The organism is Pseudomonas sp. MUP55 (assembly GCF_034043515.1).
Taxonomy (GTDB): Bacteria; Pseudomonadota; Gammaproteobacteria; order Pseudomonadales; family Pseudomonadaceae; genus Aquipseudomonas.
Genome location: NZ_CP138214.1, coordinates 2,400,003 through 2,515,345 on the forward strand (window position 1 = coordinate 2,400,003; position 115,343 = coordinate 2,515,345).

General features: G+C 62.5%; 88 protein-coding genes and 1 pseudogene (2 of these 89 cut by a window edge). 51 read left to right on the plus strand and 38 right to left on the minus strand.

The window, feature by feature from the left end:
* Together SC318_RS10910 and SC318_RS10915 are read left to right on the plus strand one after the other, a co-directional pair.
* Positions 1 to 1,162, plus strand: the 3' end of a protein-coding gene (locus tag SC318_RS10910; protein WP_320430789.1) for a non-ribosomal peptide synthase/polyketide synthase. The gene continues 12,875 nt to the left of window position 1, outside the view; the window shows 1,162 of its 14,037 coding nt (coding positions 12,876-14,037); its start codon lies off the left edge, out of view; the stop codon is at positions 1,160 to 1,162.
* 3 nt (positions 1,163 to 1,165) lie between these two features.
* Complete coding sequence (locus tag SC318_RS10915) at positions 1,166 to 13,021, plus strand: non-ribosomal peptide synthetase (protein WP_320430790.1); 11,856 nt, start codon at positions 1,166 to 1,168, stop codon at positions 13,019 to 13,021.
* 311 nt (positions 13,022 to 13,332) lie between these two features.
* On the opposite strand, the gene SC318_RS10920 is transcribed toward SC318_RS10915, so the two are convergent.
* Both SC318_RS10920 and SC318_RS10925 read right to left on the minus strand, forming a co-directional pair.
* Positions 13,333 to 15,774, minus strand: coding sequence for a TonB-dependent siderophore receptor (locus SC318_RS10920; RefSeq protein WP_320430791.1), 2,442 nt, complete (start codon positions 15,772 to 15,774; stop codon positions 13,333 to 13,335).
* A 108-nt stretch (positions 15,775 to 15,882) separates the two neighbouring features.
* On the minus strand, positions 15,883 to 17,535 hold the full coding sequence (locus SC318_RS10925) for a cyclic peptide export ABC transporter (RefSeq protein WP_320430792.1): 1,653 nt from the start codon (positions 17,533 to 17,535) through the stop codon (positions 15,883 to 15,885).
* 198 nt (positions 17,536 to 17,733) lie between these two features.
* On the opposite strand from SC318_RS10925, the gene SC318_RS10930 reads away from it, so the two are divergent.
* Positions 17,734 to 18,561 (plus strand): N(5)-hydroxyornithine transformylase PvdF, encoded by an 828-nt coding sequence (locus tag SC318_RS10930; RefSeq protein WP_320430793.1) that lies wholly within the window; start codon positions 17,734 to 17,736, stop codon positions 18,559 to 18,561.
* Positions 18,562 to 19,305: 744 nt separating this feature from the next.
* Here SC318_RS10930 and SC318_RS10935 read toward each other — a convergent pair.
* Genes SC318_RS10935 through pvdM form a run of 3 tightly spaced genes read right to left on the minus strand, consistent with a single transcriptional unit; the run spans position 19,306 to position 22,834 of the window.
* A complete protein-coding gene (locus tag SC318_RS10935) occupies positions 19,306 to 20,178 on the minus strand; it encodes a dihydropyoverdine dehydrogenase (protein WP_320430794.1) in 873 nt (290 codons plus the stop codon).
* A 29-nt stretch (positions 20,179 to 20,207) separates the two neighbouring features.
* Positions 20,208 to 21,476: a pyoverdine-tailoring periplasmic protein PvdN gene (locus SC318_RS10940; RefSeq protein ID WP_320430795.1), complete on the minus strand. Its 1,269-nt coding sequence runs from the start codon at positions 21,474 to 21,476 to the stop codon at positions 20,208 to 20,210.
* Positions 21,473 to 22,834 (minus strand): pyoverdine-tailoring dipeptidase-like protein PvdM, encoded by a 1,362-nt coding sequence (gene pvdM / locus SC318_RS10945; RefSeq protein ID WP_320430796.1) that lies wholly within the window; start codon positions 22,832 to 22,834, stop codon positions 21,473 to 21,475. The genes SC318_RS10940 and pvdM overlap by 4 nt, the downstream gene beginning before the upstream one ends.
* Positions 22,835 to 22,976: 142 nt before the next feature.
* Between pvdM and SC318_RS10950 the strand changes: the two genes are divergently transcribed.
* Positions 22,977 to 24,605 (plus strand): pyoverdine maturation tyrosinase PvdP, encoded by a 1,629-nt coding sequence (locus SC318_RS10950; RefSeq protein WP_320430797.1) that lies wholly within the window; start codon positions 22,977 to 22,979, stop codon positions 24,603 to 24,605.
* A gap of 218 nt (positions 24,606 to 24,823) precedes the next feature.
* Positions 24,824 to 26,176: a Fic family protein gene (locus SC318_RS10955; RefSeq protein WP_320430798.1), complete on the plus strand. Its 1,353-nt coding sequence runs from the start codon at positions 24,824 to 24,826 to the stop codon at positions 26,174 to 26,176.
* A gap of 6 nt (positions 26,177 to 26,182) precedes the next feature.
* On the opposite strand, the gene SC318_RS10960 is transcribed toward SC318_RS10955, so the two are convergent.
* Positions 26,183 to 26,725 carry a thioesterase family protein gene (locus SC318_RS10960; RefSeq protein ID WP_320430799.1) on the minus strand — a complete coding sequence of 181 codons (543 nt, stop codon included), beginning with the start codon at positions 26,723 to 26,725 and terminating at the stop codon, positions 26,183 to 26,185.
* A 107-nt stretch (positions 26,726 to 26,832) separates the two neighbouring features.
* Between SC318_RS10960 and SC318_RS10965 the strand changes: the two genes are divergently transcribed.
* A complete protein-coding gene (locus SC318_RS10965; protein ID WP_320430800.1) occupies positions 26,833 to 27,792 on the plus strand; it encodes a GlxA family transcriptional regulator in 960 nt (319 codons plus the stop codon).
* Positions 27,793 to 27,863: 71 nt separating this feature from the next.
* Here SC318_RS10965 and SC318_RS10970 read toward each other — a convergent pair whose 3' ends face one another.
* A complete protein-coding gene (locus tag SC318_RS10970) occupies positions 27,864 to 28,250 on the minus strand; it encodes a hypothetical protein (RefSeq protein WP_306492681.1) in 387 nt (128 codons plus the stop codon).
* A 142-nt stretch (positions 28,251 to 28,392) separates the two neighbouring features.
* Complete coding sequence (locus SC318_RS10975; RefSeq protein WP_320430801.1) at positions 28,393 to 29,115, minus strand: pirin family protein; 723 nt, start codon at positions 29,113 to 29,115, stop codon at positions 28,393 to 28,395.
* 181 nt (positions 29,116 to 29,296) lie between these two features.
* On the opposite strand from SC318_RS10975, the gene SC318_RS10980 reads away from it, so the two are divergent.
* Positions 29,297 to 30,247 carry a GlxA family transcriptional regulator gene (locus SC318_RS10980; RefSeq protein WP_320431217.1) on the plus strand — a complete coding sequence of 317 codons (951 nt, stop codon included), beginning with the start codon at positions 29,297 to 29,299 and terminating at the stop codon, positions 30,245 to 30,247.
* 148 nt (positions 30,248 to 30,395) lie between these two features.
* The gene (locus SC318_RS10985) at positions 30,396 to 31,847 is read left to right on the plus strand and encodes an ATP-binding protein (RefSeq protein ID WP_320430802.1); all 1,452 of its coding nucleotides are present in this window, start codon (positions 30,396 to 30,398) and stop codon (positions 31,845 to 31,847) included.
* On the opposite strand, the gene SC318_RS10990 is transcribed toward SC318_RS10985, so the two are convergent.
* Both SC318_RS10990 and SC318_RS10995 read right to left on the minus strand, forming a co-directional pair.
* Positions 31,794 to 34,565: an ATP-binding protein gene (locus SC318_RS10990; protein ID WP_320430803.1), complete on the minus strand. Its 2,772-nt coding sequence runs from the start codon at positions 34,563 to 34,565 to the stop codon at positions 31,794 to 31,796. The genes SC318_RS10985 and SC318_RS10990 overlap by 54 nt on opposite strands.
* A 57-nt stretch (positions 34,566 to 34,622) precedes the next feature.
* The gene (locus SC318_RS10995) at positions 34,623 to 35,021 is read right to left on the minus strand and encodes a helix-turn-helix domain-containing protein (protein ID WP_320430804.1); all 399 of its coding nucleotides are present in this window, start codon (positions 35,019 to 35,021) and stop codon (positions 34,623 to 34,625) included.
* 204 nt (positions 35,022 to 35,225) lie between these two features.
* On the opposite strand from SC318_RS10995, the gene SC318_RS11000 reads away from it, so the two are divergent.
* From SC318_RS11000 to SC318_RS11025, 6 genes are all read left to right on the plus strand, one after another.
* Entirely contained in the window at positions 35,226 to 36,134 is a 909-nt protein-coding gene (locus tag SC318_RS11000) for a LysR family transcriptional regulator (protein ID WP_124366794.1), read from the plus strand.
* 195 nt (positions 36,135 to 36,329) lie between these two features.
* On the plus strand, positions 36,330 to 36,920 hold the full coding sequence (locus tag SC318_RS11005) for an antibiotic biosynthesis monooxygenase (RefSeq protein WP_320430805.1): 591 nt from the start codon (positions 36,330 to 36,332) through the stop codon (positions 36,918 to 36,920).
* A complete protein-coding gene (locus tag SC318_RS11010) occupies positions 36,917 to 38,755 on the plus strand; it encodes an amidohydrolase (protein WP_320430806.1) in 1,839 nt (612 codons plus the stop codon). Before SC318_RS11005 ends, SC318_RS11010 begins: the two co-directional genes overlap by 4 nt.
* A gap of 26 nt (positions 38,756 to 38,781) precedes the next feature.
* Complete coding sequence (ycaC, locus tag SC318_RS11015; RefSeq protein WP_306492689.1) at positions 38,782 to 39,399, plus strand: isochorismate family cysteine hydrolase YcaC; 618 nt, start codon at positions 38,782 to 38,784, stop codon at positions 39,397 to 39,399.
* Positions 39,400 to 39,718: 319 nt separating this feature from the next.
* Positions 39,719 to 40,651 (plus strand): IS110 family transposase, encoded by a 933-nt coding sequence (locus SC318_RS11020; protein ID WP_320427579.1) that lies wholly within the window; start codon positions 39,719 to 39,721, stop codon positions 40,649 to 40,651.
* A 186-nt stretch (positions 40,652 to 40,837) separates the two neighbouring features.
* Entirely contained in the window at positions 40,838 to 41,719 is an 882-nt protein-coding gene (locus SC318_RS11025; protein ID WP_320430807.1) for a LysR family transcriptional regulator, read from the plus strand.
* Here the strand turns inward: SC318_RS11025 and SC318_RS11030 are convergent.
* Both SC318_RS11030 and SC318_RS11035 read right to left on the minus strand, forming a co-directional pair.
* Positions 41,706 to 42,743 (minus strand): AraC family transcriptional regulator, encoded by a 1,038-nt coding sequence (locus tag SC318_RS11030; protein ID WP_320430808.1) that lies wholly within the window; start codon positions 42,741 to 42,743, stop codon positions 41,706 to 41,708. The genes SC318_RS11025 and SC318_RS11030 overlap by 14 nt on opposite strands.
* A gap of 1 nt (position 42,744) precedes the next feature.
* Positions 42,745 to 43,659 (minus strand): GGDEF domain-containing protein, encoded by a 915-nt coding sequence (locus tag SC318_RS11035; protein WP_320430809.1) that lies wholly within the window; start codon positions 43,657 to 43,659, stop codon positions 42,745 to 42,747.
* A gap of 379 nt (positions 43,660 to 44,038) precedes the next feature.
* On the opposite strand from SC318_RS11035, the gene SC318_RS11040 reads away from it, so the two are divergent.
* The 7 genes from SC318_RS11040 (at position 44,039) to SC318_RS11070 (ending at position 52,002) form a co-directional block, all read left to right on the plus strand.
* Positions 44,039 to 46,552, plus strand: coding sequence for a TonB-dependent receptor (locus tag SC318_RS11040; RefSeq protein ID WP_320430810.1), 2,514 nt, complete (start codon positions 44,039 to 44,041; stop codon positions 46,550 to 46,552).
* A gap of 143 nt (positions 46,553 to 46,695) precedes the next feature.
* Positions 46,696 to 48,555, plus strand: a complete 1,860-nt coding sequence (locus SC318_RS11045) for a phytase (protein WP_320430811.1) — start codon at positions 46,696 to 46,698, stop codon at positions 48,553 to 48,555.
* A 47-nt stretch (positions 48,556 to 48,602) separates the two neighbouring features.
* Positions 48,603 to 49,295 carry a protein TolQ gene (tolQ, locus tag SC318_RS11050; protein WP_320430812.1) on the plus strand — a complete coding sequence of 231 codons (693 nt, stop codon included), beginning with the start codon at positions 48,603 to 48,605 and terminating at the stop codon, positions 49,293 to 49,295.
* A gap of 13 nt (positions 49,296 to 49,308) precedes the next feature.
* Positions 49,309 to 49,755: a protein TolR gene (gene tolR / locus SC318_RS11055; RefSeq protein ID WP_320430813.1), complete on the plus strand. Its 447-nt coding sequence runs from the start codon at positions 49,309 to 49,311 to the stop codon at positions 49,753 to 49,755.
* Positions 49,752 to 50,507 (plus strand): energy transducer TonB, encoded by a 756-nt coding sequence (locus SC318_RS11060; protein WP_320430814.1) that lies wholly within the window; start codon positions 49,752 to 49,754, stop codon positions 50,505 to 50,507. The genes tolR and SC318_RS11060 overlap by 4 nt, the downstream gene beginning before the upstream one ends.
* 347 nt (positions 50,508 to 50,854) lie before the next feature.
* Positions 50,855 to 51,163, plus strand: coding sequence for a transposase (locus tag SC318_RS11065; RefSeq protein ID WP_320427350.1), 309 nt, complete (start codon positions 50,855 to 50,857; stop codon positions 51,161 to 51,163).
* Between the two features lie 8 nt (positions 51,164 to 51,171).
* Positions 51,172 to 52,002: an IS3 family transposase gene (locus SC318_RS11070; RefSeq protein WP_320431180.1), complete on the plus strand. Its 831-nt coding sequence runs from the start codon at positions 51,172 to 51,174 to the stop codon at positions 52,000 to 52,002.
* A 63-nt stretch (positions 52,003 to 52,065) separates the two neighbouring features.
* On the opposite strand, the gene SC318_RS11075 is transcribed toward SC318_RS11070, so the two are convergent.
* The 6 genes from SC318_RS11075 to SC318_RS11100 all read right to left on the minus strand — a co-directional run bounded on the left by SC318_RS11075 (position 52,066) and on the right by SC318_RS11100 (position 58,912).
* A complete protein-coding gene (locus tag SC318_RS11075; protein ID WP_320430815.1) occupies positions 52,066 to 53,010 on the minus strand; it encodes a D-isomer specific 2-hydroxyacid dehydrogenase family protein in 945 nt (314 codons plus the stop codon).
* Positions 53,007 to 54,176 carry an acyl-CoA dehydrogenase family protein gene (locus SC318_RS11080; protein WP_320430816.1) on the minus strand — a complete coding sequence of 390 codons (1,170 nt, stop codon included), beginning with the start codon at positions 54,174 to 54,176 and terminating at the stop codon, positions 53,007 to 53,009. Before SC318_RS11080 ends, SC318_RS11075 begins: the two co-directional genes overlap by 4 nt.
* A 134-nt stretch (positions 54,177 to 54,310) precedes the next feature.
* On the minus strand, positions 54,311 to 55,651 hold the full coding sequence (locus tag SC318_RS11085) for an LLM class flavin-dependent oxidoreductase (RefSeq protein WP_320430817.1): 1,341 nt from the start codon (positions 55,649 to 55,651) through the stop codon (positions 54,311 to 54,313).
* A gap of 10 nt (positions 55,652 to 55,661) precedes the next feature.
* A complete protein-coding gene (locus tag SC318_RS11090; RefSeq protein WP_320430818.1) occupies positions 55,662 to 56,636 on the minus strand; it encodes an ABC transporter substrate-binding protein in 975 nt (324 codons plus the stop codon).
* Positions 56,637 to 56,720: 84 nt separating this feature from the next.
* Positions 56,721 to 58,304 carry a rhodanese homology domain-containing protein gene (locus SC318_RS11095; protein WP_320430819.1) on the minus strand — a complete coding sequence of 528 codons (1,584 nt, stop codon included), beginning with the start codon at positions 58,302 to 58,304 and terminating at the stop codon, positions 56,721 to 56,723.
* The gene (locus SC318_RS11100; protein WP_320430820.1) at positions 58,301 to 58,912 is read right to left on the minus strand and encodes a cysteine dioxygenase family protein; all 612 of its coding nucleotides are present in this window, start codon (positions 58,910 to 58,912) and stop codon (positions 58,301 to 58,303) included. The genes SC318_RS11095 and SC318_RS11100 overlap by 4 nt, the downstream gene beginning before the upstream one ends.
* A gap of 212 nt (positions 58,913 to 59,124) precedes the next feature.
* On the opposite strand from SC318_RS11100, the gene SC318_RS11105 reads away from it, so the two are divergent.
* Both SC318_RS11105 and SC318_RS11110 read left to right on the plus strand, forming a co-directional pair.
* The gene (locus tag SC318_RS11105) at positions 59,125 to 60,030 is read left to right on the plus strand and encodes a LysR family transcriptional regulator (RefSeq protein ID WP_124386278.1); all 906 of its coding nucleotides are present in this window, start codon (positions 59,125 to 59,127) and stop codon (positions 60,028 to 60,030) included.
* A gap of 313 nt (positions 60,031 to 60,343) precedes the next feature.
* Entirely contained in the window at positions 60,344 to 61,138 is a 795-nt protein-coding gene (locus tag SC318_RS11110; RefSeq protein ID WP_306492705.1) for a class II aldolase/adducin family protein, read from the plus strand.
* Between the two features lie 54 nt (positions 61,139 to 61,192).
* Here the strand turns inward: SC318_RS11110 and tkt are convergent, their stop codons facing one another.
* Positions 61,193 to 63,250: a transketolase gene (gene tkt, locus SC318_RS11115; RefSeq protein ID WP_320430821.1), complete on the minus strand. Its 2,058-nt coding sequence runs from the start codon at positions 63,248 to 63,250 to the stop codon at positions 61,193 to 61,195.
* 174 nt (positions 63,251 to 63,424) lie between these two features.
* Here tkt and SC318_RS11120 point away from each other — a divergent pair, with 174 nt between their 5' ends.
* Entirely contained in the window at positions 63,425 to 63,649 is a 225-nt protein-coding gene (locus SC318_RS11120) for a DUF465 domain-containing protein (RefSeq protein WP_320430822.1), read from the plus strand.
* A 260-nt stretch (positions 63,650 to 63,909) separates the two neighbouring features.
* On the opposite strand, the gene SC318_RS11125 is transcribed toward SC318_RS11120, so the two are convergent.
* A complete protein-coding gene (locus SC318_RS11125) occupies positions 63,910 to 65,286 on the minus strand; it encodes a 2-oxoadipate dioxygenase/decarboxylase HglS (RefSeq protein WP_320430823.1) in 1,377 nt (458 codons plus the stop codon).
* A 289-nt stretch (positions 65,287 to 65,575) separates the two neighbouring features.
* Here SC318_RS11125 and SC318_RS11130 point away from each other — a divergent pair, with 289 nt between their 5' ends.
* Positions 65,576 to 66,985: an OprD family outer membrane porin gene (locus tag SC318_RS11130; protein WP_320430824.1), complete on the plus strand. Its 1,410-nt coding sequence runs from the start codon at positions 65,576 to 65,578 to the stop codon at positions 66,983 to 66,985.
* Between the two features lie 69 nt (positions 66,986 to 67,054).
* Positions 67,055 to 69,691 carry an MGH1-like glycoside hydrolase domain-containing protein gene (locus SC318_RS11135; protein WP_320430825.1) on the plus strand — a complete coding sequence of 879 codons (2,637 nt, stop codon included), beginning with the start codon at positions 67,055 to 67,057 and terminating at the stop codon, positions 69,689 to 69,691.
* 124 nt (positions 69,692 to 69,815) lie between these two features.
* Here SC318_RS11135 and SC318_RS11140 read toward each other — a convergent pair whose 3' ends face one another.
* Positions 69,816 to 70,130, minus strand: coding sequence for an SCP2 sterol-binding domain-containing protein (locus SC318_RS11140; RefSeq protein ID WP_320430826.1), 315 nt, complete (start codon positions 70,128 to 70,130; stop codon positions 69,816 to 69,818).
* A gap of 56 nt (positions 70,131 to 70,186) precedes the next feature.
* On the minus strand, positions 70,187 to 70,897 hold the full coding sequence (locus SC318_RS11145; RefSeq protein ID WP_320430827.1) for a histidine phosphatase family protein: 711 nt from the start codon (positions 70,895 to 70,897) through the stop codon (positions 70,187 to 70,189).
* Between the two features lie 192 nt (positions 70,898 to 71,089).
* On the opposite strand from SC318_RS11145, the gene sohB reads away from it, so the two are divergent.
* Entirely contained in the window at positions 71,090 to 72,115 is a 1,026-nt protein-coding gene (gene sohB, locus SC318_RS11150; protein WP_320430828.1) for a protease SohB, read from the plus strand.
* Between the two features lie 403 nt (positions 72,116 to 72,518).
* The gene (locus SC318_RS11155; protein WP_320430829.1) at positions 72,519 to 74,081 is read left to right on the plus strand and encodes a TerC family protein; all 1,563 of its coding nucleotides are present in this window, start codon (positions 72,519 to 72,521) and stop codon (positions 74,079 to 74,081) included.
* On the opposite strand, the gene SC318_RS11160 is transcribed toward SC318_RS11155, so the two are convergent.
* Positions 74,072 to 74,404 carry a thioredoxin family protein gene (locus tag SC318_RS11160; protein ID WP_320430830.1) on the minus strand — a complete coding sequence of 111 codons (333 nt, stop codon included), beginning with the start codon at positions 74,402 to 74,404 and terminating at the stop codon, positions 74,072 to 74,074. The genes SC318_RS11155 and SC318_RS11160 overlap by 10 nt on opposite strands.
* Positions 74,405 to 74,471: 67 nt before the next feature.
* Entirely contained in the window at positions 74,472 to 74,720 is a 249-nt protein-coding gene (locus SC318_RS11165; protein ID WP_320430831.1) for a hypothetical protein, read from the minus strand.
* Positions 74,721 to 75,105: 385 nt separating this feature from the next.
* Here SC318_RS11165 and SC318_RS11170 point away from each other — a divergent pair, with 385 nt between their 5' ends.
* From SC318_RS11170 to SC318_RS11205, 8 genes are all read left to right on the plus strand, one after another.
* Positions 75,106 to 75,954 carry a transporter substrate-binding protein gene (locus SC318_RS11170; protein WP_320430832.1) on the plus strand — a complete coding sequence of 283 codons (849 nt, stop codon included), beginning with the start codon at positions 75,106 to 75,108 and terminating at the stop codon, positions 75,952 to 75,954.
* A gap of 52 nt (positions 75,955 to 76,006) precedes the next feature.
* Positions 76,007 to 76,669 (plus strand): amino acid ABC transporter permease, encoded by a 663-nt coding sequence (locus SC318_RS11175; protein WP_306492722.1) that lies wholly within the window; start codon positions 76,007 to 76,009, stop codon positions 76,667 to 76,669.
* 12 nt (positions 76,670 to 76,681) lie between these two features.
* A complete protein-coding gene (locus SC318_RS11180; RefSeq protein ID WP_320430833.1) occupies positions 76,682 to 77,344 on the plus strand; it encodes an amino acid ABC transporter permease in 663 nt (220 codons plus the stop codon).
* Positions 77,341 to 78,123 (plus strand): amino acid ABC transporter ATP-binding protein, encoded by a 783-nt coding sequence (locus tag SC318_RS11185; RefSeq protein WP_320430834.1) that lies wholly within the window; start codon positions 77,341 to 77,343, stop codon positions 78,121 to 78,123. The genes SC318_RS11180 and SC318_RS11185 overlap by 4 nt, the downstream gene beginning before the upstream one ends.
* 15 nt (positions 78,124 to 78,138) lie before the next feature.
* Positions 78,139 to 78,528 carry a RidA family protein gene (locus SC318_RS11190; RefSeq protein WP_320430835.1) on the plus strand — a complete coding sequence of 130 codons (390 nt, stop codon included), beginning with the start codon at positions 78,139 to 78,141 and terminating at the stop codon, positions 78,526 to 78,528.
* Positions 78,529 to 78,692: 164 nt separating this feature from the next.
* Positions 78,693 to 79,457 carry an IclR family transcriptional regulator gene (locus tag SC318_RS11195; RefSeq protein ID WP_320430836.1) on the plus strand — a complete coding sequence of 255 codons (765 nt, stop codon included), beginning with the start codon at positions 78,693 to 78,695 and terminating at the stop codon, positions 79,455 to 79,457.
* Between the two features lie 9 nt (positions 79,458 to 79,466).
* Positions 79,467 to 80,675 carry an amino acid deaminase gene (locus tag SC318_RS11200; RefSeq protein ID WP_320430837.1) on the plus strand — a complete coding sequence of 403 codons (1,209 nt, stop codon included), beginning with the start codon at positions 79,467 to 79,469 and terminating at the stop codon, positions 80,673 to 80,675.
* A gap of 109 nt (positions 80,676 to 80,784) precedes the next feature.
* Positions 80,785 to 81,693 (plus strand): sugar kinase, encoded by a 909-nt coding sequence (locus tag SC318_RS11205; RefSeq protein WP_320430838.1) that lies wholly within the window; start codon positions 80,785 to 80,787, stop codon positions 81,691 to 81,693.
* A gap of 119 nt (positions 81,694 to 81,812) precedes the next feature.
* On the opposite strand, the gene SC318_RS11210 is transcribed toward SC318_RS11205, so the two are convergent.
* The 12 genes from SC318_RS11210 to SC318_RS11265 all read right to left on the minus strand — a co-directional run bounded on the left by SC318_RS11210 (position 81,813) and on the right by SC318_RS11265 (position 97,399).
* Complete coding sequence (locus SC318_RS11210) at positions 81,813 to 82,088, minus strand: peptidylprolyl isomerase (RefSeq protein ID WP_003174397.1); 276 nt, start codon at positions 82,086 to 82,088, stop codon at positions 81,813 to 81,815.
* 43 nt (positions 82,089 to 82,131) lie between these two features.
* Entirely contained in the window at positions 82,132 to 84,669 is a 2,538-nt protein-coding gene (locus SC318_RS11215) for a PAS domain-containing hybrid sensor histidine kinase/response regulator family protein (protein ID WP_320430839.1), read from the minus strand.
* A 143-nt stretch (positions 84,670 to 84,812) separates the two neighbouring features.
* Positions 84,813 to 86,765 (minus strand): acetoacetate--CoA ligase, encoded by a 1,953-nt coding sequence (locus tag SC318_RS11220; protein WP_320430840.1) that lies wholly within the window; start codon positions 86,763 to 86,765, stop codon positions 84,813 to 84,815.
* A 154-nt stretch (positions 86,766 to 86,919) separates the two neighbouring features.
* Positions 86,920 to 87,693, minus strand: a complete 774-nt coding sequence (locus SC318_RS11225) for a 3-hydroxybutyrate dehydrogenase (protein WP_306492730.1) — start codon at positions 87,691 to 87,693, stop codon at positions 86,920 to 86,922.
* A gap of 7 nt (positions 87,694 to 87,700) precedes the next feature.
* Positions 87,701 to 89,092: a GntP family permease gene (locus tag SC318_RS11230; protein ID WP_320430841.1), complete on the minus strand. Its 1,392-nt coding sequence runs from the start codon at positions 89,090 to 89,092 to the stop codon at positions 87,701 to 87,703.
* Between the two features lie 295 nt (positions 89,093 to 89,387).
* On the minus strand, positions 89,388 to 90,779 hold the full coding sequence (locus SC318_RS11235; protein ID WP_320430842.1) for a sigma-54 interaction domain-containing protein: 1,392 nt from the start codon (positions 90,777 to 90,779) through the stop codon (positions 89,388 to 89,390).
* 76 nt (positions 90,780 to 90,855) lie between these two features.
* On the minus strand, positions 90,856 to 92,427 hold the full coding sequence (locus SC318_RS11240; protein ID WP_320430843.1) for an ABC transporter ATP-binding protein: 1,572 nt from the start codon (positions 92,425 to 92,427) through the stop codon (positions 90,856 to 90,858).
* Between the two features lie 10 nt (positions 92,428 to 92,437).
* Positions 92,438 to 93,460 carry an ABC transporter permease gene (locus SC318_RS11245; protein WP_320430844.1) on the minus strand — a complete coding sequence of 341 codons (1,023 nt, stop codon included), beginning with the start codon at positions 93,458 to 93,460 and terminating at the stop codon, positions 92,438 to 92,440.
* Positions 93,460 to 94,518 carry a microcin C ABC transporter permease YejB gene (locus SC318_RS11250; protein WP_320430845.1) on the minus strand — a complete coding sequence of 353 codons (1,059 nt, stop codon included), beginning with the start codon at positions 94,516 to 94,518 and terminating at the stop codon, positions 93,460 to 93,462. Before SC318_RS11250 ends, SC318_RS11245 begins: the two co-directional genes overlap by 1 nt.
* The gene (locus SC318_RS11255) at positions 94,518 to 96,377 is read right to left on the minus strand and encodes an extracellular solute-binding protein (protein ID WP_320430846.1); all 1,860 of its coding nucleotides are present in this window, start codon (positions 96,375 to 96,377) and stop codon (positions 94,518 to 94,520) included. Before SC318_RS11255 ends, SC318_RS11250 begins: the two co-directional genes overlap by 1 nt.
* A gap of 130 nt (positions 96,378 to 96,507) precedes the next feature.
* On the minus strand, positions 96,508 to 96,789 hold the full coding sequence (locus SC318_RS11260; RefSeq protein WP_005788801.1) for a peptidylprolyl isomerase: 282 nt from the start codon (positions 96,787 to 96,789) through the stop codon (positions 96,508 to 96,510).
* 115 nt (positions 96,790 to 96,904) lie between these two features.
* On the minus strand, positions 96,905 to 97,399 hold the full coding sequence (locus tag SC318_RS11265; protein ID WP_320430847.1) for a DUF1543 domain-containing protein: 495 nt from the start codon (positions 97,397 to 97,399) through the stop codon (positions 96,905 to 96,907).
* Positions 97,400 to 97,505: 106 nt separating this feature from the next.
* Here SC318_RS11265 and SC318_RS11270 point away from each other — a divergent pair, with 106 nt between their 5' ends.
* Positions 97,506 to 98,327, plus strand: a complete 822-nt coding sequence (locus SC318_RS11270) for an aldo/keto reductase (protein WP_320430848.1) — start codon at positions 97,506 to 97,508, stop codon at positions 98,325 to 98,327.
* A 49-nt stretch (positions 98,328 to 98,376) separates the two neighbouring features.
* Here SC318_RS11270 and SC318_RS11275 read toward each other — a convergent pair whose 3' ends face one another.
* Entirely contained in the window at positions 98,377 to 98,892 is a 516-nt protein-coding gene (locus tag SC318_RS11275) for an Hcp family type VI secretion system effector (protein WP_320430849.1), read from the minus strand.
* A gap of 478 nt (positions 98,893 to 99,370) precedes the next feature.
* Between SC318_RS11275 and tssA the strand changes: the two genes are divergently transcribed.
* From tssA to SC318_RS11345, 14 genes and pseudogenes are all read left to right on the plus strand, one after another.
* Positions 99,371 to 100,924 (plus strand): type VI secretion system protein TssA, encoded by a 1,554-nt coding sequence (tssA, locus tag SC318_RS11280; protein ID WP_320430850.1) that lies wholly within the window; start codon positions 99,371 to 99,373, stop codon positions 100,922 to 100,924.
* A 24-nt stretch (positions 100,925 to 100,948) separates the two neighbouring features.
* Complete coding sequence (gene tssB / locus SC318_RS11285; RefSeq protein ID WP_320430851.1) at positions 100,949 to 101,458, plus strand: type VI secretion system contractile sheath small subunit; 510 nt, start codon at positions 100,949 to 100,951, stop codon at positions 101,456 to 101,458.
* Positions 101,459 to 101,473: 15 nt separating this feature from the next.
* Positions 101,474 to 102,955, plus strand: a complete 1,482-nt coding sequence (tssC, locus tag SC318_RS11290; protein ID WP_320430852.1) for a type VI secretion system contractile sheath large subunit — start codon at positions 101,474 to 101,476, stop codon at positions 102,953 to 102,955.
* A gap of 14 nt (positions 102,956 to 102,969) precedes the next feature.
* Positions 102,970 to 103,098: pseudogene (locus SC318_RS11295) on the plus strand (type VI secretion system baseplate subunit TssE); the annotation flags it as partial.
* Between the two features lie 14 nt (positions 103,099 to 103,112).
* Positions 103,113 to 105,086, plus strand: coding sequence for an AAA family ATPase (locus SC318_RS11300; protein WP_320430853.1), 1,974 nt, complete (start codon positions 103,113 to 103,115; stop codon positions 105,084 to 105,086).
* The gene (locus SC318_RS11305; protein ID WP_320430854.1) at positions 105,083 to 106,615 is read left to right on the plus strand and encodes a sigma-54 interaction domain-containing protein; all 1,533 of its coding nucleotides are present in this window, start codon (positions 105,083 to 105,085) and stop codon (positions 106,613 to 106,615) included. Before SC318_RS11300 ends, SC318_RS11305 begins: the two co-directional genes overlap by 4 nt.
* Positions 106,616 to 106,693: 78 nt before the next feature.
* Positions 106,694 to 106,825, plus strand: coding sequence for a type VI secretion protein (locus SC318_RS11310; protein ID WP_320430855.1), 132 nt, complete (start codon positions 106,694 to 106,696; stop codon positions 106,823 to 106,825).
* A 17-nt stretch (positions 106,826 to 106,842) separates the two neighbouring features.
* The gene (gene tagH / locus SC318_RS11315) at positions 106,843 to 107,637 is read left to right on the plus strand and encodes a type VI secretion system-associated FHA domain protein TagH (RefSeq protein ID WP_320430856.1); all 795 of its coding nucleotides are present in this window, start codon (positions 106,843 to 106,845) and stop codon (positions 107,635 to 107,637) included.
* Between the two features lie 22 nt (positions 107,638 to 107,659).
* Positions 107,660 to 108,127, plus strand: coding sequence for a type VI secretion system lipoprotein TssJ (gene tssJ, locus SC318_RS11320; RefSeq protein ID WP_320430857.1), 468 nt, complete (start codon positions 107,660 to 107,662; stop codon positions 108,125 to 108,127).
* Position 108,128: 1 nt separating this feature from the next.
* Complete coding sequence (gene tssK / locus SC318_RS11325) at positions 108,129 to 109,457, plus strand: type VI secretion system baseplate subunit TssK (protein ID WP_320430858.1); 1,329 nt, start codon at positions 108,129 to 108,131, stop codon at positions 109,455 to 109,457.
* A 5-nt stretch (positions 109,458 to 109,462) separates the two neighbouring features.
* Positions 109,463 to 110,323 carry a type IVB secretion system protein IcmH/DotU gene (gene icmH / locus SC318_RS11330; RefSeq protein ID WP_320430859.1) on the plus strand — a complete coding sequence of 287 codons (861 nt, stop codon included), beginning with the start codon at positions 109,463 to 109,465 and terminating at the stop codon, positions 110,321 to 110,323.
* Positions 110,324 to 110,339: 16 nt separating this feature from the next.
* Positions 110,340 to 113,696, plus strand: coding sequence for a type VI secretion system membrane subunit TssM (gene tssM / locus SC318_RS11335; RefSeq protein WP_320430860.1), 3,357 nt, complete (start codon positions 110,340 to 110,342; stop codon positions 113,694 to 113,696).
* Positions 113,697 to 113,701: 5 nt separating this feature from the next.
* Positions 113,702 to 114,424 (plus strand): PP2C family protein-serine/threonine phosphatase, encoded by a 723-nt coding sequence (locus SC318_RS11340; protein WP_413817641.1) that lies wholly within the window; start codon positions 113,702 to 113,704, stop codon positions 114,422 to 114,424.
* Positions 114,421 to 115,263 carry a serine/threonine-protein kinase gene (locus tag SC318_RS11345; protein ID WP_320430862.1) on the plus strand — a complete coding sequence of 281 codons (843 nt, stop codon included), beginning with the start codon at positions 114,421 to 114,423 and terminating at the stop codon, positions 115,261 to 115,263. Before SC318_RS11340 ends, SC318_RS11345 begins: the two co-directional genes overlap by 4 nt.
* A gap of 8 nt (positions 115,264 to 115,271) precedes the next feature.
* Here SC318_RS11345 and SC318_RS11350 read toward each other — a convergent pair whose 3' ends face one another.
* Positions 115,272 to 115,343 carry the final stretch of a DUF6388 family protein gene (locus SC318_RS11350; RefSeq protein ID WP_320430863.1) on the minus strand. It continues 258 nt past the right edge of the window, so only the last 72 of its 330 coding nucleotides appear in the window; the start codon falls outside the window, past its right edge — the gene reads right to left on this strand; it ends in the stop codon at positions 115,272 to 115,274.

Consider the following 115,343-nt stretch of genomic DNA (forward strand, 5'->3'; position numbering starts at 1 on the left):
GGAATTCACCTACGCGCAGATGCATCGCCATAACGTGACCATGGCGGTGTTCCCGCCGGTGTACCTGCAGCAACTGGCCGAACACGCCGAGCGTGACGGCAACCCACCGGCGGTGCGCGTGTACTGCTTCGGCGGCGATGCCGTGGCCCAGGCCAGCTATGACCTGGCCTGGCGCGCACTCAAGCCGACCTACCTGTTCAACGGCTACGGCCCCACCGAAACCGTGGTCACGCCGCTGCTGTGGAAGGCACGCCAGGGCGACCCGTGCGGCGCGGTGTACGCACCCATCGGCACCTTGCTCGGCAACCGCAGCGGCTATGTGCTCGATGCCCAACTCAACCTGCAACCCCTCGGCGTGGCCGGCGAGTTGTACCTGGGCGGCGAGGGCGTGGCACGGGGTTACCTGGAGCGTCCGGCCCTGACCGCCGAACGTTTTGTGCCGGACCCGTTCGGCAAGCCCGGCAGCCGCGTGTATCGCAGCGGCGACCTGACCCGCGGGCGCCCGGATGGGGTGGTGGACTACCTCGGCCGCGTCGACCACCAGGTGAAAATCCGCGGTTTCCGTATCGAGCTGGGCGAAATCGAAGCGCGCCTGCGCGAGCAGGCCAGCGTCGGCGAAACCGTGGTGGTGGCCCAAGACGGCCCGACCGGCAAGCAGCTGGTGGCGTATGTGGTCCCGGCCGATGCCACCCTGGCCGACCAGGCCGAGTTCCGCGACACCCTGCGCCGCGCCCTGAAAACCGGCCTGCCGGATTACATGGTGCCGGCGCACTTCGTGTTCCTCGCGCAGATGCCGTTGACGCCCAACGGCAAGCTCGACCGCAAAGGCCTGCCATTACCCGATGCCAGCCAGATGCAGCAGCAATACGTGGCGCCGCAAACCGAGCTGGAGCAGCACATCGCCGCGATCTGGGCCGACATCCTGCACCTGCCGCAAGTGGGCCTGGACGACAACTTCTTCGAAGTCGGCGGGCATTCCCTGCTGGCCATCCAGATCACCTCGCGGATCCAGGCCGAGCTGGGCCTGGACGTCCCGCTGATGGAACTGTTCCAGACCGAATCGCTGCGTGCCTACGTACAGGCCGCAGCCACCTTCCGCGCCGGCAGCGAGGAAGATTTTGATGACCTTCGTGACTTTTTGAGCGAACTAGAGGCGATTTGAACCATGCTTTCCAACACTAACATCGACCTGGTGTCGCGCTTTCTTCGCCTGCCTCTGGAACAACGCCAGCAGTTCTATCAACGCCTGCAGGGTCGGGGCATGAGTTTCGCGCAACTGCCGATTGCCCCGACGCGTCACGATACCGCCACCTTGCCGCTGTCCTACGCCCAGGAGCGCCAGTGGTTTCTGTGGCAACTGGACCCAGGCAGCGCCACTTACCACATCCCCGGCGCCTTGCGCTTGCACGGACGCCTGGACCTGGCGGCACTGCAGCGCAGCTTCGACAGCCTGCTGGCCCGCCACGAAAGCCTGCGCACGCAGTTGGTCGAGGAGGGTGAGCAGGTGTATCAGGTCGTGCTGCCCCAGGCGCGCGTGCAGATTCAGCAAGCGCAGGTCGACGAGGCGCAGTTGCTGGCGCGCGTGGAAGCCGAAGTGGCGCGGCCTTTCGATCTGCACCAGGCGCCGCTGCTGCGTGTGACCCTGTTGCAACTGGCTGAGGATGAGCATGTGCTGGTGATGGTGCAGCACCACATCGTGTCCGATGGTTGGTCGATGCAGGTGATGGTCGAGGAGCTGGTGCAGTTGTACGCGGCCTACAGTCAGGGCCAGGACCTGCAACTGCCGCAGCTGCCGATCCAGTACGCCGACTACGCCCTGTGGCAACGCGGCTGGATGGAAGCGGGGGAGCGGGCGCGGCAACTGGCCTATTGGCAGGCGCTGCTGGGGGGTGAACAACCGGTGCTGGAGTTGCCGCTGGACCGTCCGCGTCCCGCGCAGCAAAGCCATCGCGGCGCAAGCTTGCAGGTGCAGCTGCCCCCCGAACGGGTGGCAGGCCTCAAACGCCTGGCGCAGCAGGAGGGCGTCACCTTGTTCATGTTGTTGCTCGCGTCGTTCCAGACCCTGTTGTATCGCTACAGCGGGCAGTCGGATATCCGCATCGGCGTGCCGATTGCCAACCGTAACCGCGTCGAGACCGAGCGCCTGATCGGATTTTTCGTCAACACTCAGGTGCTCAAGGCTGACCTGGACGGGCAGATGAGCTTTGTCGAGCTTGTGCAACAGACCCGGCAGCGCTCGCTCGAAGCCCAGGCCCACCAGGACCTGCCGTTCGAGCAATTGGTGGTGGCGCTGCAACCCGAGCGCAGCCTGAGCCACAACCCGCTGTTCCAGGTGATGTTCAACCATCAGACCGACGCCCAGGGCGGACGTGGCGCCCAGCAACTGCCGGGCCTGCGCGTGTTGGAGCTGGAGTGGGACAGCCACACCACGCATTTCGACCTGAGCCTGGACACCCACGAATCGGCCGAGGGGCTGTGGGCGGCGTTTAACTACGCCACCGACCTGTTCGACGCGCCAACCATCGAGCGTTTGGCGCAACACTGGCAGCAACTGCTGCAGGCGCTCGTCAGCGCACCGCGCAGCCGCCTGGGTGAGCTGCCGCTGCTCGGTGGCGCCGAGCAGCAGCGCATGCTCCAGGAGTGGAACGCCCCGACCTGCACCCGCCAACTGCACGGTGTGCACCGATTGTTCGAAGCCCAGGCCGCCAGGCAGCCCGAGCGCCAGGCATTGGCGCTGAACGAGCACAGCCTCAGCTACGGCGAGCTGAACCGCCAGGCCAACCGTCTGGCGCATTACCTGATCGCCCAAGGCGTGGGCCCGCAGGCCTTGGTCGGCATCGCCGTGGAGCGCTCCTTTGCCATGGTGGTCAGTTTGCTGGCGGTGCTCAAGAGCGGCGCCGCCTATGTGCCGCTGGACCCTGAGTACCCGCGCGAGCGTTTGCTGCACATGCTCGAGGACAGCGGCGTGCGCCTGGTGTTGACCCAGTCGCACCTGCGCGATCGCCTGCCATTGCCGGCGCAGGTGCAGGCGGTGGAGATCGACCTCGCTCAGGCACAGTTGGCCTTGTGTGGCGAACACAATCGCGTGGCTACTTTCGAACCGCAAAGCCTGGCCTATGTGATCTACACCTCCGGCTCCACCGGCAAGCCCAAGGGCGTTGCCATCAGCCACGCTGCGTTGAGTGAGTTCGCCGGGATCGCCGCCGAGTATTCGCAGCTGGTCGCTCAGGATCGCGTGTTGCAGTTCGCGACCCTGAACTTCGACGGCTTCGTCGAGCAGCTGTACCCGGCCCTGACCCTCGGCGCCACGGTGGTGCTGCGCGGCCCGCAGCTGTGGGACGGCGCCGAGTTGTACCGGCAGATCATCGAGCAGGGCATCACCCTGGCCGATTTGCCGACCGCCTACTGGAAGCTGTTTTTGCAGGACTGCCTGGCGGCGGGTTCGCGGCCTTACGGCGCCTTGCGCCAGGTCCATATCGGCGGCGAAGCCATGCCTCTGGACGGCCCGCTGTTGTGGCAGCGAGCGGGCCTGGGCCATGTGCGCCTGCTCAACACTTACGGGCCGACCGAGGCCACCGTGGTCTCCAGTGTGCTGGACTGCACCGACCCCAACGTCATCAGCGGCGTCACCGCCAGCCCGATTGGCCGTGCGGTAACTGGGCGTGGCTTGTTCGTGCTTGACCGCGACCTGAACCTGTTGCCCGTCGGGGCCGTCGGCGAGCTCTACATTGCCAGCGCCAGCGGCCTGGCCAGCGCGTATCTGCAGCGCCCGGGCCTGACCGCCGAGCGCTTTGTCGCCAACCCATTCAGCGCGCCCGGCGAGCGGCTTTACCGCAGCGGCGACCTGGCGCGTTATCGCGCCGATGGGGTGGTGGAGTACGTCGGGCGGGTCGACCATCAGGTGAAGATTCGCGGTTTCCGCATCGAACTGGGCGAGATCGAAACCTTGCTGCTGGCACAGGACAGCGTGCGTGAAGCGCTGTTGCTGGCCGCTGACCAGCAACTGCTGGCGTACCTGGTGCCCACGCACCCGTTGAGCGACGCCGAGCGCGAGCGCACCTGCGCGCAATTGCTGGCCACCCTGCGCGAGCACCTGCCGGATTACATGGTGCCGGCGCACCTGATCTTCCTCGACCGCATGCCACTCAACCCCAACGGCAAGCTGGACCGCCAGGCCCTGCCCAAGCCCGACGCCAGCGCGACTCAGCCGGACTGGCTGGCGCCGGTCACGCCGTTGCAGCAGCAGGTCGCGGCAATCTGGGCGGATATTCTCGACGTCGACCAGGTCGGTTTGAACCAGCACTTCTTTGAACTGGGCGGGCATTCGCTGCTGGCGATGCAAGTGGTGTCGCGCATTCGCCATACGCTGCAGCGTGAGGTGGCGCTCAAAGCATTGTTCGAACACCCGCGCCTGGATGCATTCGTCGCCGCATTGCAGTCCCAGGACAGCCAGGCCCCGGCCGCCCCGGCGTTGTTGCCCACAGGGCGCGAGCAACCGTTGCCGCTGTCCTACGCCCAGGAGCGCCAGTGGTTTCTCTGGCAATTGGAACCCCACAGCGCCGCGTACCACATCCCCAGTGCGCTGCGCCTGAAAGGGCAGTTGGACGCGGTTGCGCTGCAACGCAGTTTCGACGCCTTGCTGGTCCGGCATGAAAGCCTGCGCACCTATTTGCGTCAGGACCACGCGCGCACGGTGCAAGTGATCGAGCCGCAGGCGTCGTTGCAGATCGCTCACGCCGAGGTCGACGAAGCTGAATTGAAGTCACAGGTCGAGGCGCTGATCGCGCAGCCGTTTGACCTGGAACGTGGCCCGTTGCTGCGCGTGTCGCTGCTGCGCCTGGCTGCGGATGAGCATGTGCTGGTGCTGGTGCAGCATCACATCGTCTCCGATGGCTGGTCGATGCAGTTGATGGTCGAGGAGCTGGTGCAGCTGTATGCGGCTTACAGCCAGGGCCTTGATGTGCAGCTGCCGGCACTGCCGATTCAGTATGCCGACTACGCCGTGTGGCAGCGCAACTGGATGGAGGCGGGCGAGAAGGACCGCCAGTTGGCGTACTGGCGCGAGCGGCTGGGCGGCGAGCAAAGCGTACTGGAGCTGCCGTTTGACCATCCGCGCCCGGCCGTGCAAAGCCATCGTGGCGCACGTCTGGCCTTCGAGCTGGCCCCCGAGCTGACTCAAGACCTCAAAGCCCTGGCTCGGCAACAGGGCGTGACCCTATTCATGTTGCTGCTCGCGTCGTTCCAGACCTTGCTGCATCGCTACAGCGGCCAGGAGGAAGTGCGCGTCGGCGTGCCCATCGCCAACCGCAACCGCAGCGAAACCGAGCGTCTCATCGGTTTCTTCGTCAACACCCAGGTGCTCAAGGCCGATCTGCATGGGCAGATGAGCGTCGAGCAGTTGCTGCAACACACCCGAGCGCGCGCTCTGGAAGCCCAGGCCCACCAGGACCTGCCGTTCGAGCAGTTGGTGGAAGCCTTGCAACCGGAGCGCAGCCTGAGCCACAACCCCTTGTTCCAGGTGATGTTCAACCACCAGACCGACGTCGGCCAGGCCCAGGTCCAGCAGCAGCTGCCGCACCTGTTGGTCGAAGGGCTGGAGTGGCAAAGCAAGACCGCGCATTTCGACCTGGACCTGGATATCCAGGAATCCACCGAAGGCATCTGGGCCACCCTCGGTTATGCCCAGGACCTGTTCGAAGCCAGCACCGTGCAACGCATGGCGCGCCACTGGCAGAACCTGCTGCAGGGCATGGTCGCCGACCCTCGGCAGCAGCTCGGCCAGTTGAGCCTGCTGGACGCCGCCGAGCGGCAACAGATCCTGACGCTGTGGGATCGCAGCGCATCCGGTTTCTCGGCCCAGCGCCTGGTGCATGAGTTGGTGGCCGACCGTGCGCGGGAAACCCCCGATGCGGTGGCGGTGAAGTTCGCCGACCAACAGCTCACCTACGGCGAGCTGGACCGTCAGGCCAACCGCCTGGCCCACGCACTGATCGCCCGTGGCATCGGCCCGGAAGTGCGGGTGGCCATCGCCATGCCGCGCAGCGCCGAGATCATGGTGGCCTTCCTTGCCGTGCTCAAGTCGGGCGGCGTGTACGTGCCACTGGACATCGAATACCCGCGTGAGCGCCTGCTGTACATGATGCAGGACAGCCGCTCGCGGTTGCTGCTGACCCATTCGTCCGTTCAACAACGCTTGCCGATCCCGGACGGCCTGCAAGCACTGGCGGTGGACCAGCTACAAGCCTGGTCCGACGAGCACGACGCCGCGCCGGATGTGGCGCTGGACGGCGACAACCTCGCCTACGTGATCTACACCTCCGGCTCCACCGGCATGCCCAAGGGCGTGGCGGTGGCTCACGGGCCATTGGTGGCGCACATCATCGCCACCGGCGAGCGCTATGAAACCAGCCCGGCCGATTGCGAACTGCACTTCATGTCGTTCGCCTTCGACGGCGCCCACGAAGGCTGGATGCACCCGCTGATCAATGGCGCCAGCGTGCTGATCCGTGACGACAGCCTGTGGCTGCCGGAATACACCTACGCGCAGATGCATCGCCATAACGTGACCATGGCAGTGTTCCCGCCGGTGTACCTGCAGCAACTGGCCGAACATGCCGAGCGTGACGGCAACCCGCCGGCGGTGCGCGTTTACTGCTTCGGCGGGGATGCCGTGGCCCAGGCCAGCTATGACCTGGCCTGGCGCGCACTCAAGCCGACCTACCTGTTCAACGGCTACGGCCCCACCGAAACCGTGGTCACGCCGCTGCTGTGGAAGGCGCGCCAGGGCGACCCGTGCGGCGCCGTCTACGCGCCTATCGGCACCTTGCTCGGCAACCGCAGCGGCTACGTGCTCGATGCCCAACTGAACCTGCAACCCATCGGCGTGGCCGGCGAGCTGTACCTGGGCGGCGAGGGAGTGGCGCGGGGTTACCTGGAACGTCCGGCCCTGACCGCCGAACGCTTTGTGCCGGACCCGTTCGGCAAGCCCGGCAGCCGCGTGTATCGCAGCGGCGACCTGACCCGTGGGCGTCCGGATGGGGTGGTGGACTACCTCGGCCGCGTCGACCACCAGGTGAAAATCCGCGGTTTCCGTATCGAACTGGGCGAAATCGAAGCGCGCCTGCGCGAGCAGGCCAGCGTTGGTGAAACTGTGGTGGTGGCCCAGGACGGCCCGACCGGCAAGCAACTGGTGGCCTACGTGGTACCGCTGGACCCGGCCCTGCTCAACGATGCCGCCGCCCAAACCGACGGCCGCGAAGCCCTGCGCCGCGCCCTGAAAACCCGCTTGCCGGACTACATGGTGCCCACGCACCTGATGTTTCTGGAACGCATGCCACTGACCCCCAACGGCAAGCTGGACCGCAAGGGCTTGCCGACGCCGGATGTGAGCCTGATGCAGCAGGTGTATGTGGCGCCGCAGAGCGAGCTGGAGCACAAAATCGCCGCGATCTGGTCCGACGTATTGCGCCTGCCGCGAGTGGGCTTGCATGACAACTTTTTCGAGCTGGGCGGCGACTCGATCATTTCGATTCAGGTGGTCAGCCGTGCGCGTCAGGCCGGGGTGTGGTTTTCGCCCAAGGATTTGTTCCAGCACCAGACCGTGCAGAGCCTGGCGGCGGTCGCCCGCGAAGGCGAGGGCACGGTGCTGCTGGATCAGTCGGCGCTGACCGGTGAGTTACTGCTGCTGCCGGTGCAACAGGCGTTTTTCGCCGATGACATACCTGAACGTCACCACTGGAACCAATCGGTGGTGCTGCAACCGCACCAACCGCTGCAGGTACCGCTGCTTTTGGCCGCGCTCCAAGCGTTGATCGTTCACCACGACGCGCTACGCAGCACGTTTGTGCAGGGGCCGCTGGGCTGGAGCGCGGCGTACCGTGGGCCCGAACAGCACCAGGCTGACCAGGTGCTGTGGCAGACCCGCGTGAATACCGCCGACGAACTTGAAGCCCTGGGCGAAGAAGCCCAGCGCAGCCTCGATCTGAATGCGGGGCCACTGTTGCGCGCGGTGCTGGTGCAGTTGGCCGACGGTTCCCAGCGCTTGTTGCTGGTGATCCATCACCTGGTGATCGACGGTGTGTCCTGGCGCATTCTGCTCGAAGATCTGCAAAGCTCTTACCAGCAACTGGCCCAGGGCGCTGCTGTGCAACTGCCGGCCAAGACCAGCGCCACCCGCGCCTGGGCCGAGCGCCTGCAGACCTATGCGCGCAGCACAGCCCTGCAACACGAACTGGCCTGGTGGCAGACACAATTGCAGGACAGCCCGTGCGGCTTGCCGGGTGCAGACCCGCAGGCCAGCCTGAGCAATCGTCTTGCCCTGAGTGTGACGACGCGTTTGGACCCCACCTATACCGGTCGCCTGCTGCAGGACGCGCCGAGCGCCTACCGCACCCAGATCAACGACCTGTTGCTGACCGCCCTGGCCCGTGTGATCACGCGCTGGACGGGCGATGAGTCGATGTTGATCAGGCTTGAAGGCCATGGCCGCGAAGACCTGTTCGACGAGATCGACCTGACCCGCACCGTGGGTTGGTTCACCAGCCTCTACCCCTTGAAGCTGCAGCCGGCCGCCACCTTGGCCAGCTCTCTCAAACAGATCAAGGAACAACTGCGCGCTGTCCCCGACAAAGGCCTGGGTTTTGGCGCATTGCGTTACCTGGGCGATGCGAAGGCCCAGCAGGCATTGGCCGAGCTGCCACGTCCGCGCATCACGTTCAACTACCTGGGGCAGTTCGACGCCAGCTTCGACAGCGCTGAGCAACACGGGCTGTTTGCGCCGTCCGGTGACGCCAGCGGTGCCGAGCAAAGCCCGGATGCGCCATTGGGCAACTGGCTGGAAATCAACGGCCAGGTGTATGGCGGTGAGCTGAAGTTGAATTGGAGCTTCAGCCAGGCCATGTTCGCGCAAGCGACCGTCGAGCAACTGGCCGATGCCTACGCCGAGGAGCTACAGGCCCTGATCGACCACTGCTGTGAATCTGCCAACCAGGGCGTGACGCCCTCCGATTTCCCGCTGGCGCGTCTGTCCCAACGTCAGCTGGACGACTTGGCGCTGAACGCGGCCGAGGTCGAAGACCTGTACCCGCTGTCACCCATGCAGCAAGGCATGTTGTTCCAGTCGCTGTATGGCGAAGGCTCGGGTGACTACATCAATCAGATGCGCATCGACGTGCAGGGCCTGGATGTATCGCGCTTCCATCAGGCGTGGCAGGCAGCGGTGGAGCGTCATGAGATCCTGCGCAGTGGTTTTGTCTGGCAGGCCGAGCTGGAGCAGCCGCTGCAGGTGGTTTACAAGCACGCTCGCCTGCCGTTTGTCGAACTTGATTGGCAGGCCCGCGAAGACGTTGCCCAGGCCCTCGACGGCCTGGCCGAGTCGTCACGGGCCCAGGGCTTTGTGCTGGAGCAGGCACCGCTGTTGAGCTTGACCGTGGTGCGCACCGGTGCGTCGAGCTATCACTTGATCTATACCAATCACCACATCCTGATGGACGGCTGGAGCGGTTCGCAGCTGTTCGGCGAGGTTCTGCAGCACTACGCGGGTGAGCCGTTGCCAGCGCCGACCGGGCGATATCGCGATTACATCGCCTGGCTGCAATCTCAGGACAAGGCGGTCAGCCAGGCGTTCTGGAAAGACCAGTTGATCGGCTTGCAGGAGCCCACGCGCCTGGCCCGTAGCACGCAAGCCCAGCAAGACATGAGCCTGGCGGTCAATGGTGAACATCGCCTGAGCCTTGACGCAGCGCAAACCGGACGTCTCAAAACGTTCGCCCAGCGCAACAAGGTGACCCTCAATACCTTGGTGCAGGGCGCCTGGCTGTTGCTGCTGGCGCACCATACCGGGCAAGCGACCGTAGCCTTCGGCGCCACGGTGGCAGGGCGGCCGGCGCAACTGCGCGGGATTGAGCAGCAGGTCGGCTTGTTCATCAACACCTTGCCGGTGGTGGCGACCCCGGATGCGCAGATGCCGGTCAGCCAGTGGTTACAGCAGATCCAGCAGCAGAACGTGAGCTTGCGCGAGCAGGAACACACACCGTTGTTCGAGATCCAGCGTTGGGCCAGCTTGGGCGGCGAGGCGCTGTTCGACAGCATCCTGGTGTTTGAAAACTACCCGGTGTCCGAGGCGCTGGAGCAGGGCGCGCCGTCCGGGCTGCGCTTTGGCACGGTGCATAGTCTGGAGCAGACGCACTACCCGTTGACGGTGTTGTTGGCGATTGGCGATAGCCTGGGCCTGGAGTTCAACTACGACCGTCAGGCCTTCAGTGCGGCGCACATCCAGCGGCTGGCCGAGCACTTCCAGCAACTGCTGATGGCTTTGGCAGACGATGCCTCCCGGCGTCTCGGCGCTTTGCCGTCCATTGCCGCCGCCGAGCGCGAAACGGTGGTGCGGGCATGGAACGCTACGGCTGCGGCGTATCCGCTGGATCAAGCGGTGCATCAGCTGATCGAGGCGCAGGTGGAACGCACGCCGCAGGCTGCGGCGCTCGTGTTTGCCGGGCAGACTTTGAGTTATGCGCAATTGAACGCCCGGGCCAACCGTCTCGCCCATCGCCTGATGGCCGCCGGTGTTGGCCCGGATGTACTGGTTGGGCTGGCGTTGGAGCGCTCGACCGAAATGGTCATCGGCCTGTTGGCGGTGCTCAAGGCGGGCGGTGCCTATGTGCCGCTGGACCCGGAATACCCGCGTGAGCGGCTGGCCTACATGCTGCAGGACAGCGGTGTGCAATTGCTGTTGACCCAGGCCCACTTGCAGGCACAGCTGCCGCTGCCGGCAGGGGTGCAAAGCCTGGTGCTGGAGAGCGGCGATGCCTGGCTGGACGCTTTCAGCGACCGCAACCCGAACATCGCAATACACGGCGAAAACCTCGCCTATGTGATCTATACCTCCGGTTCTACTGGGCAACCTAAGGGCGCCGGCAACCGCCATCTCGCGCTGACCAATCGGCTGTGCTGGATGCAGCAGGCGTACGGCCTCGATGCTCATGACAGTGTGCTGCAGAAAACCCCGTTCAGCTTCGACGTGTCGGTGTGGGAGTTCTTCTGGCCGCTGATGACCGGCGCACGGCTGGTGGTGGCCGCACCGGGTGACCATCGTGACCCGGCCAGGCTGGTGAGCCTGATCAATACGCAGCACATCACCACGTTGCACTTCGTGCCGTCGATGCTGCAAGCCTTCCTGCAGGACGCAGACGTCGCCTCGTGCCACAGCCTGCGACGCATTGTGTGCAGTGGTGAAGCGCTGCCCGCAGACGCCCAGCAGCAGGTCTTCGCCAAGCTGCCCCGCGCCGGTGTGTACAATTTGTACGGCCCGACCGAAGCGGCGATTGACGTGACCCACTGGAGCTGTGTCGAGGAAGGCCGCGACGCTGTGCCGATTGGCCGGCCGATCGCCAACCTGGCGTGCTACGTGCTGGACGACAACCTGGAACCGGCGCCAGTGGGTGTGTTGGGCGAGCTGTACCTGGGCGGAGTCGGCCTGGCGCGGGGTTATCATCGTCGTCCGGCGCTGACAGCCGAGCGCTTTGTGACCGATCCGTTTGGCAGCGGCGCGCGCTTGTATCGCACCGGCGACCTGGCGCGCTACCGCGACGATGGCGTGATTGAATACGCCGGGCGTATCGACCATCAGGTAAAACTGCGGGGGCTGCGCATCGAGCTGGGTGAAATCGAAGCGCGCCTGCTGGCACTCGACAACGTCCGCGAAGCCGCGGTGCTGGCCGTCGACGGCACCCACTTGGTTGGTTACCTGGTGCTGCAAGCCGCCCACGGGGATTGGAAGGAACAGGTGGTTGCGCATCTGGCCGAGCAACTGCCGGACTACATGGTCCCGGCGCAGTGGGTCGTGCTGGCGCAGATGCCGCTGAGCCCGAACGGCAAGCTGGATCACAAGGCATTGCCCAAGCCTGAGGCCCACAGCACCGAGCAGTACCAGGCGCCGCGTAGCGAGATCGAGCAGCAGGTCGCGGCGGTCTGGCGCGAGGTGCTGGATGTGGAGCGTGTGGGATTGCACGACAACTTCTTCGAACTGGGTGGCCATTCGTTGCGGGTACTGATGCTCAAGGAGCGCATCCGCAAGGTCAGCGGTGTGAATGTGTCGGTCAGCCAGTTGATGCTTAACCCGACCGTGGCGGGTCAGGTCAAGTGCTTGCAGGGGGATAGCCAAGCTTCGTTGATCGTCAAGCTTAACCAGCAGACGCAAGGCACGCCGTTGTTCATGTTCCACCCAAGCTTTGGCTCGGTGCATTGTTACACCGCGATTGCCTTGGCACTGCGCGAACAGCGCCCGGTATTCGGGGTGATGTGCCGTGCGTTGGCCGAAGAAGGCGCTGCGGTACCGCAATGGCAAGTGATGGTCGAGGATTACACCGCACAACTGTTGATGGCCCAGCCCGAGGGCGCGTTCCGCCTGGCGGGTTGGTCATTGGGTGGCAACCTGGCCATGGAAGTGGCGCACGGCCTGGAACAAGCGGGGCGTGCAGTGGAGTTTGTGGGGTGGATTGATGCCGCACCGCCGCAATGGGTCAAACCCTATTGGGATGCGGTGGATTCGGGGGACGCTCGGGAGGCTTCGGCCAACGAGCGCCGCGCTGCGCTGTTGGGCGTGATGTTCCCGCCGTTCGCCGAGGCGATACAGCTTGCCTGGGCCCAATGCCAACGCGACACCGAGGATGAAGCGCAACAATGGCAAGGCTTCGTGACCTGGGCTGAGCAGGCCTTGGGTGACACCTTTACCGCGATCAAGGAGCAATTGCTGCACGGTAACGAAGCGCAGATCTCCTGGGACGTCGATCGCGCGCTGAGCGAACGAATGGTGGCGGCCGACTTCAAACCGATCAAGGCGCCAGTCAGTTGCTGGTGGGCGTCCATGAGTCGGGCAGGGCGCTTAAAGGACCTGATCGAGCAGCAGATGGCGAGCGTGATCAGCCAGGGCCGCATCGAGCGCTCGGTGATGATCGAGACTGACCATGACGGCATTGTGGACAGCGCTGTGTTCATCAGCAGCTTGGTGGAGGCGATGGGATAACCCGTATCAAATGTGGGAGGGGCTTGCTCCCGATTGCGGAGCAACAGCCAACAGATGTATTGACTGAAACACTGCCATCGGGGGCAAGCCCCTCCCACATTTGGTTCCCTATAGAGACACAGGTGTGAATGCCTGCCCTGGTTGATCGTTCCCACGCTCTGCGTGGTAATGCACCCTGGGACGCTCCGCGTCCCGCCAACCGCTGCGAGTCTGGAAGACTGATCTTCAGTTGAATGGGGGGGCCTTGAGCCCACAAAAACGCCCGGTGAGGGTTCAAGTCTCACCGGGCGTTCGGTCGATCAAGGTAGGGATCAGAAGTCCCAGCGGGTGCTGACCATCACGTTGCGTGGCTCGCCGTAAGCGGCCGAGTTATAGAAGCCGACGTTGGTGTAGTAGGACTTGTCGAAGATATTGTTGAAGTTGACCGTCGCCGACAGGTTCTTGGTGACCTGGTAACGGGTCATCAAATCCACCAGCCAGTAGGATTCCTGGGTGATGTCCTGGTTGGTTTGGAGTGGCTGGTTCCAGATCTCGTTCCAGCCCTTGGTCTGCCAGCGTACGCCGCCGCCGACGGTGAACTTGTCCAGGTCACCCTTGAGCTTGTAGGTGGTGTTCAGGTTGACCTGATGTTCGGGCTCGAAGGTGGAAATTTTCTTGTCGTTATCATCACGCACGATTTTATGAGTGTAACCACCTTGCACTTGCCAGCCTGGGCTCAACTCACCGGAGATTTCCGCTTCGTAGCCCTTGGTCACGGCCTTGGAACCCTTGAACGCATAGTTTTGCGGGGTAGGTGTCTGGTTGTTGTACGCATCGTCCGATATCGCACGGTTGGTCTCGTGTACCTCGAAGTAAGCGATGCTGGTGTTCAGGCGGCCGCCGAAGAACTCGCCCTTAAGGCCCAACTCGTAGTTTTGCCCTTCGTCCGGCTCCAGCAGTTTTTCGTTGCGGTCCTTATAGGTACTTTCCTGTGGTTGGAAGATATCGGTGTAGCTGGCATAGGCCGAGAAGTTCTCGTTGAGGTCGTAGATCACCCCGGCGTAGGGGATGAACCGGCCGGTTTCCTTATAGGAAGGGTTGTTGCCTGTAACGTGATAGTTGGCCACGCGCCCGCCGAGGATCACGTTGAGGTCATCCATCACGTTCAAGCGCGTGGTCACGTAGTAGCCTGTCTGGCGGATGGTGTCATCGATGTACTGCTGGGCCGGGCCGTAGATAGGCTTGGCGAGGTGGCCATTCCAGTTATAGAAATCGACTTTGTTGCCCCCTGGCCATTCCGGTGACCAGTAACCCTTGCCCTGCCAGCGCGAGGTACCGATCGAACCGCCCACCACCAGCTCGTGTTCGCGGCCGAACAGGCTGAAAGGCCCGGTGGCGTAGAGGTCGGCGGAGGTGCTTTTGGTTTCGCCGGTGTACTTCTGCCCATTGATTTCGGCGGTGCCGTCGGCGGCGGGCTGGACGAACTGAATCGAACCAAGGTCGGCGTGGTAGCCGTTGATCTTGTGGTCAAGCTGGAACTTGGTCACCCAGCCATCACCCAGGTCATGTTCGAGCATGGCGAACGCGGTACGGGTGTTCTGCTCCCAGGAACTCCAGGTGGTGCCGTTGTTGTAGGAGCGCGGCATCTTGTTGATGCTGCCGTTGGAGTTGACCAGCGGGAAGGAACCGGACCAACTCGTGCCCTGCGGGATGTTGTCCTGATAATCGAAGCCCACGGTCAGCATAGTGTCCGGGGACAGGTCGAATTCGGTGATGCCGTAATAGGTTTCGGTCTTGCGCGAGTAGTGGTCCATGAAGGACTTCTTGTCCTGGTACGCAGCGACCGCACGCCCACGGACATTGCCGCTGTCGGTCAAGGGCCCGCTGACATCCACTTCGCTGCGGTAGTTGTCCCAGGAACCGGCACCCAGTTGCACATGGCCTTTGAAGTCCGAGGTCGGCTTCTTGCGGATCAGGTTGATGGTCGCGCCCAGGGAGCCCGCCCCATTGAGCAGGCCGGTAGCGCCCTTGAGGACTTCGACACGGTCGTAGATTGCCATGTCGCTTAAGGTGTTGCCCGCCGAATAGCCGACGTTACGCACGGTGGACGGAATACCGTCGTACTGGAAGCTGTTGACCGAAAAACCACGGGAATAGTAGTTGGTACGGTCGCTGTCATAAGCCGACACCGTGATACCCGGCGTGTGGCGCATCACGTCATCCATGTTGTTGAGGCCGAAGTCCTCGATGTGCTGGCGGGTGATCACCGTGATCGACTGCGGAGTTTCCCGCGGCGTCAGGGTCAGGCGCGTGGCCGTGGCGATGGTGCCTGGGGTGTAGGAGCCCGAACCTTCAGTCACGTTGCCCAGATAGTTGGCGGTGACCTCGGTCGGACTCAGCTCCAGCCCGCCACCGGTACTGGCAGCGGCCACGGTCAGGGTATTGCCGTTGAGGCTGTAGGTGGTCTGGCTGCCGTTGAGCAATGCATCGATGGCCTGCTGCGGCTGCATCTTGCCTTTGACGGCGCGACTGTTCTTGCCCTGCACATCGCCCGGGCTGTACAGCACTTGCACATTGGCCTGGCGACCAAATTCCTGCAGCGCGCTCCCCAGCGGCTGTGCAGGAATGTTCAACTCGATCTCCTGGGCCTGCACGTAGCCTGCAATCGGCAGCGACACCGCCAGTGCCAGGGCACTCGGAAGAAGGTTCATGTTCAGGGCCCTGCGCATGGATAACGCTTTGCTCAGGGGGCTGAGACCGAGTCGTGCTGGCATGGATGATTTCTCTTCTAGGTTTTAAGTGGGCAGTTTCAGTATCTATTGAGTGTAATTCTCATTACCACTAGTGAGACGTTCTTACCTTCAAAAACCGGAAAACAGAATTCACGCGTACTCCATTTCGTGCACCACCTGACCGGCGCGCAGCCGCACCAGCTGGTCGGCGATGTCGAAATAGCGGTCGTCGTGGCTGATCACGATGATGGTTTTGCCCAGGCGCTTGAGGTCCGGCAGCAGCTCGGTGTAGAAAATCCGGCGGAAGGCCGGGTCCTGGTCGGCGGCCCATTCGTCGAACACCAGCACCGGGCGTTCTTCGAGCCAGGCGTTGACCAGTGCCAGACGCTTGCGCTGGCCGGTGGAGAGGTCGGTGGTGCTGAACACACCGTCCTTGACGCTGACCTTGTGCGCGATTTCCAGGCGTTCCAGGTACTGGGTGGCGCTGTCCAGCGACTGGGTGGCGCTGCCTTGCACCAGGTCGTCGAACAGGTAGTAGTCGGAAAACACCGTGGTGAACAGCTGGCGATAGTCGTCGCGCTCAGGGTCGGTGACCGCTTCGCCGTTCAGGCGAATCTCGCCGGCCTGGGGCGAGTACAGGCCCAGCAGCAGTTTGATCAGGGTGGTCTTGCCGCTGCCGTTCTCCCCGACGATGAACACGATGTCGCCTTGCTTGATGCAAAGGTCGATCGGTCCCAGGTGGAACGGCTCGCTGCCCTCGACCGCGGGCGGGCTGTAGCTCACACCGCGCAGTTCGAGGCTTGTGACCACAGGTTTTGGCGCTTCGCTGTCGTCCATCAACAGGTGCGGTTCGGGCGAGGAGAAGCGTTCCGACAGCTCGCTGATGCGGCCAAAGGCAATCTTGGCCTTGCCCACCACCGGCAGGTAACCCAACAGGTGCTCCAGCGGGCCTTTCATGTACAGCAGCACCAGCACGAAGCCAGTGATCACGGTGGGGTCCGGGTTGGGGTTGTACGCCTGCATCGCCAGGGCCAGGCCGATGACCACAAAAAACAGCATCGAGCCAAACGTCTTGGCGAGGATGTAGATGTTGACCGAGCGCACCTGAATATCGCTGATGCGGTCGGCGGTTTCCTGGATGCGATGGGTGTTCATGCGAAACCGTCGTGGCCGGTGCATGCGCAGTTCCTTGGCGCCCGACGCGATCGCGTTGTAGTAACGCTGCAACTCATCTTCATGGCTGCGCGCCAGGTCGAAGCCCTGAATGCCTTTGCCGCCGGCGATGAATTGCACGGTGCTGCCGATGATGATCGCCACCACCATCATCAGGAACATCGGCACCGACAAGTAGGCCAGGTAGCCCAGGCAACCGAGGGTGACCGTGGCCGCGATGGCCAGGGGGGTGAACGCGAAGGAAAAGTCGCTGATGGTGTCGACGTCGTGGGTCAGCACCGGGATCAGGCGGTGGGAGCGATACCGTTCGATCTGCCCGATGGGCGCCGACAGCACCTTCTCGCCCAGGTCCTTGCGCAGCGCGGCGATGATCCGTTGCCCGACGTAGTTGGTGCCGATATCGGAAATGATCGAACTGAGCAGCGCCACCACGCACAAGGCGGCAAAGGTCAGGACCACGCCCTGGGTCATGCCGCTGGCCGAATGCAGCGCGTTGTTGATCGTGGCCAGCAGCAGGGTAATGGCCAGGCCGCCCACCATGCCGAGGGCGACGGAGACCGTCACAATGGTGCGAAAGGGCCGGAGCAGGGCGAGCAAGCCTTTGAAGGCGCCGCGTTTGGGGTCGGTCATAAATACATCCCGGAGAGTGAAAAGAGGGGCTGGGCACGCAGACCCTTACCCATGACAAACGAAGCATCGGCGCGACTATTTAGCTCGGCGCGCCCGGCGGTGTCGGCGCGGGATAAATCCCGCGTGGGCTGGTTCGTTCTTGTTGTGTAGGCGCACGGGTATTCACGCCGTGCGTATTCCTTCTGCGAGAGCGAACCAATGACGAAAAAGAACCTGGTGTATGTGTGGTCCTTGAGAAATGCCGCCGCCGACAAGGCCGGGCAGCCGGTGGCCTACAAGGACCATGAGCGCTACATGAAGTCGGTACTGGAATTTCTGGTGGGCTCGCTCAACGACACTTCGCTGGGCGATGCCTACACCCTGGTCGGGGTGGTGTATGACGACGATGAGCACAACCCGCGGGATCAGGCGCTGGTCGCCGATTACGGTTTTGCTTACGCGCCTGGCCGCCAATGGCTGTACCCGGCGGACCTGCGCGTACAGGGCACGCTGGTCAATGGCCTGTTGCTGAGCGTGCCATCGACCTATCGTCGCCTGCCTCGGGGCAGCGCCGAACATGTCGCCGGCAAACAGGATTTCGAACGGCGCCTGCACGACACCCTGGTCGAGCTCAAAGCCGACATCGTGGTGCTCGATGGCTTGTTGGTGATCCTCGATGAACTGGTGCGCCCAGGCGCGCCGTTTGCGCGGCGCATCATGAACATCCATCCGGGTATCACGCGTATCGAATCGCCTTACGAACGCCGCGGCGCCTATGCCACCTGGAATGCGCTCTACGGTGCGCGTGGGCAGACGGTGGTGGACTGGGCGACCAAGGCCACCACGCCGTCGGAGCCGCTGTACCTCACCGGCGCCTCGTTCCACTACGTGGACAACGGTATTGATTCCGGCGAAGTGTTCCACGACGTGTTGAAGACCGAAATTTCACCGCAGGACACGATCCTCGAACTGCGCTGGAACAACTTCAACAACAGCCTGTTCCCGGCGTTGCATGAAGGCCTGGAACTGTTGGCCAAAAAAGGCTGAATACCATCTGAATGTGGGAGAGGGCTTGCTCCCGATAGCGGTGTGTCAGTCGACTTCTGCATTGACTGAGGCACTGCTATCGGGGGCAAGCCCCCTCCCACATTTTTGGACTGGGTTGGGTCAGGCAGTGCAGGTTGTGCATGATCGAAAGTGGCTGCATAAATAAAATTCCCGAAACACTGATGATCCCCTGTGGGAGGGGGCTTGCCCCCGATGGGGGTCTATCAGCCACTGCACCTGTGACTGACCCACTGCTATCGGGGCAAGCCCCCTCCCACATTTTTTGACTGGGTTGGGTCAGGCAGTCTGCAGGTTGTGCATGATCGAAGGTGGCTGCATAGATAAAATTCCCGAAACAATGACGATCCCCTGTGGGAGGGTTGGGTCAGGCAGTCTGCAGGTTGTGCATGATCGAAGGTGGCTGCATAAATAAATTCCTCGAAACAATGATGATCCCCTGTGGGAGGGGGCTTGCCCCCGATGAGGGTCTATCAGCCACTGCACCTGTGACTGACCCACTGCTATCGGGGCAAGCCCCCTCCCACATTTTTGGACTGGGTTGGGTCAGGCAGTCTGCAGGTTGTGCATGATCGAAGGTGGCTGCATAGATAAAATTCCCGAAACACTGATGATCCCCTGTGGGAGGGGGCTTGCCCCCGATGAGGGTCTATCAGCCACTGCACCTGTGCCTGACCCACCGCCATCGCCGGCAAGCCCCCTCCCACAGTTGGATCGATTGCGCTATCAGAGGTCGCGCACTACCCGAAAGCCGATCCAGTCACCCCGTGTCTGCGGGTAGATGTTGTTGCGGTTGCCTGAGCGGGAAAACACCGGCGCCTCGCCCCAGTCATTGCCGCGGATCTGGTAGGCCTCACAGTTGGGCTCCACCCAGGCGCTGCCGTCAGTCGGCGCGCCGATGTAGTTCGCGTGCTCGCAATCGGCAACTCGCTCATACACGTTGCCATGCATGTCATACAGGCCAAAGGCGTTCGGCGGGTAGCTGCCCACCGGCGACGAATAGCTGTAGCCGTCCGCCGGGCCGTAGGTGTTGGCGTGTTCGGCAATGCTGTAGCCCTTGCCTTCGTCGAATGGGAAGGGGAACGGCCCGCGGGTGCCGGCGCGGGCCGCGTATTCACGTTGGGCCTCGCTGACCATGTGGTAGTTCTGCCCGGTCTTCTTCGACAGCCAGCTCACGTAGCGCTTGATGTCGTCCATGTCCATGCACACGGCTGGCTGGCGTGGCCCCTGGGGGTAGCGTGGCTTGCTGGCGATGCATTCGCGGCCGGGGCGGTCATCGCCGTTGGCGATGGTGACGCCGGTCTGGCGCACGTAGCTGTCCCACTCGCCGGCGGTGATCTGGAAGCGGCTCATGGCGAAGGGCTTGGCGAAGGTTACTTCATGCATTGGGCCTTCGTCGGGCTCGCGGCCGACTTCGTCTTCCGGGGTGCCCATGGTGAAGGTGCCGGCGGGCAGCACCACCATTTCCGGGCAGTCCTTGCAGTCCTTGAAGACTTTTCCCGGTTGCGCTGCCGCCGCCTGGGCCAGGCCGGGGAGCAGGGCGCTGCACAGCGCGGTCAGCGCCAGGGCGGGCAGGGGTTTGAGTCGAAATGGCGTCATGTGAGCGTCTCGTTCAAAGAAAAAAGGGTTCACAACCGCGGGCTCAGCAGTGCCATGAAGCGCTGGATTTCATCCGAGCTGTTGAGCAGGCCGGGGGAGGTGCGGATCACCGGGCCGACATCGCGATCCACCGCGTCGATGACCACGCGGTTTTGCAGCATGTGCGCCGCAATCGCGCCGCTGTCCTGGCCCTTGACCCGGAAGAAGGTGAAGCCCGCCGACAGTTCAGGGCTGCGCGGGGTGACCAGTTCTACCTGCGGATGCGCTAGCAGATGTTCCTTGAGTTCGCTATTGAGCGCATGGATACGCGCCTGCACCGGGGCCTTGCCCAATTGCAGGTGCAACTTGAACGCTTCGTCGGCGGCCCAGCGATGCTCGAAAGCGTGGTAGCCGCCGGGCGTCATGGTGGTGGCGAAATTCGTGTCTTCGGAGAAGGTCGGCACCATCGGCGTGACGTACTTGTTTTCGGCATCGCGCGCGCACACCAGGCCGGTACCGCGCGGCCCGAACATCCACTTGTGGGTGCCGGCAATGAAAAAGTCGCAGTGCATGTCCGTAAAGTCGAGGTTTTCCACGCCGAAGCCATGCACACCATCGACCACGTAGAGGATGCGGTCGTTGTCGTCGCGATGGCGGTTGTGTTCATCGACCAGTCGGCCTATTTCGCCGATGGGCAATTTGACGCCACTGCCCGACTGCACCCAGGTCATGCCCAGCACCCGTGTGTTGGGGCGGATAGCGCGCTGGATGTTGCCGATAATTTCATCGGCCGACACGCGGCTGGCGCTCTCGAACAGGCGTATGCGGCGCACCTGGGTGCCTTCCCTGCGCACGCGAAAATCCAGCACGTTCTGCGTCGCGTAATGCTCGTGCTCGGTGGTGAGGATCTCCTGGTCGGCGCGCACCTTGATCCCGCCGTAGATCATTGCCAGCCCCTCTGAGGTGCTGCCGGTGAGGGCGATCTGTGGCGGCGTGGCGTTCAGGTAGCGCCCGGCCCACTCGCGCACCTGGCCCTCGCGTTTCCAGGTTTCCTGCAGGTCCCAGTCCATCGCCAGGCCGGGGTTGCGGTCGATCTGCGCGCGGTAGCGCTCGATGGCCTCGCGCACCGGCCTTGGGTGCGAGGCCACCAGGAAGTTGGAAAAATGCAGGTAATCCGGGTCCTGGTTGAACAGCTGTTTCAATCCTGCCCATGGGTCGTTCGGCATGGCGGCCGACACTTGCGGTATCAGCGCGGCGCCCAGCGGCAGGCTGGCGGCGAAGACCCCGGCCTGCTTGAGGAATGTGCGGCGGTCGCTCATGGATTTACTTCATGGTTGGCCAAGGGTTTGGCGGCTTTCTGCACCTGGTCCCACACCCGCAGGAAGTTACCGCCCCACAGCTTGGCGATATCGGCTTCGGAGTAGCCGCGCTGGATCAGTTCGGCGGTGACATTGCGCACGTCACCGACGTTCTCCCAACCCTGGAGACCGCCACCGTCATTGAAGTCCGAGGCGATGCCGACGTGGTCGATGCCGATCTTGCGCACGGTGTAGTCGATGGCATCGCCCCAGTCCTTGAGGGTCGCCTTGGGTTCTTCTTCGAGAATCGCGTACAACTCGCTGGCGTACTGGCCAAAGCGCTGTTCTGACCACGCGGCGATGATCGCGTCGCCCGGCATCAAGGCCATCGCCAGGTTCGGCAGCGGCGGCAAATCGAAGCGCGCGCGCAGGGCGTTGAGCTTGTCCTGGGTCGGCTGACTCAGCGGACGCAGGTAGGCAGGAAAGCCCACCACTTGCACCACGCCGCCACTGCGCTTGATCAGTTGCAGTTCCTTGTCACTGAGGTTGCGCGGGATGTCCACCGACGCCCGTGGTGCCGAGTGGGAGGCCACCATGGGCGTGCGGCTCAATTGCGCGACCTGTTCCAGCGCCTTGGTCGACATCTGCGACACGTCGATGATCACCCCGAGGTCGTTGAGGCGCGCCACCGCTTGCTGGCCAACGGGGGACAGGCCCTCGAGGGCATCGGTGGTGTCATTGAAAAACGGCAGCGGGCGCGATGAATCCGCCCAGGCGTTGTTGCCGATGTAGCTGAAGCCGAACATGCGCATGCCGCGTGCCGCCCACAGGTCCAGCTGATTCAGGTCGTTGCCCAGCGGGTAGGCGTTGAGCATGCTGATGAAAATCGCGAACTTGCCTTCGCCGTGGAGCCGGCGCATGTCGTCCGGGGTGTAGGCGATGCCCACCTGGTTGGGAAAGTCGCGGACCATGCCGGAGATGATTTTGTAGCGCACCTCTTGCTCGTGGCGGGCCTCTTCGACGAAACCGTCGGTGGGTTTGTGCGGGGCGTTGGGGCCGTTCCAGATTTCCGGCCAGCCGAAGATAGTCAAGGCCGCGGCGGACAGGCGGCCACGCGACGCTTTGGCCAGGTCGAACTGGCCGCTGCCATCCTTGTCGGCTTCATTGCCGGCGGTGCCGAAATCCATGGGCACGGTGATATGGCTGTCGAACGACAACAGGCGGTCCTGCAGGTCATTGGCTTGCTTGATCACCTCCAGCGGGTAGCCGGCGTTACCCTTGAACCAGTGATCCCAAACCAGAAAACCGGCCCCGGCAGCGACGGCCAGAGCCAGCGGCAGGCCAAGATACAGCGCCTTTTTCGAACGTGGTTTTGTCATTGCCATCTCAGTCAGTTGAGGCCCTTGCTATCAGGGAAGAACGAGCGATGGCCGGGGAAATTTAGCGGGCGGCGCAGGGCCGTTAAATTTCACCAGGCCGCAAACGTTCTAGCTCTGATTAAGCCGTTTCCTAAGGTAGACAATGACGATCTCTCGACGTGGCTTCATCGCAGGCCTGGCGCTGACCGGCGCGGCGGTGCCCGCGGCCTTTTATGCCCATCGCGAGCTGACACGGGAAGAGGAATTCCCGATCACCCCCGGCGAAGCCACGGTCGACCTGGCCGACACCCAGGGCCAGCACCTGGCCAATACCTTGCGCGGCGTGTGGAGCCTGCGCCTGGAAGGCCACGATGCCGGCCTCAAGGGCCTGCCGTTGCAGGGCCTTGAGCTGCTGCTGGATATCGCTCCCCGGGGCCGTGGCCTGCGCGGTTACCTGGACACCGCCGAGAACCTGCGTGCCGACGGCGAGCCGCGCTACCGCGTATTGGGCGACCTGCGGACGGGCGAGGGCGCCTTGCTCTACTGGCGGCTGATCGATCGCGATTCGGCGGCGGGCATCGCGGCCTATGAATTCACGATGAGCCTGGATGAGGTCTGGGCCGACTTCGGTAATGCCGGCAGCGCCACCCTCAGCGGGCAGATCCTCGACCTTGCGCGGCCCCTGGCATTGACCGAGCGCGACAACCGTTTTATCGCGCACAAACAGCTGTTCCCCGAAGCCCGCCAGCGTATCGGCCTCAACCCGACCCTGCTGGCGTGGCTGATTGCCCCCGAACACCGCCTGTTTCACCAACTGTGGCACGCCACCCGTGACCAATGGCACAAACTCTCCGAGGAAAAACGCGAGGCCCTGCGCGGGATCGGCTGGCAACCCGGGCCGCGTGGTCAGGAGCGTGATGCGCGGGGCAAGCGCAAGGACCGCAACGGCTCGGGCATCGACTTCTTCTTCATGCACCGCCATATGCTCGGCACTGCCCGCTCCATGCAGGACTTGCCGTCATGGACGCATTTCCCCGAGCCGCAACCGGCGCTGGAGCGCGATCGCCTGGGCTTTGTGCGTTACTTCGATAACCATGACGGCTTTGCGCTGCCGCCGTGCTGGTCGGCCCCGGATGACGCCGACTACACCCAGTGGGTGAGCGACATCAAGGCCGCCGAGACCTACCACAGCAATTTCCAGGTGTGGGAATCCCAGTACCGCGACCCGCGCTACCTGGCGCGATTGACGCTGGGCCAGTTGGGCTCGGAGATGGAGCTGGGCCTGCACGACTGGCTGCACATGCGCTGGGCCTCGGTGCCGCGCGACCCGTCCAACGGCGCCCCGGTGCCGTTTGCCCGCGACCCGGCGGATTTTGCGGCACGCTGGTACGCACCGGAGAACGACTTCCTCGGCGATCCATTTTCATCCCATGTCAATCCGGTGTTCTGGCACTTTCATGGCTGGATCGACGACCGTATCGAAGACTGGTTTCGCGCCCACGAACGGTTCAATCCCGGCGAGGTGACCCGGCTTGAGGTCAACGGCGTGGCCTGGTTCGCGCCGGGGCGCTGGGTTGAAGTCGGCGACCCCTGGCTGGGCCCGGACACCCACGGCTGCAGCACCACGCCGGGGTTGCAGCAGGGGCGCTCGATGGAAATGGACCCGGAAATCATGAAACTCGCCCTGCGCATCACCTTCAGTGACGATGAAGAACGGCTCAAAGGCCTGTTCAAGCGCGTGCCGCAGCGGCCCTGGTATGCGCGGCACCTCAAGCTCAACCGCAAAGCGTAAGGATCGACGCATTACCTGTGGCGAGGGAGCTTGCTCCCGCGACGGCCTCCCAATCGACACAGAAGATGGGGGCAGCTTCAGGACTGCTGCGCAGCCCAGCGGGAGCAAGCTCCCTCGCCACACAGTGCAGCGCAGTGCAGTTTCCTGTGCTGCACACGTTGACAGGTTGGCCGTTAGGCGTAAGGATCAACTCAATTTCCTGAAATTGAGTTTCAGTTGTGGAAAAAATTCACAAGCCCGCGGATTTCGCTACTTTGCTTGCTCGTCATGGACTGCAGGTATTCGAGCTAGCGCGCCGTTTCAGGGCGGTCGATGACAAGGGCCGGTATCTGCATTGGGACGAATTTCGCCGTTATCCGACACCCGGCGTCGATAAGGAGGCGGCATGGGCCGCTATCAAGATGTCCCGGGCCTGTGGCAGCAAGACCCTCGAGCTTGAGAGTGAGTGCGGCCATCCTTTCTTCTTGTGCTCGACCGATTTCAGTGACGCGGTGATTCACGCCGTCGAGTCGGTGACCTCCAGGCTCGGCGGCGCAGCAGCGTCGTCTCCTCAGTACCGCGATAACGCTCAGTACCTGGTCGACTCATTAATGATGGAGGAGGCCATCTCCAGCGCTCAGTTGGAAGGCGCCGCGACCACGCGCAAAATCGCCAAGGACATGCTGGCCAAGGAGCGCCCGCCGCAGAATGAGGATGAACGGATGATCCTCAATAACTACCACCTGATGAAACATGCCAAGTACAACCAGGGCCAAGACCTGTCTGTCGCGCTGATCTGCGAGTTCCATGGCATCGCCACCTCAGGTATAGAAGAGGACGATGTTCGCCCAGGGCATATCCGCGAAACCGACAATATTTTTGTGGGTGGCGCCGGCAATGAAGTCGTGCATCAACCACCGCGGGCCGCATCGCTGGCGCACAGACTTGAGGCGCTTTGCAGGTTCGCCAACGATCGGCATGACGGGCAAGGTGGCAGGCACTTTATCCATCCGGTCGTCAAAGCCGTCATCCTGCATTTCATGCTGGGTTATGAGCATCCCTTCAGGGACGGCAATGGCCGGACCGCCCGCGCCTTGTTTTATTGGTTCATGCTCAAAAGTGGTTACTGGCCTTTTGAGTATATTTCCATCAGCGCGTTGCTCAAGGAAGCGCCCATGCAATATGGGCGTTCGTATATCCATACGCAGACCGACGCGTTCGACTTGACCTATTTCGTTATTCATCAGCTGCGCGTCATCGAGCGCGCGATGAACGAGTTCATGCTCTATTTCGAAGGTAAAAGGCAGGAAGCCGTAGAGCTGATGAGCTGGCTGGATAGCCTTGGTTTAAAGGATGGCTTGAATTACCGACAGGGCCATTTTCTGAAGAACGTGCTGCAACACCCAGGGCGCATCTACACGCCCAGGGAGCTCACCCATGACTATGACATTTCAGAAAACACCGCACGCAAGGACCTTGAACGGCTGGTCAGTATGAAACTGCTATTCAAGGTCCAGGAAGGGAAAAGCTTTCTGTACATCGCACGGGAGGATGCGCAGTCCAACTTGAAGAGGCTGACACCCAAGGGGTGAGCGTTTTCAAACCTGTTCCTCATCGCGCAACTGCCCACTCATCGCATCGCAACTGCGCGCCCAGTCGCTCATCCATTGCGGCATCGGTGGCGAGGTCTCATCCAGGCCCAGTGCTCGCACAAACTCCGCCGGGGGCAGGGTGCCCTTGGCGCAGCGAAACAGCCCGCGTATCACCACCACGCCGATAACCCGGCCATTGCTGACAAACCGGTGCTCCATCAGGCTCCACTTGTGGTCCCAGCCGAGCATGCGGGTGTGCACTTCGAATACCTCGAACAGCTTGAGCTCGCGACGAAACTTGCCCCAGGTGTCGCCCACGATCGGCACGGCTTTGTGGCGCAAGGCCACCCGAAACGCGCCTGTGCGCAGGACGAAATCCATGCGGGCCACGTCCGCTAAGGAAAAATACCGGCCATTGGTGACATGCCGGTTGAAATCCAGATCCAGCGGCCATACGCGCATGCGCACCACCGTGGTGGCCAAACCATGGGCCGGCGTGTGCCAGGGGCGCCGCAACAGCATACGTAACAGTCGAAACCATAAATTCATAAAGATGCCAGGCAGTTGATCGATGGCGGCACTGTACGGAGGTGGAATCGGCTAAGGTAGGTGCGCAAATGACTTATTTCATGCGAAAAGCGCACGCGGGTTTTTAAATGCACATTACCTTGCTTCTGGCTGACCAATGTTCCGCAGCCAACGCCACCCTGGCTATGGAGATGCTCAGCGCAGCCAACCTGTTCGCCGACAAGCCGCCTTTCGATGTGGTGCTGGCTTCCCTGGACGGCCAGGCGGTGGCGACCTGGGGCGGGCAGCGCCTGCAGGTACAATGTTCCCTGGCTGAAGTCGTGCGCACCGACCTGGTGCTGATCCCCGGTTTCCTGTTTACCTTGAAACAAGCCCTGCCGACGTTTGCCGCTTACGGGCCGTGGCTGCGCGAGCGACACGGGCAGGGCGCGGTGCTGGCCTCGATGTGCACGGCGGCCTTCTTGCTGGCCGATTCGGGTCTGTTGCACGGTGCGCGCGCCACCACCCATTGGGCATTTGCCGCGTTGTTCCGACGCCGCTATGCCCAGGTCAGCCTGGATGACGCACAGATTCTCTGCGAAGAAAACCGCTTGATCACCTGCGGCGGCGCGACGGCGGCGATGGACCTGATGCTGCACCTGATCCGCCGTTTCGGCTCACCGGAGCTGGCGCATACCTGCAGCAAATACTTGCTGATTGATAACGTGCGCACCGAGCAATCGGTGTATGCCCTGTGGTCGCTGCCCAAGAGTCACGGCGACGGCGAAATACTGCGGGTGCAGCATTGGCTGGAGCAGCACTTCGCCCAGCCCTTGGTAATCGATGACGTGGCGCAACGCTTCGGCTTTGGCGTGCGCAATTTCAAGCGCAGGTTCAAGCAAGCCACCGGCTATACGCCCATCAGCTACCTGCAAACCCTGCGCCTGGAACGGGCCAAACAGATGCTTGAATCGACCCGCATGACCCTCGACAGCATCACCTACGCCGTCGGCTATGAAGACAGCAACTCGTTTCGGCGTCTGTTCCAGCAACGCGTGGGCATATTGCCCGCGGCGTATCGAAAGCGATTTCTCGGGGCGCAGCCCTGAACGAGGTAAAGCGAAGACGAAAAAAAACCGGCTGATCAGGCCGGTTTGGGGTGCCCCTTCAACAGCAGGGGTTAGACGTGGTTGCTCAGCAGACGATCCGAACCGCCTTCAGCCAGGCCACGTTCCTGCAAGCGATCTGCACCGCCTTCAGCCAGGCCGCGCTCCTGCAGACGATCTGCACCGCCTTCAGCCAGGCCACGTTCCTGCAAGCGATCTGCACCGCCTTCGGCCAGGCCACGTTCCTGCAGGCGATCTGCACCGCCTTCAGCCAGGCCGCGTTCCTGCAAGCGATCTGCACCGCCTTCAGCCAGGCCACGTTCCTGCAGACGATCTGCACCGCCTTCGGCAATGCGGGTTTCAATCAAGCGATCCGCGCCGCCTTCAGCGACGACAGGGTGAGCGAAAGCGTTTGCAGCAAGTACCGAGAAAGCGAGGCTAAGCAAGAGTTGGCGTTTCATGAGAGTGTGCTCCGAGTATCTGGGTTGGGTGCCGTTTGGCATGGGTTTGATGTTACGCGCCGCATTTTTTAAGAGAACTTCATTGCGCTGATGGTGACTATCGATGCCAGCGATGATCCTGTGCGGACCATCACTGCGAGCGTCATGGCATCTGCGGCAGCTCATTGGGGCGCAGGTCAAACACCAGCACCTCGGCGTCCTCGCCCTGGCTCAGGCGAAGCTGGCGCTCGTCCCGTACCCGCACGCCGTCGCCTTCCTGCAAGCGCTGGCCATTGAGTTCAACGCTGCCACGCGCCACATGGACGTAGGCGTAGCGATCCGCCGGCAGGTCCAATTGCGCGCTTTCGTCGGCGTTGAACAGCCCGGCATACACCCGCGCATCCTGGCGCACGTTCAACGAACCGTCGGCGCCGTCCGGCGAGATGATCAATTGCAGGCGCCCGCGTTTTTGCGCCTCGCTGAAGTGCTCCTGCTGATAGCGCGGCTTGGCCCCGGCTTCGTTGGGCACGATCCAGATCTGCAGGAAGTGCACGCCCAGACGCTGGCTGTGGTTGAACTCGCTATGGGCCACGCCGCTGCCGGCGCTCATCAGTTGCACATCGCCGGGGCGGATCACCGAGCCGGTGCCCAGGGTGTCCTTGTGTTCCAGAGCGCCTTCGAGCACATAGGAGAAAATCTCCATGTCGCGGTGCGGGTGCTGGCCGAAGCCTTTGCCGGCGGCGACGCGGTCATCGTTGATCACCAGCAGGTCGGAAAAACCCTGCTCCTTTGGGTTCCAGTAGTTGGCGAAGGAGAAGGTATGGAATGACTTCAACCAACCGTGATTGGCGGCGCCGCGTTCGGAAGCTTTGCGAAGGGTCAGCATGGTCCAGTCCTCAAGTGAGCGCCGGCTGCGACATGCAGGGCGCTTGCGTTGAGAAGAAGGTTAATGGTTAGCCGTGAATTCATTAAGAAGATCAAATCTGAATAACTGTCGCCCGTAGGTTGACAGTAAAAGGCATGCCATAATGCCCGACGCATTCCTTCCCGATGGACGTTTCCCGCCTATGAAAACCGTGGCCATGGCGCTGTTTCCGGACTTCCTGCTGCTCGACATGGCCGGGCCGCTCGAAGTGTTTTCCATTGCCAACCGCTACCTGCCGGCGGCCGACCACTATCGCATCCTGACCATCGGCACTGAGCCCGGGCCGTTGCGTGCGTCCAATGGCGTGATGGTCCAGACCGATCTGCTGCTGGACCAGGCGCACACGGCGTACGACCTGCTGCTGGTACCCGGCGGGCCGGGTGCCTATAACGAATGCCATCCCGCGCTGCTGCCCTGGCTCAAGGCGACGGCGCCACTGGCCCGGCGTTTCGGCTCGATCTGCACCGGCGCCTTTGTGCTCGGGCATGCCGGCTTGCTGGACGGGCACCGCGTGACCACCCATTGGCACTACACCGAGCGTCTGATCAAGGCGTTCCCCAACGCCATCGTCGAGACCGATCGCATCTACTTGCAGGACCGGCGCCTGATCACTTCGGGCGGCGTCACGGCCGGTATCGACCTGGCCCTGTCGGTGGTTGCCCAGGACCATGGCAAGCAAGTGGCGGTGGACGTGGCCAAGGTACTGCTGGTGGTGATGAAGCGTCAGGGTGGCCAAGCCCAGTTCAGCCCGATGACCGCCGCCGTGGCGCCCCAGGAAACGGCGATCACTCGGGTGCAGCACCATGTGCTGGCCCATCTGGATCAGCCCTTCACCATCGAGTCCATGGCCGAGCTGGCCGGCATGAGTGCGCGCCACTTTGCGCGACTGTTCGCCAAGGAGGTGCAGATGACGCCCATGGCGTTCCTGCAAGGTGCGCGCATCGACCGTGCCCGGCAATTGCTGGAAACCACCGACCTGCCGCTCAAGACCGTGGCCTTCCACGCAGGCTTTGGCAGCGTGCGGCATATGCGCTTTCTGTTCAGTGAAAAGCTCGGCCTGAACCCTACCCAATACCGACAACAGTTCAGTTAACGACAGAATGTCCGTCTGAGGCACCCGATTGTCCGTATCGCTCCCTGTGCCGGTATTGTCCTGTCATTGCGAGCTGGCAAGATAACGTCGAGCCCACGGAAAAGGAGCGCAGGCACTCAAGCACGGGTGTTTCAGCGCGGTTACGGACATGAATGATTCTGCGGCGGTGAGCTTCGGCCCCTACACCTTTCATCGGCACCAGCGCCTGGTCAGCAAGTCAGGCTGGCCGGTGCCGCTGGGAGGGCGCGCGCTGGATATTCTCGCGGTGCTGCTGGAAGCGCCGGGGCAATTCATCAGCAAGTCGACCTTGATCGAGCGGGTCTGGCCCAACAGCGTCGTCGAAGACAATAACCTGCGCGTGCACATTGCCGCGTTGCGGCGCGCCCTGGACGGGCAACGCCTGATCCTCAATCACCCGCAGCGTGGGTACTGCTTCGCCGTGCCCGAGCAAGGCACGCTGGCGACGCGGCTGCCCGCGCACAACCTGGCTGCGCGGCTCAGCCCGGTGCTCGGTCGTGAAGAACTGATTGGCATGCTGATGCGGCGCATGGCTGGGCAGCGGCTGCTGACCCTCACGGGCGTGGCCGGCATCGGCAAAAGTACCCTGGCCCTTGCGCTCGCCGAGCGCCTGTTGCCGCGCTATCGCGACGGCGTGTGGTGGGTCGACATGACCAGCCTGCGAAGTTTGAGCGACCTGCTCGGTCATCTGGCCACGCTGTTGCAACTGGACCCCGTCGACAGCCTGGATGCGCTATGCCGCACGTTGGCCTCGCGCCAGTTGCTGCTGGTACTCGACGGGGCCGATCTGCTGCTCGGCGCCTGTCGCAAACTGTTGCGCGCCCTGCGTGAACGAGCGCCCGAGATCAGCGTGCTGATCAGCAGCCGCGAAGCCTTGCTGGCCCCTGGCGAATGGCTGGTACGCGTGCCCCGTCTGGAGGGGCCGTCCCCGTCGGTGTTGGCCGATGTCGAGCAGGCCATGGCCTGTCCCGCAGTCCAGCTGTTCGTCACACGGGTGCACGCCAGCCAGCAAGGGTTTGCGTTGCGGCCCCAGGACCTGACGGCGGTGCGTGAAATCTGTCGGCGCCTGGACGGTATCCCCCTGGCCCTCGAACTGGCCGCCGCCCAGGTCGATGCGCTGGGCATCGGCGGTGTGCACCGCCAGTTGCGCACCGGTTTGCAAGGGCTGACCCGCGGGCGCCGCACGGCAGTGGAACGCCACCGTTCATTGATCGCCGCTCTGGATTGGAGCTACACACGCCTGAGCCTGCCGGAGTGCTGGCTGTTTTTGCAGTTGAGTTTGTTCAAAACGGCAGTGACCTTGCCCACCTTGAGCGAAATGGTCACCGGTACCGAGCTGGAACACGCCGATCTGTCTTACCTGCTGGCGCGGCTGGTCAACACCTCGCTGCTGGCCGTCGAGCCCGGCCTGGGCCCGGTGCGCTACCGCCTGCTCAATTGCGTGCGCAGCTACGCCCTGGCGCAATTGCGCGACCCGCTTCAGGTAGAGCGTCTGCAGCAAGGCTACGAGCATTGCGTGGGGGGCTTCTCAGGCCGGCCGTTTGTCCTGCAACTCGTCGAGCAGGCGGCGTGCGCGCAATAGATCCTGGGTGGCGAAGCCTTCGGTGAACTGACCGTAGACGGTATTGAGCAACGCCCTGGCCGCCTGCGTGCGCCCGCGCTGCTGCCACAATTGCGCGAGGTCCACCGCACAGCGCAACGCCCAGGCCAGCGCACCTTGCTGGTGCGCCAGGTCCAGGGCTTCGAGCAGCAGCGTTTCGGCAGCGGTTGCATCACCCGAGCGCAGCGCCTGTCCTGCGTACACCCGCAGTATTTCGGGTGCGCACCACCCAGCCGCGCCACTGCGTGCCCGTTCCAGACTCGCCTCACCGACCGGGCTCATGCCGAAGGTGAACAACGTGTCTTCGATCAGCCCAAGGCCTTGTAAATCCGCGCTACTCAGAGTCCCGGCGTAATGCCCGGCCCAGGTCTGGAACAGTTGCACCGAATGCTTGTGCGACTGCTCCAGCAGCAGGCACTGCATGGCCTGTGCGTCGTCTTCGGCGCCGTTGTAGCGGGCGATCACCACACCGGCCAGGGCCAGGGTGTAGCAGATTGAGGTGCCGTGGTTGATCTGCAGCGCCAGTTCCAGCGCCTGGCTGGCGGTGCGCCAGGCGCGCTCGGCAAAGCCCTGCAACCAGAGGATGCGCGCCAGTACGGTCAGCGAGGCGACGCTCTGGTCGTATTGCACGCCGACGCCGTGGGCGAAGCGGTTGACGTGGCCGCTGTGGCTCATGCGCTGCAGCACTTGCTCGGCCTGCTGTCGGGCCAGCGCCTGATTGCCGGTGTAATGCTGGGCCAGGGCACGCAAGCGTTGGGTACTCAGGTCCAGCAATGGCTCGGTGCGCGGGTCGAGGCGATCGAACTGCAGGCTCTGTTCCAGCGCTTGGCCATAGCGCCCGGCACACAGGTTCACCGCCATATGCCCGGAGATCGCACGCAACTGGCCGGCCAGGTCCTGGCGCTCCTCGGCCAGGCGTGCGGCACCGACAAACGCGGCGATGGTCTGGGGCGCAGGGCCCACGGCGTGGTAGGAGAGGCTGCCCAACGCCAGTTGCAGTTGCAGGGTCAATTGGGTGCATGGCGCTTCGACCTGATCGATCAGCGCCAACGCCTGGTCCACATAACCGCCGTGCTCACGCAGCAACGACAGTTCTTGCCACAGTGGCATCGCGCTGACCGTCAGGCGGATCGCCAGCAAATGCCCTGCGTCGTCGGCAAAGCCCCAGTCGAGGGCGGCGCGCACGTCTTCGCGCAGCGGTGCGTAGCGCTCGATCCAGGGCTGCGTGGCGATCAGTTCCCAGTCGTCCTGGGCCTGTTCCATCAGCGCCAGGCAGCGTGCCGCGTGGCGTTCGCGCGTGGCTTGCAGCTCGCCCGCAAGGCTGAGCTTTTCCAGGGCATAGGTGCGGGTGATGTCGTGCAGGCGATAGACCATCTCGTCATCGCTGGCGTCCACATTCAGCAGCGACTTGGCCACCAGTTGCGTGATCGAGCCGAGCACTTCGGCCGGGGCGATGTGCTCACCGGCGATCACCGCCGCCGCGCTGACCAGGCTGAAGCCGCCACGAAACACCGCCAGCCGGCGCAGGCAGATCTTTTCGCATTCGGTGAGCAGGTCAAAGCTCCAGTCCAGCGTGGCCCGCAGGGTTTGCTGGCGGGGCAGGGCGCTGCGCCGCCCGCGGGTCAGCAGGCGGAAGTTATCTTCCATTTGCACCAGCAGTCCCGGCAGGCCAAAGCGCTCGATCTGCGCGGCCACCAGCTCGATTGCCAGCGGAATGCCGTCCAGGCGCTGGCAGATATCGATCGCCAGCGGCAGTTCGGCGTCGCTGAGGGCAAAGCTGTCCTGGTGGGACATGGCCCGCTCGATCAGCAATTGCATGGCCGGGTAGCCCAGGGCCTGGGCGCGGTTGCCGGTGGCGGGCGGGCAGGTCAAGGGCTCCAGGCGTTGCACCGACTCACCTTCGGCGCGCAAGGCTTCGCGGCTGGTGGTGAGGATGTGCAACTGCGGTGCGTGGCGCAGCAGGGTTTCGCTGATCAGGGCGATGTCGTCGAGCAGGTGCTCGCAGTTGTCGATCACCAGTAGCATCTGGCGTGCCTGCAGGCTGCGGGCAAAGCCGGCCAGCGGCGCGTTTTCGCCGGGGGGCATGCCAAGCAGGGCGGCGAGGTTGGGCAGGATCATCGAGGCGGTACTGAGTGGCGCCAGGTCCAGCAGGTGAATGCCGTCGCGGTAGTGCCCGATCAGCAATTCCGCTACGCGCAGGGCCACGGTGGTCTTGCCGATGCCACCGGCACCGGTCAGGGTGATGAAGCGTTGCTGCGGCAGCTGCTGCACCAGCGCGTCAATCAGCGCCTGGCGGCCGATCATCCGCGTGCGCCGCAGCGGCAGGTTATGGCTCGGCCGTGGTGGAGCGCCGTCGGTGGGTAGCGTCATCGGTTCGATGCTCAGTGGCGCGACAAAACTGTAGCCGCGCTGGGCGACCGTGACGATATAGCGCTGCCCGGCCTGGCCGTCGCCCAGGGCCTTGCGCAACGCGGCCATGTGCACCCGCAGGTTGCCGTCCTCCACCACGCTTTTGGGCCACACCCGCGCGATCAGTTCCTGCTTGCTCACCACATTGCCGGCGTGCTCGAGCAGGATCAGCAGGATATCCACCGCGCGCCGACCCAGGCGCAGCGGGCGACCGGCCTCCAGCACCAGACGCTCGCGCGGATGGATGCGGTAGGGGCCGAAGTGCACGGCCTGGTCGCTCAAATCATTCATGGCTGCGCAGGTTCAGGAGGAAGGGTGTGCCAGCATATTCCAGGTGCGTCCACACCACTAGGCTGCGATCACCTCAGGTTTGGGGCGCGAGTGGTGGTTTCGCCAGGTCATCGGGTTTACACCTTCGCTGCGGGTGAACATGTGACAGAAGTGCGCCTGGTCGCAAAAGCCGCACTCCAGGCTGATCTGCGTAAGGCTCAGGGACGAGCTGGTGATCAGCTCCTTGGCGCGCAGGATGCGCTGCTGGCGAATCCATTCCTGGGGCGAAGCTCCGGTGGAACATTTGAACGCCCGGGAAAAATGGCTGCGCGACAGGGCGCAGGCCTGGGCCAGCTCGGCGATGCTCAGGCTTTCGCCGAGGTTGGCCAGGATCAGTTGCTTGGCGATACGCTCGCGCCGAGGGCATAGGCCTCCGGTGGCGGATAAACGAGGGGCATATTGAACGAGTCGGGCCATGACAAATATCCGCAGTCGATGGGAGCGTTCCCGGTGAATGGATGCAGTGTAGACGCCGCTTATCTTGTTGCCGAGCCGCCACGCTGACGAGTTAATCGTTGTTAATTTCGCCAGGTGCGGGCGCGGAAAAGACAGCACAGGTATGCAATCGGCTGCGTTGCGGGCATGCTTTCCTGACCCTCTGCATACCGTTTGGATACCGCCATGAACCGCAACGACCTGCGCCGCGTCGACATGAACCTGCTGGTGATTTTCGAAGCCCTGATGTTCGAGAAAAACCTGACCCGGGTCGCCGAGAAGCTTTTCATGGGCCAGCCGGCGGTGAGTGCGGCACTGGGCCGCCTGCGCGACCTGTTCGACGATCCGTTGCTGCTGCGCAACGGACGCGGCATGGAACCCACGCCACGGGCGCTGGCGATACTCAAGGAGCTGCAACCGGCCATGGACACCATTTCAGGCGCGGTCAGCCGCGCCAAGGATTTCGACCCGTCCACCAGTTGCGCGGTGTTTCGCATCGGCCTGTCCGACGATGCGGAGTTCGGCCTGTTCCCGCCGTTGCTCAGCCGCCTGCGCGAAGAAGCGCCCGGCATCATCGTGGTGGTGCGCCGGGCCAACTTCCTGTTGATGTCGTCGCTGCTGGCCAGCGGCGAAATCTCGGTGGGGGTGAGCTACACCACCGAACTGCCGGCCAATGCCAAGCGCAAGAAGCTGCGCGATATTCCGTGCAAGGTACTGCGTGGCGATGATGGTGAGGAGCCACTAACGCTGGACGATTATTGCGCCAGGCCCCACGCGATGGTGTCGTTCTCCGGTGACTTGAGCGGCAATATCGATCTGGACCTGGCACGCATCGGCCGCTCGCGGCGGGTGGTGCTGGCGGTGCCGCAGTTCAGCGGCTTGCGAGCCCTGTTGGCGGGCACGCAGATCATCGCAACCGTGCCCGATTACGCCGCGTGCGCATTGACCGAGGGCACCCGCCTGCGCGCCGAAGACCCGCCGTTTGCAATCGATGCAGCCGAGCTGTCGATGGTGTGGAGCGGGGTGCATGACAACGACCCGGCCGAGCGCTGGCTGCGGGGGCGGATTGCGGAGCATATGGCGGCGGCGAACTGACTGCAGATCAAAAAATGTGGGAGGGGGCTTGCCCCCGATTGCGGTGTGTCAGTGTCCATGTCCTTGACTGATCCACCGCTATCGGGGGCAAGCCCCCTCCCACATAAAAGCCAAACAGCACATACATCCAATTCCGCCCAGCCCCAACCCGCCAAACTCCTCCTATCGCTCAATGCCCCGTGGGAGACACCCAACATGGACCCAACAGCCACCACCAGCCCGGACGAAGTCGTCACCCTGGTCGTCAAACACCGGGTCAAGCCCGGCTTTGAAACCGAGTACGAAGCCTGGCTGCGGCGCATCGTGCGCATCGCCGGTGAACGCCCCGGCCACCTTGGCGTCGACGTGGTGCGCAGCCAGCAGGGCGGCATGGCGCTGTTCACCTGCGTCCTGCGCTACCGCTCCACCGAAGCCCTGGAGTTGTGGCTCGAATCGCCGCAACGCCAAACGCTGATCGACGAGGCCGCGCCGATGCTGGCCGACGGCGACCAGACGGAAATCGGCGCCGCCAATGAATTCTGGTTCGCGCCCCAGGCCGACGGCGCCGCCAAGCCACCGCGCTGGAAGCAGGCGGTGGTCAGCCTGTTCGTGATCCTGCCGCAAACCCTGCTCCTGCCGTTTATCTGGGGGCCCATCCTGCGGTTGCACCCGTTTCTGTCCAACTACGTGGTCTCCACTTTCCTGGTCACCCTGACCATCGTGCTGCTGGTGGTGTACGTGCTGATGCCGGCCGCCACCCGCCTGTTCGCTCCCTGGCTTGAAGCCTCTGTAAAGGAAACCCTATGAACGCCGACCTGATTCTGTTCAATGGCCAGTTCCACACCGTGGACCGGGAAAACCCACGCGCCAGCGCCGTCGCCATCCGTGACGGGCGCTTCGTCGCCGTTGGCACTGACGGCGAAGCCATGGCCCTGCGCGGCAGCGGCACCCAGGTCATCGACCTCAAGGGCCGGACCGTGATCCCCGGCCTCAACGACTCGCACCTGCACCTGATCCGCGGCGGGCTGAACTACAACCTCGAATTGCGCTGGGAAGGCGTGCCGTCCCTGGCCGATGCCTTGCGCATGCTCAAGGACCAGGCCGACCGCACCCCCACGCCACAATGGGTGCGGGTCGTAGGCGGCTGGAACGAATTCCAGTTTGCCGAAAAACGCATGCCCACCCTGGAAGAACTCAACCAGGCCGCCCCTGATACGCCGGTGTTCGTGCTGCACCTGTACGACCGCGCCTTGCTCAACCGTGCGGCATTGCGCGTGGCCGGCTACACCAAGGACACGCCCAACCCTCCGGGCGGCGAGATCGTGCGCGACAGCAATGGCAACCCTACCGGCATGCTGGTGGCGCGGCCGAACGCGATGATCTTGTATTCGACCCTGGCCAAAGGCCCGAAACTGCCGCTGGAATACCAGGTCAACTCCACCCGCCAGTTCATGCGTGAACTCAATCGCCTGGGCCTGACCAGCGCCATCGATGCCGGCGGCGGTTTCCAGAACTATCCCGACGACTACGCGGTGATCGAGCAACTGGCCAAGGACCAGCAGTTGACGGTGCGCATCGCCTACAACCTGTTCACCCAGAAGCCCAAGGAAGAGCTCAGCGACTTCAAGAACTGGACCGGCAGCGTCACCCTGCATCAGGGCGATGACTACCTGCGTCACAACGGCGCCGGCGAGATGCTGGTGTTTTCGGCCGCCGACTTCGAAGACTTCCTCGAGCCGCGTCCGGACCTGCCGCTGACCATGGAACAGGAGCTGGAGCCGGTGGTACGCCACCTGGTGGAGCAGCGCTGGCCGTTCCGCCTGCACGCCACCTATGACGAGTCGATCTCGCGCATGCTGGATGTGTTCGAGAAGGTCAACCGCGACATCCCGTTCAACGGCCTGCCGTGGTTCTTCGACCACGCCGAAACCATCACCCCGAAAAACATCGAACGCGTGCGCGCCCTCGGCGGCGGCATTGCGATCCAGGACCGCATGGCGTTCCAGGGCGAATATTTTGTCGAGCGCTATGGCGCCAAGGCCGCCGAAGCCACGCCGCCGATCAAGCGCATGCTCGCCGAAGGCGTACCGGTCGGCGCGGGCACCGACGCCACGCGGGTGTCGAGCTACAACCCGTGGACCTCGCTGTACTGGATGGTCAGCGGCCGCACCGTGGGTGGCCTGGAACTGCACGCCGAGGGCCTGCCGCGCCTGACCGCGCTGGAACTGTTCACCCATGGCAGCGCCTGGTTCTCGTCCGAACAGGGCAAGAAGGGCCAGATCAAGGTGGGCCAATTGGCGGACGTCGCGGCACTCTCGGCGGACTTTTTCAGCGTCGATGAAGAAGCCATCAAGTGGATCGAGTCGGTGCTCACCGTGGTCGGCGGCAAGGTGGTCTACGGCGCCGGCGATTTCGAAGATTTCGCACCGCCGCGTGTGCCGGTACTGCCGGACTGGTCGCCGGTGGTCAAGGTGCCGGGGCACTGGCGTCCGAACTCGCCCCTGCAAGCCCAGGTTCACCAGTGCAGCGGCCCGTGCGGCGTGCACTCTCACAGCCATGAGAAAGCGCGTCTTTCCAGCGTTCCGGTCAGCGACTTCCAGGGCTTCTGGGGTGCGTTTGGCTGCTCGTGCTTTGCCTTCTGATTCAACACCCACCAAGGAGTTAACCCATGACTTACAAGCGCTTGAACAAAGACGACGCCGTTGTACTGATGGTCGATCACCAGACCGGCCTGATCTCGCTGGTGCAGGATTTCTCCCCCAACGAATTCAAGAACAACGTGCTGGCCCTGGCCGACGTGGCCAAGTTCTTCAACCTGCCGACCATCCTGACCACCAGTTTTGAAGCCGGCCCCAACGGCCCGCTGGTTCCGGAACTCAAGGCCCTGTTCCCGGACGCGCCGTACATTGCCCGCCCTGGCCAGATAAACGCCTGGGACAACGAAGACTTCGTCAAGGCCGTCAAGGCGACCGGCCGCAAGCAGATCATCATTGCCGGTGTGGTGACGGATGTGTGCGTTGCCTTCCCAACCCTGTGCGCCCTGGCCGAAGGCTTCGAGGTGTTCGTGGTCACCGACGCCTCTGGTACCTTCAACGAAACCGTACAGCAAGCCGCGTGGGCACGTATGACCGCCGCGGGCGCGCAATTGGTGAACTGGTTCTCGGTGGCCTGCGAGCTGCAGGTGGACTGGCGCAACGACATGGAAGGCCTGGCCAACCTGCTGTCGCCGCGCATCCCCAACTACCGCAACCTGATGAACAGCTACTCGGCGTTCACCGCCAAGTAACTCGTCCGCAAACCTGTCGGTAATCCCTGTGGGAGGGGGCTTGCCCCCGATAGCGGTGTATCAGTCAGCTTATTTGCAGCTGACCCACCGCCATCGGGGGCAAGCCCCCTTGTGTCTTGAGCCAGGATTAGACTGAGGGTGAGAGCGGTGAGTAGCAAGCTGAATGCCCCGAGTGCTTAAAGCACGTGTGGGAGCCCACGCTGCTACTCACCTCTCCGCTCTGGACATGAGCCCGAACAGTTGAACGAGCCCACCTCGAACAGTTACAAGCGTGGGCCAAGCCAGAGCGCTCTCACATTAAGTGTAAGAGGATTTGGCTATGTTTTCCTATCCAGCAGGTATTGATGTTTCCAAGGACAGCCTTGAGGCTCGAGTTAATCAGGTTGACGTTGGGGTAAATTGCGCTAACGCCGAAGAAGATTTCCCTGGGTTGATTGGGTGGCTATTGCTTCACCAGGTTGGTCGCGTGGTATTGGAGGCTACTGGCGGTTATGAGCGCAAAGTCATGAAGGCGCTTCAGGCTGCGGGCCTTGATGTCATCTGCATCAATCCGCACCGAGCCAAGAGTTTTTCCAGGGCGATGGGCAAACAAGCCAAAACCGACCCGATAGACGCAAAGTCTCTTGCGCACTATGCAGCTGTTCTAGACTCGCCAAGCGCCCGAGTTACAAGCCCGGAGCACGATAAGCTGCGCGCGTTGGTCCAGCAGCGGGAGCATTTTGTTCAGCAAAGAGATGACGACAGACGACGCCTGAAAACAGCTTCCTGCGATGCGGTAAAGCCTGCATTACAGAACCATATCGACTATTTGACCGTGGCAGTGGAGGCGATAGATCAACTGATTCGTCAAAGTGCGAACGAGTTAGATAGCGAAAAGGTGGCTCGACTGTGTTCAGTCAAAGGAATCGGGCTGGTTACTGCCACCAGTCTTATGGCTTACCTGCCTGAGCTGGGAGAGATTGGAGGGCGCCCTATCGCGGCACTAGCGGGCCTCGCTCCGTACAACAACGACAGCGGAAGGCATAAAGGTGCACGCCATATTAGTGGCGGAAGGTTTTCAGCCCGTCGCTCACTTTACATGGCCTGTTGGGTGGTTATCCGTGACCAGCCAGAATTCGGGACTCGATATAAGGCGCTACGTGATAAAGGGAAATGCGCCAAAGTCGCGTTGATCGCCTGTATGCGCGTTTTGTTGGTACGTCTGAACGCGATGCTGCGTGACCGCACTGAATGGAAAGAGCGCACCGATTAGCTCGGTAGCAGCAATTTCCTTCAGCATTGCACGGCCTAAGCTGTGGGAGCTTTGCTGCCTATGAAAATGACTTCTGAATTGAATCCAATAAGACAGTTGCTCCCACATTTGCCTGTGTTCACATTGGGTTTGTGGTGTTGCGACTATCCAGTTATAAAACAACCTAATGTCCACCGAGAAGCGACAATGAACCCCTTCGAAGACATGCGCCTGTTCTGCCAGGTCATGGAGTCCGGCAGTTTCACTGCCGCCGCCGAGCAACTGGGCCTGTCCAAGCAGTTCGTCAGCCGTCGCCTGATCCAGCTGGAAGAGCGCCTGGGTGTACGCCTGCTCAACCGCTCCACGCGGCGCCTGGATGTCACGCCGCTGGGCCAGAGCTACTACGAATCGGCCTTGCGCCTGCTCGGCGATGTGGAGCAAGTGGAGCAGGGCATCGCCGGGCAGAACAGCGAACCGCGGGGCACCATTCGCCTCAGCGCGCCGTTGTCGTTTGCCATGGCGCATCTGGGCTGCCTGTTGCCGCTGTTCCTGCAGCGCTACCCCGAGGTGGCGGTGGAAGTCGACCTCAGCGACCGCCCGGTAGACCTGATCGGTGAAGGCTATGACCTGGTGCTGCGGATCGGCACCCTGGAAGATTCCACCCTGATCGCCCGGCGCATTGCCAGCATCCCGAGGGTGTACTGCGCCAGCCCCGACTACCTGGCCCTGCGCGGCACCCCGCAAAAACCCGATGACCTCGCCGGGCACGATTGCCTGCCCTACGGCCATGGCCGTCACGTGCAATGGCGCTTCAAAGGCAAGCTGCAAGCGCTGAACGTGAGCGGGCGCATGCGCGTCAATAACGGCGACCTGCTGCGTGACACCGCGATTGCCGGCCTGGGCGTGACCTACTTGCCGACTTTTATCGTCGGCGAGGCCTTGAAGGACGGCCGTCTGGTCAGCGTGCTGGACGAATTCGCCCCCGAAGCCCTGACGCTGTCGGCGGTGTACCCCCAGCACCGGCAGAGTTCGCGGCCGGTGCAGGCGCTGGTCGAGTTCCTGCGCGAACGCCTGGCTAGCGGCTGCTGAACAACTGCCGGATCAGGCTGGGGGTGCTGCCGGTCCAACGCTTGAACGCGCGCCGAAAGTTCGCGGCGTCGTTGAAATTCAGGTAAGCGGCCACTTCGTCGTTACTGAACCCCTTGACCTGATACAGGTGCAGCGCCATGTGCTTGCGCACCCGGTCCACCTGTTGCTGAAAGCCGGTGTCGTGCTTGTGCAGCTTGCGCTTGAGGGTCGCCGGGCTCATGGCGAAGGCCTGCGCGGCCTGTTCCAGGCTCGGTGGCTGGCGTACGTGTTCGCGCAGGTAGTCGTAGAGGCCATCGAGAAAGCTGGCGGCGAAGCCCAACTGGTCGATCTGTTCCCGGGCTTGCTGGCGCGCCACTTGCGCTGCCGTGGCCGAGGCGCCAGGCCAGGCCCGTGTCAGGTACTCACGAGGGATGCACATCGTGTCCAGCGGGCGTTCGAAGCGTGTTTGCTCGCCCAGGTGCACCCAGTACTGCTCGACATAACGCGGCTCGGCATGACTGAAACTGCACGCCCAGGGCAGGCGCTCGCCGCTGAGCCATTGGCTCATGGCAACCAGCGAGGTCATGCTCGCTTCCAGCAGAAAGCGCCAATGCTCGCCCGCACCGCAACTGTCGCGCCAGTACAGGTAGGCGTGACGCTCATCCAACTCCAGGCGCAGCGTGACCAGCGGGCTGAGCAGTACCTGTTGCTGGATAAGCACCTCCAACGCCTGATGCAGATTCTGCGCATGCCCCAGGGCATGGCTGGCCGCGCCGTAGTAGCCGGGCAGCAGGCGTTGACCAAACAGGAAGCTGCTGTCGTCGGCGTCCAGCAGCTTGCGGCTGTTGCCGATCAAACCGAGGAACTGCTGCGGGCTCAAGCGTGCGTTGCCGGCCAGGATGTCGTCGTGAAACAGCCCGGTGCCGCGCAGCAGGCGATGGCTGTCGATGTCCCGGGACAAGGCCAGGTCGATCAGCGTGGCGGGTTGGTAATGGCCAGGAATGAAGCGGCTGTCGTTTTCATACCCGTTGGCTTTCACGGCCATCTCAGGCGCTTTTCGCAAGGGGTTGCTTGGCCCGCGCCAGTGCCAGGTTCAGGCGCTTGAGCAGGTCCTGAGGCGCCTCGTCCAGGGCCATCACCACCGCCGTGGTCGCCGCCAGTTGCAGGCGCTCGCCCTGCAGCCGGGTTTTGTGCGCCAGGCTCTGCACCGCCTGCTGCAACTCCAGCGCCAGCCCCTGAGCCTGGCGCTCACCCGTGTTGGGCAGCAGCACCACAAAACGGTCACCGGCCAGGCGGCACAACAGGTCCTGGCGGCGCAGGTTGAGCAGCAGCACATGGCTGACCGCCTGCAGCACCGCATCGCCCTCGGCATGCCCGTAGGCCTGGTTGATGGCGGCGAAGTTATCCAGGTCCAGGGCCAGCAGCGACAGCGCTTGTTGCTGATCGCGGCTGTCGCAAAGGCTGTCGGCCAGTTGGCGTTTGAGGTAGTCGGCACCGGCCAGGGGCGTGAGTTTGTCGAACAGCCGATGTTCGCGGAACAGGCGCTCGCGCTTTTCCATCTGCGCGCTGATCGCCAGTTGCTCGCGGTGCCAGTGGTAGATGCCGATCGTCAGCAGGATCATGCCCACCGGCATCGGCCCCGACTCCAGCCAATGGTCCCAGGTGATGCTGTCGGGCAGGCGGATGAACTCGTCGAGGCTGTCGACCCACCAGGAAAAGAAAATGCACGACAGGCCCAGTGCCAGGTAATGAGTGACCCGTCCGGCGGGTCGACTTTTCAGCACCAGGCCCAGCCAGATCAACGCAAGCAACGCTGAACCGCCTTCGCCGACGATGTCCAGCCACTCCCATTCATTGACGCTTTTTAGCTCGCCGCAGGCCAGGTGCAGGATCAGCCCGAGGTTGGCGGCCACCAGCAGTCCTGCAAGTTTCCAGCGATGGGGTTTGAGCACGGAAAACATGGCTGCGCGTCCTTGGATGATTCAATCGTGGGCGCCAGCACAGCAGATGAATATGACGGCTGCGTGACAGCGGGAGAGGGTCGGATCAGCTCATGCCAAACACACTGGAGGTCAAAAAATGTGGGAGGGGGCTTGCCCCCGATAGCGGTATATCAGTCAGCTTATTTGAAGCTGACCCACCGCTATCGGGGGCAAGCCCCCTCCCACATGAGACCTGCTGAGGTCATATCAGCTCATTCCACGCCCAGAAGTCTGCGAAAAGCCCAGGTTAGGGGCTTCTCGACTCAACCCTGTCACAGAACCGTCATCCCCCATCCCTAGCTTGCCCTCCCAGTTGCCGGGCCTCTTGCCTGGCGCCAACGGATTTGGGGAGGGTTTCATGTACAAGCGCACCGGGCTCGTCAGCTTCACGCTTAGCGCCTTGGCCCTGGCGGTCGTCTGCGAACGGCTCAACGCCGCCGAAGCGGCGGCCACCGAGCATGTCGAAGTGGTCGGGCAGGCCGCCGCCATCGGCAGTGCCCTCAAGGAGCAGCGCAGCTCCGACAGCATCAAGAGCGTGGTGCATGCCGACGGCGTGGCGCAGTTGCCCGATGAAAACGTCGCCGAGGCGGTGCAGCGCCTGCCGGGGATCAGCGTCGAGCGTGACCAGGGCGAAGGCCGTTTTGTCAGCGTGCGCGGCCTGGGCCCGGACCTCAACAGCGTGACCATCAACGGCACCCTGGTACCGTCGCCCGAGAGCGAACGCCGCGCGGTGGCCCTCGACGTACTGCCTTCGGAACTGGTGCAGTCGCTGTCGGTGATCAAGACGCTCACCCCGGACATGGACGCCAACTCCCTCGGCGGTACCGTCGACGTTAAAAGCCTGTCGGCGTTCGACCACAAGGGCCTGTTCTATACCGGCAGCACCGAGGCCAGCTACGACAAAAACACCCGCCAGACCAGCCCGAAATTTTCCGGCGCCGCCAGCAACCGTTTCAGCCTGGGCGACGGTATCGACAACTTCGGCGTGGCCGCGGCCCTCAGTTGGCAGAAACGTGATTTTGGCTCGGACAACGTCGAAACCGGCGGCGCCTGGGATTTCAACAACGGCGCCCGGCTCAACGAGTTCGAACAGCGCGACTACGACATCAGCCGCGAACGCGCCGGTGGCGGCCTGAACTTCGACTACAAGCCCGATGACCTGAGCAGCTACTACCTGCGCACCCTCTACAGCCGTTACAAGGACACCGAAACCCGCAACGCCGCCAGCCTTGAATTCGCCGCCCCCCAGGCGCCCGGCGAGTTGGGCGAGGCCGAGGGCAAGCGCAAGCTCAAGAACCGCGAGGAGACCCAGCAGATCCAGTCCTACGTGTTCGGCGGCGAACGCATGCTTGGCCTCTGGACCTTGAGCGGCCAGGCCGGCTACAGCCGCTCCAGCGAAGACAGCCCGGCGCATATCGCCGGCGCCACCTTCGACGGCGGGGATTTCGCCGACAGCGGCTTCTACGACACGGCCAAACTACGGCCGATCATCGGCAACGGTTTCTACGACGCCAGCAACTTCACCCTCGACAAAGTCGATTGGGAGAAACAGCACACCCAGGACACCGAGAAAAACCTGCGCCTGGACCTGGCCCGCGACTACGACCTGGGTGGCTACGCGTCCCAGTTCAAGTTCGGCGGCAAGGTCAGCCGACGTCACAAGGACAACGACCTGCAAGCCTGGGCCTACAAGGACCTGGATGAGCAGGGCTTCACTGACGAACAGCTCAACCTTACCCGGTTTCAGAAAGGCAACCTCGACTACCGCCTTGGCCGCTTCGGGCCGGGCATCAGCGCGGGCAATATTCGCCAACTGATCGGTGGCCTGAACCGCGACGACTTCTATGACCCGACCGAATCCCGGGTCAACGACTTCACCATCCGCGAAGACATCAACGCCGGCTACCTGATGAACACCGTCGATATTGACGACTGGCGCTTCATCGCCGGGATGCGCTACGAGGGCACCGAGTTCGAAGCCAAGGGCACCGGCGCCACGGACGGCCAGTTCAGCACCACCGAGACCAAGCGCCGTTATCACCACTGGCTGCCGGGCCTGCATGCGCGCTACCAGATCGACAAGAACACCCAGGTGCGCGCGGCCTGGACCAAATCCGTGGTGCGCCCGACCTTCGGCCAGCTGGCGCCCGGTTTTGTGATCGACGATGACGAAGCCACCTTCGGCAACCCGGACCTCAAGCCGCTGGAGTCGAGCAACCTGGACCTGGGCATCGAACACTTCATGGGCCGTGCCGGCACCGTGTCGGCGTTCGTGTTCTACAAGGACATCCAGAACTTCGTCTACAACACCGACGTCGCCGGCACCGGCGCGTGGGCCAACTTCGCCGAGGCGCACACCTTCGCCAACGGCGACAGCGCCAAGCTGTATGGCCTGGAACTGGCCTATTCGCAAAAATTCGACTGGCTGCCGGCGCCGTGGAACGGCCTGCTGATCGGCGCCAACAGCACCTTCAGCCGCTCAAGCGCGGATATCGAAGGCTTTGACAGCGCCAGCGGTCGCAACCGCAAGCGCAACATCAGCCTGCCCAACCAGTCGGACACCGTCGGCAACCTGATGCTTGGCTGGGAAGACGACAAGCTGAGCCTGCGCCTTTCGGCCAACTATAAGTCGGCCTACCTGTACGAGTTGGCCTCGATCAACGACAAGGCCCATGACCTGCACGTGGACGCGCAAACCTTCGTCGATTTCAGCGCGCGCTACTCACTGACCAAGCAACTGCAAGTCAGCTTCGAAGCGCAGAACCTGACGGACGAGTCGTACTTCGTCTACACCGGCCACCGCAGCTACAACGGCCAGTACGAAGAGTACGGGCCCACTTACAAGCTGGGCCTGACCTTCACCCATTTCTAACCCACACCTGGCTCCAACTGTGGGAGGGGGCTTGCCCCCGATGAGGGAGTGTCAGTTGATGGATCTGTGACTGACCCACTGCTATCGGTGGCAAGCCCCCTCCCACATGGGATCTTCATCGTATCTAAAGGATTTGTTTGTCCATGAGAATTTGCAAGCTGTTGCTGTTGATGGCGCTTTCAGGCCAGGTGTTCGCAGCTGATCTGCCCCTGGCCCCCTGGGCCCCCGGCCTGAAGGCCGAAGCGGTCGCCTTCCTGCCCAACGCCACCCAGCGCCTGGCCGCCAGTGTCCGCGATGGCCTGTTGCTGCTTGACGATAAAGGCACCGAACTGGCCCGCTTCAAAGGCAGCTTCAGCAGCCTTGATATCCGCGCTACAGATGCCGGTGTGCTGGTCGCCAGCCTCGACAACGACCGCCAGCAGGTGGCGCTGATCAACCTCGAGGCTGCCAGCAAAACCTGGGGCACGCCGCTGTACCTGCCTGCTCGCGATTACCCGGTAAACGGTGTGTGCCTGTACCGCGATTCGGCGGCCAACCTGTTTGTGTTCCTGGTGGGCGAGGAGGGCAAGGGCGAGCAGTGGCTGGTGGGCAACGGCGCGACGCTGCTGGCCCAGGCGCAGCGGGTACGCGGCCTGCCGCTGCCGCCTTCGGCGCAGTTCTGTCAGGTGGACGATGCGGCCGAGCGCCTGGTGGTCAACGAAGAGAACGTTGGCTGGTGGGCCTACCCGGCGCACCCGGAAGCCGAGGTGAAACGCACACCCGTGGCGCTGTTCGACAGCTCCAAGCGCGAAGCCGGCGCCATGGCGCTGGTGCCGGGCGGGATGCTGGCGCTGGACCCGAAAACCGCAAAGGTGCATGTGTTCCAACAAACCGGCGAGCGCTGGGCCGAGCAACCGAGCCTGAGCTTGCCGGGCCTCAAGGAACCGGAGCAACTGGCGATCAATGGGCGGCAGCTGTTGGTACGCGATGACGACAGCGGCCAGCTCTATCAGGGCCAACTCGACTGGCAGGCCACGCCGGTGCCGACGGCCCCGGTGCTGCCCCAGGTCGCCGCGCTGCGCCAGACCGACCCGGTAAGCCGCCAGGGCGATGCGGCGGATGACCCCGCGATCTGGATTCATCCGCACACTCCGGCGAAAAGCCGGGTGCTGGGCACCAACAAGAAACAGGGCCTGCTGGCCTACGACCTCGACGGCAAGCTGCTGCAGGAGTTGGCCGTAGGGCGGCTGAACAACGTCGACATACGCCCCAACTTCAAGCTAGGAACGCAAACCGTCGACCTCGCCGTCGCCAGCAATCGCGATCGCAACAGCCTGAGCCTGTTCAGCATCGACCGCCAGAGCGGCGAGCTGCAGGAAGCCGGTGAAGTGCCGACGCCGCTCAAGGAAATCTACGGTATCTGCCTGTTCCAGCCCGCCAGCGGCGAGATCTATGCAATCGCCAATGGCAAGGACGGCACCTTCCTGCAATACCGCTTGAGTGCGCCAGCTGGGCGTGTGCAGGGCGAGCTGGTGCGCCAGTTCAAGGTCGACAGCCAGCCGGAAGGCTGCGTGGCCGACGACCAGCGCCAGCGCCTGTTTCTGGGAGAGGAAGATGTCGGCGTGTGGGCGGTGGATGCCCGCGCCGACCAACCGGCCACGCTCACCAGTGTGATCAAGGTCGGTGCCCAGTTGCATGCCGACGTTGAGGGCCTGGCGCTGTACCAGAGCCCTGCGCGGGATTACCTGGTGGTCTCAAGCCAGGGCAATGACAGCTACCTGGTGCTGGATGCCGAACCGCCGTTCGCCATGCGCGGCGCGTTTCGCGTCGGCTTGAACGCCGCTGCCGGCATCGATGGCGCCTCGGAAACCGATGGCCTCGAAGTCACCGCCGTCAACCTGGGAGGGCCGTGGAGCCAGGGCATGCTGGTGGTGCAGGACGGGCGCAAGCGCATGCCCGAGCAAACCCAGAACTTCAAGTTCGTGCCCTGGGCCGAGGTGACCCGCGCCTTGGAATTGCCCTGAACGGTCATCACCCGGTCATCCGTTTTTAATCGAATAGGAGCTTCACCATGCACGCGACGATGGAACATATGACGATCTGGAGCTTGATCAGCGACGCCAGCCTGTTGGTCAAGGCGGTGATGATTACGTTGTTGCTGGCCTCGTTGGCCAGTTGGTACCTGATTATCCGGCGCGGCAGCGTGCTGCGGCGTCTGGAGCGGCAGTTGCACGACTTCCTGGCGCGCTTTCGCGTTGCCACGGACTTGCAACCCTTGTACCGCCAGGCCGTGCAGGCGGGCGAGGGCGGTGTGACGCCGATCTTTATCGCCGGCCTGCAGGAATACCAGCACCTGCACAACCATGACCCCGCCGTGCTCGAAAGCGTGGAGCGCGCGTTGCAGGTGGCGATCACCGAGCAGGAGATGGAGCTGGAAAAGGGCCTGCAATTTCTCGCGACCGTGGGCTCAGTCAGCCCCTATATCGGCCTGTTCGGCACGGTGTGGGGCATCATGAATTCCTTCCTTGGCTTGTCCCAGGTGCAGCAGGCCACGCTGTCGACGGTCGCGCCGGGCATCGCCGAAGCCTTGATCGCCACGGCCATCGGCCTGTTTGCGGCGATCCCGGCGGTGATTGCCTACAACCGCTTCGCCGCGCGCAGCCAGACCCTGCTCACCCGCTACTACGCCTTTGGCAACGAACTGCAAGTGCGCCTGCACCGCGCCCTGCGGGGTACCCCGATCAACCTAGCCGTGGCCGCCTGAAAGGAGCAAACCCATGCTGATCAGGCCGCAACGCAAGCACGGGCCCAAGGCCGAGATGAACGTGGTGCCTTACATCGACGTGATGCTGGTGCTGCTGGTGATCTTCATGGTCACCGCACCCATGCTCACCCAGGGCGTGAAGATCGAACTGCCCAAGGTCGCCGCCGAGGCGTTGGCCAGCGACACCCGCCAGCAGATCCTCACCTTGTCGGTGAAGGCGGACGGCGGCTACTACTGGAACCTGGGCGGCGAGCTCGACACCCGCAACCAGACCGACAGCGCGGTGAGCCTGGAGGAAATGGGTGCCAAGGTCACGCAAGTGGTGGCGGCGCGCAGCGACACCCAGGTGTATATCCGCGCTGACGACAACGCCGGGTACGGCCGCGTCGTGGCGGCCATGGCGGTGCTGCAAAAGGGCGGGGTCAGCAAACTGGGGCTGGTGACCGAGGCCCCGCAATGACCGCGATGATCATGCACGGCCCGACGCGGGCGCCAGAAAGCGACGCGATGTGGCGCCACGGCCTGGCCGCCAGCCTGGCCGTGGCGCTGCATGTGGCGGTGGTGGCGGCCTTGATGCTGGGCTGGTCCACCGAAAAACCGCAGGTGGACGCGCCGCGGGTGATGCACACGCAACTGGTGGTGATGCCCACGCCCACGCCTGCGCCCGAGCCTGTAGCGCCCGCATTGCCGGAGCCTGTTGCGACGCCGGTTCCAGTACCGGTACCGGCCAAACCGACGGTTGACCCACAGATCCAGGCACAAAAACTGGAGAAAGCCGCCCTGGCGCGCAAACGGGTCGAAGAGAAAAAAGCCGAGCAGCAACAGCAGCGCCTGGCCACCGAGCAGCGCAATCGAGAGCTGGAGCAGCAACGTCTGAACCAGCAGCGTGTGGCTTCCGAGAAAGCCCAGGCCGCCGTACCGGCACCCGCTCCGGCGTTCGACAGCCGCCAATACCAGCCGTTGAGCAAGGAAGCACCGGACTACCCGGAACGCGCGCTGGACAAAAACATCGAAGGCGACTGCTCGGTGGAGTACACCGTCAATACCCAGGGCCGCGTGGAAAATCCCAAGGTACTGGACGGCTGCCACCCGTTGTTCATTCGGCCTTCACTGGCGGCGGCGAATACCTTTCGCTATCAACCGAGGATGGTCGACGGCCAGGCCGTGGCGGTACCTGCGGTGCGCAACACCTTCCACTACCGCATCAAATAATGGTTAACACCGAACCCATGTGGGATGGGGGCTTGCTCCCTTCCACATTGATCGTTCCCACGCTCTGCGTGGGAATGCCCCTTGGGACGCTCCGCGTCCCGCCACCGCTGCACGTTTCGGCAATTGCGCATGGGTGACGCAGAGCGTCACGGGCTACATTCCCACGCGGGAGCGTGGGAACGATCTTAAAACACCGAACCCATGTGGGAGGGGGCTTGCTCCCGATAGCAGTGTGTCAGTCTCTACATCCATGGCTGATCCACCGCTATCGGGGGCAAGCTGAACTGGCCTAATGATCCCGGACACCTCTTAAGGGCGATATGATTCGCCCAATCAGGAGGTTCCGAATGCAACAGCGAAAGACCTATACCCACGAGTTCAAGCAACGTGCTGCAAGCATGGTTCTTGATGATAACTGCTCAGTTCCCGACGTCTGCGCATCGATGGACGTTGGCCCTACGGCTCTGCGCCGCTGGGTTGATCAGGTTCGTAAAGAACGTCACAAAGGGCAGCCAGTGGCAGGTACCAAGGCTATCAGCGACGAACAGCGAGAGCTTCAACAGCTACGAGCCAAGATCAAGCGCCTGGAGACTGAGGCTGAAATCTTAAAAAAGGCTACGGCTCTCTTGATGTCGGATCCCGATCGTTTTTCCTGATCGAGGAACTGAGGGAGTCGAGTTCATATCCGACCAGCCTGCTTTGCAGTGCGCTAGGCGTTTCTCGCAGCGCGTTTTATGACTGGATTAAGCGTCGCTCAGCACCGAATGCCGAGCGTGACGCGCTTAGAGCAAAAGTCGTGCAATTGCATGTCGAAAGCCGGGAAAGTGCAGGCGCACGGATGATCTCTCAGCGCCTGAAGGCCCAACAGATCAAGGCGGGAAGGTATTTAGTTGCAAAGCTCATGGCGGAGGCAAATCTGGCCAGCAAACAGCGTCGCCGCCATCAGTATCGCTCTAGAGGCGTCGAAGCATTTGTGGCCAAGAACCTGCTCGAGCGTAACTTCGAGCCAACCGCAATTAATCAGGTCTGGTGCGGCGACGTTACCAGCCTGATGGTTGGGAAACGCTGGTATCACTTGGCAGCGGTGATTGATCTGTTCGCCCGCCGAATCGTTGGCTGGGCGTTTTCTCTGATCAATGACGCCAACCTGGTTAGCAGGGCGCTGAGAATGGCGGTGGAGGTTCGAGGCAAACATGCAGGCTTGATGTTTCATTCAGATCAAGGCTGCCAATACACCAGCCAGCTCTTTCAGTCCGAGCTGCTGGAGCATGGAATAACGCAAAGCATGAGCCGCAGGGGGCAGTGCTGGGACAACGCGCCAACAGAGCGTTTCTTCGGGACGCTCAAATCAGAGTGGGTGCCCACCAAAGGCTATACGACAGTTGAAGAAGCCAAGCAGGATATGACCCGCTTTTTCATGCGATACAACCGAATCAGGCTCCACAGCTACAACAATTACCTGTCGCCAATAGCCATGGAGCAGGAGGCGGCTTGATCACCGTAACCGGTGTCCGGAAAAACTTGACCAGAACAAGCCCCCTCCCACATTTGAACCGCATCAGGCGTTAGCGGGATTCGCCAGTTCGATACCCGAAACATAGCGCTCCAGATTGGCCAGGAACGTATCGGCAATCTCGTCCTTGCTGTTGGTCGAAATCGCCGAGGTATGCGGTGACAACCGCACCCGCGGATGACTGTACAACGGATGCCCGTCCGGCAGCGGCTCCGGCTCGGTCACGTCCAGTGACGCCAGGCCGATCTGGCCATTGTCCAGTGCCTCCAGCAATGCCTCCTGATCCAGCAACCCACCGCGCGCGATGTTGATCAGGTGCAGCCCCGGCTTGGCGCTGCCCAGCACGTCACGGTTGATGATGTGCCGCGTGGCTTCGGTCAGCGGTGCCGCCACCACCAGGTGGTCGGCACGGGCGAACAGGTCGTGGATGTCCTTGGCGGCTTCTACACCCACCCCAAACGGTGCCTGGCTCTGACGCAGTGCGACGACATTGATGCCCAGAGCCAGGGCTTTTTGCGCCAGGCTTTGACCAATCGCACCAAAGCCCAGAATGCCCAGGGTCGTTCCCTTGAGCGGGCGCAACGCGGTGAACTGCCACTGCGAATCCTGCACCCAGATGTCCGGCAAATGCTTGGCCGCAGCAAAGATCGCCGCCAGGGCGAACTCGGCGAGGTTGTCAGCCGCGCTGCCCCGAGACGTGGTGACGGGCGGGCCGTTGAACAGCCAGCGCGGGTAGAAGTCGATGCCCGATGACACCAGGTGCACCCATTGCGCACCGTAGGGCCAGCCGGGTGGCGGCGTGTCCGGTGCGGTGTAGCCGCGCACGTTGATGGGGCGCAGCAGCAGGATGTTCGCCTGGGGCGGCAGGTCGCTCGGTACACCGGTCGGAACCCCGATCACCTGGGCGTGAGGGTGCCGCGTGGCGAGGCGTGCGCGGATCACGTCGTTGTAGTCTTCGTCCAACTGGCTGGCAATGATCAGCTGACTCATGTGCGTTCCTTCTGGCGTTGGGCGAACACTGCTTTACCGACGCCCTGCAGCACGGCGTCATTCTGTGGGGTGTGCACGCGACTGCACAGCACATCGCGGTAGTGCCGTTGCAATGGGCTGTGCCGTGACAGGCCAGGGTTGCCCGAGGCTTCGATGGCCAGCTCCACCGCGCGAATGGCGTTGCCGGTCACCAGGTACTTCAATTGCGCCGCGTTGGCCGCCGGCGTGTGACCTGCGGCGGCGGCATCGAGCAGGCTGCGGTTGGCAAACAACAGGGTGTCGATATGGCCGACGGTCTCCTGAAAACGCGGCAAGGTCGACAGCGCCGCGCCGAGATTCGATGGCTGGCGCTCCTCCAGCCAGTTCACCAGCCAGTCCCGCGCAGCCTGGGCCACGGCGTCGTACACCGAGGACAGCAGCACCGACATCCACAAAAAGCCCTCGCCATCCAACTCCGGCTGCGGTGCGCTCCAGGGGCTGACGCTGACGGCGTGGTCCAGCGGCACCAGCACGTTGTCGAGCACCACTTCATGGCTGCAGGTGGCGCGCATGCCCAGGTGATCCCAGGTGTCGATGATGCTCACGCCGGGGCTGTGCCTGGGCACCAGCCAGGCGCCCACCAGCGGGTCAGCGTCGTCACTGCGCGCCCATACGCTGAACCAGCTCAGGCCGTGGCTGCCGGTGGAGTAGATCTTGCGCCCGCTGATGCGCCAGCCTTCGGCGGTGCGTACGGCGGTTGTCGCCGGCAAGCCACCCCGGGCCGGGGTGCCCAGGTCCGGCTCGACGCGCAGGGCATTGATCAGCGCGCCATGGCGCACCGCGTCTTCGGCCACTTGCACGCGCAGATGCTGAGGCCATGTTTTGCTGTCTTGCAAGCGGGTGTGTTGCAGGTACTGCATCACCAGGATCAGCGCGGTGGACGGCTCGCCCTTGGCAATTGCGCTGATGGCTTTGCGCGCCTGGGCCAGGCTGGCACCGCCGCCGCCTAAGGCCCTGGGCACGGTGAGGGCGATCAGACCGTGGGCTTGCAATAGCTTGAAATTATCGTGGGGAAAGGCGCCGCTTTCATCGTACAGGTGAGCGGTACTGGCCAGCTCGGCGCTGAGGCGTTCGAGCACGGCGTCGAAATCAACGACTTCCACAGCGCGTAGGGACGATTGAGTCATGAAGATGTACTCGGTCAAATGTGGGAGGGGCGGTGCGACGATTCGACTTGCCCCCGATGGCGGTATGTCAGGCGGTACATGCATTGGGTGAACCACCGCTATCGGGAGCAAGCCCCCTCCCACAGGGATGGTGATCAGGCCAGGGCTTTCTCGGGGACTTCAGCCACGCTGTAGCGGTTGGCCGGCACCTCCAGGCCGAGGTTGTCGCGCAACGTCTGCCCGCTGTATTCGGTACGGAACAAACCACGCTGCTGCAGCACCGGCACCACCAGCTCGGTGAAGTACTGCAAGCCATCGGGCAGCATCGAGTTGATGATGAAACCATCGCTGGCGCCTGCTTCGAACCAGCGCTGGATGGCATCGGCGACTTGCTCCGGCGTGCCGACGAAGTCGCGCTTGGGCCGCGAGAACCGTAGCGCCACTTCGCGCAGGGTCAGGCCTTCGTCCCGGGCCAATTGCTTGATGCGCTCGGAGCCGCCTTTCTGGCTGTTGGCGCCCAGGTCGCCCAGTTCGGGGAAGGGCGCATCAAGCGGGTACTGGCTGAAATCATGGTCATTGAACGGACGGCCGAGGGCGACAATCGCATCTTCCACGGTGACCAGCTCCACCGCCTGCTGGTAACGGCTTTCCACCTCGGCGGCGTCGCGCCCGACAATCGGCCGGATACCCGGCAGGATCGACAGGTTGCCGGGGTCACGCCCAAAGCCCTTGGCACGGCGTTTCAAGTCGGCCGTATAGGCTATGCCTTCCTCGATTGTTTCCACGTGCACAAAGATGGCGTCGGCATGTTGCGCGGCAAAGTTGCGCCCGTCTTCCGAGGTGCCGGCCTGGAAGATCACCGGCTGGCCCTGGCGCGAACGCGCGATATTCAGCGGGCCCTTGACCGAGAAGAACTCGCCCTTGTGGTTGAGCGCATGCAGCTTGTGCGGGGTGAAGAACTCGCCGCTGTGCTTGTTGTAGGCGAAGGCGTCGTCTTCCCAGGAGTCCCACAGGCCCTTGACCACATTCAGGTGTTCCTTGGCGATGCGGTAACGCACGGCGTGAGGCGGGTGTTCGGCTTTGCCGAAGTTATCGGCGGTGCCGCTCAGCCACGAGGTAACCACGTTCCAGCCGGCGCGACCACCGCTGATATGGTCCAGCGAGGCGAACTGGCGCGCCACTTGGTAAGGCTCGGTGTAGCTGACGGTTACCGTGGCGACCAGGCCGATGTGCGTGGTCAGCGCGGCCAGCGCCGAAAGGATCGTCAGCGGTTCGAAACGGTTGAGGTAATGCGGGCTGGACTTGGCGTGGATATGCAGGCTGTCGGCAATGAACACGAAGTCGAACCGCGCGGCTTCGGCCAGTTCGGTCTGCTGCTTGTAGAAGCTGAAGTTGGTGCTGGCGTCGGGTTGCGCCTGCGGATGGCGCCATTCGCCCCAGCCGTGGCCGACACCGTGAACCATGGCACCGAGTTTCAATTGACGTGGCTTGCTCATGTTCTGCTCCTTAGCGCGATGCTTGGGAATTGGGGGCACGCTGGGCGTTGAAGCGCGCGTCGAAGCCTTGCGACACGTCGATGTGCCGGCTCAACAGGCCTCCCTTTTGGTAAGTGTCGGCGGTGGCCTGCAGGCCGCTGATCACCGTGTCGTCAATCAGCACCGGGGACAGGCGAGTGTCCTTGGCCACTTCGATGTGCACGGCCAACGGCAGGCCGGTGATTTTGGCCTGGGCGGCGGCGTATGCCTCGGGATGCGCGTTGGCCCAGGCGTAGGCGCGGTCCACGCGGGCGACAAAGTCGTCCAGTTGCACGCGCTTGTCGGCGATGGCCTGGCTGGTGGCGGCGAAGTACAGGTGATTGCTCAGCAGGTCTTTGCCGCTGACCAGTACACGGGCGTTGCTTTGGGAGGTGACCACGGTGGTGTACGGGTCCCAGGTCGCCCAGGCATCGGCGGTGCCATTGTCCAGTACCAGCCGGGATTCGGCGGGCAGCAGGAAGATGAAATGCACGTCCTGCGAGGTCAGGCCTGCGCTGGCCAGGGCTTTGATCGCCAGGTAATGCCCGATGGAGCCACGCCCGGTGACGATTTTCTTGCCCTTGAGGTCGGCTGCGGTCTTGATCGGCGAATTCTGAGGCACCAGCAGCGCGGTGGTGTTACGCCCTTCGGCGTGGATGATGCTGATCACTTTGAGCGACGCACCGGCGCCGAGCGCGAACACATAGGGCGCATCGCCCAGCGCGCCGACATCCACCGCGCCGGCATTCAGGGCTTCGCCCAGGGGCGAGGCCGAGGGGAATTCCGACCATTTGATCTCGTATGGCACGTTTTGGGTTTCGCCGGAGGCTTCCAGCAGCGCTTTGATCGTCGACTTCTGGTTGGCCACCCGCAGCGGTTGCAGGTCAGCGGCGTGGGCGTTGCCGAGCAGGCCGAGGGCGAGGGCGCCGCCCAGCAAAAGGCGCTTGAATGGGATAGTAAACAGCATGGGGACAGACTCCAGGCGTTGGGTAAAGGAAGGTACCTCCGCCTGGAGAAGGGGTCGGATTTCCGGGAACGGTGCAGCGGTGGATCAGATCACGTAGAAACCGTGGGTGGCGTCGCGCGCCAGTTGCGCGACCAGGCCGTATTCCCAGTCCAAGTAGGCCTGCATGGCTTCCCGTGGGTTATCGGTGCCTTCATAGGGGCGGCGGTAGCGGTCGATGCGCGGTGAGGCCAGGTGCGTTTCGCCTTCTTCCAGCGGCAGTTGCGCGGCGATCCAAGCGGCGGTGCCACCTTGCAGCAGGAACACTTGGCTGCCGGTCAGGGCTTCGACTTCGGCCACCGCCAGGCGCGCCAGTTGGCTGCTGCCGCAGGTCAATACGTAGCGCTGCGCGCGGGGCACCTTGGCCAGCGCCTCGGGCAGTTGCGCGCGCAACACCCACCAGGCACCGGGGATATGGCGTTTCACGTAATTGGCGCTGGCGGTGAAGTCCAGCACCACCGTGTCGCCATGCTCGAGCCAGTCGGCCAGGGTGTGCGGGCTGATCAGTTCGGCCTGGGGCGGCGGGGGCACCGGCGCGACCCAGGCACCCTGTTCACTGAAGTGCGCGGCTTGCAACTCGTCGAGCACATAGACTTCCCAACCCAGTTGGGCAAGCCAGGACGCCGACATGTTTGCGCGCACGCCGTCATCGTCCACCAGCACCAGGCGCGCACCGCGCACGCTGGCGACGTGGTCGGTTTCCTGCACCAGCTGCCCGCCCGGTGTGGAGCGGGCGCCAGGCAGGTGGCCGGCCTCGAATTCTTCCGGGGTGCGCACGTCGAACAGGTAGGTGGTGCGGGCCGCGTCCCGCTGCCAGCGTTGCAGATCGGCCAGGCTGGCACGGCCGACGCGGGCCTTGTCGGCCACGCCGCGTGCGGCCTGGGCGGCGGTTAGGCGATGTTCCTCGCTGGTCGGCGCAAAGCGGCGCGTCTGGCCATGGGCGAGCGTTTGCCCGGCCAGGGTCCAGCCGATGGTGCCGTTGCGCAGTGCCGACACCGGGTTGGCCACGCCGGCATTGATCAGCGACTGGGTGCCGATAATGCTGCGGGTGCGCCCGGCGCAGTTGACGATAATGCGCGTGGCCGGGTCCGGGGCCAGTTCACGGGCGCGCAGCACCAGTTCGGCGCCCGGCACGCTGATGCCGGTGGGGATGCTCATGGTCTGGTACTCATCGAAACGCCGGGCGTCGAGCACCACCACGTCGGCCTTGTTGTCGAGCAGCGCCTGGACCTCTTCGGCGGCCAGGGACGGCGTGTGGCGCTGGCTTTCCACCAGTTCGCCAAAGGCCTTGCTCGGCACGTTGACGTCGATAAACAGCTCGCCACCGGCCTGGCGCCAGCCCTCAAGCCCGCCTTCCAGTAGGCTGACTTGGGTATAGCCCAGCGCAAGCAGGCGCTCGGCGGCGCGCTCGGCCAGCCCTTCACCGTTGTCGTACAGCGTGACCTGGGTGTCGCGGCGCGGAATGCGTGAATACACCTCCAGTTCCAGCTTGGACAGGGCAATGTTCGCGGCAAACAGCGGGTGGGCTTCGGCAAACGGCGCTTCCTCGCGCACGTCTACCAGGGCGACCTCTTCGTGGTCCAACAGGGCCTGACGAATCTGGGCGAAGCTGCGGGTCGATACGGTGCTCATAGGGCAGGGCTCTTTTCTTTGGACAGGTCCCAGATATTGGGGAGGTAGGCGTTGGAATAACCGGAGATAAACAGTTTCTCGCTGCCGTCGGGCTGATACACCGCTCGGCGCACCGCACCGATGTTGGCGCCGTACACATGAATGCTGATGGACACCTGATCGGCGTGGGCATTGCTCACCTGATGGATATCACCGATCTTCGGCGACACGGCTTCGACCTGGCCCGGCAGCAGTTGCACCGGCTTGCCCTCGGCAACCAGCGCGCCATCGGGCGTGCGGGCAAACCCCTGGGAAAATTCTGCACCGCGCAACATGCCGATCAGGCCCCACACCCGGTGGTCATGAATCGGCGTGCGTTGCCCCGGCCCCCACACAAAGCTGACGATGCTGAAGCGCTGGCGCGAATCGGCATGCAGCAGAAATTGCTGGTAACGCTCGGGGTCAGGTTGGGCGAAGTCGTCGGGGAGCCAGTCATCATGGCTGACCAGTTGCGCCAGCAGCTTGCCGCCACGGTGCAGCAGGTCGCCCTCGCGCGGGTTGCCGTCGATCAGCTCAGCCAAGGCGCCGATGAAGGCGCGCAGTCTCTCGGGGTGTGTGGCCTGGCTCATGAACATTCCCTTGGCGGTTTTGATGGCCTTATAAAAGCATAATGTTCATGTTTAATATGCTATTTTTTAATGATTAGCTTATAGCTCAAGGTAATTTAGAACCGCTCTGTATAGCGTTAGACGTTATCGATCAGAGCGCGGGCTATCCAGACCGGATTGCGCGAACTATGCTTCGCGCACATCTTAATGACTGATCTCTATGTGCGGCCCAAATGAAAATTGACGATATCGATGCCTTTGTCGAAGTGATTCGTTGCCAGTCCATCAGCCATGCCGCCGAGTCGTTGCAACTGACCCAGCCGGCCATCACCCGCCGCGTGCAGAACTTCGAGCAGGCGCTGGGGGTGGAGCTGTTCGACCGCAACACCAAACCCCTCAAGCCGACCCTGATCGGCACCCGGGTGTATGAGCAATGCCGGCTGATCCTGCGCGAGATGGACGCGCTGCGCGAACTGGTCGCCACCGATGCACCGCCCACGGGCGTGCTGCGCCTGGGCGTGCCGCAGACCATCGGCGATGTGGTGCTGCTGGATGCGCTCAAGCAGCTGCGCACCGACTACGCCGACCTGCGCGCCCAGGTCGCCACCGGCTGGGGCAGCCAACTGGTGGGCAAGATCGAGCGCGGCGAGCTGGATGCGGCGGTGGCGTTGTTCCCGGCGGGCAAGATTTTTCCGGACAACATCGTCGGTGAGTCCATCGGCAAGATGGAGCTGGTGGTGGTGTGCGCCAAGGCGCAACTGCCGAAAAAGCCGTGCAAGCTGGCCGACGTTTACCAGGGCGGCTGGATCCTCAACCCGGACGGGTGCGGCTTCCGGGCCGGTTTGCAGCGCACTTTGTCCGACCAGGGCCTGGCTTTGCGGGTCAACCTGGAAACCTTCGGCACCGAGTTGCAATTGGGGCTGGTGGCCGATGGGCTGGGCCTTGGCCTGGTGCCGCGCCCACTGCTCGAGCGCAGTGCCCATCGAGAGCAACTGGCGGTAATGCCGCTGAAGGACTTCAAGCCGGTGATGGATCTGTGGCTGATCTATCCGCATTTTCTTGGCAACCTGCAAGGGCCGGTGGATGCGTTTGGCCGGTGGGTGGCGAACTCCCTGCACAAGATCCGCAACGCTGCCTGAATCCTTGTGGGAGGGGGCTTGCTCCAATGCCAGCCAGTTAAGCGAAAGTGGTTCACTGTAGGAGCGAGCTTGCTCGCGAAAAACGCCCAGGCAACGCGTTCACTCTGGATAAACGAGGGGGGCACTGAGTTCTTCGCGAGCAAGCTCGCTCCTACAAAAAAGCCTTACTGACTGGCATTAGGGCTTGCCCCCCCCTCCCAGGGCTTTATAAAAATTAATAATAATTAGCTTAGATTAAAATGTGATTTTTATTATTTATGAGCATCCCCTAGGCTGGCCTGCAAGTCCTTTAGGCCATCCAGGAAGTTTTGCCATGAGCAGCGTCACCTCGCTACCGAGCGTTTCCAGTACCGTCCGCCAACGCGTCACGCCAGAGGAGTGGGAGGTACGCGTCAAACTGGCCGCCGCCTACCGGCTGGCGGCGTTGTACAAGTGGACCGACCATATCTACACGCATTTCTCGGCTCGCGTGCCGGGCCCGGAGGAACACTTCCTGATCAACGCGTTCGGCCTGTTGTTCGATGAAATCAGCGCCTCCAACCTGGTCAAGGTCGACCTCGATGGCACCCTTGTCGACGACCCCACTGGCCTTGGCATCAACTACGCCGGCTACGTGATTCACAGCGCCATCCACGGCGCACGCCACGACCTGCAAGCGGTGCTGCACACCCACACTCGCGACGGTATTGCGGTGTCGGCGCAGAAGGATGGGTTACTGCCCATTTCCCAACATTCCATCGCGTTCTCCGGTCGCGTGGCGTACCACGGCTACGAGGGCGTGGCCCTGGACCTGGACGAACGCGAACGGCTGGTGGCGGACCTGGGCGACAAGAGCGTGATGATCTTGCGCAACCACGGGCTGCTGACCGCGGGCATCAGCGTGGAGCACGCATTTCAGCAGCTGCAGGGTTTGGAGCGGGCGTGCAATATCCAGATTGCGGCGCAGGCGGCGGGGAATGCGGAGTTGGTGTTTCCACCGGCTGAAGTGGTGGCCAGGGTTGAGGAGCAGGCCAAGGTATTCAGCAGCGGCGACGGGCCTGGGGTGGCGCGGCATTGGAATGCGTTGATTCGGCAGCTGGAGCGTACCGATACCGACTACAAGAACTGAGTCGTCGCGGGGCCAGATGCAGCAGGGAGCAAGCCCCCTGCGCATCAAGGGCGGTTATTGAGCCAAGTTGTGCTGGATTTGCTGCTTGGCCAAGGTCACCACGTTGTCCACGGTGAACCCGAACTTTTCCTGCAGCTTCGCCAGCGGCGCCGACGCGCCAAAGCTGTTCATCACCACTTTGGCGCCGCTCTGCCCGACGTAGCGGTCCCAGCCCAGCGGGCCAGCCTGTTCCACCACCACCCGAGCTTTCACCGCTGGCGGCAACACGCTGTCGCGGTAGGCCTGGTCCTGGTCTTCAAACAGCTCCCAGCTGGGCATCGACACCACTTGCGCGGCAACCCCTTCGCTGGTGAGTTGTTCATAGGCCTCCACCGCCAGGCTGACTTCGCTGCCCGTGGCGATCAGGATGACCTCAGGTTTATCCGCGCTGGCCAGCACGTACGCGCCTTTGGCCGCACCGGAGGCGGGTGCATACCGGCTACGGTCCAGCGTCGGCAGTGGCTGGCGCGACAGCACCACACAGCTTGGCCGATGGGTTTGCGCCAGCGCCACCTTCCACAACTGCGCCGTTTCATTTGCATCGCCCGGGCGCAGGGTCAAGAGGCCCGGGGTGGCGCGCAGCTGGGTCAGGTGCTCGATGGGTTGATGGGTGGGGCCGTCTTCGCCCACACCGATGGAGTCATGGGTAAACACGAAGATCACCGGCAACTCCATGATTGCCGCCAGACGAATCGGCGGTTTCATGTAGTCGCTGAACACCAGGAACGTCGAGGTGTAGGGCCGCAGGTAGGACAGCGCCATGCCGTTGGCAATCGCGCCCATGGCGTGCTCACGAATGCCGAAGTGCAGGTTGCGCCCGCTGTAGTCGTCGGCACTGAAACGGCCGGCGCCGTCGAAGGTGAGGTTGGTCTTGGTCGAGGGCGACAAATCCGCCGAGCCGCCCAGCAGCCAGGGGATCTGTTGGGCGAAGGCATTCAGCACCTGGCCGCCCGATGCACGGCTGGCGACACCTTTGGCATCGGCCGCAAAATCGGGCAGGTCAGCCTGCCAGTGTTCGGGCATTTCCCCGGCGCGCATGCGTTGCAGTTCATCGGCGCGTTGCGGGTCGAGGGACGACAAGGTCTGGTTCCACTGCGCAAACAGCGGCTCGGCACGCTCGTGCAGGGCGTCGCGCAATGCCGTGCGCGCCTCGTCGGGCACCAGGAAGCTTGAGTCCTGCGGCCAGCCGTATGCGGCTTTGGTCAGGCGGATCTCCTCGTCGCCCAACGGCTCGCCGTGAGCGGCGGCGGTATTGTGTTTGTGCGGCGAGCCGTAGCCGATCACGCTGTCGACCACAATCAGGGTGGGGGCGCCGGTATTGGCCTTGAAGGTGTCGAGTGCTACGCACAGTGCCTGCAGGTCATTGGCATCGGTGACATGCACGGTGTGCCAGCCGTAGGCCTGGAAGCGCTTGATCACATCTTCGCTGAAGGCCAGCTCGGTGTGGCCCTCGATGCTGATGGTGTTGTTATCGTAGATCCAGCACAGGTTATCCAGGCGCAAATGCCCGGCCATCGACGCCGCTTCACCGCTGATGCCTTCCATCATGTCGCCGTCACCGCACAGGGTGTAGACGTCATAGTCGAACAGCACCTGGCCGTCACGATTGAAACGCTCGCCCAGCCACCGGCTGGCCATGGCCATGCCCACGCTGTTGGCGCAGCCCTGGCCCAGAGGGCCGGTGGTGGTTTCCACGCCGGTGGTCATGCGGTACTCGGGGTGCCCCGGGGTTTTGGAACTCATCTGGCGGAACTGCTTGATGTCGTCCAGGCTGACCGCCGGCTGCCCGGAACGCTTGCCGTGGGCGTCGATCTCCACCACACCGGCCAGGTGCAACAGCGAATACAGCAGCATCGACGCATGCCCCACCGACAACACGAAGCGGTCGCGGTTGGGCCAATCGGGATGCTCCGGGTGGTAGCGCAGAAAGCGACTCCACAGCGTATAGCCCACCGGCGCCAAGCCCATGGGCGTGCCGGGGTGGCCCGAATTGGCCTTCTGCACGGCATCCATGGCCAGGGTGCGGATAGTGTTGATGCATTGGGTGTCGGCGGCTGTGGCGGTGTAATTCATGAAACCGGTCTCCCTGAAGTGGCGATCTACAGTGGAGGGCAGGGCGCCGCAAAGGTTTGATCCCATCGACCGGGTTGCGACGAACGGGGCGTATTGACCCCGGACATGACAAGACCCTCACGAATGGGCTAGCTTCAAGGGGTAAGCCCATTGATCAACTAGTGGAGGTACGCCATGCCAGTGAAACACGACCTGTATCAGGACTTGGGGATGAGCAAGGAAGTTGTTCACGAACGCAGGGCGAGTGACAAGCGTCTGGACTCGTTGCTCACTCAGTACGACGCCGCCGATGGAGAGGTGCTGAAAGCGGAATCGGCCAGTGCCAGCGATGACGAAGTGGAAAAGCTGAAGAAGAAACGGCTGTTGATCAAAGACGAGATTGTCGCGAAGTTGAAATAAGCAGAACCCCAACCCTGTGGCGAGGGAGCTTGCTCCCGCTGGGGTGCGAAGCGCCCCCCTGGACAGTGCGACTGCTACGCAGCCGAGCGGGAGCAAGCTTGCTCGCCACACTCCGTTTGTTTCAGTCGTATGTGCACATTTGTTCAGAATTGTTTGAGGGACAAGCTCAGCCCCACTCCTTATGATGCGCCCCGTCCACCCGGCTCTGGGGCTTTTTGCGGCGCAAGGATTGCGTTGTTGAGCCGGGCGGACATCCGTTTTTATACCAGCAGCGTCCTCATGCACTCATCCATCGAACGCTGCTGCGTCTCGCCATACAGCTGCAACTCATCGATTGTCTCGCGGCCCAGCGCCTGCTCGAATTCGGCACGGTTCGAATTGGCTGCGTAGTGACTCTGCGCGGCATCCCCCAGGTTCGACTGAAAGATCCCCGCCGCGCTCACCGGCAGGAAGTCCTCGTACACCAGTGGTTCCACTTGCACGTGCCCTGCGCTGATCAGCTCTTGCAGTGTGCGCGGTTGGTCGGCCTTGCCGCGGGCCGCCAGGCCTTTTTCGCTGGGGAAGTAACGGAAGTACGCCAAGCCTTGCTCCCGCATCTGCGCGTGGGTGTCCGGGAATGCCTGGAAGTGCTGCGCCATCAATTGCTCATAACGCGCGGCGTTGGATTCGTTGGGGAAGGCGCCGAGTTCATCGCGGGCGGCATTCAGCAATTGGTCGTACAGGGCGCGTCCCTTGGGCGTGAGCGCGACGCCGCGCTGCTCGATTTCGCCGAAGCGTGCGCTGTGGCTGCCTTGCGCATCGGTGAATGCGATGGGTTCGTCAAGGGCCTTGAAGCTGGTCTGGCGCAGCAGGATCGGGCAATTGCGCCGAGGCGGGCCTTCGATCACGGCCTTGGGGGTGATGCCATTGCCGGGCATGGCGGCCTGCACCTGGTCGATGTCCAGGGTGCGCGGGGTGAGGTGGTTGATGTGCGGGCCCCTGAACGCCACCACGTCGGCGATCAGACGATGCTGATCGCTGAGTTGCCGATACTGCGCCGCCGTGACGGTGGCGGTGTGGTGCCAGCGAAAGGTCTCCAGCGCCTGCCGGATAAATGCCTCGGCGTCGTCGGCATCGAGGCCGCCGTCTCGCTCGGCCTGTTCGATCAGCGCCAGGGCGCCGGGGGTGAAGATCGAGCGCTTGGCCAGAGCGGTTTCGGCGAAGCTGCGCAGCGCGGGGCTTTCGATCAGCTCCAGGCGCAGCAATGAGGTAAACACGCGAAACGGGCTGGTTTGCAGCGACTGTTCGTGGACGGCGCGAAAGGCGGTGGAATGCACCGGCACGCCGGCCGGTGTCAGGTCGTAATAGCCCACCGGTTGCATGCCCATCACCGCGAACAGGCGGCAGATGGTCGCCAGCTCCGCGGCGGTGCCCAGGCGGATCGCACCGTGGCGTTCCATGTCCAGGCGCTGGATTTCGCCGGTGCGTTGCAGGTGCTCGGCCAGGGTTTGGTTGCTCTCCAGCACCCGTGCATTGGTCTGGGCCACCAGCGCCATCAGCGCGCCGTACAACGGCACTTCATCCCTATACATATCGGACATCGCCCGGGAAAAGCCCTTACGGATCTCGTCGGGGCTGACATGTGCGGTACCTGGCATAGAAAAATTCCTGAAGGCGTGGGCGAGGGGGTGTGGCTTTCTGCGGATTTTGTTGGGCGACAGCGGTGGGTGCAAACGAAGTTTCCTCTGGACTTCATTCTGCAAAAGAATGAGGTGACGAAAATATGACAACGCTCAGCCTCGGCGAAATTTCATTTTTCAGCGGTTTTCCTAACTAATTCTTCACGGAGTTCGTCGGGGGCGGCGTGAAACAATCGTCACGTTTGTAGGGATGAAAACGCCGTTTTGCACACAACACTCATAAAAAAATGTTAAGGGGCCGTCGTTAATGAAAATTTCTACACTGGCGTTATCCATCACCGCCGCCGTGCTTGCACAACAAGCGTGCGCTGATGACTTCGGGCTCGGCGCCTTGGGCACGGGTAACGGGCACAGCGGCTTTGTTGAAGACAGCCATGCGTCCGTCAGCTCGCGCAGCATGTATTACAGCGCAGACAACCGTTCGGGCAGCAATAACGATCTGCGCGAAGCCGCGACAGCGCTGCGCCTGGATTACAAATCCGGCTATACCCAGGGCACCCTTGGCGTCGGGTTTGACGTGATGGCCTTCGGTGCCTTGCGCCTGGATGGCGGCGACGGTCACACCGCGGGCCCCGGCTTGTCCGGCAATGGCAACAGCTTCTTCCCGACCAAAAACAACGGCACCGAGCCCGCCGACTCCTTCGGCCGCGCCGCGGGCAACGTTAAATTCCGTATTTCCCAGACCGAGTTGCACGTTGGCGGCGGCCTGGCTCCGGTCCTGCCGATCCTGGTCTCGAACGACAGCCGCGTGGCGCCGCAGACCTTCGATGGCGGCATCCTCACGTCCAGCGACATTCCCAACGTTACCTTCACGGGCGGTGAACTGAACCGCGCCGAAGGTCGCGCCTCCAGCAACTCGACAGGTTTGAGCGTGGCCGGCGGCACGCGGGACAGCGACAGCTTCAAGTTCGGCGGGGTGGATTACAAACCCTTCGGCTCTTCAGACAACGCCGTCGCGAAAAACCTGACGCTGCAGTACTACTACGCGCAATTGCAGGACTTCTACAAACAGAACTACTTCGGCCTGGTGCATGTGCTGCCGCTGGGCAACGACCAGTCGTTCAAGACCGACCTGCGCTATTTCGACAGCAGCAGCGATGGCAAGAATGGTGAGAGCGGTTACCAGTTCAATAACAACGGTGGCTACGCCAGGCACGCCAATGAAGTGGACAACAAAACCTACAGCGCTGCCTTCACCTACCAACTGGGCGGCAGCAGCCTGATGCTCGGCCATATCGGCGTGGGTGACGACGGCGGCTTTGTGTGGGTCAACCAGGGCAGCCTGGCCGACCCCCACGCCCAGGGCGCCGGGGGCAGCGACTTCTACCTGTTTACCGATGCGGTGGTGGGCCAGTTTTCCCGTGCGGGCGAGCAGGTCAACTTCGGCCAGTATGCATATGACTTCAAGGCTTACGTGCCGGGCCTGAAAGCCTCCGTGGCCTACTTGAACGGCAGCGATATCAAGGCCAAGGTGGCCGGTGGCCCTGACCAGAAAGAAAACGAAACCGATTTTCGCCTGGACTACGTGGTGCAGGCCGGCCCTCTGAAAGGCTTGGGTACCACCTTTCGCACCGGCACCTACCACGGTAAAAACACCGGCATCGCCGACCAGGACCAAACCCGCCTGATCTTCAACTACACCTACGCGCTGTTCTAAGTCTTCATGTGCACCCGGGCGTCATTGGGTTCTACACTGCTGCTCACCCGGCAGACGATGGAGGACTCAATGACGGCCACACCCACACACCCAATGCTCGACACCCTCGAAGGTCAGCGCCTGACGGCGCAGGATGCAGAGTGCTGGCGCGAGTGGGGGCCGTACCTGAGTGAACGCCAATGGGGCACCGTGCGCGAGGACTACAGCGCCGACGGTGATGCCTGGGCCTATTTCCCACATGAACATGCACGCAGCCGCGCCTACCGCTGGGGCGAAGATGGCCTGGCCGGTTTCAGCGACAAGGCGCAACGCTGGTGCGTGGGCCTGGCGCTGTGGAACGAACGCGATGCGATCCTCAAGGAACGTCTTTTCGGCCTCGACAACGCCGAGGGCAACCATGGCGAGGACGTCAAGGAACTGTACTTTTTCGTCGATGGCGTGCCGAGCCATGCCTACATGCGCATGCTCTACAAGTATCCCCACGCGGCGTTTCCCTACGCCGACCTGATCGCTGAAAACGCTCGTCGCGGGCTGGCTGACAGCGAATATGAAATCCTCGATACCGGTGTGTTCGACGACAACCGCTACTGCGACGTCAGCGTCGAGTACGCCAAGCACCAACCCGACGATATCTTCATGCGCATCACCGTGCACAACCGCTCGGAGCAGCCCACGCGCCTGCAGGTGTTGCCCCAGCTGTGGGCGCGCAATGACTGGAGCTGGACGTTCGACGCACCCAAGCCTGATTTGACCCTGGACGGTGACCGCGTGCGCGCCCGTCATCATGAGTTGGGCGATCGCCACCTCAGCGCCTGGGGCCAGGACGGCGTGGAATGGTTGTTTTGTGAAAACCAGACCAACTTCCCCAGGCTGGGTGGGCCATCGGCGCCGGGGCCGTTCAAGGACGGTATCAACGATTATGTAGTGGACGGCATTCAAGGCGCTATTCGCCGGGACGCGGGTACCAAGGTTGCTGCCCGGTTCTGCCTGGAGCTGGCGGGTGATGAACGCAAAATCCTGTACCTGCGTTTCGCCCCCGTGGACGCGCCCGAGGTCAACGCGCGCAAGCTGTTTGAGCAGCGCCGCCAGGAGGCCGACGAGTTCTATGCGGCCTTGCAGGCGGGGATGGCCGACGCCGATGCACGCAACGTACAACGCCAAGCCCTGGCCGGGTTGTTGTGGTCCAAGCAGTTGTATTATTTCGATGTCAACCAGTGGCTGGACGGCGACCCGGCCCAGCCCGCGCCGCCGCCCGAGCGCCTGCATATCCGCAATAGCCATTGGCGGCACCTGTCCAATTTCGACATCCTGTCCATGCCCGACACTTGGGAATACCCCTGGTACGCCTCGTGGGATCAGGGTTTCCAGGCGGTGGCCCTGGCGCTGATCGATCCGGGCTACGCCAAGCAACAGCTGTTGTTGCTGGTGAAGGACCGTTTCATGCACCCCAACGGCCAACTGCCGGCCTATGAATGGCGCTTCGACGATGCCAACCCGCCCGTGCACGCCTGGGCCAGCTGGCGCGTTTACCAGCAGGACAAGGCGCTGACGGGGGTGGGCGACATGGATTTCCTGGAGCGGATTTTCCACAAGCTGCTGCTGAATTTTTCCTGGTGGGTCAACCGTAAGGACGCCGAGGGCCGCAACCTGTTCCAGGGCGGTTTTCTGGGGCTGGACAATATCGCTCTGTTCGACCGCTCGGCGCCGCTGCCGCCGGGCTATCAACTGGACCAGGCCGACGGTACGGCGTGGGTGGCCGCCTATGCGCTGGACCTGATGCGCATTGCCCTGGAGCTGGCCAGGCGCAACGGCGTCTACGTGGATATCGCGGTGAAGTTCTTCGAGCACTTCCTGTACATCGCCGGCGCCATCAACCGCGTCGACGACAGCGCCGAAGGGCTGTGGGATGAGCAGGATCTGTTCTTCTACGACGTGCTGCATCGCCCCGATGGCCAGAGCGAGCCGGTGCGCCTGCGTTCCATCGTCGGGCTGATGCCGCTGTTTGCGGTGCTGGTGCTGGAGCAGCGCGAGCATGAAGGCCTGGAAGGCTTGCGCGAGCGGCTGTTGGGCTTTATGCATCATCGGCCGGACCTGGCCAGGCTGGTTTCGCGCTGGAATGAACCGGGGCAGGGCAATCGGCTGTTGCTGGCGTTGCTGCGGGGCGAGCGTACCAAGGACTTGCTGCGGCGCATGCTGGACGAGGATGAGTTTCTGTCGGCGTTTGGCGTGCGCTCCTTGTCCAAGGCGTTCGCCGAGCGGCCCCTGGCACTGAAGATGAACGGCAACACTTTGTGCGCCAGTTACCAGCCCGGCGAATCCGATTCGCGTTTGTACGGCGGCAACTCCAACTGGCGCGGGCCGTTGTGGATGCCGGTCAACTACATGCTGATCGAGTCGCTGCGCGAATTTCATCGCTATTACGCAGATAACTTCTCGGTGGAGTACCCCAAGGGCAGTGGTTACCTGTCATCCCTGGAGGAAGTGGCCGACAGCCTCAGCGAGCGCCTGACGCGGCTGTTTCTTAGGGATGAAAATGGCCTGCGGCCGTCAATGGCGGGGTATGCGCAGCTGGAAGCGGACCCGCTCAGCCGTGACTTGGTGTTGTTCCATGAGTATTTCCATGGAGAAACCGGGAGGGGGTTGGGGGCGTCGCACCAGACGGGGTGGAGTGCGTTGGTGGCGTTGTTGCTGCAACCTAAAAACTAAATGTGGGAGGGGGCTTGCTCCCGATGGCGGTGTCTCAGCCAGCTCACCTGTCACTGATACACCGCTATCGGGGGCAAGCCCCCTCCCACACTGGATCTTTATCTGACTCAGGATTGCCCTTGAATCAGGAAGGAAACAGGTCGCTCAGCTTCATCGCCAGCATCATGTCGCCTTCGGTGCGCAGTTTGCCGCCCATGAACGCCTGCATGCCGTCGGTGGAACCGTCGACGATGCCTTCCAGGGTTTCGCTGTCCATGACCAGGGTCACTTGGGCGTCCGGGTTTTCGCCTTCCTGCAGTTCGCAGGTCTTGTCTTTGACCACCAGCGAAAAGTTCTTGGTGTCGTCGATACGGAAACCGAATACCAGGTCCAGGCCTTCAGCAGCGCTTGGGTTGAATTTGGCTTTCATTGCTTCTACGGCTTTAGCTACGTCAGTCATGGTTTCGATCCTTTAGGGTAGAGTCCAGTGACCTGGGGGTCACGGTTGGCCGCACTTCATCGGAAAGTGATGAACTGCGGCGCCTTCAACAGCTGCAAGTGGGTATGAGTGTTGAAGGAAGCCAGCGCCACCTCGCGACCACGGAATTTCAGCTGGTTGAGCGAGGTGTTAACAATTTGCCAGTTCAGTTCGAACGCCTGGGCCACCGGCATTCGGGTAATCAGGTGGAGCAGGGCGGTGATGGTACCGCCGGAGGTAAATACGGCGATCTTGTGCCCGTTGTCGGCTGCCTCAAGGATGCGCTGCAAACCGCCGTTGACACGCTCGACAAACCCCAGCCAGCTTTCCAGCCCCGGTGGGTCGTAGGTGCCGGCCAGCCAGCGCTCGATGATCAGGGCGAAGATTCGCTGGAATTCGCTGCGGTTCTGCGCGCCATTGCGCAGGATGTGCACGGCGTCGGGTTCAGCGCCGAGCAGATCGGGGAGCAGGCCGCGAATGATTGCCTCGCCGTCGAATTCGTTGAAGGCGCTGTCGATTTCCAGGGGCGGAACCGGCAGGCCGAGGGCGCGGTATTGATCGAACGCGGCGGTGGCGGTGTGCTGCTGGCGGCGTAGATCACCCGACAGGCAACGATCGAACGTAAGCCCCAGGTCTGCCAAGTGGCGACCGAGTACCTGGGCTTGTTCCACACCGACGGGCGACAGGACGTCATAGTCGTCTGCACCGAAGGAGGCCTGGCCATGTCGAATCAGATAGATGCTGCCCACGTCCGTTTTCCCGGTACGTTGAAAGTCTGGCGAGGTTATGAGGATGCCTGCGAGCTGTCAATGAAAAAACATACGCTTGTTTTAAAAGCCCGTTAGAGGTGCGCCGCTGGCGGTTTGGGCACTGGTCCACAGGCAGTAGCGCCGGTATGCTGGGCCATCCGCGCCTGGCGCAGTGCATTCTTAAGGAGACATATGGATTTTTTGGCCGAATATGCGAGCTTTCTGGCGAAGACCGTCACCCTGGTGGTCGCTATTCTGGTGGTGCTGATCAGCTTCGCGGCCCTGCGCAGCAAAGGGCGTCGCAAATCCGCCGGCCAGTTGCAGGTCAGCAAGCTGAACGACTTCTACAAGGGCTTGCGCGAGCGCCTGGAGTCGAGCCTGCTCGACAAGGACCAGCTCAAGGCCCTGCGCAAAGCCGAAGGCAAGGCTGAAAAAAAGCAGGGCAAGAAGAAGCCCGAGGCCAAGCCACGGGTGTTCGTGCTGGATTTCGACGGTGACATCAAGGCTTCGGCCACTGAAAGCCTGCGCCATGAAATCACCGCACTGCTGAGCCTGGCCACGCCCAAGGACGAAGTGGTACTGCGCCTGGAAAGCGGCGGCGGCATGGTGCACAGCTACGGCCTGGCCTCCTCGCAGCTGGCGCGTATTCGCCAGGCGGGCGTGCCGTTGACCGTGTGCATCGACAAGGTTGCCGCCAGCGGCGGCTACATGATGGCGTGCATCGGCGAGAAGATCATCAGCGCCCCGTTCGCCATCCTCGGTTCCATCGGCGTGGTTGCGCAGTTGCCCAACGTCAACCGCCTGCTGAAAAAGCACGATATCGACTTCGAAGTACTGACCGCCGGCGAGTACAAACGCACGCTGACGGTCTTTGGCGAAAACACCGAGAAGGGCCGTGAGAAGTTTCAGGAAGACCTGGACATCACTCACCAGCTGTTCAAAAACTTCGTCTCGCGTTATCGCCCGCAGTTGGCGATTGATGAGGTTGCGACCGGAGAAGTGTGGCTGGGGGTTGCCGCCCTCGACAAGCAATTGGTCGACGAGCTGCAGACCAGCGATGAATACCTGGCGACCAAAGCCAAGAGCGCCGAAGTGTTCCACCTGCACTACGCCGAGCGTAAGAGCCTGCAGGAACGCGTAGGCCTGGCGGCCAGTGGTTCGGTGGATCGGGTGTTGCTGACCTGGTGGAGCCGTTTGACCCAGCAGCGTTTCTGGTAGTCCATGTGGGAGGGGGCTGATCGTTCCCACGCTCCGCGTGGTAACGCCGCCTGGGACGCTCCGCGTCCCGCCAGCTCTCGGTGACGCAGAGCGTCACGGGCCGCATTCCCACGCGGGAGCGTGGGGATGATCTTCAAGGTGGGGGTTGGTGTAGGGTTTTGAGGACAGGTTTTGTAATAGTTTTGCGTTGTAGGAAATTCGTATTCTCGCTGTAGGATTCAAGTCCTTTTGTTACCTCAGGACTTGCATGAACACCCTCTCGGAGCCTCCCGGTCGTCTTTCCCCAGGACACCCGTTGTCACTGTCTTCGCCCAACCCCTCCCTGTTGCATCGACTAACCTTGTCCCGGTCCAATGACCGCGCTTCGTCGTGCCCGGCATTCTTGAACACAGAGACTCTATAAATGGAATGGTTAGCGGATCCAACGGCCTGGCTCGGCCTTGCGACCTTGATTGTGCTGGAACTGGTACTGGGTATCGACAACCTGGTGTTTATCGCGATCCTCGCGGACAAGTTGCCGCCGGAGCAGCGCGACCGTGCGCGGTTGATCGGTTTGTCCCTGGCCTTGCTGATGCGCCTGGGCCTGCTGGCGAGTATTTCCTGGTTGGTGACATTGACCCAGCCGCTGTTCGAGGTGTTCGACAAGAGCTTCTCCGGCCGTGACCTGATCATGCTGTTCGGCGGTGTGTTCCTGCTGTTCAAGGCCACCATGGAATTGCACGAGCGCCTTGAAGGTCATGTCGCCCAGCACAAGGGCGGCGTGGCGTATGCGATGTTCTGGCCCATTGTGGCGCAGATCGTGGTGCTCGACGCGGTGTTCTCCCTCGATGCGGTGATTACCGCAGTGGGCATGGTCGACGAGCTGGCGGTGATGATGATCGCGGTGATCGTGTCCATCGGCCTGATGATCGTGGCGAGCAAGCCGCTGACCCGCTTCGTCAACGCGCACCCGACGGTGATCATGCTGTGCCTGGGCTTTTTGATGATGATCGGCTTTGCGCTGACGGCCGAGGGCCTGGGCTTTCATATTCCCAAAGGCTACCTGTACGCCGCGATCGGCTTCTCGATTCTGATCGAAGTGTTCAACCAGATCGCCCGCTCGCGGCGCAAGAAGTCGGCGCAAGGCGTATTGCCGGTGCGTGAGCGTACGGCCCATGCGGTGATGCGCCTGCTCGGCGGTCGCAGCCTGGCGGTGGAGGAGGTGGGTGAAGAAGTGGCTGATCTGCTGGGTGAGTCGGATGCTGCGCAGGGGCCGTTGTTCGACCGACGCGAGCGCGTGATGATCAGTGGTGTGCTGCAATTGGCTGAACGACCGATTCGCACCTTGATGACGCCACGGGCCAAGGTCGACTGCATCGACCTGGCGGACGACGCCGAGAGTATCCGCCTGAAGTTGATGCATTCGTCTTACTCGCGGCTGCCGTTGATCCGCAATGGCGCGGTCGATGAGCCCCTGGGCTTTGTACACAAAAAGGAATTGCTCAAGGAATACCTGGCCGGCAACGAGCCGAATCTGGAACACCTGGCTCGCCGCGCCATCAACCTGCTGGAGAGCTTTTCGATCCTCAACGCCCTGGAGCAGATGCGCCAGGAGTCCACGCACATTGCGTTCGTGATCAACGAATTCGGCGACTTCATGGGGGTGTTGAGCATGACTGACATCCTCGAATCCATTGCCGGTGAATTGCCAGACGCCAGCGAAATCGAGGGGCCGGACATCGTCGAGGACGCCGAGGGCTACCGTGCCAACGGTGCCCTGAACCTCAACCTGGTGCGTCAGCGCACAGGCTTCAAGGCTGCAGCAACCGAGGATTATCAAACCCTGGCAGGTTTGGTGATGAGCCTGCTCGACCGCTTGCCGGTGGTGGGCGATAGCCTTGAACATCAAGGCTGGCGCTTGACGGTGGCTGAGGTGGAAGATCGGCGGGTCACGCAGGTTCGTCTGGCGCCGGTGTCTCAGCTGTAATTGCCTGGCCGGGTGTATTGCTTGAAGGCTTTTTCCAGCGCTTGTTCGCCGAGTCCGGGGATGGCCTCAAGCAATGTCTGGTCGCGGTAGACCAGCAGCATCGGGACACGATCGACACGCGGATGCCTGGGGGTATTGGCACTGTTCAGGATCAGTATTTTGACCTGGTCCCGGTAAGGTTCGCTGGTGCGCATAAAGCGCGGCATCGCGTCATCACACGCCGTGCATCCCTGGGAAATGAATACAACGAATACGGGCTGCTTTGTATTGAGTTCGCGTTCAAATTCCGCTTTGTCTGCAATCACCGCATTGACATAGTCCATCGGGCGTCTCCCTGTAAGGCCTTGGCCTAAGCTAAGGCGCAGCGCTCCCCCGGTCTACTGTCAACTTTCACAGGTCGTCTTCACGCTCCATACGCTCGCGTGCCTTGCGCGCCTGGCCTGCGCACTTCCGGTATTCCTCATTGTCACGGGACGCCTTGGCTTCACGATAGTCATGGTGATTCTGGCTGGTGTAGTTGGTATCGAAGGCTTCCTTGAGTTTTTGCAGTTCTTCCTTGCAGTCGCGGCGGTCGTTGCTGGCAACGGCATTACCGGCAATCAGCGTGCCGATGATCAACAGGCTAAGGCTGAGCTTCATCAGTGCAGGGTCCTTGTAGGAGCGAGGCGGGCGGCTAGCCCTTGCTCGCGAAAAACGTCAACGATAACGCGGGCAGCCTGTTCTAACGGGTTGGCTGGGCGTTCTTCGCGAGCAAGCCCGCTTCTACAGGCTAGCCCATCGCATTGAATCTTCCATTCGCCCGGTATTGGTGCGCAGTAACACCGTCTGAGGCCTTGCGTAGCAATCTACCAATCAGTGATGGCGCAACGCCTAGGCTGTGCGGGTGGCTATCTCGCTGATACCCAAAGCATTTTCCTACATCATATTTTTCTTTCGACACCTATGGCACACTTTCTGCTGTCTATTCCGTTGTTACATACTAAGTTCCGGTATAGCGGAATACACAACCCCTGGAGTGCTTGTCATGCATCACCGACCTTCCGTGTTCAAAGCGTGTGTTTTTCTCTTCGCCGCATCGGCTACCGTTGCCAGCCTCGCGCAGGCAGCGGACAGCAAACTCGATGATGTGCTCAAGCGTGGGCACCTCGTCGTGGGTACAGGCAGTACCAATGCGCCGTGGCACTTCCAGGGAGCGGATGGCAAGTTGCAGGGGTTTGATATCGACATCGGCCGCATCGTGGCCAAGGGTTTGTTCAACGATCCGAGCAAGGTCGAATTCGTGGTGCAGTCTTCCGACGCGCGTATTCCCAACCTGCTGACCGACAAGGTCGATATGAGTTGTCAGTTCATCACCGTCACCGCCAGCCGTGCGCAGCAAGTGGCCTTCACCCTGCCGTACTACCGCGAAGGCGTGGGCCTGCTGCTGCCGAACACCAGCAAGTACAAGGAAATCGAAGACCTGCAGGCGGCGGGCGATGGCGTCACCGTCGCCGTGCTGCAGAACGTGTATGCCGAAGAGCTGGTGCACCAGGCGCTGCCCAAGGCCAAGGTTGACCAGTACGACAGCGTCGACCTGATGTACCAGGCCGTGAACTCCGGTCGCGCCGATGCCGCCGCCACCGACCAGTCTTCGGTCAAATACCTGATGGTGCAGAACCCCGGCCGCTACCGCAGCCCGACCTACGCCTGGAGCCCGCAGACCTACGCGTGCGCGGTCAAGCGTGGCGACCAGGACTGGCTGAACTTCGTCAATACCGCCCTGCATGAAGCCATGACCGGCGTCGAATTCCCCACCTACAAGGCGTCGTTCAAGCAATGGTTCGGCGTTGACCTGCCAGAACCGGCGATTGGTTTTCCTGTGGAATTCAAGTGACCCGCACCAACCGGGGCGCGCTTGACGGCGCCCCATTCAGGTACTGCCGACCATGAATTATCAGTTGAACTTTGCCGCCGTGTGGCGTGATTTCGACACCTTGCTCGCCGGGCTCGGCCTGGGCCTGCAGTTGGCCTTGCTGTCGATCGCCATCGGCTGCGTGATTGGCCTGCTGATGGCGTTTGCCATGCTGTCCAGGCACCGGGCGTTGCGGGTGCTCGCTTCGGTGTATGTGACGGTGATCCGCAATACGCCGATCCTGGTGCTGATCCTGTTGATCTACTTTGCCTTGCCGTCGCTGGGCATCCGCCTGGATAAAATCCCCTCGTTCATCATCACCTTGTCGCTGTACGCCGGGGCCTATCTGACCGAAGTGTTCCGCGCCGGGCTGTTGAATATTCCCAAGGGCTTGCGCGAAGCCGGGTTGGCGATTGGCCTGGGTGAGTGGCGTATCCGCGCTTACATCACGGTGCCGGTGATGCTGCGCAACGTGCTGCCGGCACTGTCGAACAACTTTATCTCGCTGTTCAAGGACACCTCCCTGGCCGCTGCGATTGCGGTACCGGAGCTGACCTATTACGCACGCAAGATCAACGTCGAAAGCTACCGGGTGATTGAAACCTGGCTGGTGACGACCGCGCTCTACGTGGCCGCCTGTTACCTCATTGCCATGCTGCTCCGTTACCTGGAACAGCGTCTGGCGATCCGTCGTTAAGGAGGGTTCCCCATGTACCAATCGCCTAGCTGGCTGCATGAATTGTGGGTCGCCCGGGAGACGCTGTGGGCGGGTTTTCAGACCAGTATCTATTGCTCGGCGCTGGCCATTATCTTCGGCACCCTGATCGGTATCTTCGCCGGGTTGGTGCTGACGTACGGCAAGTTCTGGATGCGTGCGCCGTTTCGTCTGTATGTCGACCTGATTCGTGGCACCCCGGTATTTGTGCTGGTGCTGGCCTGTTTCTACATGCTGCCGGCGCTGGGTTGGCAGATCAGCGCGTTCCAGGCCGGCGCGGTCGGGCTCACGCTGTTCTGTGGCTCCCACGTCGCGGAAATCGTGCGCGGTGCGCTGCTGGCCATCCCCCGTGGGCAACTGGAGGCGGGCAAGGCGATTGGCCTGACGTTCTACCAGTCCCTGGGCTACGTGCTGTTGCCCCAGGCGCTGCGGCAGATCCTGCCAACCTGGGTCAATTCCTCCACGGAAATCGTCAAGGCCTCGACCTTGCTCTCGGTGATCGTCGTGGCCGAGTTGCTGCTGAGCACCCAGCAGGTCATTGCACGCACCTTCATGACCCTGGAGTTCTACCTGTTCGCAGGCTTTATGTTCTTTGTCATCAACTACGCCATCGAGTTATTCGGGCGCTACATTGAAAAGCGGGTGGCCTTGCCATGAACCAACCTCAAACACTCCAACCGCTGCTGAACATTCGTGGCCTGCGCAAGCAATACGGCGACGTGGAAGTGCTCAAGGGCGTGGACCTGAGCATGCAGCGCGGCAACGTGGTGACCTTGATCGGCTCCAGCGGCTCGGGCAAGACCACCCTGTTGCGTTGCGTCAACCTGCTGGAAGAATTCCAGGGCGGGCAGATTACCCTCGATGGCGAGTCCATCGGCTACAGCGACGTGGCTGGCAAGCGTGTGCGCCACCCCGAGCGGGTGATCGCCCAGCACCGGGCCATGACCGGTATGGCGTTCCAGCAGTTCAACCTGTTCCCGCATTTGACGGCGCTGCAGAACGTGACCCTGGGCTTGTTGAAAGTTAAGAAAATGCCTAAGGACGAGGCTGTGTCGCTCGCGGAAAAATGGCTTGACCGTGTGGGACTTCTGGAACGTCGCAATCATTTTCCCGGTCAGTTGTCCGGCGGCCAGCAGCAGCGCGTGGCGATTGCGCGGGCGATTGCGATGAACCCCAGCCTGATGCTCTTTGACGAAGTCACCTCGGCCCTCGACCCCGAGCTGGTGGGTGAAGTGCTCAGCGTGATCAAGGGGCTGGCGGAGGAGGGCATGACCATGTTGCTGGTCACCCATGAAATGCGCTTTGCCTATGAAGTCTCGGACCAGATCGTCTTCATGAACCAGGGCCGCATCGAAGAGCAGGGATCGGCCAAAGACATTTTCGAGCGGCCGCAGTCGCCGCGTCTGGCGGAATTTCTCAAGAACATTCGTTTTTAATCAGGAGCTATTTCTATGAGCATTACTCGTTACGGTACCGGCAGCACCGCCGGCGGCGGCCAGCCACGGCCCTTCGCGCGCGCCGTAGAGGCCGATGGCTGGCTGTATGTGTCGGGCCAGGTGCCGGCGGTGGACGGTGAGATCATCAACGGCGGCATCATCGAGCAAACCCGCCAGACCCTGCGTAACGTGGTGGCGATTCTTGAAGAGGCCGGCTACGAATTGAAAGATGTGGTGCGCGTCGGCGTGTGGTTGGAAGACCCGCGGGACTTCTGGAGTTTCAACAAAGTGTTTGGCGAATACTTCACCCCGGAACACGCCCCGGCGCGTGCGTGTGTGCAGGCCAGCATGATGGTCGATTGCAAGGTTGAGATCGATTGCGTGGCCTACAAGAAAAAGGGCTAAATGGCCTCACTCTTGAAGCCACACTGGACCAGTGTGGAAGGGGGCTTGCCCCCGATAGCGGTGTCTCAGTAACAGATGTGTCCACTGGCACACCGTCATCGGGGCAAGGCCCCTCCCACAGGGATCACTGTGCCGCACATACTTTGTCAGGACCCAATACTGCCATGACCGAAGACACCATCAAACGCCGCGCCAAAGGCCTGGACCGTGCGTTCGATATCCTCGATTTTCTCAAGGAAATCGGCCAGCCACTGCGCCCGAATGATATCGCCAGTGGCATCGGCAGCCCCAAGTCCACGGTCTACGAGCTGGTTGCCTCGCTGCTCGAGCGCCGTATCCTGGAAACCGTGGGCAAGGACGGTCACGTCTACCTGGGACGCCAGCTGTATTTCCTCGGCCAGGCGCACCTGCGTCACTTCGACCTGACCCGCGAGGCCGACCACGCCTTGCAGGAAATCGTCAGCCAGACCCACGAAACCGCACAGATGTGCCTGCTCAATGGGCGCAAATACACGGTGGCGCTGATGCGCGAAGGCGAGCGGCATTTCCGTATCTCCTCGGACATCGGCGAAAACGCGCCAATCCCCTGGACCGCCTCCGGGCGCCTGTTGCTCGGGCACTTGAGCGACCGGCAAATCATCGACCTGATCGACCCCGACGACTTCATCCTGCCCGATGGCCAGCGCCTGCCACTGGAGACCTTTCTGGCGCAGATCCGCCAGGCCACCCTCGATGGGTTCTTTTCCTTCGACAGCGTGGCCGACACCTTTACCCATTGCTTTGCCGCGCCGGTGCGCGACGCGCAGGGCGTCAGCATTGCGACGCTGTGCATCGTCGCCCCGCGGGCCGATGCGAGCAAAAACTATAACGACTATCGCCGGGTGCTGATCGACAGCGCCAACCACCTGGCCCGGCGTATCAACGAATAGGAATTTTCCATGTCTGCCTTCAATGCCGTTGAAAAAGGCGCCGCTGCGGTTGGCGCTCATCTGGTCCGTGACGTCAGCCTGCCGGCCCTGGTGCTGCACCACGCAGCCCTGGAACACAACATCCGCTGGATGCAAAAATTTGTCAGCGACAGCGGCGCGCAGTTGGCGCCCCACGGCAAGACCAGCATGATGCCGGCGTTGTTCCAGCGTCAGCTCGCCCAGGGCGCCTGGGGTATCACCCTGGCCACTGCGGTGCAGACCCGCGCCGCCTACGCCGGTGGCGTGCGCCGCGTGCTGATGGCCAACCAACTGGTGGGCGCGCCAAACATGGCGCTGATCGCCGACCTGCTGGCCGACCCGGATTTCGATTTTCACTGCATGGTCGACCACCCGGACAACGTCGCCGACCTGGGCCTGTTCTTCGCTGCCCGTGGCCTGCGCCTGAACGTGATGATTGAATACGGCGTGGTCGGCGGTCGTTGTGGCTGTCGCAGTGAGCAAGAGGTACGCGAGCTGGCAGAAGCGATCAAGGCCCAGCCGGCCCTGGCCCTTACCGGTATCGAAGGCTACGAAGGCGTGATCCACGGTGACCAGGCGATCAGCGGTATTCGTGCGTTCGCGGCCAGCCTGGTGCGCCTGGCGGTGGACCTGCAAGACCAGGCTTATTTCGACCTGGCCAAGCCGATCGTGACCGCTTCGGGTTCGGCCTGGTATGACCTGATCGCCGAGTCGTTCGAGGCGCAGAATGCCGCCGGCCGCTTCCTCAGCGTGTTGCGCCCCGGCAGCTACGTGGCCCACGACCATGGCATCTACAAGGAAGCGCAATGTTGCGTGCTCGACCGTCGCAGCGACCTCACCGAGGGCTTGCGTCCGGCCCTGGAAGTCTGGGCTCATGTGCAATCGATGCCGGAACCGGGCTTTGCGGTGATCGCCCTGGGCAAGCGCGACGTGGCCTACGACGCCGGCTTGCCGGTGCCACTCAAGCGCTACAGGGCCGGCGTGGTGCCGGCCGAAGGCGATGATGTCAGCGCGTGCAAGGTCACTGCGGTAATGGACCAGCATGCGTTCATGAGCGTGGCGCCGGGGGTTGAGCTGCGCATCGGTGACATCATCTCGTTCGGCACCTCCCACCCGTGCCTGACCTTCGACAAGTGGCAGGTGGGGTGCCTGGTGGATGAACAACTGCAGGTGATCGAGTCCCTGCGTACCTGCTTCTAGACCGAGTCGCGCCCATCGGGGGCAGCCCCCTCCCCACATGTTGCATGCATTTCCCTGTGGGAGGGGGCTTGCCCCCGATGAGTCCACCAGCCCCACCGAGACAGCAGCCATGAACAGCCAACCCCGCATCGCCCTCATCGGCGAATGCATGATCGAACTGCAACACCGCGCCGATGGCAGCCTGCACCAGAGCTTCGGCGGCGATACCCTGAATACGGCCGTGTACCTGCGCCGCGAGCTGGGCGATATCGGCACCGTTGACTATGTCACGGCGTTGGGCGATGACAGCTTCAGCGATGCCATGTGCCAGCAGTGGGCCGACGAAGGCCTGGGTCTGGGCATGGTGCAACGTTTGCCCGGACGCCTGCCGGGTTTGTACTGCATCCAGACCGACGCCAACGGCGAGCGCAAATTTCTGTATTGGCGCAACGAAGCCGCGGTGCGCGACTGTTTCACCACGCCGGCCGCCGAGCCGATCCTGGCCGCTTTGCCGGGCTATGACCTGGTGTATTTCAGCGGTATCACCCTGGCGGTGTTGGGCGAAGTCGGCCGCGAGCGCTTGCTGCAAGCCCTGAAAGAAACCCGTGATCGCGGCGCCAAGGTGGTGTTCGACAACAATTACCGGCCGCGTTTGTGGGCCAGCGTCGAGGCGGCGCGGGTGGCGTATCGCAAGGTGTTGGCAGCGGTGGACATCGCCTTGCTGACTGAAGACGACGAGCGCGCACTGTTTGGCTATGAAGACGATGAACAGGTGTTTGCGGCGTATCCGCAGATCGAAGAAGTGGTGCTCAAGCGCGGCGCGGACGCGTGCCTGATTCGCTGCGCAGGCGAGCGCTTTGCCGTGCCGGCGTTAAAGGTGGAGAAGGTGGTGGACACCACAGCGGCCGGCGATTCGTTCAGTGCAGCGTACTTGGCCAGTCGGCTCCAGGGTGGGTCGCCTGCGCAGGCGGCATTGGCTGGGCATCGGTTGGCGAGCCAGGTCATCCAGGTGCCTGGGGCCTTGATCCCCAAGAGGTGAATGGCCGCCTGCGGCGGATCGGGGGCAAGCCCCCTCCCACAGTTAACCGCGCTTTAACTGAAGGAATGCAGCCGAATGTGGGAGGGGGCTTGCCCCCGATGGCGATCTAAAGACAACCCTCAATCGCGGTAAAACACCTGCACCAGGTGATACCCAAACTTGCTCTTGATCGGCCCGTGAACCACCTTCACTGGCTTCTTGAAGATCACCGCATCAATAGCCCCCACCATCTGCCCCGGCCGCACTTCACCCAGGTCTCCACCGCGTTTGCCCGACGGGCAGGTGGAGTACTTCTTGGCCAGCACATCAAAGGCTTCGCCCTTGGCGATGCGCTGTTTGAGCTGTTCGGCTTCTTCACTGGTTTTCACCAGGATATGACGGGCTTGGGCTTTCATTCATCTCTACCAGGTGTGCGTCGGCGCGCGATTATGCCTGAACTCAGGCATCGACGCCGATCATGCTGCGGATTTTGGTCGCCAGCAGGTCAATCGAAAACGGCTTGGCCACCATGTCCATGCCGTGTTCCAGGAAGCCCTGGCGCTCGGCGGCTTTTTCGGCGTAACCGGTCATGAACAGCACGCGCAAACCCGGCCGATGCTGGCGGGCGATTTCCGCCAGTTGCCGACCGTTCATGCCTGGCAGGCCGACGTCGGTGACCAGCAGGTCCACGCGCAAGTCCGATTCCAGCAACGGCAGCGCCGTACGCGCGTCCGCGGCCTGGTGCGCGGTGTACCCCAGCTCGTCGAGCACATTGACCACCAGCATGCGCACCGCCGGGTCGTCCTCGACCACCACCACCGCTTCGCCGGCCAGGGCCACCGGCGCCTCGGTCAGGCTGACGGGCAGGCTGCTTTCCAGTGCAGTGCCATGCAGGCGCGGCAGGTACAGGCGCACGCAGGTGCCCTGGCCCGGTTCGCTCTGGATGGTCACATGGCCACCGGACTGCTGGGCAAAGCCGTAAATCATCGACAAGCCCAGGCCGGTGCCCTGGCCGATGGGTTTGGTGGTGAAGAACGGGTCGAAGGCCTTGGCCAGGATTTTCGGCGCCATGCCGCTGCCGTTATCGCTCACGCCGAGCATCACGTAGTCACCGGCCATGACCGGCTCCAGGGTGGTGATGTCGGTGCCATCGAGGTAGCTGTTGGCCGTTTCGATCAGCAGTTCGCCGCCATCGGGCATGGCGTCGCGGGCATTGATCACCAGGTTGAGCAGGGCGTTTTCCAGCTGGCTGGCGTCGGTGTTCACCGGCCAGATGTCCTTGCCCAGTTGCACCTTGAGCTCGATGTGCGCGCCCTTGGTGCGGCGGAACAGGTCTTCCAGAGACGCCACCAACTGGTTGGGGTCGGTGGGGCGGCGGTCCAGCGACTGGCGCCGCGAGAACGCCAGCAGCCGATGGGTGAGGGCAGCGGCGCGGTGGGCAGAGGCCACGGCGGCATTGGCGAAGCGGCCAATGTCCTCGCTGCGGCCGTCGGCAATGTAGCGTTGCATCAGGTCGAGGCTGCCGATGATGCCGGTGAGCATATTGTTGAAGTCGTGGGCGATACCGCCCGTGAGCTGGCCCACCGCTTCCATTTTCTGCGCATGGCGCAGGGCGTCTTCGGCCCGCTCGCGTTCGAACATTTCGTTCTGCAGGCGCTGGTTCGCCTCGGCCAGCGCCTGGGTCCGCTGGGCCACGCGTTCTTCGAGGTTCTCGTTGAGATGGCGCAGGGCTTCTTCGGTGAGTTTGCGTTCGGTCTCGTCGATCACAAAGATGTAGAAACCGTTGACCGAACCGTCATTGCTGAAGCGCGGCAGGTACTTCATCAACGCATGGCGTGCGCGCCCGTCACGATGCGGCGTGACCGTCATGAAGCTGCAGGCCTTGCCGTTGAGCGCGGCGGCGATCTTGTCTTCGCGCCCCGCATACACGTCGTCGCCCAGCACTTCGCGGATGGTCTTGCCGTACAGCTCCTGGGGCGTCTTGCCGTACCAGTCGAGGTAGGCGCTGTTATTGAGGCGAAAGCGCTGCTCGTGGTCAACGTAGCCGATCAGTACCGGCATGGCGTTGATGATCAGTTGCAGCTCGGTCTGGCTTTGACGCAGCGCCTGCTCGGTGTGCTTGCGCTCGGTGAGGTCCAGCGCGGCGCCGAGGAAGCGTGCCGGGCGACCTTGCGCATCCTTGTAGCAACGGCCACGGGCAAACACCCAGCGCACCTGGCCGTCGGCCTGCAGCAGGCGGTATTCCTCGGCGTATTCGGTGCCGAAGGTGATGCAATGCTTGATGCTGCGCGTGACCATGCCGCGGTCTTCGGGATGCACGCCGAGCAGGTAGGCGCTGATGGGCAGCAGGCTGGATTGAGTCGGGTCGACGCCATGCAGGTAAGCGAAATGCGCGTCGGCGATAAACCGGTCTTCGCCGATGTCCCAGTCCCAGGTGCCCACCGCGTCGGTCGCCGCCAGGGCAAGCTGCAGACGTTGCTCGGTGCTGTGCTGGGCCTTGAGACTGTCTTCGGAGCGCTGTTGCAGTTCAAGGGCTTTGCTGCGTCGCTCGTTGGTTTCGATGGCGGTGACCAGGATCCCGGCCACGCGGCCACTTTCATCGCGCACCGGGCTGTAGGTCAGGTCGAGCCAGATTTCAGTGTCGCGGTGGTTGCGCTGCAGCACGAAACGCTGCTCGCTGAAGGTGCGCACCTGGCCACCGAGCACCGCGTCGTAGATCGGCGCGGCGAAGCTTTGCAGTTCCGGCCAGGTGGTATGGACCGGCTGGCCCAATGCATCGGGGTGCTTGTTGCCGGCCAGCAGGGCGAAACCATCGTTGTAGAGCTGGGTGAGCTGCTCGCCCCAGAGCAGCAGCATCGGCATGGGCGAGTGCACCACGATATCCACGGCGGTGCGCAGACTTTGCGGCCAATCATTGGCCTCACCGAGGGGGCTTTGCGCCCAGTCCAGCCGCTGGATCATTGCAGCGGCTTCGCTACCGGTGGATGTTCCATTCATAAAAAGCCCTACGCATCACGCTTTGAAAAAAAATGACAACACCCATTATCCCAAGACAGCGCAACGGGTGGCTACCTCGAAAAATAGCATGCATTTTCAAGTTTTCTTCAAAACGGCGCATCAGGGCCCAAAGCTTTGCTCTGTCACGCCAGCTCGGGGCGGTCGCGAAAGTGTTCGAGTGCCTGGGGATTAGCCAGCGCATCGGTGTTCTTCACCGGTTCCCCATGCACCACGTTGCGTACCGCCAATTCGACGATCTTGCCGCTGATGGTGCGCGGAATATCGCTGACCGCAAGGATCTTCGCCGGCACATGGCGCGGCGTGGTGTTGGCGCGGATCACCTGCCGAATCTGCTGCTGCAGCGCCTCATCCAGCTCGACACCGTCCTCAAGGCGCACGAACAGCACCACCCGCACATCGTCCTGCCAGCGCTGGCCGATGGCCAGGCTTTCCAGCACCTGCGGGACTTTTTCCACCTGGCGATAGATTTCGGCGGTGCCAATGCGCACGCCGCCAGGGTTGAGCACCGCATCGGAGCGGCCATGGATCAGCAGGCTGCCGTTGGGGCGCTGTTCGGCGTAGTCGCCCTGGGCCCACACGCCGGGAAACTGGCTGAAATACGAGGCGCGCAACGTCTTTTGTTGTGGGTCGTTCCACAGCCCGATAGGCATGGCGGGGAAATGCCGGGTGCACACCAGCTCGCCTTTTTCACCGATCAGTGGGCGGCCCTGGTCGTCCCACACTTCGATGGCCATGGCCAGGCTCTTGCACTGCATTTCGCCACGGCGCACCGGCAGCACCGGGTTGCCGATCACGAAGCAGGAGACGATGTCGGTACCGCCGGACATCGACGACAGGCACAGCTCGGCCTTGATCTCGCGGTACACGTAGTCGTAGCTCTGGGGCGACAGCGGCGACCCGGTGGAGATCAAGCCTTTGAGGCTGCGCAGATCATGGGTCAGGCGCGGTTGCAGCCCGGCCTTCTCCAGCGTGGCGAGGAACTTGGGGCTGGTGCCGAATACGCTGATGCGTTCGGCGTCGATCAGGTCGATCAAACGCTGCGGCCCGGGATGAAACGGCGAACCGTCATACAGCACCGCCGTGGCGCCCAGGGCCAGCACCGACACCAGCCAGTTCCACATCATCCAGCCACAGGTGGTGTAGTAGAACAGGCAGTCCTCGCGGGACAGGTCGGCATGCAGGCCGTGTTCCTTGAGATGGGTGAGCAATACGCCGCCAGTGCCGTGAATGATGCACTTGGGCACGCCGGTGGTGCCGCTGGAGTAGAGGATATACAGCGGATGATCGAAGGGCACCGCGACGAACTCGGGCGTGCCGCCGGGTTGGTAGAAGTCGTTCCACAGCGCTACCCGTGCCTGGGTTCGATAATCCTCGACCTGCGCCTGAGGGCGGGCGTAGGGCACGATGATCAACTGTTCCAGAGACGGCAGCCGCTTAAGGATTTCATCGAGTTTGGCGCTTTGGTCGATGGCCTTGCCGGCGTAGCGATAACCGGCGCAGGTGATCAGCACCTTGGGCTCGATTTGGCCGAAACGATCGATCACGCCCTGGGTGCCGAAGTCGGGGGAGGAGCACGACCAGATCGCGCCGAGGCTGGTGGTGGCGAGCATGCCGACCAGGGTTTGCCAGGTGTTGGGCATGCACGCCGCCACCCGGTCGCCTTTGCCGACACCGGCCGCGCGCAGGCTTGTTTGCAGGCCGGCGACGTGCTCGGCCAGTTGTGCGTAGCTCAGTTGCTCACGCTGGCCGTCTTCGCTGATGGCAACCACCGCCGGGTGCTCGTCGCGACGGCGCAGCAAGTGTTCGGCGAAGTTCAGGGTGGCGCCGGGAAACCACTGGGCGCTGGGCATTTCGCCGGTTTCGACCAGCGTGGCGCTGGGCGGGCTGCGAAATTGCACGTCGAAGAACGCCACAATGGCCTGCCAGAAGTCGGCGCGCTGGTCGATGCTCCACTGGTGCAGGGCAGGGTAGTCGCGCAGCTGCAGGTGGTGGCGGGCATTGATGTAGCGGCGGAACTGGTCCATGCGCGTGTTGGCGATGCGCTCTGGGGAGGGTTGCCAAAGGATGTCGGACATTGGGGATTCTCTTGTTCTTCTCTTCCAGACAATACAGTTCCAATGTGGGAGGGGGCTTGCCCCCGATGGCGGCTTCGCAGCTGGCACATGTGGCCCTGACCCACTGCTATCGGGGGCAAGCCCCCTCCCACATTTTGATCTCCAGTGTCTGGGGTTATTGGGCCAACCAGCCACCATCGATATTCCACGCCGCGCCCCGTACCTGGCTGCCGGCCTCGCTGCATAAAAACAATACCAGCTCACCCAACTGCGGTGGCGTCACGAACTCCAGCGACGGCTGTTTCTCCGCCAGCAGATCATGCTGCGCCTGCTGCGGGTCCACCCCGCTGGCCGCGCGATCATCGATCTGCTTCTGCACCAGCGGCGTCAGCACCCAGCCCGGGCAGATGGCGTTGCACGTCACGTTGCTGGTCGCGGTTTCCAGGCCCACCACCTTCGTCAGGCCGATCACCCCGTGCTTGGCCGCCACATAGGCCGCCTTGCCCACCGAGCCGACCTGGCCGTGCACCGAGGCAATATTGACGATCCGCCCCCAGCCCTTGGCCTTCATGCCCGGCAGGCTCAAGCGCGTGCTGTGGAACACCGACGACAGGTTGATGGCGATGATCGAGTCCCAGCGCTCCACCGGAAAGTCTTCCACCGCCGCCACGTGCTGGATGCCGGCGTTATTGACCAGAATGTCCACGCCGCCGAACTCGCGCTCGGCATAGGCCAGCATCTCGGCGATCTGCGCCGGGTCGCTGACGTCTGCCGGGTGATGCCCGACCTTGCCGCCAAACGCCTGCACCTGGGCGATCACCGCGCTGGCATCGCCGAAGCCGTTGAGGATCAGGTTGGCGCCGGCCTTGGCCAGGCTCAGGGCAATGCCCAGGCCGATGCCGCTGGTGGAGCCGGTGACCAGGGCGGTCTTGCCGTTCAATGTCGTCATGAAAACCTCACACTATGCCGGTGGCGTAGAAAGTACCGATCACCACGAACACCGCGAGGGTCTTGATGATCGTGATGCCGAAAATATCCTTGTAGGCTTCGCGGTGGGTCAACCCGGTCACCGCCAGCAGCGTGATCACCGCGCCGTTGTGGGGCAGGGTGTCCATGCCGCCGCTGGCCATGGCCGCCACCCGGTGCAGCACTTCAAGGGGGATATTGGCCGCATGGGCCGCTGAAATAAAGCTCTCGGACATCGCGGCCAGGGCGATGCTCATACCGCCGGACGCGGAGCCGGTGATGCCCGCCAGCAGGGTCACGGTAATGGCTTCGTTGACCAGCGGGTTGGGAATGCCCTTGAGCCAGTCCGCCAGTACCAGGAACCCCGGCAGCGAGGCGATCACAGCACCAAACCCGTATTCGGAGGCGGTGTTCATCGCCGCCAGCAGCGCGCCGCTGACCGCACTCTTGCTGCCTTCGGCCAGTTTGCTTTTAATCGCCGAAAAACCGCACGCCAATACCACGATGATCCCCACCAGCAGCGCCGCCTGCACCGCCCAGATCGCGGTGAGCTTGGCAATGTCGGTGGTCACCGGGGTGCTCATGCCCGGCAGGCTGAGGCTGTGGGTCTTGCCGTACCACTGCGGGATCCAGTGGGTGAACAGCAGGTTCATCACCCCCACCAGAATCAGCGGCGACAGCGCGACCCATGGGTTGGGCAGCGTGAGGTTCTCGGCCGTCTCCGGCTCGTTGCGCAGCTCGGTGCCATAGCCTTCACCCGCGCGCTGGGCCTTGTTGCGCTGGCGCGACAGGTAGAGCATGCCGGCACAGAACACGAAGATCGTGCCGATCAGCCCCAGCCAAGGCGCCGCCCAGGCGGTGGTGTTGAAGAAGGTGCTGGGGATGATGTTCTGGATCTGCGGCGTGCCGGGCAGGGCGTCCATGGTGAACGAGAACGCACCGAGGGCGATGGTCGCCGGGATCAGGCGCTTGGGAATATTGCTCTGGCGGAACATCTCCGCGGCAAACGGGTACACCGCAAATACCACCACAAACAGCGACACGCCGCCGTAGGTGAGCAGGGCGCAGACCAGCACGATCACCAGCATCGCCTGACGCGTGCCGAGCAAACGAATCGCGGCGGCGACAATCGAGCGCGAGAACCCCGACAGCTCGATCAGCTTGCCGAACACCGCACCGAGCAGGAACACCGGGAAATACAGTTTGATGAAACCAACCATTTTCTCCATGAACACCCCGGTAAAGGCCGGTGCGACAGCGGACGGGTCGGTCAACAGAACAGCGCCGAGGGCGGCGATCGGGGCAAACAGGATAACGCTGTAGCCACGGTAGGCAGCCAGCATCAGCAGCGCCAGGGCTGCCAGGGCAATGATCACACTCATGGTGTGTCTCCATCGAATTGTTATTTTTGTGGGGGTAGCGGTTAAGGGGTGCTATAGCGAGATATGTGCCAGATACTTAACGTATTGAAATCAAAAGATATTTATTCTTTTGGCTCAGTGGATTTCAGAGTTTGTCTCAATTTTGAGACCAGCGCTGAACAAATGTGGGAGGGGGCTTGCCCCCGATGGCGGTCGGTCAGCGGGCAAAAATATTGACTGGACTATTGCTATCGGGGGCAAGCCCCCTCCCACAGGGGTCAGTCTTGATAGTGGGATTTGAGTCTCATTAATGAGACTAGGCGATCCCCAACGCCACCATCTTCTTGTACAACGTCGACCGCCCGAGCCCCAGCCGCTGCGCCGCTTCCACCACATTGCCCCCGCAGGCTTGCAGCGCCGCACCAATCACCTGCCGATCAAAGCGCTCCCTGGCGGCGCTGAACGTTTCTGCCTCTACCAACATCACCGTACTGCGCTCAACCGGTGTAAAGGTGCCAATCGCCGCTCGAATTTCCCCGGCATTCAACACCAGGTCATCACTCAGCAACGCCGCCCGCTCCAGCACGTTGCGCAGCTCACGGATATTCCCCGGCCACGCATGCTGCGCCAACAGCGTCAGCGCTTCGCGGTCCAGTTCATGCTGGCTGCGCAGTTCTTCAAGGATGGCTTCGCTCAGCGCCGGAATATCCTCCAGCCGTTCCCGCAGCGGCGGCACCTGGATCGGCAACACGTTCAGGCGGTAGTACAAGTCCGCTCGGAATTCGCCACGCTTGATCGCCGCTTCCAGGTCCATGGAGGTCGCCGCGATGACCCGCACATCGCTGTGCAGCATTTCGTTGGAGCCCACCGGCTCGAATTCCTTCTCCTGCAAAACCCGCAGCAGTTTGCTCTGCAGCGGCAGCGGCATATCGCCGATTTCGTCGAGGAACAGCGTGCCGCCCTGGGCAATCTGAAACTTGCCCGGACGGCCCTTGCGATCCGCGCCGGTAAAGGCGCCTGGCGCGGTGCCGAAGAATTCGGCTTCGAGCAGGTCGTGGGGAATCGCTGCGCTGTTGATGCTGACAAAGGCCTTGTGCGCACGCGGCGACGCGCCGTGAATGGCCTGGGCGAGCAGTTCCTTGCCAGTGCCGGTTTCGCCCAGCAGCAACACCGGCGATTCGGCGCTGGCGCTGCGCCGCGCACGGCGTTTGACTTCAAGGCTGGCGGCGCTGGTGCCGATAAAATGCGCAAAGTTGTATTTGCTCTGGCGTGAGCGCAGCAACGAGCGGGTGGACGCCAGTTCCTGCTGCATGCTCAGGTAGCGCTCGATCAGCGGCGACAGGTTGCGCAGCTCATCGAACAACGCGAAGCCGATCGCACCAATCACCGCGCCCGCATCGTCGTGGATCGGCAGGCGCATCACCACCAACGGGCCCTTGGGCGTGTCCTGGATGTCCAGCAGAATCGGTCGGTCGTTGCGCACCACCTGGCGCAACAGGCTGTTGGAAATCACCTGCTCGCAGGGTTGGCCGATGGCCTGCTCGGCGCTCTTGAGGCCGAAACGCTTGGCGTAGCGCTCGTTCATCCAGACGATATTCGCATCACGGTCAACGATCACCGTGCCTTCGCTGGACTGCTCGATAATCTCGAACAGCGACTGAATGGCCAGGCCGCGAACGTGTGGGTAGTCCTTGAGGCTGGTACTCATGCGTGCAGAATCCTGTAGGCGCGAGCGTGCTCGCGAAGGTCGTCAACGATAATGCGGTGCATCTGGAGGCACGCGCCTACAAGGGGATATGCGCCGCTGCCATAAGCTCCTTGGTGTAGGGGTGCTGCGGCGCTTCGAACACGCTATGGCTGGGGCCGCGCTCCACCACCTTGCCGTCCTTGACCACGATCATATCGTGGGCCATCGCCCGCACCACCGCCAGGTCATGGCTGATGAACAGGTAGGTCAGGCCGTATTTCTCCTGCAGTTCGCGCAACAAGGCCACCACTTGTTTTTGCACCGTACGGTCCAGCGCGGAGGTCGGTTCATCCAGCAGCATCAACGCCGGCTTGAGCACCAGCGCCCGCGCAATCGCAATGCGCTGGCGCTGGCCGCCGGAAAATTCGTGGGGGTAACGGTGCCGGCTGGCGGGGTCAAGGCCCACGTCCTTGAGCACCTGGATGACCTGCGCTTCGCGTTCGTCGAGGCTGCACGGCGCGTGAACCTCCAGGCCCTCGCTGATGATTTGCTGCACCGACATGCGCGGGCTGAGGCTGCCATAGGGGTCCTGAAACACCACCTGCATCTGCTTGCGCCATGGGCGCATTTGACGGTGGTTGAGCGGGTCGAGGGCTTCACCCTGAAAGCGAATACTGCCGGTGGAGTCGAGCAAGCGCAGGATCGCCTGGCCCAGGGTCGACTTGCCCGAGCCGGACTCGCCGACAATCCCCAGGGTCTTGCCGCGTTGCACGCTGAGGTTGATCCCGTCCACCGCCTGCAGGTAGCGCTTGCGCCGCAACAGCCCGCCGCCAAGGGCAAACTGCACGCTCAGGTCGTCCACCTGCAACACCGTCTCGCGCTCCTCGCCGCACAACACTTCCGCCGAGGGCTCGGCGTCCAGCAGCAGGCGGCTGTAGGGGTGTTGCGGCGCGGTGAACAAGGTCTGGCAGTCGGCCTGCTCGACAATCTCGCCGGCGCGCATCACGCACACGCGCTGGGCAATGCTGCGCACCATATTGAGGTCGTGGCTGATCAGCAGCAGTGACATGCCCAGGCGTTGCTGCAAAGACTTGAGCAACAGCAGGATCTTGCGCTGCACGGTCACGTCCAGCGCGGTGGTGGGTTCGTCAGCGATCAGCAGCTCCGGCTCGCAGGCTAGGGCCATGGCGATCATCACCCGCTGGCGCTGGCCACCGGAGAGTTGGTGCGGATAGGCCTTGAGCCGCTCCTGGGGTTTCTGAATGCCCACCAGGTCGAGCAGTTCGAGGATCCTTGCCTGCGCCGCCTTGCCGCCCAGGCCCTTGTGCAGCAGCAGGGTTTCGCCGATCTGCTTTTCGATGGTGTGCAGCGGGTTCAGCGAGGTCATCGGTTCCTGGAAGATCATCGCAATGCGGTTGCCCCGCAGCTTTTGCAGGGCCGCAGGCGACGCGCCCATCAGTTCCTGGCCGCGATACTTCACCGAGCCGGTGCTGTGCGTGCCGGCTTCGGGCAGCAGCTGCAGGATCGAGTGGGCGGTCACCGACTTGCCCGAGCCCGACTCGCCTACCAGCGCCAGGCATTCGCCGGGGCGCACGTCCAGGTTCACATTGCGCACCACGGTGTGGCCGCTGAAGGCCACGCTGAGGTCACGGATTTCGATCAGGTTCATACGCAGTCACTCATGAGCGAGGGTCGAAGGCATCACGCAACGCCTCGCCGATAAACACCAGCAGCGACAGAATCAGCGCCAGGGTAAAAAACGCCGTCAGGCCCAGCCAGGGCGCTTGCAGGTTCTGTTTGCCCTGGGCGATCAGCTCGCCCAGTGAAGCACTGCCGGCCGGCATGCCGAAGCCGAGGAAATCCAGGGCGCTCAAGGTCGAAATCGCCCCGGTCAGGATGAACGGCAAATAGCTCAGGGTGGCAGTCATCGCATTGGGCAGGATATGCCGGCCAATGATCTTGCCGTCGCCAAGGCCCAATGCGCGTGCGGCCTTGACGTACTCCAGGTTGCGCCCGCGCAGGAACTCGGCGCGCACCACGTCCACCAGCGCCAGCCAGGAAAACAGCGCCATGATGCCCAGCAACCACCAGAAATTGGGCTCGACAAAGCCCGACAGGATAATCAGCAGGTACAGCACCGGCAGCCCGGACCACACCTCCAGGATGCGTTGCCCCAGCAAGTCCACCCAGCCACCGTAGTAACCCTGCAACGCCCCGGCGGCGATGCCGATGGCGGCGCTGATCGCGGTCAGCGCCAAGGCAAACAGGATCGACACCCGTGCGCCGAAGATCACCCGCGCCAACACATCCCGCGACTGGTCATCGGTGCCCAGCCAGTTCACCGTCGACGGCGGGCTGGGGGCAGGGCGGGTCAGCTCGTAATTGGGCGTGTCGTCGCTGAACGGGATCGGTGGAAACAGCATCCAGCCGCCGTCCTGCTTGATCAGCTGCTGCACGTAGTCACTGCGGTAGTCGGCCTGGAACGGCAATTGCCCGCCGAACTGCTGTTCGGTGTAGCGCTTGAACACCGGGAAATACAGCTCGTTCTTGAAGCTGAGCACCAGGGGCTTGTCGTTGGCGATCAATTCGCCACCCAGGGTCAGGATAAACAAGCCGATGAACAGCCAGAGAGACCACCAGCCCCGGCGGTTCTTCTTGAAACGCTCGAAACGCCGACGGGCCACGGGAGACAGGTTGAGCATCAGGCGTTCCTCGCGGCGAAGTCGATACGCGGGTCCACCAGGGTGTAACACAGGTCACCGATGAGTTTTATCAAGAGCCCGAACAGGGTGAAGATGAACAGCGAACCAAACACCACCGGGTAGTCCCGCGACACCGCCGCCTCATAACTCATGCGGCCCAGGCCATCGAGGGAAAAGATCACTTCGATCAGCAGGGAACCGGCGAAGAACACGCTGATGAACGCCTGGGGAATCCCGGAAATCACCAGCAGCATCGCGTTGCGAAACACATGGCCGTAGAGCACGCGGCGTTCGCTCAAGCCCTTGGCGCGCGCGGTGACCACGTACTGCCGAGTGATTTCGTTGAGGAACGAGTTTTTGGTGAGGATGGTCAGCGTGGCGAAACCACCGATCACCAGCGACGTGACCGGCAATACCAAGTGCCAGAAGTAGTCGGCGATCTTGCCCACGGTGCTCAGCTCTTCAAAGTTCTCCGACACCAGTCCGCGCACCGGGAACCAGTTCAGGGATGTGCCGCCGGCAAATACCACGATCAGGAACATCGCGAACAGGAACGCCGGCATGGCATAGCCGATCACGATGGCGGTGCTGCTCCACACATCAAAGCTGCTGCCATGGCGCACCGCCTTGCGGATGCCCAAGGGGATCGACACCAGGTAAGTAATCAGTGTGGCCCACAGGCCAAGGGAAATGGTGACCGGCATCTTCTCCAGGATCAGGTCGATCACCGTCGAGCCGCGAAAGAAACTGTTGCCGAAGTCCAGTTGGGCGTAGCTCTTGAGCATCAACCACAAACGCTCCGGCGCAGGCTTGTCGAAGCCGTATTGCTTTTCGATGTCCTTGATCAGTTTCGGGTCCAGGCCGCGGCTGGCCCGCGAGCCGCTGATGCCTTCGCCTGAGCCACCGCCGACACCGCCGCCGCCGATGCCTTGCAGGTGGGCAATGGCTTGTTCGACCGGCCCGCCCGGCGCGGCCTGCACGATCACGAAATTCACCAGCAGGATGATGACCAGGGTCGGGATGATCAGCAGCAGGCGCCGCACGATATAGGCAAACATCAGTGCGCACCCCCGCGTTTTTCCAGCTCGGCTTGCATCTGCGCGTTGGTCAGTGGTGTCGGGCTGACTTCCCACCAGGTTTCCAGGGCTTCATCGTTTTTCGCCTCGATGGCCGGGCGGCCAAAGCGGTTCCACCACGCAGCGGACGTGCCGGGCGGGTAGTAGTTGGGAATCCACAGGTAGTTCCATTGCAGCACGCGGTCCAGCGCGTGGGCATAGGTGAGCATCTGTGCCTGGGTGTCGGCCTTGACCAGACCCTTGATCAGGCGGTCGACGGCCGGGTCCTGGAGCGCCATGTAATTGTTGGCACCCGGATCGAACGCCGCGGCGGAGCCGAAGAAATTGTACAGCTCCATGCCCGGCGAGGTGGTGACCGGAAAACCGGTGACGATCATGTCGTAGTCCCGTGCCATCAAGCGGTTGACGTACTGGGAGGAATCGATGCGGCGGATATTCAAGGTGATGCCGATTTGCGCCAGGTTGCGTTTGTACGGCAGCAGCAGACGTTCCACGCCCGCCTGGGCATTAAGGAATGTAAACGTCAGCGGCTCGCCCTCGGCGTTGACCAGTTGGTCGCCTTCAGGCTTCCAGCCGGCTTGCTCCAGCAGGGCCAGGGCCTGCAACTGCTTGTCGCGGATCATGCCGCTGCCATCGGTGACGGGCGCCTTGAACACCTGGGTAAATACTTCATCGGGGATCTGCCCGCGCAGGGGCTCAAGGATCGCCAGTTCTTCCCGGGTCGGTAGCTGGGTGGCGGCGAGCGGGCTGTTGGAGAAAAAGCTCTGCTGGCGGATGTACAGGTTGCGCATCATCTGCCGGTTGGCCCATTCGAAATCCCACAGCATGGCCAGGGCCTGGCGCACCCTGCGGTCCTTGAACATCGGCTTTTGCACATTGAACACATAGCCCTGGGCCGGTTGCGGCATTTCCTTGGCCAGATGCGCACGTTGCAGACGGCCATCGTCGAGCGCCGGGCCGTTATAGCCGATGGAATAGCCCGTGGCGGAAAATTCCCGATTGAAATCGTAGGCGCCGCCACGCAGCACCTGGCGCGCCACTTCGGTGTCGCCGAAATACTCAAGGCTCAGGTGATCGAAGTTGTACAGGCCCCGGCTGACCGGCAAATCCTTGCCCCACCAGTCGGGGTCACGGGTAAAGGTGATGGTATTGCCCGAGTCGATCTTGCTGACCTTGTACGGGCCGCTGCCCAGCGGGGCTTCATAGCCGCCGCCGTTTGCAAAGTCGCGGGTCTTCCACCAGTGCTCGGGGAACACCGGCAGCGTGGCGATATCCAGGGGCAGGGTACGGTTTTCATTGCTGGAGAAGTCGAAACGCACCTGGCGCTCGCTTTCCACTTCGACGTGCTTGACGTCGGCGAACAGCGTGCGAAAGCGCAGGCTGCCTTGGGTCATCAACAGATCGAAACTGTAACGCACGTCTTCGGCGGTGATGGGCTTGCCATCGGCAAACCGCGCCTTGGGGTTGAGGTAGAAACGCAGCGACAGACCGTCGTCGGCGCGCTCCATCTTTTGCGCGACCAGGCCGTAGACCGTGTAGGGCTCGTCCAGGGAGCGCTGGGCCAGCGGCGCATAGAGCCAGCCATCGACCTGGGAAACACCGATGCCTTTATCGATATACGGCAATACATGGTCAAAGCGCCCGATTTCCAGGGCGGAGCGGCGCAGGCTGCCACCTTTGGGGGCATTGGGGTTGGCATAGTCGAAATGGCTGAAGCCATCGGCGTACTTGGCCGGCTCGCCGTACACCGTGAGGGATGTTTGTGGCGCCGCGATCACAGCGCTGCTGGTCAGGAACAAGACCAGGGTGACGCGGAGCAGTGTTGGAAAAGCCAGTCGCATTATCAGCCTTGAGCGCGGATGAACAGGAATAGAAGAGCTGTACGTTAACGGCTTAAGCGTCGTCAGTCACCACATGCACAACGGCCCGCCAAATGGCGGGCCGTTGTTTACAGCATCAGCACAGACAGGATCAGTCCTGGCGGCTGGTGACTTCCAGCAGGTGATAACCGAACTGGGTTTTCACCGGGCCTTGTACGGTATTGACCGGGGCGCTGAACACGACGGTGTCGAATTCCTTGACCATCTGGCCTGGGCCGAACGAACCCAGGTCGCCGCCTTGACGGCTGGACGGGCAGCTGGAGTTGGCTTTGGCGATTTCTGCGAAATCAGCGCCGCCTTCGATCTGAGCCTTGAGTTCGTTGCACTTGTCTTCAGTGGAAACGAGGATGTGGCGGGCGGTGGCTTTGGCCATGGGGAATAACTCCTTGAGTGAAAAAACGGTGAGCCTACCGGATTCAGGCGGTTATTTCCCGGCAAAGTTCCCGCTGGTTGCCTGAGCGGGTCGGGAACCGCCGGGCACATGGGGTTCAAGCCAGAACGATGTAGTCGTTCTGCTGGACAATCGCTGCGTGCGGGCCTTGCACGAGATGGATATAGCGACCGTCCACCAGGTCGATGGGCAGGCAATCGTCAATATCCATTACCGCGTCGGTATGCCCCTGGGACCAGTGGCGCAACAGCTGCTGCTTGCCCTTGCTCATCGCTTCGCGTTTGTCGCGCGCGACCAGTAACAGGTAGTGATGGGCCTCGCCGAAGCTGTTGGCCTCGTAGCCGCCGAGGTTGATGAAATACAAGTGAGGTGCATCGCCGTGTGGGGCCAGTGGGCTGAGTTCGACCTTCCAGCCGTCGACGCCATCGACCGCCATCCACGAATCGATGTGCAGGCCCTTGGGGCTGCCGAACCAGGCCTCGCGCAATTGCGGGTAGGTGGCGTGCAGCGTGTCAGCCACAGCAAACGCCACATCATGTACTTCGATCCGGGCCCTGGGGTGTTTGCCCCCGAGCATCACGACAAACAGCATTGCGGGTGATTCCTGGCGATTGATCAGAGGCCAACCATACTGCGATTGAACCCTTTTGTCCGGTCAATGCCACACTGTTAATCCGCGAACTGATCAGGAGGTTGTCATGCGTACTATCGATCTGGCCGGCGTTCCCGTGCCTGTCATCGGCCAGGGAACCTGGCGCATGGGCGAAGACCCGAACCAGCGCCGCGCCGAAGTGGGCGCATTGCAACTGGGTATCGACGAGGGCCTGACCCTGATCGACACTGCCGAAATGTATGGCGAGGGCGGTGCAGAGGAGGTGGTCGGTGAAGCCATCAAGGGCAGGCGCGACCGGGTGTTCCTGGTGAGCAAGGTCTACCCCCACAATGCCAGCAGCCAGGGCGTGCCCCGCGCCTGCGAAGCGAGCCTTCAGCGCCTGGGCACCGACTACATTGATCTGTACCTGTTGCACTGGCGCGGTCACTACCCCCTTGCCGAAACCGTCGAAGCGTTTGAGCGGCTGCGCGAAGCGGGCAAGATCGGCCGTTGGGGCGTCTCCAACTTTGATGTGGCAGACCTGCAGGAGCTGGCGTCCCCTGCCTGTGCGACTAACCAGGTGCTCTACAACATTGAAGAGCGGGGTATCGAATTCGACCTGCTGCCATGGTGGCAACAGCACCATTTGCCATTGATGGCGTACTGTCCCATTGCCCAGGGCGGTGAGCTGCTGGCGAGCCCGACCCTCAAGCAGATTGCCCATCGTCATGAGGCCACCCCCGCGCAGGTCGCACTCGCCTGGGTTCTGCGACAACAAGGCGTGATCGCCATACCCAAGGCAGTATCGCCTGAGCACATTCGACAAAATGCCGCTGCCGCGAAGCTGGTACTGGATGAGCATGACCTGGACGCGATCGACCGCGTATTTGGCGCGCCCAAACGCAAACACCCGCTGGCGATGGTGTAGCGCCAACAGGAACGGTGCCGTCCCTGGACCGTTCCCGCCAGCGCCGCGGTTAACCGGCTACCGGGCTGCGCCAGTCGTCCGAGCCGGAAGTGCCGGCCACTTCATGCGTCCAGACGATCTTGCGATAGGTGAAATGCACGTCCTCCAGATGGGTGAAATGGGCATTGCCCGGGTCCTGACAGTTGGGCATGCGCGACTGAATGTCCACGATCGTTGCGCCTTCCAGTTCAATGGTGAAGTAGTGCTCCTGGGTGCCTGCCGAAGAGGTACGGAACCATTCCAGCCGGCATGACACCTCTTCCCCCGAGGTCAGCGCGCTGAAAAGCAGCGGCGAGGACTTGTCGAAGACCTTGCTGATCATCAGCGGTTTATGCACGCGCTGGCCGGTAGGCTGACCCGATTGCGGATCGCGGGGAATGATCACCTGGTGCGCAAACGCCTGCACCAGGATCTGGTCCTCATGGCCTTCCTGATAAATGTTTCCTACCGAGTCCTGGGTAAATGTACCTGCGGTGATCAAGCCTTGTTTGACACCGGTGATGGAGAGGTACGCGGGTGTTGGCATGACGGGTTTCCTTGTCTGATTGAGTAGGTGCTGCCGAACGGCGAGCTTGCCGGTCGGGCAAATGCCTATAACAAAAAGCGTGCCTGAAAGTGTGAGGGTCAATGAAATAAGGGTGCGGGCTATTAGCGCCATAAATGTGCTGGGAAGTTGCTGGTGATTTTGCAGGGTTTTAGTAACTTAAGTTGCGCGCAAGTGTGCATTTAATTGCTCATAAGTGTGAACTAGCGATTAGGCGAAGGTAGAACTGATTGAGGGTTATTTTATTTTTTTTGAGTGCGCAAATAACTGCGCAGGCCCTGTTTTTAGAGGTGCGTAGGAAATTCCTTAATTGCGCGGCTATCGCTTGCTGATCGTTTTTCTGATGGCTAAGGTTCGTTCACTTCGCTGTGTATTGAACGAACGTTAATCGGCAATCTGCTGTGCACCTCACGGCGTTTAGCTTGCCTGTCCAGCCTTCATAGTTGTGTGCGACTCAAAAATGGTTCATTCAGAAAAGCTCTGCACTTATTACCAGGAACTTGCCCGAACCCCTTGTTCGCCAGGCAGCTTCGTCGGCAATGACGTGCGCTTTTCGAGTGAGTTTGAGAGCGTGGAAGCCGAGGTTGCCAAGACACACTCACTGCATGGCGCGAGCCCCCCGGATTGGCAGCAGGTCTGCGACATCAGCGAGCACCTGCTGCGTGAGCAGTCCAAGGATCTGCGCGTGGCTGTGTGGCTCACCTGGGCACTGCACCAGCGTGATTCATTTGCCGGCTTGCTGGCCGGGCTCGGGCTGCTGGTTTACCTCTGCGAGCATCACTGGGTGGCGGTCTATCCCACCAAGCGGCGTACCCGTGTTGCCGCGTTGGGTTGGCTGGTGACACGCCTCGACCTGCTCCTTTCGCAAAACTTTTCTGTCGTCGACCAACTGCCCGTGTTCCAGGCGCTGCAGGCAGACCTGGTGCGCCTTGATGAGCTCTTGAACACGCATCTTGGCAGCGACGCCCCATTGTTATTGCCGGTCAGGCGACAGCTGGCGGAGCGTCTGACGCGTGCTACGCAAGGCGGTGGGGAGCCAGCGGGCATTGCCGGCGTCATTGCCCAGGTCAAGCAGGCGACCACGCAGTTGCTCAAGCCCGAGGCGCCGATCAGCAACGAAAAAGAGGCGCAAAAAGTACTGCGCAACGTGCAGGAACTGTCGCGTGGCTTGTGTGCCTGGTGGTTGCGCCAGAATGCCACCGACCTGCGTGCCCTGCGTTTGGGACGAACGCTGGCCTGGCTGAGCCTGGTCAACTATCCCGATGCCGACAGTGAGGGCGTAACGGCATTGCGCCCGCTGGCTCCCGACAAGCTCAAACGTTACCAGGAGCGTCTCGAGAACGGCCATCACGCCGAGCTGTTGCCGGAGCTTGAGGTCAGCCTGGGGGGCGCGTTGTTCTGGTTCGATGGGCTGCGCATGGTCTGGGAATGCCTTGAGGCCTTGCAGGCGAACCTGGCCATGACGGAACTGGAAACCAGCTTCGCCCTGTTATTGCAACGGTTACCGAATTTGCCTGAATTGCGCTTCGCCGACGGTACGCCCTTTGCGGCCCCGCAGACCAGTGAGTGGATCACGCACCACGTGGTTCGCCACCTGCACAAAGCCGAACCTTTCAATACGCCTGTCGATGGCAGCGGCGAGCCCTGGGAAACCGCGTTGCAGGCGGTCATGCCCAGCTTGCGCAGGGAGGGGCTCAAGGCTGCGGTCGGCGTGCTCAAGCAAGGTTTGCACAGCGCATGCAGCGAACGCGCACGCTTTCATTGGCGGCTGGCGCTGGCCAGGTTGTGTGTGCGCGCGGGCAAGCCTGACCTGGGCAGGATCCAACTGGAACAACTGGACCTTGAATTACAGCACGGCGGCCTGGACCGCTGGGAGCCGGAGCTGGCCCAGCAGGTCGGTCGGCTCCTGTATCGCTGCTACGACCTGTTGCCACAAAGCCATGCCGTGCGCGAAAGCAAGGACGCCACGCACCGCCGGTTGTGCCATTTCGATCTGCAAGCAGTACTCGAATAACCATCATCAAAAAGGAGAAATACCGTGGCCAAAGACGCTTCGGTGGCACCCAAGGAACGTATCAATATCACCTTCAAGCCCGCAATCGGTGGTGCCCAGGAGGAAGTCGAGCTGCCGTTGAAACTGCTGGTGCTGGGGGATTTCTCGCAACGCGAGGACCCGCGCAAGCTAGAGGACCGCAAGCCTATCGGGATCGACAGGAACAGCCTCGACGAGGTGTTGGCCAAACAGGCCCTGAACCTGACCTTGAGCGTGCCCAATCGCCTTCAGGAGGAAACTGACGTTGAAGAGCTGGCGGTCCAGGTCCGCATCAACGCGATGAAAGACTTCAACCCCGCGAACCTGGTCGAGCAAATACCGCAGCTGCAAAAGCTGATGGTGCTGCGCGAGGCATTGGTGGCGCTCAAGGGGCCGCTGGGCAACACCCCAAGCTTTCGCAAAGCCATTGAGCAGGCACTGGCCGATGACGACTCCCGTGCGCGGGTACTGGCCGAGTTGGGGTTGAGCGGCGCCGATGCCGAACCTATTCAGTAAAAGGACACTGACACCATGACAGCTACCCAGTACAACCCGCAGTCCCGGTCAAAAGTCAACGACGAGGGCAGCATTCTCGACAACATCATTGCCCAGACCTTACTGAATGCCGATGACGAGGCGTACAGCATCGCCAAGCGGGGGGTGTCGGCGTTTATCGAAGAGCTGGTCAAGCCTCACAACCGTGAAGAGCCCGTCAAGAAACGTCTGGTCGACCGGATGATCGCCGAGATCGATGCCAAGCTCAGCCAGCAGATGGACGAGATTCTGCACCACCCGGACTTCCAGGCATTGGAGTCGGCCTGGCGAGGGCTGCAACTGCTGATCGAGCGCACCGATTTTCGCGAGAACATCAAGATAGAGCTCCTGAATGTTTCAAGGCAGGACCTGCTGGACGACTTCGAGGATTCCCCGGAGGTCACCCAGTCGGGGCTTTACAAGCATATCTACAGTGCCGAATACGGCCAGTTTGGCGGCCAGCCGGTCGGGGCGATCATCGCCAACTACTTCCTGTCACCCAGCGCGCCTGATGTGAAACTCATGCAGTACGTGTCCAGTGTTGCCGGCATGGCTCATGCGCCGTTCATCGCTGCCGCCGGGCCAGGTTTCTTTGGCCTGGAAAGCTTCACCGGTCTACCTGACCTCAAGGACCTCAGGGATCATTTCGAAGGACCGCAGTTTGCCAAATGGCAGAGCTTTCGCCAGAGCGAAGACGCCCGCTACATCGGCCTCACGGTGCCGCGTTTTCTGCTGCGCACGCCCTACGATCCTCTTGAGTGCCCGGTTAAAACCTTTGCCTACCAGGAAAATGTGGTCAACAGCCACGAGCACTACCTGTGGGGCAATACGGCCTACGCCTTCGCCACTCGCCTGACGGACAGTTTCGCGCGCTTTCGCTGGTGCCCGAACATCATTGGCCCCCAGAGTGGCGGGGCGGTCGAGGACCTACCGTTGCATCATTTCCAGAGCATGGGTGAAATTGAAACCAAGATTCCGACCGAGGTGCTGGTGTCGGATCGGCGCGAATACGAGCTGGCACAGGAAGGGTTCATCGCCCTGACCATGCGCAAGGGCAGTGACAATGCAGCTTTCTTTTCCGCCAGCTCCGTGCAGAAGCCCAAGACGTTCGGCATCAGCGAAGAGGGCAGGGCCGCAGAGCTGAACTACCGGCTCGGCACCCAGTTGCCGTACATGATGGTGGTCAACCGGCTGGCTCACTACCTCAAGGTTCTACAGCGTGAACAGCTGGGCTCGTGGAAGGAGCGGACCGACCTGGAGTTGGAACTCAACAAATGGATTCGCCAATACGTGGCGGATCAGGAAAACCCCAGTGCAGAAGTCCGCGGTCGCCGCCCGCTGCGTGCGGCGCGCATTGTCGTCAGTGACGTCGAAGGTGAGCCGGGCTGGTACCGCGTCAGTTTGAGTGTGCGGCCGCATTTCAAGTACATGGGGGCGGACTTCACCCTGTCCCTCGTTGGCAAGCTCGACAAAGAATGAGCCGTGGCCAGGGGATGCGCCACCCCAGCAGCCTTTTCGAGCGCCTTGAGTCCTATACGTCCCCCGGCGCGTGCCGCTTGACGTCTGTCGCCGCGCATTTGACGAAAATGCTCAGCACCCGTGCAGGCAGCGTGCAAACGCTTCTGAGCATCAGCCGATGGCCACAGAGTCGCTGTTGCAGCGCTTTACCCAGGACCTCACCCATCAGGCCCGCGAGGGCCGGATCGACCCGGTGCTGTGCCGTGAGCGCGAGGTGCGCCAGCTGATCGATATTCTGGTGCGCCGGCGCAAGAACAATCCGATTCTGGTGGGGGAGGCTGGGGTAGGGAAGACCGCGATCGTGGAAGGGCTGGCTTTGCAGATCGTCGCGTTGCAGGTGCCCGAGGTCCTCAAGGCTGTTCGCGTGCTGACCCTCGATATGGGCTTGCTGCAAGCGGGCGCCGGCCTCAAGGGTGAATTCGAGCGGCGTCTCAAGGGGGTGATCGATGAAGCGAGCGCCTCGCCCGAGCCGGTAATCCTGTTTATCGACGAAGCCCATACCTTGGTGGGTGCCGGTGGCCAGCCGGGTGGGCTGGACGCGGCCAACCTGCTCAAGCCGGCGTTGGCGCGCGGCGCGCTGCGTACGATCGCCGCGACGACCTGGTCGGAATACAAGCAGTACATCGAAAAGGACCCGGCCTTGGCGCGGCGGTTCCAGCCGGTAAAGGTCGGCGAGCCCGGTGTCGAGCAGGCTGTGTCGATTCTGCGGGGGCTGGTGCCTGCCTACGAAGCGAGTCATGGCGTGTATGTCCGCGATGATGCGGTGGTGGCGGCGGCGCACATGAGCGCCCGCTATCTGGTGGGCCGACAGCTGCCGGACAAGGCGGTGGACGTGCTGGACACTGCGTGTGCCAGTGCTCGCACGCGTCAGGCAATGCCGCCCGAGGCATTGCAGGCGCTGCGCATCCAACTGATCGAGGGGCAACGGCAGGCGCGGGCGCTGACTCGAGATGCCGAGATCGGGTTGCCGGTGGATGCGCAGGCCTTGCAGGCGTTGAAGCTGCGCCTGGAAACCCTCGAGTCCGAGCGCCAGGTGCTTGAGCAGCATTGGCTTGAGCACAGCGGGCAACCGTTGCTCAAACCTGAGGTATGCCCGCGTGGCGTAGCTCAGGTCATCAGCGCCTGGACCGGCATTCCTGCCGAGCAGTTGGCCCTTGAACCGAATGAAAAGGTGCTGGGGTTTGCCGAGGCCTTGCGCGCCCGCGTGCTTGGGCAGGAACATGCGGTACAGGCCCTGGATCGCGCCTTGCGTGCGGTCGCCGCCGGGCTGAACAAGGTCGATGCACCGGTCGGGGTGTTTCTGCTGGTGGGGCCAAGCGGTGTCGGCAAGACAGAAACGGCGCTGGCCCTGGCGGATCTCCTGTACGGCGGGGAACGCTTTGTCACCACGATCAATATGTCCGAATACCAGGAGAAGCACGCGCTCTCTCGATTGATCGGTGCGCCACCGGGCTATGTCGGTTACGGCGAGGGCGGGGTGCTGACCGAAGCCGTGCGCCAGCGTCCCTATTCGGTTGTGCTGCTCGACGAGGTGGAGAAAGCCGACCCTGAAGTGTTGAACCTGTTTTACCAGGTCTTTGACAAAGGTCGCGCCAATGATGGCGAAGGGCGGGAAATCGACTTTCGCAACACCGTACTGCTAATGACCTCCAACCTCGCAAGCGACTGTATCAACGCGCTTTGCGCAGGCGGTCAACGACCTGAACCCCAAGTACTGCAAGACGCAATTTATCCGGTGCTGCGTGCGCACTTCAAGCCCGCATTGCTCGCCCGTATGCGCGTCGTACCGTATTACCCGATCGCAGAGAAGGTGCTGCGCGACGTGGCAGAACTCAAGCTTGCGAACCTGGGGCAACGTTTGCAATCACGCAATCTGGGATTCACCTATACGCCAGAACTGGTTGCACACATAACCGAGCGTTGTGCTGACGGCGACAGCGGTGCGCGGTACATCGACCAATGGCTTGAGCGACATTTAGTGCCGCAGATGGTGGATGGTCTGCTGGGCGCCATGGCCGTGGATGCACCCGTCAACCTGGTGCATGCCCGACTGGATGGCAATCGTCTGCCTGTCTGCGAGTTCAGCCAATGAGCGAAAACAACCTGGACCAACTGCCTGACCCGCTTGCCCATGCCAGCGCCCTGATCGGCTGTATCACACGGATAGGCCTGGACAGTGACGACGCTTCCTTGCCCGGTGCGTGTGTCGCGGCAGCGGCACACCTGAGCCACTGTGAACTCTGCCAGCTGTACCGACTGGATGATGCGACTGGGCGGCTTGATCTGATCGCCCAGCACCCGAGCGCGACGCTCCCGCTGGCGGATACCCCTTCAGGAGTCGATCTGCGACACGTGCGTTTGCTGCGTGACACCGTGGACCAGCGCGTTGCCGTCAGTATGGATGATGTATGGAACAGCACCTGTGACACGGCTTTTCTGCCGGCGCTCGGGTCACCTTGGCGCGCCCTCTTGAGTGTGCCGTTGTTCGATCGTTTCAATACCGTGACTGGCGTGCTGCTATGCGCCGCCCAGCGCCCGGCAGCGTTGCAGGCTTACGCATTCTCCCTGGGCCAGTTGGGCAGCTTCGCCTTGCACCAATTGGCACTGTTGCGCAGCCTGCGGTGTATGCCGGTTGTTGTACCGCAGGATCGCGCAGTCCCGCTGGCCGGCATGTATGGCCTGATTGGCAGCAGCACAGCGATGGCGCACACCTGCCAATTGATCAGCAAGGTGCTGCATACCCCTTATACCGTCCTGCTGCGCGGCGAAACCGGCACCGGCAAGGAAGTGGTGGCACGGGCCATCCACCAGGCAGGGCCGCGTGCGGACAAGGCGTTTGTGGTGCAAAACTGCGCTGCGTTCCCGGAAGGCTTGTTGGAGAGCGAGCTGTTCGGCTACCGAAAAGGCGCCTTTACCGGTGCCGAGCGCAACTATGCCGGGCTGTTCGACGCTGCGCACGGGGGCACGCTGCTGCTCGATGAAATAGGCGATATGCCGCTGCCCCTGCAAGCCAAGTTGTTGCGGGTCCTGCAGGAAGGAGAGGTTCGCCCATTGGGCGCCAGTGCTGCGCACAAGGTCGATGTACGCATCATCGCAGCGACGCACCGTGACCTGGCCGCCATGGTCGCCCAAGGCAGCTTCCGTGAAGACCTGTATTACCGGCTTGCCCAGTTCCCCATCCAGCTGCCGGCCTTGCGTGAGCGAGAAGGGGATGTGCTGCAACTGGCACGGCATTTCGCCGACAAGGCGTGCGCAAACCTGGGGAGGACGCCGGTGCAATGGTCGAATATCGCCCTTGATCAGCTGTCCAGTCACCCATTTCCCGGCAACGTGCGCGAACTCAAGTGCCTGGTGGAGCGCGCCGTGCTGCTGTGCGACGACAACCTGATTCTGCCGGCGCACCTGTCGCTGCCTCTGGCGCCGGTTGCAACCGCCGTGGATGACGTAACGCTGCGCCAGCGCATGGAGCGGGTAGAGCGCGTGTTCCTGCTCGACTGCCTGCAGAAGAATCGCGGCAACCGAACCCGTACGGCGCGTGAGCTGGGCGTCGCACGGCGCACGCTGCTGTATCGGCTCGCCCGCTTGAACATTCCCTGCGGTGATGCCAGTGCGGAGCGTTGAGCCATGTGCCGAAAATTTGCCGACATCGCCGCCGCCAACGATAGCAGGCGGGCGGCCTTTCTACCTTGGAGAAACCTGATGCCTGACCGTCCATGGCGCGTCGTCGTGCTTGTGTTGTGTTTGCTCGGCGGTTGTCACGCCAACTATGTATTCGATGATGCCCGGTACCGTCCGCTGGGTGAGCCGCAGGCGGTGACCCGTGGTCGATGAAAAGAGGGAGCCTGACCATGCAGCTTGTATTTGAAGTATGTGAGACCGCAGGCGGTAACCCTGTGTCCATGGTGCGCAAAATCTTTGACGGAGCGGGCGGCGTGATCGGCCGTGGCTCTGGCTGCGACTGGGTAATCCACGACCCCAGCCGTTTGCTCTCCAGTCACCACGGTTTGGTGGGTTACCGGGAAGGTCGGTACTTCCTCACGGATATCAGCAGTAACGGTATCCGTATGGCCAGCACTCGCGAACGCCTGCGCAAAGGGCAGGCGCACTTGATCGAGGAGGGTGACGTGTTCGAACTCGGAGCGCTGTCGATACGCGCGCGGTTGATAGAGCCGATCCAGCCTTATTCTGAGCAGCCGATCATCACGGGCGTACCGATTCCCGATGATGCGTTCCTGGCGCTGGACCCGTTGCAGGCACTGGACCTCGAACAGCAGCGGCATAACGCATCGGATGAGCTGGGGGCGTTGAGTGCCGGCATTGCAATGGGCGAGTCCGAAACCTGGGCCGACCGGCATGCCGCCGACCGCGAACACGTGGCGATGCCGCGCCGGGTTGAGTCTCTCAAGGAGCCTCCCAAGGCTGATCCCGCCGCCATGGCGCCGCCATCCGACGACGTCTTCTGGATGGAGTTTGCCGCAGCGCTGGGGCTTGACCTGGGCAGGCTTGACCACGTTGCCCGAAAGACGCTGGCGATCAAGGTGGCAGGCCTGTTTCGGCTGGAGGTTGAACGGTTGCAGCACAGCCGCGCCTACGAAGAACAGGTACGCCTGATCTCGACCCTGCACAGCGATTATCCAGGATGATGCTCATGTATCGATCACCCTTATGCCTCTGTTGCTCCTGCTCGGCCTGTTGACTGGTTGCAGCGCTGTATCACCTTTCTCGACATTGACCAAACTGGACCTGGTACTGACCGCCAGTGACCAGGTCAACCCGGACATTCATGGCCGACCCTCTCCGGTCGTGCTGCAACTGATCGAACTGCGTCATGGCGTGGCCTTCGAGAATGCCGATTTTTTCAGCATGTACGAGCACGCCGAGCAGGTATTGCCAAAGGACTGGGTGAGCAGCGAGGAAATCGAACTGCGCCCGGGCGATCGGCGGGCGCTCAAGCTCAGTGTCGGGCCAAAGAGTCATTTTGTGGGGGTGCTGGCGGCGTATCGCGACTTGCCCCACGTTCAATGGCGCCTGCTCGTTCCGCTCGCCGCTCAACAAGTGAACCGTGTAGAGCTGGTGCTGGAACGAGATGGTATCCGACTGGCCGACGCGCATTCCGACAAAGAGGTGCAGTGATATGCACACCCATAAGGTCATTTGGCAGGAAGGCATGCTGCTGCGGCCACAGCACTTGCAGCACAACGACCGTCATTACCGGCAGCAGCTTAACCAGACGCGTTTGCTGAGCCCGGACGCCTGGGGGTTCCTCACGCTGGAACTCGATGTGCAGTACCTCAACCTCGGCAAATTGGTGGTCACTCAAGCCAGCGGAGTGTTGCCGGACGGCAGCCTGTTCGAACACGGCGCCGCCATGGAACCGCTGGTGTTGCAGGTGCCGGCCAACTCGGGGGAACAGGCTGTTTACCTGGGACTGCTGCTGGCGACAGGCAATCAGACCGAAACCCGCCAACCGGATCAGCACGATGTGCTGGCGCGTTACCTTACCTGTGAGGTGGAGATCGCAGATTCCAACGCCGGGGCCGACTCTCGTTGCCTGATTCACTGCGCAAGGCCTGACCTGCGCCTGCTGTTGGGTGAGCAGCACAGAGAGCAGGGCTTTGTCAGGCTCAAGGTTGCCCAGGTGCTGGAATCTACCGAGGCGGGGGGTGTGCGCCTGGATGCGGGATTCGTCCCGACGTTCATTTTCATGCAGGACCGCGGGTATGTAGCGTCTTGCCTGAAGGAGGTGATCGGCTTGCTTGCATCGCGAGGCGATGCCATCGCGGCGCGCATCCGCGGCGAGAGCACCGCCGCCGGCACGCAGGTTGGCGATTTTCTGATGCTGCAAGTGATCAACCGTAGCGAGCTGGAGCTGCGCCACTGCTTGAGCCAGGCTCAGGTTCGTCCTGAAGCCGTATTTCGTGCCCTGTTGGCGCTGCTCGGCGAATTGTCGACCTTCGCCAGCGACAGCAAGCGCGCAGTGCTGGATGTGCATTACCGGCACGCCGACCAGGGAGCAAGTTTTCGTGGGCTGATGGAAGCTGTTCGCGGCGTACTGTCGGTCGTGCTGGAACAACACGCTATCGAATTGGCGCTGCAACCCCGTCAGTACGGCGTGTTGGTATGTCCGGTAAGCGATCTGAAATTGCTGGGTACCGCAACGTTCATCCTGGCGGCCACGGCGCAATCCGATTCGCAAGAGTTACGCCAACGCCTGCCAGCGCATCTGAAAGTCGGCCCCGTTGAGCGCATACGCGAGCTGGTCAATCTGCACCTGGCGGGTATCAAGGTCAAACCACTGCCCGTGGCGCCGCGCCAGATCCCGTTTCACGCCGCCAAGACCTACTTCATGCTTGATATGACTGCTCGCGACATCGCGCAGTTGGAGCAATCGGGTGGGTTCGCCTTTCATGTGGGGGGCGAATTTTCAGGGCTTGAGCTTACCTTCTGGGCCATCAGGAATTGAATGCCATGGACAGCGAATACTCGCAGGATGAAAAAACCGTCCTGCTCGACCGTGACGGCCACGGGCCCGCACAGGGCCCGCTCACGCAGTTCCCATCGCCGCCGCGCTATGAGCAGTTGCAGGACCGGATGATCTACGCGAGCCACGTGTTGGGCGCACACAGCTTCACGATGTCGCTCAACCCGCTTGTGACCGCGGCCTGGGAAATATTGTCGCAAGTGGTCCAGCTCAAGGGCTGCACCGGTCGAGAAAACCTCATTGCGATCAGCGACCGATTGTCATCAGCGGTAATGCAGTTCGAAACCCGTGCCTTGCAAGGTGGCATTGAAGACAGCCAGGTGATGTCTGCGCGCTACGTGCTGTGCAGTGTGATCGACGAAGCCGTCGTGACCACGACGTGGGGGGCTCGAAGCGACTGGTCGAAGGTGAGCCTGTTGAGCCGCTTTCACCATGAGACCTTCGGCGGCGAGAAGGTATTCCAGTTGCTGGAACGCCTGGCGCGTGACCCGGTAAAACACTTGGCGATGCTGGAACTGGTGTACCTGTGCCTGTCCCTGGGGTTCGAAGGCAAATACCGAGTGATGGAGCGCGGAGTGTTACAGCTCGAGGCCGTTCGTGATGGCCTGTATCGGCAGATCAGGCATGTGCGTGGCAACCCGTCGTCGGCGCCCGTTGTGCCGGCAGGGAAGGGGCAGGTGCGTCGCAGGCGCGTACGCGTTATTCCCGCCCGCTGGTGTGTCGCCTTCACGCTGTGCTGCCTGCTCGCAATGTACGCAGGGTTCGCCTGGGTGTTGGAGCGAGAAAGGGTGAGTGCACTGCAACACCTTCCATTTTCGGCGTCGGACCTTACCCGGACGCCCATGTAAACGCAGGGAGCAATGAATGAACACATTCTTCAAGGGCGTGGGCGCCGTGCTGGGCAGGATTTGGGTATGGAGCCTGTTGCTGGTGCTTTGCTGCGCTGCACTGGTGTGGTGGGTCGGACCGCTGCTGGCGGTGGACGACTACCGGTTCTGGCAAGGCGCAAGTGCCCGCCTGTTCAGCATCAGCGTGCTGTTCCTGCTGTGGGGACTGGCAATGGTTTCGGCCGGTGGGCGACGCGCCGCCGGGCGCCAAAGGTCGGGGCCACCAGCGGGGCATCGGTCATTGCAAGCGCTGGAGAACGAACGCAAGCACGTGCGCGGCCGCTTCAAGGAAGCCCGGCAGCACTTGAGCACATCGCCCCGCTATGGGGAGCGCAACGCGCGTTGGCGCCACGACCTGCCCTGGTACCTGGTGATCGGTGAACCGCGCAGTGGCAAGACCCAGTTGCTGGCGGCAGCCGGCTTGCAGTCACCGCTCGATCAGGTGGACACGCGGCCCAATGGCAGTGGCACGCAGTGTGACTGGTACTTCGCCGACGAAGGCGTGCTCATCGAAACGCCAGGGCGCTATCTGACTCAGCCGGACCGTTCGGTGGATGCCGCCGGCTGGACCACGCTGTTGGCCAGCCTGAGGCGCCGGCATCGAGTGCGCCCGCTCAATGGCGTGGTGGTAACGCTGTCGGCAGACAGGCTGCTGGCGGGCAACGAGCACGAGCTGGAGCAACTGGCACGCCATGTTCACTCGCGTGTGCAGGAAATTCAGCAGGTGCTGCATGTGGATGTGCCGCTGTATCTGGTATTGACCCAGGCTGACCGACTGCCGGGGTTCATCGAGTACTTCGACTCCCCCTCAGGGGACGATGCCAATGCGGTGCTGGGCCAGCCGCTGGATACGGACACGGTGGGCAATGACATCAACCAGGTTCGTCAGGCGTTCGAGCAGTTACTGCAACGTTTGCACGGCGAGTTGATTGAGCGGTTGCACCAGGAGAGAGACGTCGAGCGCCGGGGGCAGATGCTCGAGTTTCCCCCGCAGACGGCGCGAATAGGCGAGCGTTTATGCCTGTTCATCGAGTGGGCGTTTTCCGCCCATCGCTACCAGCGCATCAACGGATTGCGCGGGTTCTACCTGACCTGCGCCAGCGAAACGCGCAGCCATTTTGTGCAGGGGCTGTTCAGTCGAGTGATCTTTGCTGAAGCGGATCTGGCCGCTTTGCAGACCCGCGAGCAACAACGTATCTGGCGGCGCAACGCGTTGCTGGGGATGGCCGCCGGGCTGGTTCTGGCAGGTGCCGGGGGGCTGTGGATGCACAGTTATGCGTTCAACAGTCAACGTTTGGCCCACATCGCTGCACTCAGTGCACCTGTGACGCTGACCAGCGATGAAACCCTGACACGCTTGGCGCTGCTGGACGCTCGCTGGGCCGCAACCCAGGTGTTTCCAGCTTCCGGCGACACTGCGCTGATCGAGCGAGCCGGCCTTTACCAAGGTGAGGTCAGCCGCTCGCGACTGGAACATGCCTATGAGCAGGCGTTGCAACAGCACCTGCTGGGCCATGTGGTTGGCCTGCTGCAAGAGCAGGTGAGCGCCAGCCTCGGCGATCGCGAGCGCTTGCTCGACAACCTGCGTGCGTACCTGATGCTCAATCTGCGTGAGCGCCGCGATACCGCCTGGCTGGCGCAGCATATGGCCACCTATTGGTCGCTGCGGTTTCCCGGTGACAGGCCGGTACAGAAGCGCCTGAATGAACATTGGGCACGACTGCTCAAGCAGCCGTTTGCAGCGCCCCTCAATGACGAACTGGTGGCTCAGGCGCGCGCTGCTCTGCGGGGTGAATCACTGGCCGATGTGGTGTATCGAGTGCTGCGCGAACAGGCGCGGGACCTCGAACCGTTGCGGCTGGCCGAGGGCAAGGTGTTCGCTGCGATGGAAGCGTCCGTGCCGGGCTTCTACACCAAACGCTATGTGCAGTACTTCGAGGCGCAAGGCCCACGACTGGTGAATGCCATCGCCCAGGATAACTGGGTACTGGGGGAGGGCACCGATCTGAGTAGTCAGGATTTGCAGCGCCTGATGGCCCAACTGCAACAGCGCTACTTCAGTGAATATGCCCAGGCCTGGAGCGATGCCCTGGGGCGCGTCAGGCTGTTGCCAACCGACAATCTGCGCGAGGACGCCGAACGGCTGGCGGGGCTGACCTCGGCCCAATCGCCTGTCAGTCTGCTGTTGCAGCAACTGCGTGAGAATACCCGCTTACTGCCGGGCCTTGAGCTGCCGGCCACGCTGGCCGAGCCGTCAGGCGCGTTGGCGGGCATCGCCACTGCTGCCGTGGCGAAAGGGCAGGCAGCCTTGGGCGACCCGGCTCGTCGGGCCTTGCAGCGGCGTTTTGAACCCCTGCATCAATTGCTGGATGAGCAGCACAACCCAAGCGCCGAGCTGAGCCAGGGGCTGCACCTGCTGAGTCAATTGCACCTGCAATTGGCGGCGCTGAACCGTGAGGGTTCACCGGAGCAGGCGGCCTTCATGCAGGCAAAGCGACGTATGGACGGCCAGCAGGACGTACTGGGTAACCTGCGTGAAGCGTCCTCCCGGTTGCCGCTGCCGCTTGCCGGTTGGTTTGAAGGGGTGGCCGATGAAGCCTGGCGCCACTTGTTGGACCAGGCCTACGCCCATGTCAATCAGCGCTATCAGAGCGAGGTGCAGGGTCTTTACGCCAAGGCGATTCGCCAACGGTACCCGTTCAATGCCCATGCGAGCAGTGATGTGGCCCTTGACGATTTCCGTGAGTTCTTTAAACCCCAGGGCGTGTTGGCGCGTTTTTACGAGGGGCATTTGCGCTCTTTTGTCGGCGCAGAGGGCACTCGCTACCGGTTGCGTGGACTGGACGGGCAGAGTTTGCCCATCTCGCGCTCGCTGCTGGAGCAACTGACGAAAGCCCACATCATCCGACGCAGCTTTTTCAGCGAAGATCAGGGCGAGTTGGCTGTGCGCTTTACCTTGGCACCCTACAGCCTGGATCAGGCGGTGAACCGGGCGACCCTGCGATTGGGGGAAAAGCAGCTGGAATACCGGCACGGCCCGATCATACCCATGACGTTCCGCTGGCCCATCGAAGCAGACAACGGCCGCGCCAGCCTGGTGCTGGAGAGGGACGCTGAACTGCGCCCCCTGGGTATCGAGAAAAACGCCGGCGCCTGGTCGTTGTTCCGGTTCTTCGACTTGCTGCACCGAGAACCTGCAAGTGACCGCAACGCGCAGATCGTCAAGGCCGACCTGGCCGGGTTGCGCGCCAATTACCTGCTGACCAGCCAACGCACGCCCAGCCCATTTGAAATGGACACCTGGCGCACCTTCCGTTTGCCGGAGCAGCTGTGAACCCGGTGTTCCCCCCATGGCGCAGCGCCGGGCGTACCCAGCGCGGGCAGGCCCGCCCGCGCAACGAGGACGCCTTGCTCGATTGCCCGCAACGAGGTTGCTGGGCCGTGGCGGACGGCATGGGTGGCCATCGTCACGGCGATGTCGCCAGCCAGTGGGTGGTCGCCAGCCTGGCGTTGTTGCCTGCGCAGGGCAGCCTTGATCAGCGAGTCGGTGCGGTCCGGCGCAGCTTGCAAGGTGTGAACCAGCGGCTGGCGGATGCGTGCAGGCGGTCTGGGCCAACCGGCAGTTCCATGATGGGCAGCACGGTGGTTGCGCTATTGCTGGAGAATGGACGTGCGGCCTGTGTGTGGGCGGGGGACAGCCGCTGTTATTTGTGGCGCGAGCGCAGCCTGTACCAGTTGTCCAGAGATCATTCGCTGTTGCAGCGCCTGATGGACGAACGTCAGTTGAGTGCCACCCAGGCCCGTGCTCACCCCGAGGCCAGAGCCCTGACCCGCGCCATTGGCGCGCACTCGCCATTGCGGCTTGAGGTACTGGAGCTCAGTACCCGCCCTGGCGATGTGTTTTTATTGTGCAGCGACGGCCTGTACCAGGCACTCAGCCCTGTGGAACTGGGCCTGGCGTTGAGTGCAGGCGGACCGCAGCAGGTCGTGGAACGCTTGTTCGCCAGCGCGCTGCACACCCCGGCACGCGATGATCTGACCGCTGTCGTGGTGCAGCCATGAGCGCGACACCAGCCTTTCCTGTGCTGCTCGCCGGGCGCTACCACCTTGAGCATGTATTGGGCCGTGGTGCGATGGGCGTGGTGTACCGCGCACGCGACCTGTTACACGAGCAATTTGGCGAGCCTTGCTCCGGTGTGGCGATCAAGGTGTTGGGCGAGTCTTTATCAGCCTGTCCGGATGCTCACGTCCTGCTGTACAGCGAGTTTGCGTTGGCGCGTCGCCTGCGGCATGAGCACGTGGTGAGGATGTATTCGTTTGAGGTGGATACGGGTAGCCAGATGGCCTTTTTTACCATGGAGCTGCTGCACGGCCTGACGCTGGACCGGCTGATTCTGGAATGCCCCGAGGGAGTGCCTTGGCGGGAGCTGCAGCCGATTGCCGTGCAACTGCTGGATGCGTTGGCGTACGCCCACCGACACAACGTTCTGCATGGCGATATCAAGCCGGCCAACGTGATGCTGGGTGAAGAGGGCGTGCGCTTGTTTGATTTCGGCTTGGGGCAACTACTGGCGCAGACCACGGCGGACCTGGCCAGTGTGAGTCGCAGCCGAGTGAATGCCTGGACTCGTGCCTATGCGGCGCCTGAACTACTGGCAGGTGGCGAGTTGACCCTCGCCACCGACCTTTATGCCGCGGCGTGCGTGCTGTATGAACTGGCTCATGGGGCTCGCCTGGGTGAATGCCCTCCCGGCCAAGGGCTGACCCGGCCCAGGCAGTTGCCGCGACGCTGCTGGCCGGCATTGCAGGTTGCCTTGGCGCACGACCCGCAACGCCGGGCCCTGACGGTTGCCGAATTGGGCGAGGTCATTAGTTGCCGGCGGTCTCGCTGGTTAAGCTGAGTAAAACTTCAGCCGGCCAGGTCATGCAGTTGGCAGTAGTCGGCCCAACTCATGCCGGCCATCTGGGCGACTTCCTTGTG

Bases quoted from the DNA above. Each gene is read 5' to 3' on its own strand.
- SC318_RS11000 (WP_124366794.1), top strand. From the start codon at position 35,226: ATGAACCGCAACGACCTGCGCCGCGTCGACATGAACCTGCTGGTGATT.
- SC318_RS10970 (WP_306492681.1), bottom strand. From the start codon at position 28,250: ATGAAACGCCAACTCTTGCTTAGCCTCGCTTTCTCGGTACTTGCTGCA.
- SC318_RS11245 (WP_320430844.1), bottom strand. From the start codon at position 93,460: ATGCTCAACCTGTCTCCCGTGGCCCGTCGGCGTTTCGAGCGTTTCAAG.
- SC318_RS11095 (WP_320430819.1), bottom strand. From the start codon at position 58,304: ATGAGCACCGTATCGACCCGCAGCTTCGCCCAGATTCGTCAGGCCCTG.
- SC318_RS11200 (WP_320430837.1), top strand. From the start codon at position 79,467: ATGTCTGCCTTCAATGCCGTTGAAAAAGGCGCCGCTGCGGTTGGCGCT.
- SC318_RS11105 (WP_124386278.1), top strand. From the start codon at position 59,125: ATGAAAATTGACGATATCGATGCCTTTGTCGAAGTGATTCGTTGCCAG.
- SC318_RS11080 (WP_320430816.1), bottom strand. From the start codon at position 54,176: ATGACTCAATCGTCCCTACGCGCTGTGGAAGTCGTTGATTTCGACGCC.
- SC318_RS11210 (WP_003174397.1), bottom strand. From the start codon at position 82,088: ATGAAAGCCCAAGCCCGTCATATCCTGGTGAAAACCAGTGAAGAAGCC.
- SC318_RS10915 (WP_320430790.1), top strand. From the start codon at position 1,166: ATGCTTTCCAACACTAACATCGACCTGGTGTCGCGCTTTCTTCGCCTG.
- tolQ (WP_320430812.1), top strand. From the start codon at position 48,603: ATGCACGCGACGATGGAACATATGACGATCTGGAGCTTGATCAGCGAC.
- tssM (WP_320430860.1), top strand. From the start codon at position 110,340: ATGAACACATTCTTCAAGGGCGTGGGCGCCGTGCTGGGCAGGATTTGG.
- SC318_RS10950 (WP_320430797.1), top strand. From the start codon at position 22,977: ATGACGATCTCTCGACGTGGCTTCATCGCAGGCCTGGCGCTGACCGGC.
- SC318_RS11135 (WP_320430825.1), top strand. From the start codon at position 67,055: ATGACGGCCACACCCACACACCCAATGCTCGACACCCTCGAAGGTCAG.
- pvdM (WP_320430796.1), bottom strand. From the start codon at position 22,834: ATGACAAAACCACGTTCGAAAAAGGCGCTGTATCTTGGCCTGCCGCTG.
- SC318_RS11260 (WP_005788801.1), bottom strand. From the start codon at position 96,789: ATGGCCAAAGCCACCGCCCGCCACATCCTCGTTTCCACTGAAGACAAG.
- tssA (WP_320430850.1), top strand. From the start codon at position 99,371: ATGGTTCATTCAGAAAAGCTCTGCACTTATTACCAGGAACTTGCCCGA.
- SC318_RS11160 (WP_320430830.1), bottom strand. From the start codon at position 74,404: ATGGACTATGTCAATGCGGTGATTGCAGACAAAGCGGAATTTGAACGC.
- SC318_RS11120 (WP_320430822.1), top strand. From the start codon at position 63,425: ATGCCAGTGAAACACGACCTGTATCAGGACTTGGGGATGAGCAAGGAA.
- icmH (WP_320430859.1), top strand. From the start codon at position 109,463: ATGGACAGCGAATACTCGCAGGATGAAAAAACCGTCCTGCTCGACCGT.
- SC318_RS11155 (WP_320430829.1), top strand. From the start codon at position 72,519: ATGGAATGGTTAGCGGATCCAACGGCCTGGCTCGGCCTTGCGACCTTG.
- SC318_RS11035 (WP_320430809.1), bottom strand. From the start codon at position 43,659: ATGTTTTCCGTGCTCAAACCCCATCGCTGGAAACTTGCAGGACTGCTG.
- SC318_RS10960 (WP_320430799.1), bottom strand. From the start codon at position 26,725: ATGAATTTATGGTTTCGACTGTTACGTATGCTGTTGCGGCGCCCCTGG.
- tolR (WP_320430813.1), top strand. From the start codon at position 49,309: ATGCTGATCAGGCCGCAACGCAAGCACGGGCCCAAGGCCGAGATGAAC.
- SC318_RS11195 (WP_320430836.1), top strand. From the start codon at position 78,693: ATGACCGAAGACACCATCAAACGCCGCGCCAAAGGCCTGGACCGTGCG.
- tssC (WP_320430852.1), top strand. From the start codon at position 101,474: ATGACAGCTACCCAGTACAACCCGCAGTCCCGGTCAAAAGTCAACGAC.
- SC318_RS11100 (WP_320430820.1), bottom strand. From the start codon at position 58,912: ATGAGCCAGGCCACACACCCCGAGAGACTGCGCGCCTTCATCGGCGCC.
- SC318_RS11075 (WP_320430815.1), bottom strand. From the start codon at position 53,010: ATGAGTCAGCTGATCATTGCCAGCCAGTTGGACGAAGACTACAACGAC.
- SC318_RS10990 (WP_320430803.1), bottom strand. From the start codon at position 34,565: ATGAATGATTTGAGCGACCAGGCCGTGCACTTCGGCCCCTACCGCATC.
- tssK (WP_320430858.1), top strand. From the start codon at position 108,129: ATGCACACCCATAAGGTCATTTGGCAGGAAGGCATGCTGCTGCGGCCA.
- SC318_RS11060 (WP_320430814.1), top strand. From the start codon at position 49,752: ATGACCGCGATGATCATGCACGGCCCGACGCGGGCGCCAGAAAGCGAC.
- SC318_RS11305 (WP_320430854.1), top strand. From the start codon at position 105,083: ATGAGCGAAAACAACCTGGACCAACTGCCTGACCCGCTTGCCCATGCC.
- SC318_RS10975 (WP_320430801.1), bottom strand. From the start codon at position 29,115: ATGCTGACCCTTCGCAAAGCTTCCGAACGCGGCGCCGCCAATCACGGT.
- SC318_RS11250 (WP_320430845.1), bottom strand. From the start codon at position 94,518: ATGTTTGCCTATATCGTGCGGCGCCTGCTGCTGATCATCCCGACCCTG.
- SC318_RS10920 (WP_320430791.1), bottom strand. From the start codon at position 15,774: ATGCCAGCACGACTCGGTCTCAGCCCCCTGAGCAAAGCGTTATCCATG.
- tkt (WP_320430821.1), bottom strand. From the start codon at position 63,250: ATGAATTACACCGCCACAGCCGCCGACACCCAATGCATCAACACTATC.
- ycaC (WP_306492689.1), top strand. From the start codon at position 38,782: ATGACTTACAAGCGCTTGAACAAAGACGACGCCGTTGTACTGATGGTC.
- SC318_RS11090 (WP_320430818.1), bottom strand. From the start codon at position 56,636: ATGCTGTTTACTATCCCATTCAAGCGCCTTTTGCTGGGCGGCGCCCTC.
- SC318_RS11240 (WP_320430843.1), bottom strand. From the start codon at position 92,427: ATGAACCTGATCGAAATCCGTGACCTCAGCGTGGCCTTCAGCGGCCAC.
- SC318_RS10985 (WP_320430802.1), top strand. From the start codon at position 30,396: ATGAATGATTCTGCGGCGGTGAGCTTCGGCCCCTACACCTTTCATCGG.
- SC318_RS11125 (WP_320430823.1), bottom strand. From the start codon at position 65,286: ATGCCAGGTACCGCACATGTCAGCCCCGACGAGATCCGTAAGGGCTTT.
- SC318_RS11270 (WP_320430848.1), top strand. From the start codon at position 97,506: ATGCGTACTATCGATCTGGCCGGCGTTCCCGTGCCTGTCATCGGCCAG.
- SC318_RS11225 (WP_306492730.1), bottom strand. From the start codon at position 87,693: ATGACGACATTGAACGGCAAGACCGCCCTGGTCACCGGCTCCACCAGC.
- SC318_RS11130 (WP_320430824.1), top strand. From the start codon at position 65,576: ATGAAAATTTCTACACTGGCGTTATCCATCACCGCCGCCGTGCTTGCA.
- SC318_RS11185 (WP_320430834.1), top strand. From the start codon at position 77,341: ATGAACCAACCTCAAACACTCCAACCGCTGCTGAACATTCGTGGCCTG.
- SC318_RS11170 (WP_320430832.1), top strand. From the start codon at position 75,106: ATGCATCACCGACCTTCCGTGTTCAAAGCGTGTGTTTTTCTCTTCGCC.
- SC318_RS11165 (WP_320430831.1), bottom strand. From the start codon at position 74,720: ATGAAGCTCAGCCTTAGCCTGTTGATCATCGGCACGCTGATTGCCGGT.
- SC318_RS11180 (WP_320430833.1), top strand. From the start codon at position 76,682: ATGTACCAATCGCCTAGCTGGCTGCATGAATTGTGGGTCGCCCGGGAG.
- SC318_RS11265 (WP_320430847.1), bottom strand. From the start codon at position 97,399: ATGCTGTTTGTCGTGATGCTCGGGGGCAAACACCCCAGGGCCCGGATC.
- SC318_RS10965 (WP_320430800.1), top strand. From the start codon at position 26,833: ATGCACATTACCTTGCTTCTGGCTGACCAATGTTCCGCAGCCAACGCC.
- SC318_RS11345 (WP_320430862.1), top strand. From the start codon at position 114,421: ATGAGCGCGACACCAGCCTTTCCTGTGCTGCTCGCCGGGCGCTACCAC.
- SC318_RS10940 (WP_320430795.1), bottom strand. From the start codon at position 21,476: ATGAGCGACCGCCGCACATTCCTCAAGCAGGCCGGGGTCTTCGCCGCC.
- SC318_RS11190 (WP_320430835.1), top strand. From the start codon at position 78,139: ATGAGCATTACTCGTTACGGTACCGGCAGCACCGCCGGCGGCGGCCAG.
- SC318_RS11275 (WP_320430849.1), bottom strand. From the start codon at position 98,892: ATGCCAACACCCGCGTACCTCTCCATCACCGGTGTCAAACAAGGCTTG.
- SC318_RS10925 (WP_320430792.1), bottom strand. From the start codon at position 17,535: ATGACCGACCCCAAACGCGGCGCCTTCAAAGGCTTGCTCGCCCTGCTC.
- SC318_RS11175 (WP_306492722.1), top strand. From the start codon at position 76,007: ATGAATTATCAGTTGAACTTTGCCGCCGTGTGGCGTGATTTCGACACC.
- SC318_RS10980 (WP_320431217.1), top strand. From the start codon at position 29,297: ATGAAAACCGTGGCCATGGCGCTGTTTCCGGACTTCCTGCTGCTCGAC.
- SC318_RS11300 (WP_320430853.1), top strand. From the start codon at position 103,113: ATGGCCACAGAGTCGCTGTTGCAGCGCTTTACCCAGGACCTCACCCAT.
- SC318_RS10995 (WP_320430804.1), bottom strand. From the start codon at position 35,021: ATGGCCCGACTCGTTCAATATGCCCCTCGTTTATCCGCCACCGGAGGC.
- tagH (WP_320430856.1), top strand. From the start codon at position 106,843: ATGCAGCTTGTATTTGAAGTATGTGAGACCGCAGGCGGTAACCCTGTG.
- SC318_RS11005 (WP_320430805.1), top strand. From the start codon at position 36,330: ATGGACCCAACAGCCACCACCAGCCCGGACGAAGTCGTCACCCTGGTC.
- SC318_RS11220 (WP_320430840.1), bottom strand. From the start codon at position 86,765: ATGTCCGACATCCTTTGGCAACCCTCCCCAGAGCGCATCGCCAACACG.
- SC318_RS10935 (WP_320430794.1), bottom strand. From the start codon at position 20,178: ATGACGCCATTTCGACTCAAACCCCTGCCCGCCCTGGCGCTGACCGCG.
- SC318_RS11255 (WP_320430846.1), bottom strand. From the start codon at position 96,377: ATGCGACTGGCTTTTCCAACACTGCTCCGCGTCACCCTGGTCTTGTTC.
- SC318_RS11030 (WP_320430808.1), bottom strand. From the start codon at position 42,743: ATGGCCGTGAAAGCCAACGGGTATGAAAACGACAGCCGCTTCATTCCT.
- SC318_RS11205 (WP_320430838.1), top strand. From the start codon at position 80,785: ATGAACAGCCAACCCCGCATCGCCCTCATCGGCGAATGCATGATCGAA.
- SC318_RS11085 (WP_320430817.1), bottom strand. From the start codon at position 55,651: ATGAGCAAGCCACGTCAATTGAAACTCGGTGCCATGGTTCACGGTGTC.
- SC318_RS11020 (WP_320427579.1), top strand. From the start codon at position 39,719: ATGTTTTCCTATCCAGCAGGTATTGATGTTTCCAAGGACAGCCTTGAG.
- tssJ (WP_320430857.1), top strand. From the start codon at position 107,660: ATGCCTCTGTTGCTCCTGCTCGGCCTGTTGACTGGTTGCAGCGCTGTA.
- SC318_RS11010 (WP_320430806.1), top strand. From the start codon at position 36,917: ATGAACGCCGACCTGATTCTGTTCAATGGCCAGTTCCACACCGTGGAC.
- SC318_RS11040 (WP_320430810.1), top strand. From the start codon at position 44,039: ATGTACAAGCGCACCGGGCTCGTCAGCTTCACGCTTAGCGCCTTGGCC.
- SC318_RS11310 (WP_320430855.1), top strand. From the start codon at position 106,694: ATGCCTGACCGTCCATGGCGCGTCGTCGTGCTTGTGTTGTGTTTGCTC.
- SC318_RS11110 (WP_306492705.1), top strand. From the start codon at position 60,344: ATGAGCAGCGTCACCTCGCTACCGAGCGTTTCCAGTACCGTCCGCCAA.
- SC318_RS11065 (WP_320427350.1), top strand. From the start codon at position 50,855: ATGCAACAGCGAAAGACCTATACCCACGAGTTCAAGCAACGTGCTGCA.
- SC318_RS11235 (WP_320430842.1), bottom strand. From the start codon at position 90,779: ATGAGTACCAGCCTCAAGGACTACCCACACGTTCGCGGCCTGGCCATT.
- SC318_RS11215 (WP_320430839.1), bottom strand. From the start codon at position 84,669: ATGAATGGAACATCCACCGGTAGCGAAGCCGCTGCAATGATCCAGCGG.
- SC318_RS11025 (WP_320430807.1), top strand. From the start codon at position 40,838: ATGAACCCCTTCGAAGACATGCGCCTGTTCTGCCAGGTCATGGAGTCC.
- SC318_RS11045 (WP_320430811.1), top strand. From the start codon at position 46,696: ATGAGAATTTGCAAGCTGTTGCTGTTGATGGCGCTTTCAGGCCAGGTG.
- SC318_RS11140 (WP_320430826.1), bottom strand. From the start codon at position 70,130: ATGACTGACGTAGCTAAAGCCGTAGAAGCAATGAAAGCCAAATTCAAC.
- SC318_RS10930 (WP_320430793.1), top strand. From the start codon at position 17,734: ATGACGAAAAAGAACCTGGTGTATGTGTGGTCCTTGAGAAATGCCGCC.
- SC318_RS11230 (WP_320430841.1), bottom strand. From the start codon at position 89,092: ATGAGTGTGATCATTGCCCTGGCAGCCCTGGCGCTGCTGATGCTGGCT.
- sohB (WP_320430828.1), top strand. From the start codon at position 71,090: ATGGATTTTTTGGCCGAATATGCGAGCTTTCTGGCGAAGACCGTCACC.